This is a genomic window from Dysgonomonas hofstadii (assembly GCF_014196915.1).
GTDB lineage: Bacteria > Bacteroidota > Bacteroidia > Bacteroidales > Dysgonomonadaceae > Dysgonomonas > Dysgonomonas hofstadii.
Genome location: NZ_JACIEP010000008.1, coordinates 1 through 115343, shown reverse-complemented (window position 1 = coordinate 115343; position 115343 = coordinate 1). Strand labels below are relative to the sequence as shown.

The window sequence follows — 115343 nt, the reverse complement described above, 5'->3', positions numbered from 1 at the left end:
AATACAATATCCAGGAATATACAAAAAGTACTGAAATTGTATTTCCTAAGTTCCGCCAAACTATACTGGTCCCCGCACAGAATCATACAATTGTTGTATTGGAACCGGATAATGCAGAAGGGGCGGTTGAGTTTGGCATTAATGAAATGGAAATAAATGAAAACTTTATAATATGCCGGCAAAAGATAGAAAAACATTAAAACAATATTTTGAACAAGGGAAGAAACCGTCTCAACAAGCATTTGATGATTTGATTGATTCTTCGTTGAATACCATGGATGACGGATTTATAGGTTCGCCTACAATCGGTATGGGACTTACCCCAATAAATGATGACGGTGTGATTATATCAGCTTTTACAAATAATACAGGGAAAGATGACGATAAGTCTTTACATTGGCAGGTGGCATTAAACAGAGACTCGGGCAATTTGGAAATTAGGCGATGCAAAGAAGGAAACATAGCTCCAGCAATGATAATCAAGCATGAGATCAGTAAATCAGAAAGTAAAAAATCTACCGGGCATGAAACTCAGTTCAATGGATTGATCAACTATCAAGGGAGAAAAGGCAGCTATATTACGGGTGAAGTACCAGCCGATGGTCGATGGCATGATATGTTGGGTGAAAGATCTGATTTGCAAGATGGTTGCTGGGCCTTTGAAATAGTTGCCGGATGCGGAGATCCGAATTGTGGTCGTCATGCCTTGTTGGTTGCTACTGCAATCCACTGTTTTGGAAGTCGCCCTCAAATAAAAAAGACTCGCTCTAACTACGGATTATGGGGCAACAGACTTTGCTTACGATGGGTTAAAATGGAAGGTGTATTTACCTGTCAACTTCAAATCAAAACTTTTTTTAAGTACAACGAAGGCACAAATATCAAATTTCAGATAGCTAAATTATGGGATAACCCATTAATGGAATAAGAATGTTTATACAAAAGAGAAATAAGGAAAACAATTCTTATAAACGGTTGCAGGAGGAATCATTGGAGATGCTGCAACGACTGAGTGGAAATCGTTGGACAGATTTTAACGATCATGATCCGGGAGTAACAATCATGGACATTTTGAACTATGCACTTCTTGAACTGGAATACTCCTGCGGATTACCATTAGAGGAATACTTCATCGATGCCGGAAACAAAAAATATTCAGATGAAAATATTGGATTATTTCCCCCAGAGGTCATTTTTGCTTCAACTATTGTTACACCCAATGATTACAGTTCTTTAATTCTGGAGACCTTCGAAGAGGTAATATCTTGTAGTATAACTGTTAATAACTCTTTGTACACTATTTGGCTCAAAGTTACGCCAAACTCAGATAAAAATCTTTTAAGAAGCGGGGTTGCTGCATTATATCATAGAAATCGTAATTTGTGTGAAAACGTTTTAGAAATTATAATTGAAGCATCGTTAGAACAAAAAGTTGATTCAATTCCTAAAAAAGAAGATATTACATATAATCCGGTTGATATTTCTCTAACATTTTCACTACAAGAGAATTTGCATCATCGTTCAGTTCAATACGATTTCCCCGATTGTTATGGTATCAATGAAAAAGGCTTAGCTCCGGATGCGTCTCCTGAGCGCAAATCTGCATCGTTGCAGTTAAAAGCATATTTGCTTATTTATGACTACCTATTGTCGGGAGCTAATCAGCAGATACTGTCAATCCGCCAATTAATGGAACTCTCTTCTAACGGTTTTTCTGAATTTCAGGCTGACGTACAGATAAAAGATATTGAAATATTATTGGATTGTACCAGACTGGAACAGGCTCAAGTATTTGATCAAAAGGATAAAGCACAACAAAAAGAATATTTTTTCGATTATTTGGACAGAATGTATGGAGAGGATACTTATTGTTATGTGAATAATATTCAAGACCCGATTGAACGAAACTCTCGGAGAGTTGAACTTATTCACAATATGCCAAGAATGAATACTATTCGCTTTCGCTCTTTTGATTTATTGGATACGGAAAGCAGATCCGGTATTGAGGAGTTTGTCTGCTTGCTTATGGGAAACCTATCAAATAAAGTTAACGAAACATTTTATGTAATTGAACATATTCTTTTGATAGATGAAAAACAAAATCCGGGCGAACCCAATAAACTGACAATCGTATTTCCAGACTGGATAGATCAATTCAGACAACAAGAAATGTATATAGAACTATTTAAAGATCGTTTACCCGCACATATTGCGGTTGATCAGCAATGGTTGAATCCTGAAAAAATGACTTGGTTCAAGAGAACCTATTTCAATTGGCGTAGTGCCTGGGCAACTGACGGTAGTGTTAAGATAACGGATTATTCTAATGAAATAAGAAACTTATTATCGATACAATGAATAAGATCGGCAGAATAAAATTCGACTTTTCCATGCAAAACGAGCAATTTGCCCAATCGCTCTATAGCCGTTGGGATACGTTCTTTGCTCAAAAATTCGAACATATTGCCGATGAAATATTAATCCGTCATGATATTCAATCCGATTATATTGAAATAAAGCAATTGGATATTGAAATAGGAACGTTACTCGAAGATGAGTTCGATGAAAAATTTCCAATAATCCTCAGGGAAAAGATGGAAGAGGCCTTATTGAAATGCTTACACCATCCTCAGCAAGCACAAACCATTGTCAAGAAAATAAGTCATTCGGAAAGTATTTCTGATCTGCTTTTTTATTTTCTGCTTCACGGAACATTACCATGGCATACTCCGACTCCATATCGGGACATTCAGACCCTCTTCATGGAGGTGTTTAAAACCAAATCTGAAGATCTGAAACAATTTCTGCAAACATACGGACACTATTCCGGATTACAAGAACGTCTTACCTATCAGTTAGGAGATCAAGCATTAGAAGCTGGAACCAGCTTGCTGAAATCGGCTGAAAGTATTTTTATTTGTAGCTATGTGCGATTTTTAATCAATCGGTACAAACAAATAGAAAATCCAGTTATCCCACTTACTGAACATCGTCACCTTGTATGGAAAATTGTATACAGTTATTTATTGAATGATGCTGGCTCTCATTTCAACCGGAAAACCTTTTTGGAGCATACCATTACCCGGTTAGCCACAGGGCATAATATCACTTATGACTATTTATTGCAAATTATTGCATCCGAACTTAAAAGCCATTCTTCAGAAATACAGCCATCAACAAGCTTATTATCTCTTTTACTGGAACTAAAACAAGCATGGGAAGAAAGACAATTACAAAAGTCAAAATTGAATATACCTGAATATTGTTCGGCTTTACTTGAAAAGCTCAGAGAAGACTCGGAGAAAAGTTTAAGTGATGAAGAGATAGCGGCTTTTAAGAGCATACTTACCAATAATGAGGCTTGCCTCTTATTCCTTCAATCGGTAAGTGACAAGGAAATAGAAAAATTACTTCAAATCTTCATCCCGCAAGAAAGGGCATTTGTCTTTTCTTACGTTAAAACTTTTGAGAATTTCTGGGATGCAAAAAAATTAATAAAGAAGGCAGGTTTGAAAATACGATTATCGCTGTGGTTGGTAATCTTTTCCTTGTTGGCAAGCGATCCAGCATGGAAGTTCAATCGTCAATATTTTATTTACGAAGTACTGAAAAGAATAGTTACTCATTACACTTTAGATATGAGTTTGGTTTTGACCTATTTTTCTGAATATATTCAAAAAATTGGCTTGAAGAATGAAACAGCATATATTATCAATGGATTAAAAACAAATCTTATAAAGATAAAGGATATGAATAAGGAAGAAAGAAGAAATAGTGGTGAAAAAGTGAAAAAAGACAAGATGCATCCCAGTTCATTATCTGATAAAGTGAAGGCTGAGGAAAAAGCGAATGCTGGCCCTTACCCTACAAAACCAAAAGAACAGGCAAGCATATACATCAATAATGCCGGATTGATTCTTATTGCACCGTTTTTATCCCGCTTGTTCGATCTTTTATCTTTTATAGAAAATAAAGAATTTAAAGGTAAAGATAAACAAATACATGCTGCTTTTTTACTACAATATCTTGTGTTTGGTAAAAATAAGGACCTATATCCCGAACACGAATTGGTATTGAATAAGATTCTCGTTGCATTGGATAACGAACAATCGATACCTCAAACAATAGAGTTAACCGAAGAAGAATGCTCTCATGCAGAGTATTTGTTAAAAAGTGTACTCCAACATTGGGAGAAACTAAGAAATACCTCATTGGCTGGACTTCGGGAAGCTTTCTTGCAACGCGAAGGCAAATTGGAATTTAAAGATGACAGTATATTACTCACTGTAGAATCTAAAGCGTATGATGTATTATTGGATTCTGTACCGTGGAATTTTCGTACTGTTAAGTTTCTATGGATGAGACAGGTGATACAGGTTAGATGGAGATAATACCATTTAGATAATTGACTGAAATTAGTGACTTTAAATATATTAAAAGATGAGAACACAAATCCGACAGCCCAACAAACAGGAATTGCGTGTGGTACAAAATAAAGCGAAAGCGGTAAATCAAGCTTCCTTGAGTACTGTATTGCAGCAGTACTGCACCGTTCAACGCGAATCTGTAGATGAGGACGAGAGTATTTTGCAGGGAAAGTTTGATAATGTTGTTCGGCGACAGGAGGCCTTGTCTCCCGTTCCAAATCAGACAGGTCTTCCTAATAACTTGAAATCAAGTATCGAAACCATGTCGGGTTATAGTATGGATGATGTCCGTGTGCATTATAATTCTTCTAAGCCTGCACATTTGCTGGCATTGGCTTACACTCAGGGGACAGATATTCATGTTGCTTCCGGACAAGAAGAACATCTCCCTCACGAAGCATGGCATGTGGTGCAACAAAAACAAGGACGGGTACAACCTACCATGCAATTGAAAGGCGTGAATGTGAATGATAATGAGGAATTGGAGAGAGAGGCCGATGCGATGGGAGAAAGAAGTTTATCAAATGTATCTGCAATTCAATTTATAAAAACACAAAGAAGACGCCCTATAAAAAGGAGATCTATTACCGATGCTGATGGAGATTACATTCCATCTGGTGAAAGAAATAAATACCGATTTACTTTTTCACGAAAAATAAGGCGATTAGTTTTAAATAAAGCTCCAATAGATGCTTCGGGGAGAAGGCGTTGCCCTGTTTGTAAAAGATATTTGACGAATCGTTTTGGAATAGAACTCAAAATTCCTTACACGAGTAAAAGTGGTAAAAAACATCGTCGAGTTACAGCAGATTTAGACCATATTATTCCTTGGTATAAAAAACTCCCTTCTTTAACTGGTAAAACAGCGGAGCAAATAAAACAAGAATATTCTAATATTGATAATTTACGACCATTGTGCTGGAAATGTAACCAGAACCATAAACATGAAAATAAAAAAATAGATAACCCTACAGATCTCGATGATGGTTATAATACGGATACTGAAGAAAGGAAAGAAATGTATGAAAAGCTAAATAATGAAAAATGATTGATTTCCTCCGGCAAATAATCCAAATATCTTTTTCCCTCTACTTTAAAGAAGGAAACAGGATAAAAAAGATCCCATCATTTAAAAATGAATGGTTCCAGTCTTTTATCCCACAAAAACAGGCAATCACCTTTGAAGAGCAAGTTATTCTATCACTTGCATTGATGCCTCACCTTAGTTCCGAAACACTTGATATTTTCTTTTTCAAAAACAAAGACTATGATCGGTACTATACCGAATTTGGAGGTTGCCAAGGCTCTTTACATGGAGGTTTTCTCCCCACAGGACAGACTGCTGCATTCTTACTGACCCAGTTAGCGAAAATTAGGAAAGAATTAGAATCATCTATTTATTATTTATTCAGCAAAGAACATTGGTTTTATAAAGAAAATATCCTCAGGTTGGAAGGGCAAGGTGAAGGAGAGCCATTTCTGAGTGGGCGGCTTGTTGTTTCGGGTGAAGTGTTGGCAAAAGTACTTTTCCAAACCAGCTACGAACCGGAATATAATTCTCAATTCCCTGCCAAACGAATCACTTCGCCCTTGGAATGGAACGACTTGGTACTTCCCTGGCATTTACACGAAGAACTAAATGATATCAACCAATGGCTTCAACATCAATCAGAAATACGCAAATCTTGGAATCTCAACCGGATTATAAAACCAGGCTACCGTTGTTTGTTTTATGGCCCACCGGGCACAGGAAAGACATTGACAGCTGCTTTACTGGGTAAACAAAACAGTATGGATGTGTATCGTATAGACCTATCTATGATTGTGTCCAAATATATAGGGGAAACAGAGAAGAATCTGGCTAAAGTCTTTGACAAAGCCGAACATCAAAAGTGGATACTGTTCTTCGATGAAGCCGATGCTTTATTCGGTCAACGCACCGAAACCAAATCATCCAATGATCGACACGCCAATCAGGAGGTAGCTTATCTGTTGCAACGCATCGAAGATCATTCGGGAACAATAATACTAGCCTCTAATCTGAAAGAAAATATAGATAATGCGTTTTTTCGCCGTTTTCAGTCGATAATCCATTTTCCTATGCCGGATCAACATTTGCGTTACGAATTATGGGAAAAAATGATTCCTGCCGAATGGCTTTCGGATGTCAAAGGGAATATACTACAGGTTGCTTCTCGATATACCTTATCAGGAGGTAGTATTGTAAACGTTATACAGCAATGTGCAATAAAATTATACAATAGTGATAACAAATATTTGGACGCTGATATATTAAAGGCATCCATTAAAAGAGAAATTCAGAAAGAAGGTAGAATAATAGATATTGAAAGATAAAACAGATAGCATGAAGAGGATCGGATTAATATTGTTTTTCCTAAATATACTAACATTGTCGGCTCAAACAGATAAAAGACAAGACAGTATCTGGATGGAAGAATTTCTTACCTTAAAAAACAGAATAGAAATTTTCAACAAACAGGATTCTTTGCATACACAATCATCTGTTCGACTCTATTATAACTTCTTTCTTAGGAATGATAGTACAAATAATCTATCAAGCCGTTTTATGGTTAAGGAGTTCCGAATTGGTGATAGCCTGAAGACTGTTCGTGAAGACATGAAAGACTATGACCTGGTAATAGCAAAAGACTCGGTAATGACAGGTTATCTTTTTAGATGTGATGGGGAGCGAATCACCGATATCTTTCTTCATGACAAAGATGCGATGATAGAATGTATCTCTTTTATGTTTGTAGAAATGCAAAAAGACACAACCAATCTTCGCGGGCTCAATTTGTTTTTTCCGGACTTCTCCTTTAAAGAAAAACGAGCTATGTCGCAGTTTGTCAAGTCAGTTCGGATTATGATGGATGCCTCTCAGAAATTCAAATATGGGAAAACAGCCTTATCTGTCATTTTTCTTGATAAAGACAAAGAAAATATAGATAAGAGCTTCCTATACAGTCTTATGCAAGAAGCAGGCGATGTTTTACTTATCAAATCTACCGATATCATCAATAATAGTGCTATCATAGAGGGAGAGCGGGTAACCACAGACAATCTGGGTAAAGTAGGTTTTTGGAGACAATTGAAAAGCCATCTCTATGTTGCAAGGTATTATATTGGCAAGGAAGATATTATGAGTAAAAATATTTCGGATTTTTCTAATAAAGAGGAACTCGAATTTGTTCAATATGTCGATTATATGGAAAATTCTTGGGAAATCTATCTTTTTACACTAATTGGAGTATTAATAGTCTTCACAGCATCTATTATTTTATACTACAGCTACTTGCCTTTTTCTACTTTTATCAACAATAATTCAGAAAGTATTATTTTTGTTATTCTAGTTGTTGTTCTGGAAATTTTAGCATTAATTATTTGTATCTTTTTGTATATGTGTAAAGAAGACTCTTTTCAAATCATAGACAAAAATCCGGTGATCTTGTTTTCTCTTCCGTTAGTGTTGGTTTTTATCATTCCTTTTTTGAATGGATTAAGAAAAAAAAGAAAAGCACCTTAAATGAAAAATTTATTCTATAAAATAGCAGGACATATATTCCGATTGTCTTTTTCAGAAGCAGTTTGTTTTACAAGCAGTTTAGATAATTATGCTCCGTTCCGTATAGCTGATAGCATAGATGAATATTTATTTCATTTATCTGTTACTGAAAGTTTAGTTACAGAAGAAGACTATGAATTAATTGGCCAATTCGATGATGATATTGCTTCCATTGGTGTTTTCAGATCGACAGGAGGAAATTTTTGTTTTCATATTGCCTATCCGAATAGTAAGGACTATTGCGCAATGGTAACTGATGTGTCTTTTAGTGTAGCACAAGTAAAATTGCCAGACAGCCTGCAATTAGGCGTCTTTTACTTTAACAATTGTCTGATGTTACTCTATGCTTTTTCCACAGCCAACCTCGATACTCTATTGATGCACGCTTCAGTTATAAAAAACGGGGGAGAGGGATTTGTCTTTCTTGGAAAAAGTGGCACGGGTAAAAGTACTCATAGTCGCCTGTGGCTGGAGCATATCGAAGGCTGCGAGTTGCTGAACGATGACAATCCTGTAATACGTATCATAGATGGCAGAGCCTACGTTTTCGGCTCACCGTGGAGTGGAAAAACACCCTGCTATAAAAATGAAAACATACTCCTGAAAGGTATCGTAAAACTACGCCAAGCACCTGAAAATCGGATAAAGGAGTTATCTTCGTTACTGGCATATGCCGCCGTTCTTCCTGCTTGTTCAAGTATGCGTTGGGAAGAAGAAATTGCATCAGGGGTACACCGTACAGTAGAGAAACTGATAGGTATTGTAAATTGTTATCAACTAGATTGCCTGCCCGACAAAGAGGCAGTAGAATTGAGTTCCAATACCATGTGGAATAAATAAGATGAGAACTATAACTCTACCCAACGAAACACTATTGCCCGAAGTTGCAGAAATGCTCTTGGAGGGTAATATTATAACCATTAAAGCGAAAGGAAACAGCATGTTGCCTTTCATTATTGGTAATAGAGATAGTGTAATTCTACGAAGAAGAGATATATTCACTGTCGGTGATATTGTTCTGGCAGAAGTCGCTCCGGAATATTTTGTCCTGCACCGCATCATTAGAATTAAAAATATCAATATAACCCTGATGGGTGATGGGAATTTGTCGGGAACAGAAGTCTGTGGAAAAGAAAATATTCACGGATATGCTGTAAGCATCATCCGGAAAGGAAAGCAAATCAATTGCAATAGTAAGGTGGAACAATTCAAAACGCGTATCTGGCAAATTCTTTTGCCTTTTCGTAGATATTTACTGGCAATATATCGGCGAACAATAATGTAAAACTAAAAATAAAATCATGAGAATAAAAGAAGGGTTTAAACTCCGCACCGTAGGAAACGAATATATCGTAACAGGCGAAGGTTTGGGGCAAGTAGATTTTAATAAGCTGATTGCCCTTAACGCATCGGCAGCCTATCTTTGGCAGCAGGTGGAAGGGCAAGAGTTTGATGAAAGTATCCTTGCCGGGCTTTTGGCGGGCAAATATGATATAAATGCCGTAATAGCCAGTCAGGATGCCAAAGATATTATAGCAGAATGGCTTGCAGCCGGAATTATAGAATAGATGGGTACGCAAGGAAAATTTTTTGCTTTACTGCGTTCGGGCTTATGGAATAGTCCGATAGATACGACATTGTTTTCGGAATCGGTCGATTGGGAAACTATTCTGCGGATGGCAACCATGCAGACTGTCAATGGTATTTTGTATGATGGTATCAATAAACTATCATCAGAAAAGCAACCACCTGCATCATTGATGCGTAAATTATACCAAACGATTGTTTGTATTGAACAAAGTCATGAACTGTTAAATCAGCGGTTGACAGAGATTATCCCCCTGTTGCAATCGGAGGATATTGGCCTCATTTTGTTGAAAGGGCAGGGCGTAGCACAGAATTATCCTAATCCTGTACGTCGCCAGTGTGGAGATATTGATCTGTATGTAGGTAAAGAAGATTGTGAAAAAGCGACTGAATTATTGCTTAGCATAGGCGTTGAACCTGAGAATAAAACAAAAAAGAAAAGTTCCAAACATGAAAATTTCTACTTAAAAGGAGTAAGTATTGAACTTCACTTTTTGGCTGAAAAGCTACAAAATCCGATATATAACAAACGTTTTCAGAATTGGACCGGATACCATCTTCATGGAAATAACCAAAGAAAGTGGAGCCTTAACAATACGGAAATATTGCTACCTCCGGTCAACTTCAATGCTTTATATATTTTCAATCATGCGTTCCATCATCTTATATCAGGTGGAATAGGTCTTCGGCAATTATGCGACTGGACTCTTTTCTTATATACCTTTAATAACCAAATAGATAAAGAGGAATTATATAAAGACTTGAAATCTTTCGGCCTATTGCATGCTTGGAAGATATTCGGATATATAGTCGTAAATTATTTGGGATTAAATGAAGACATATTCCCATTCTATTCCGATAAATATAAAAATGAATCAGAAAAAGTCTTAAAAAAGATACTCCAATCCGGAAATTTTGGCTTTTACAACCCTGGCAAAAGTGAACACCCAACAGGTTTTTTGTCCGGAAAATTTCATTCGTTTTTGCTAAAACAAAAGTGGCTGATAGATATTTTTCCAATTTTCCCCAAAGAGGTCTTTACATTCTACATCCACTATTGGTGTAACGGAATGACGAATATAATCAAAGGTAGGTAGGCATTGATGAATTTAAGACAACACATCCATTGGTTATGGGATGCATCGAAAGAAGTTCGTTCCAGCATGTTACTGAGCAGTATAATCGGAGTATTACGAGTATGTGTATCTTTACTATTTGTATGGGTATGCAAGCAACTTATAGATATTGCCAGCCATACCATTGACGGCAATATTTTACATAATGCTGTTCTTTTAGTAATTGTTGTAATAATTGAGTTGTCTCTTTTGGCATGGAGTCATCGTTTAGAAAATGGGAATGACATACGTCTGAAAAACAAATTGAGACATACTCTTTTTTCGCATGTGATGCTAAGTAGCTGGGACGGCAAAGAGCATTTTCATAGTGGCGATGTTATCAATCGAATGGAAGAGGATGTACGACAGGTCTCCGAAACTCTTTGTAAAACTCTTCCGTCTGTTATTGTTGTCTGTTTTCAGATGGTAACAGCTTTTCTTTTCCTCATCCGGTTGGATGCACGTATGGGTTGGGTAATGGCTTTTATTATGCCTGTATTCTTGCTGTTCAGTAAGTTTTATATGAAACGGATGCGTAGTTTAACGAAAAAAATACGAACTACCGACAGCCAAGCACAATCACACATACAAGAGAAAATTCAGCATAAGGTATTGATACAAACCCTCGTCCAAAACAAAGTTGTTACGGACAAGTTAAGTTTCTTTCAAAATATTTTATATGGGCAAACCTTGAAGCGTATAAATTTTACACTTTTCTCCCGTACATTGGTCATGGCAGGATTTGCTACCGGATATGTTACCGCATTTCTTTGGGGTGTAAATGGAATCTATGAGGGAACAGTATCCTTTGGGGTAATGACTGCCTTTCTACAATTAGTGGGACAAGTACAACGGCCAATGGTCGATCTGAGCCATTATGTTCCATTTTTAGCTCAATCACTTACATCAGTAGAACAGTTAAAAGAGCTAAGTGATATCCCTTTAGATGAACAAGGTGAACAACAGGTACTTAATAAAAATATTGGTATCCGCTTTGATAATGTTTCATTCTGCTATCCTAATGACCATAGGGAAGTAATCAGTGATTTTTCTTTTGACTTTGTACCGGGTAGTCGTACAGCAATCGTAGGTGAAACCGGTACAGGCAAAAGTACTCTTATCCGGTTGATACTTGCTCTATTGCATCCTCAAAAAGGACAAATATATTTATACAACGAAAAACAGAAAGCAAAAGTAAGCTCTCTTACCCGCCGTAATATGATTTATGTGCCGCAAGGAAATACCTTACTTAGCGGAACGATACGGGATAATCTTCTGCTTGGTAATCCAACTGCAACGAAAGAACAAATCGAAAAAGTCTTACAAACAGCCGCTGCAGAGTTCGTCTATGACCTGCCGGATGAATTAAATACTATCTGCGGCGAACGTGGAGCAGGGTTGAGTGAAGGACAGGCGCAACGCATCTGTATTGCACGAGGACTACTTCGCCCTGGCAGCATTCTATTATTGGATGAGTTCAGTTCTTCGTTGGATAAAGAAACCGAACAAAAGCTTATAGAACAGCTTCTTTCGAAAACGAAAGGTAAGACACTAATATTCATTACTCACCGCGAAATGGTCACAAAATATTGTGAGCAGGTTATAAAACTAGAATGGAAAGGAAAATGACAGAACGTCTTTCCAAAATAGTTAAAAACCTAGCCTTTTTTCTTATCCTCTTGTTGAGTGGCATTTTGCATTGCTTTTGTTTTTCCGTCTTTAATCTAGGGTCGTTCCATGATTTCTTGTATTCCACATCAGCTTTATTATCTTTCTATAGGTATGGATATTGATAATCAATACCATCCCACCATTTGACTTTAGCCTTGGTGACAAATCCTTTTTCTATCAATAATTTGTCTCGATACGCTGTCCTCCAACGGTTATACACATAAAGTCTTTTGTCAATCTTAATTTTAAAGGTAATTCTTTGTTTTTTAGTGGTTTGTATTTATAACAAATTACATCAATAGTTGTACTCATTTGGGTAACACAATTGAGAACACAAGCACTCTAAAATGTAGTAAATTCGTAGATAAAATTGGGAGGTAAGGCATAAAAGAAAAAACAGCTATACATCGTATAACTGTCTATCTATGCGGAGAGGAAGAGATTCGAACTCTCGATACCCTTTAGGGGTATACACGCTTTCCAGATATATTTTAGCATTTCCATCTATCTGATAAATAGTGTTTTAATGTCTTGTCTATTCTAATTGCACAAAAATTGCACAGCGGTATTCAATTTATGCCTTTTTGACAGTTACAGAATCTTCTTTAAACATAGAACCTCTACCTGTTAATAACCATTCCGGATTTACATTGAAATCTTTCACCAGATAATTCAGCCATCCTGTATCAAACATCTTTCTTTGCGGATTAGCCTCCACTATTTTGAAAGCTCTGCGATCGATACCATACATCCGTGTAAATGTTTGCACCCCTCGGATCGTTTTTCTATTTATAATTTCATGGACAGCTATATAAAACCTGGTAACAATTTGCTGGCCGGCAAGGGTTGTATTATTCTTTCGATTTGTTGATTTGTTTTCCTCCATTATTTATTAAAAGGTTTAATCTTCGTATTCCCAATCTTTCAATCCTTTTTCTTTTCGGCGTTCTTCTATTTTGTTTAGTTTATTCCAATCTTCTGAGTCACGAATAAAAGGAATCCCTTTAAAGTGATCGTAAAGCTCCTGCCTATCTTCATCATCCATTAATACTATTTTATCAGGGAATAATCTGTTATAATAGTATTCCATAAAGTAAACAGGATTGCTCTTTATTTTTTTGAATTCTCGAATAAACTCATTAAATAATTGCTGGTTTCTATCTTTTTCCTCGTTGGTCATAATTCTGTTTGGTTTTTAAAATACATATACCACCTTAGTCCTTATCTGGTTTATCCAACTTCGATTCTATGCGTTTCAATGTGCGTAATATTTCAGATTGAACTCTGAAATAGCTGATAACTACATGAAATATCTGAAAACACACAACGGAAGCTATGACACCCACTATCAACGCAAGGGTTATATTGCTGTATAACAAAGCAACAATGCCCATGAACACACCTATGCTAGCCAAAAGAGAGATAAACTGGAAAATATAAGCATCCCAATCCAAATAACTATCTAAAGTCTTTATTTTTTTACTTTTTATTTTTTCCATAACTACATAATAATTAATATATTTACCAACCTTCATTTACCAATATCTTAACAACCTTCCACACTTAGCAAATAAGTTTCTTATATGCCTCTTTTACCTATTGGCTATATTAAATCACTTTTTAGGAATAATGGAGGTGTCCAGGTCTTTGATATTAGAACCATTATCTAAAGCGCGGCGAACTTCTTTCTCTTTAAATCTGTCATATTGTTCATGGCTTAAATCGAAGATATCCCTTAATAGAAAGTTATGAAAAGCTTCTTCCTTTGTGATTTTATCATCGAAATATAATTTTTCAAACTGAATGCGTAATATGTTTTCTATTTCTCTTTTCTTCTTCTGGTAGAAGTCACCTTCTCTTATTTTGAAATAGAGTTTAAAGACTTCTATATTCCGTTTCTCTTGTTCTTCGATTACCCCATCTTTCAGGACTTCATGGATATACAAAATAACCAAATCAAGTAGATCGTTATTTATATTGCGAATATTCTTGATTGCATACTTTGATAATACTCCATTAAGAGATTCCAGTGCCAAATCGTCATTATAAATTAGTTCTGCAATTTCGAGCGTATGAATAGGCAGGCTTTCGTAAGCTATAATATTCCTAAAAGCATCATGTAATTGCCAATCTTCAGGAGATAACATTTTACTCATCATTTTATATTTTAGTAATAGCTGCTTCTAACTCTTTTGTTTATTGTCGGCGGTCTTATCTTCAGTTTTTTTGACTTTTCTTTCTTTCAGGTGTGATACGACTATAATTAAATTAAACTAATTTGTTTTTGTGTAACCTTGCAGACTATAAAGATCTGATATATATCCGTAAAATCTATTTTAAAATCAGGGTATTGGGTATTGAATGAATGACAAACAATGTATTTCTCATCTGTATTTATCTCTGTTATCTGCTTCAATACATTGCCCTCTCTCGTTGTTATCACAAATAGCGTTTTTCTAATTGGTAGTGCATCCATTATACCACCTTCATGTTGGTAAACAAGTACTTCATCGCCATCAGATAATGAACGCTTTGTACCATCATCCATACTATCGCCATCAACACGTACTACCAAAAATCCACCCTTGGCGTACTCCTTTGGCACAAGTCGCTTATGCGTTTCCGGCAATTGATCTATATCTGCACCACCTAACTTCCCTGCAGAAGCTCTTAGATCGACATACTCAACCATCATATATTCTCCTTCAGGCACAGGTGTTACTTCGCTTTTAAAAGGTTTAGAGTTTTTAAGCATGTCGCCTTCCCCGGTAAGAAGCCAATTTGTATTTATCCTATTATCAATATCATTGAGTTTTTTAATGAATGAGGAAGGTAAAGATTTTTTACCATTTAGCAATTGGGAAAATGACGACTCGTTTTTATATCCCAATAATACCCCAACATCTTTTTGTGTACTGGCATACCCCGCTCCTATAATCCACTTAACTACAAGCTTTAATCTATCAAAAATCTCCACAGGTAAAAAATCTTTACTTTATTTACAATTATTAACAAGAATCTTTGTTTTTGATAGTAAAGATTCTTTACTTTTGTCATGTGATAATTATTAAATAATAATCTAATCACAAAGAAAACAGATAAAGATAATAAATAAAATAATCCAAAAGGAGTAAAAATTTGAAAGATTGTGGAAAATTCAAAGTACTACATCGAATTGGTAAGCAATAATGGCCTTAGTTATTTTCAACTAGTACGCCGCAAAGATGAAGCGATATTATACTCAAATCAATCTCTTTCGCGTGTTGCGGATAGATTATATAACCCTGTTTATAAAGACGGTTCAAAAGTAATTTTATAATGATTATGAAAGATTGGAAAGAAAAAATTAAAAAAAGTGATATAACCGAAGCTTGTAAACAAGCCGGATTTAAATCAACACAACCCTATTACAAAAACTATAAGCTTTCAAAAGAAGAATGGTCGGACTCATTTATTAGGATTATGACTTGCCTGAAAGATATAGTCTGCAAAAGAGAGGAACAACTGCAAGAGCTATAAAACATGAAACTAACGACACGCGAAGAAGAAATATTGCAGTTGCACTCCATCGGACTAACTCCCGATGAGATAGCGAATAAACTATACAGATCTCGTGAAACGATAAGAAAGACTATCTGCAATATAAAGATTAAGCTTAATCTACAGAAAGCATCTGAGCTAACAGCTTATTACTGGTGTGAATTCTTCGGGGCAAGTTTTGTAGAACAAAGAAAAAGTATACTGTCAGCGTGTACATGCTTATTAGTTCTCTTTACCCTCTCAGTTGATAATTTCGACAAAAGACGTTTCCGAATTAGACACCGAGAAGAATACACCGAATTCGTAATAATATATTCTACACTATAAGATCAAGATAATATGACAGTAACAGAGCCAGCGGTTGTAGCATCAGGAAGATATTCGGTTAGTGAAGCATCGAAAATCTTAGATATTGACCGCAAAACACTATACAGGCACACTATCGACGGAATTATCAAATGTGGCTTTAGAAGAGCCAATGGACGGAGATTCTATACCGGTAGTGAAATACAAAGATATTGGAAGGCGCAATATTAAAATAAATAAGTAACGCAATTACATATTATGGAAGCAATCAAACTAATCAGAATCGATTCATTCAAGCCTTGTCTTACAGAAAAAGACATTGAGAGTATCCACAAGTCAATAATGGACGAGATCGATATTTACAACCAAGATGGTTATAATCTCTTTGAATTTGAGTGTGCCAATGGTATCGCAATACATGTAGAGGTAAATTATGGTGGCTTCACCTACCGCAGGATAAAATTTCAAAATGTGTATGTAATGTACAAGGTGGATGATGAATATAAGTCCATCGAAGAATACGAGGACGTTTTCAACGGCTTACTTATTGACTCCATATACAACCTCAATTCTAAAGAAGAGGAAGAATACGAACTTGAAAACCAACTATCATGAAAAAAGATAAGACAAAAACAACAGGATATTATCTCGTACAGTTATTTCTCATTCTAGTAGCGTTCCTCTTAGTTATTCTCATCAAAGAGCATATCATTGAACCAGACGAGGGCAAAGACGAAAGGCAGAAAGAGAAGATGGTGGACTATCATAACTCGGAGGGAAGAGAAATTCAAATTTACTAATCATATAAATATAACGCAATGGAATTTAACCAATTAAAACAAGATGTCCTTGACAGGGCAAAAAAATGTCAGGCATGTCAACCTGAATATAAACGGGCTTATAAGTCTGAATCGAAAAGAGAATTACTTCAGGTAATAGTTGATAATATCGTTTGGGCGTACAAAGAAAAGATGCTAGACACCCAGTATATGATAGATAATTTTTCTGATCTGTTTGAAGAATTTGGAATATATACTACCGGATTACACGAATTTAAAGACAAATCAGTAACGCTATTGGGTTCATCCTCTGCTACCATCAAAACATTGGATTCATCCTCTGCTACCATCAAAACATTGGATTCATCCTCTGCTACCATCGAAACATGGGGCTCATCCTCTGCTACCATCAAAACATTGGGTTCATCCTCTGCTACCATCAAAACATTGGATTCATCCTCTGCTACCATCGAAACATGGGGCTCATCCTCTGCTACCATCAAAACATTGGATTCATCCTCTGCTACCATCGAAACATGGGGCTCATCCTCTGCTACCATCAAAACATTGGATTCATCCTCTGCTACCATCGAAACATGGGGCTCATCCTCTGCTACCATCAAAACATTGGGTTCATCCTCTGCTACCATCAAAACATTGGGTTCATCCTCTGCTACCATCAAAACATTGGATTCATCCTCTGCTACCATCGAAACATGGGGCTCATCCTCTGCTACCATCAAAACATTGGGTTCATCCTCTGCTACCATCAAAACATTGGGTTCATCCTCTGCTACCATCAAAACATTGGATTCATCCTCTGCTACCATCGAAACATGGGGCTCATCCTCTGCTACCATCAAAACATTGGGTTCATCCTCTGCTACCATCAAAACATTGGATTCATCCTCTGCTACCATCAAAACATTGGGTTCATCCTCTGCTACCATCGAAACATGGGGCTCATCCTCTGCTACCATCGAAACATTGGATTCATCCTCTGCTACTTATGTATTGAAAGGAGATTATAGTACAATCAAGGATTTGAACAAATTGAAACTGTTTGTAAAGAAATCTAAGTTTGAAATAATTGAGGTTGAATAATAACGGTTCGGGAGTGTAGCTCAGAGGACAGAGCGGTCTGGCGACGATTAACAGACAGGACATTGGTTCGAATCCAATCACTTCCACAATAGCCCACCTTAAAGGCTTAAAAGAAAAGTGCTGAACGCCAACTAAAGAGTTGTGTCGGGTGCAGTCCCGGGGGAAACCGAAAGCTGCCGCGAACATCAAATAGATAAGTATGCGAAACAGTCCGTACGGAGCGAGAGCAGGCGGTAAAAGTAGAGGCTTCCTGGGGAGTATAGTATTAACTGGATAAAATGTCTGACTGGCGAAAGGTCAGGAGTTGGGGGTTCGAATCCCTCTACTTCCACAGTATTGTAGTTTTGTGAAGTTTGTAAGTAAGCGTGCGGGATAGTCGTGAGACTGGCGCCCGTATTCGGGGAGTTGGCGAAATTGGCAGACGCTAAATGCACTATAAATATCGGTTTTGACGAAAAATATTCAAAGATAGTCAAAACAAGTCGAGAAGTGTTGAGGTATGTTAGACGTATCATTCCGGTTCGAGTCCGGAACTCTCCACAAGGTCAGGAACGAGAAATGAAAACGACCCTTTTATGAGTACTCATTTTGTTTGAAGCGCTAACGCTGCCCGCGATACGAGGGCATGTAATCTGAATCCTCCGCAATATAGTGCATGAAGGAAACCCTCTTTTTGAGGGGAGAGGAGCGACATATTAATATGGTTCGGGATTACTGAGAGGCGTCAGAAATGGCGTCCCTTTTTATTTGATATAACTAAATTCAAAATAATCGCAAATGGAAAAGCCGATATACAACGAAAAGAATTTTCTGTTGCCAGATAGCCCCCGCAGTATGGCTTGTTATCATGCAAAGGTAATGGAAGATAATATTATGAAACTTACTATCCACGATTGTAAGGGAAGTATACAATTACATAATGACTTGAACGATCCGGAGCAAATAATAGAAGCTCTTGAAAAACTCGAATCTCTGGCCTCTGGTATTACTGAACTACATTATTTTATCAATCAGAATTATAAATGGGAAAGTAAAAAATAACTAACGTAACGCAATATAATTATGAAAAAGAAAAAGAATCTGATGGCTTCGCTATATGCAAAGCTGATGTATGAGGTCTATTTAGCCCATAAAAGAACCAATCATCACATTTTTGTAGATTTTTCAGGACATGTGGAGCTACTTGATATACATGTATATTTAGATGGTTGGGAAGTATGCAAAAAAAGAGATATAGAATACCGCCAATTCAGGCCCCAAATAAGGGATATGAAAGAAGTTATCAGAATAGTAAAAGCATTGAAGTAACGCAATATTAACAATCAAAAAAAGAAATCATGACTTTAATCAGAAAATTCAACGAACTGGAAATACCCCGTTTCCTTAAAATCTTAATCTATGGACAGGCCGGTATGGGTAAAACAACCCTTGGCTTGTCAGCTCCAAAAGCACTATTGATTGACTTCGATGGTGGCGCTAAGCGTGTAAACAAAGCACATCTTCACGATGTCGGCATTGTCCAAGTAGCTAACTGGACTGAAGCAATGAATGTCTTGAATGAGGATCTTTCCGCATTCGATACTATTGTTGTGGACACACTTGGCAAAATGATGGATTTCATTATCGACTACAAATGTCCCGGAAGAGTTCCCCGTGTCCAGGATTGGAACGGCATTAACGCTGAGTTCGGTACATTTACCCGTAAACTCTCTTCTCTGCAAAAGCATCAGGTATTTATCTGCCACCGTGATACACGTAAAGAGGGTGACAATACGGTGTTTATTCCAGCTCTTCGGGAAAAGAATTATAATTCCATTGTTACCGAACTAGACTTGTTGGGATATATGGAAGTAAGGGAGAAAAAATGGACTATCACATTTGACCCGACAGACCGTAACGATGGTAAGAACACCTGTAACCTGCCATCGGTAATAAACATTCCTATGATTGTGGATGCAAATGGTAACCCTACTCATAAAAATACCGCTTTACAGGATATGGTTATTGCTCCATATATGAAACGGCTTGACGACAGGGACGCCGAAACAGAGAAATACAATCAGGTCATTGCCGAACTGAAAGACAATATTATCCTGATTACAGATGCTTTGTCTGCAAAAGACTTTGCCGGAAGGATAAAGAACTTCGCCCATGTTGGTAATTCTATGGTGGTGGCCAGAAAACTGTTTTCCGATAAGCTGGCCGAACTGAATTTGAAGTATAACAAAGACACTGACGAGTATGAACCAGCCGCTTAGATATCAATTCTATGCGACTCTCCTCGATAAGTATCAAAGTTATCTCGATTTCCGAATTATTTACAATCAGTACTGGGGGTTCAGCGAGGAGCCCCCATTTACCGAAGAAGAGTTCGAGGAAAAGCAAAGGCAGGACTTAATCAACCAGATTAACCGTGTGCCTTTCAAGAGTGCAGCAGCAGATAGAGGTACGGCTTTTAATGATATTGTCGATTGCCTGATTGAAAGAACATTCAAAGAGGTTCAGAAGAATGTATATATCTACAATGGGGAAAAGACTGTTGTTATCATTTTGCCCGAATCTCAAAAGGTTGTAGCATGTATAAATGATTTCATGTTTGAGTATGACCTTTCTGTCTGTAAGGAATTTGCGGAATACTACAAGGGTGCTATTACTCAACTATTCACTGCCGGGATATTATCCACTCGCTATGGTGATGTCAGGCTATACGGATATATTGACGAACTGATGCCCTTATGTGTACATGATATCAAGTTTACTAAGAGCTATACAGTCGGCAAGTTCAGAAGAAACTGGCAACATATTGTATATCCGTTCACTCTCAATCAGGAAGGGAATAATATAACCGACTTCGAGTATAATATTGCTCAGTACAATGACAAGAAATCAGGCACAGAGTACGAAACCTTTTCGGAGCATTACAGCTATGTTCCTGACAGGGATATTCCGCGACTGGTGGAAGTATGCGAAGGACTCATTGAGTTCATAGAAGCACATCGGGATGTGATTACAGATAAGAAAATATTTAATATAACAGAATAAGATATGAAGAATCAAACTTATATTGATATGGGAAAGACATATTTAAAGGAACTTCTAGCTAATTGTAACGAAGCACAACAACTCATGTTTAAACGAATGTATTCTCATCAAAATCTCGATAAAGATATAAATCAGGTTGTTGATGATATGGATTCAGAGAAAATTGACTGGGCTATTTCTCAATGCGAAAAAACAGTTGAAAAAAACAATTCTTAACCAAGGGAGTATAACCGCTCCCTTTTTTACCCTATGGAATTACATATAACATCGAAAGAGGATTTACTGAAAGAGGCCTACAAAATACAGGACTACCTCGATATGGTAATGAGTGAGAACCCCGAAGAGGCGGTACAGCGTGGTAACGATTTATCTGCTTATCTCGCACGAACCACAAAGATGCTGGCCGATGCTAAATATCATTTGAACACTACAACCAAGACAGATGTGTTTGAAATCCTAAAAGATGCAGCTAAACATGCCGGAGCTACACCTTCCGCTATTAATAAACTTGTAAAATCGGCATCGAAAGAAGAACAGTATTTGGTAGATCTTATTGAACGGCTAAATGCTGCCTGTACGCATCAGATAGACTGGTGCCGGACGATCATAAGTAAGGCAAAAACAGAAATGCAATATACATCGAGAGGGGGATTTTAAACATTCTCCTCTTTTTTTATTTAATAAAACAGAGAAAAATATGATTAAAGACATTAAAAAGGTAGCCATCAAGAACGGTGGCTTGGTAATCACTTATGATGATTACAAAAGTGAGGGCGATTATACCGATGAGGTAAACAGGACGTGTCCGCAGATCATCCACCCGGACTTACAGCTGGCGTTCGATAAACTGAAAGCCCATGTTGTCTGTGTCTGTGAAATGCCCGAAATGAATAATATCGATGAAAGCAACCTCGATACTATTCATGAGGAACTAAAAAATATTGTCGTTACCGGTTTCTCCATCGGTGGCAGTGATGAATCTGCAGGTGTGAGCATCGTTGCACAAAGGTTACTGAAAGGCAGCAAAGTTCTTCCGGTGAATATGCCATTTACCCAATACGAAAGTGAAGATTATCCTTTCTCTTCCGAATTGCAGTTAGCTGTTGAGGCTTGCGAATATGAAGTAAAGGAATATCTGGAAAATGGCAAGTTCGGAGTAAAACAATCAGAAATGGAGTTCGCTCCTCATTCGGACGAAGAGGCCCGGAACATTGCCGAAGCAGAGAATACGGGTGAGAACCTTACCGAACTGAAAAAGAGGAAAGGTTCAGGAAAGAAAAAGAAAGCAGAAACAGAAGTAGTAGCAGAATTCTAGGATATGGTAAATATTGTACTGAAAACGGGTAATCTTGGAAGCTATTATGAAATATACTTCGACTATCATCCGAAATTGGTACGTAAGCTACAGGATATCAAGACAAGGACGGATGCGAGATACCTTGGAAAGTATTGGACTATCTCAGCAGCATACCAGTTGGAAATAGAAAAGTTCGCACGGTACGCTAAATTCATCACTGATGTAATTATGGGAGAACCGCCCAAAAACGTCTATGTTGACTATACCCCTGTCGAGCTGGAGAAACTTATTATACCCCATCAACTGAAAGTAAACCCTTACCCCTATCAGGGCGATGGTATCGCAACAGGGCTAAAGTTCAAACGCTTCCTCAACGGGGACGATCCCGGACTGGGAAAGACACTTCAAAGCATCGGTACGGTAAATCTGGCCGATGCTTTTCCTTGTCTTGTTATTTGCCCTAGCGCCATAAAAATAAACTGGCAGCGGGAATGGCATAAGTTCACCGATAAAAAAGCCATGATACTTGATGATAAAGTAGTCGACACATGGCCTTTCTTTTGGGAAGCTGGCATGAATCAGGTATTTATCGTTAATTATGAATCACTGAAAAAGTTTTTCGTACAGAAGCTATTGAAACCCAAAGGGTGGATGCTTGCCGATGTTGTATTCCGAGATATAATCAAGCTGTTCAAATCGGTTATTGTCGATGAATCTCATAAGTGCAAAGATTTCTCCGCACAGCAAAGTAAGCTGACAATGGGTATAGCCAACGGCAAGGAAATGGTTATCTGCCTGTCGGGTACTCCGGTCGTAAATAAGCCCAAAGACTTAGCACCACAGCTGGGTATTATGGGACAACTTCAAAACTTCGGCGGATATCAGAACTTTATTAAGCGTTATTGCTCCGGCCCCAATAAAGCAAGCAACCTCAGAGAGTTAAATCAGATACTCAGGCAAAATTGTTTCTTCCGCAGAGAAAAGAAAGAAGTACTAAAGGATCTACCCGATAAAGTACGTCAGGTTCTTACTTGTGAGATTACAAACCGAAGGGAATATATGGACGCAGAGAAAAACCTCATTGAGTACCTGCGTAAATATAAAGATGCTGATGATGCAAAGATTGCCAAGTCGATGCGTGGGGAAGTGATGGTTCGTATACAGATTTTGCGCAACGTATCAGCCAGGGGAAAGATAAAGGATGTTATCGAGTTCGTTGAGGACTTTATCCAGAGCGGACAAAAGATGGTACTGTTTATCCACCTCAGGGAAGTAGCCGAGGCGCTTATGAAATACTTTCCCGAAGCGGTAACCATCCGCGGGGGTGATACTGCAGAGGACAAACAGAGATCGATTGACAGTTTCCAGAGTAACCCCGATATACCTATCATTATCTGCTCTATTAAAGCGGCTGGTGTTGGTGTGGATGGATTGCAAAAGGTCTGCCAGAACGTTGCCTTTGTAGAGTTCCCATGGACGTATGCGGATTGTATACAATGTGAGGACAGATTACACAGGATCGGACAAAAGGGGTCTGTTATGGTCTATTACTTTCTCGGTCAGAACACGATCGATGAAAAGGTTTATAAAATCATTCAGGAAAAGAAAAACATTGCCAATGCCGTCACCGGTTCGGTCGATACTGTCGAAACGAACATGATAGATATGGTCGCTAACATCTTTAACGTATAAAAGAAATATGGAAAATAAATTAACCGATATCCAAAAACAAATGATCGGAAGAATTAACCGTAAAGGTCAAACTAAAATAGTTGTAAGATATGAATGTAAAGGACTATCGAAAATTGGGAAAACGGAGTTCCAAGTACCGGAACAAGAAAACAGGGAAATACGATTCCAAGAAAGAGAGTGAGCGTGCCGGACAGTTGAAGCTGATGGAACAACAGGGGCTTATTTCCAATCTGAAAGAACAAGTTCCTTTTCTTCTTATTCCGGCTCAATACGATGAAATACCTGTCCAGCTAAAAACGAAATTAAAGTTGAAAAAGGTATGTATCGAAAAAAGCTGCTCCTATTATGCTGACTTTACCTACAACGATAACTGTAATAACAAAGAGCTTGTGGTTGAGGACGCGAAAGGCGTAAAGACCGAAGCATACAGGATCAAGAAGAAACTAATGTTCCAGATATATGGAATAAAAATAAAAGAAACATAATCATGATATTCAATTTTAAAATATTTGCCAAGCACAGAACATCAGAAAAAGTATTGCTATCCTGTAGTCAGGAACAATGCCGGGAAATTCAACAGAAGCTAAATGATAAATATGGCGGTGAATGGGTTCTTGTCGATTCTATTGATCCATTCTTTGAAATTCTGCATTTCGATGATGGTTTTGTGTATAACGGCTTCAATCCTTCAATCGAAAGATATTCAACGGCTATTGACAGTATCACTGAAAATTCTTACCCAATCGGAGATATTGCTACTCTGTTAGAAAAAAATAAACGGATTGCTATTGTTGGCCCGGGTATGGATAATTCCATTTTTAAAGCTGCTCTGGATGCTGCTGAACAAATAGGCAAGAATGCAATGATAGTTGGTGTTGATATCGCTTCCGGATCAGATGTCTTTTCTGAAAAGTTTATTGAATCAATGCCACCAATGAAGATTAGGGATGAACTGGCACTCTCTCCTAAAGATGCTCTTTATACTCCAGACCTAACCGAAAATAATCAGCCTTTCTATATGGGCGCCTTGAATAAAAAAGGTGGGAAAAAGAGTAAAAAAGAAAAAAGAAAAAAGAAAATAAACAACTGTTTTTTATAACGCAATATTAATTTTTATGAAAGAAACTAAGTTCATAGTAGACAAATCTCTACTACAAAAGCACCTGCAAAAGGTTTGCGGGGCTATCAACGGCAAAAACACACTGCCGGTATATGACAATATACTGTGTGAACTAAAAGGCGATGTATTGACCCTGACAGGAAGCGACACGAATATCCAGATTGAAACTTTCCTCAAGGTAAGTCAGCCAGAGGGTGATTCTATCTTCTGCCTAGACACAACAATACTGGACACAATGAAAACTCTTCCCGTTCAGCCTATCTCAATCGAGATAAATCCTAAAGCCTATCAGGCAACTGTATTACACGGTTCGGGAGAATTCAAGATTGCAATACTCGACAAGGGAGATTATTCAAAGATGGAAGATACCGAAGAAGTGGCCTATCTTATCCCTGCCGATCGTCTGAAGGTTGCACTCGGGAAGAACATTAAGCAGTCGGCCAATGATGAGCTTCGCCCGGTGATGAATGGTGTGTTTATGGATATCCAAAAGGATTGTGTGACCTTTGTTGCTTCCGATGGGCACCGCTTATCGAAGTACACAGATTTCACCATGAAAGGAATCGACCTGAAACCTGTCAATCTTCCCAAAATGGCAGTTATCCTACTTATGAAATATATTGATGATGTGAGCGATGAGGACAGGAATGCTTATCTGAAAGCAACAGAAAACAGGGTGTGGATAACAGTAGGTCCTACAACATTAACCGCAAGGCTTATCGAGGGGCGTTACCCGAACTACAATTCAGTTATTCCACAGAATAATAATATAACTGTTCAGGTCGCAAAAAAAGACCTTGTAAGCATCATCGATCGTCTGCTTATCACTTCCAATATGGCAACCAATATGATAAAGCTGGAAGCAAGTACTGAAAGTTGTGTTTTTTCTTCTGCTGATGTTGATTTCAATAAATCGGCAAAAGAAGAACTGAAAGAAGGTGCTACAGATGCCATAAAGATAGGATTCAAAGGTACATTTATGAAAGACCTGTTAGCTGGAGCTCCGGATGATGTTGTAATGTCATTCTCAGAACCGAGCCGGGCAATGCTTGTCAAGCCTGTAGAGGACGATGAGGACACAGAACTCACTCTTTTATTAATGCCACTATTATTAATTGACTAAATTTCATAATCATGTTTAAAGAGATAAACGAAATGATTGCTGCCGGACAATCGGTATCAATCACCATCCACAAGACAGGCGTCAATATGACTGTCACAGTATTGCACCTCGATAATGGCGTCAAAGACGATGCTGTAAAGAAAATCAAACCACTAACCCTTACCGGTACAGCTGAGGAACTTGACGAGGGATTCGTCAGTGAGATAACCAGACCACTTCAATTATCGGGCGGAATCATATCCAATATCGCTGAATATGAGAAAGGAGTCGAAGCGGCAGCTGGCAGCACAAAAGCAGCTAAAGAGGTTAGCGATATCATTGGAAAAATGATTAAAGACGCTGAGAAGTACGAAACAGACGGCAAGCTATCAGAAGCATTGGCCGAGTATAAAAAGGTTCTGGAAAAAGAACCGAAACACTCTAAAGCATCCCGCAAGGTGGATGAACTAACCAACTCATTAAGTCAAACCAGCTTATTTTAATAATTATGGCACTAAATACAAAAGAACTCATACGTGAGTTCATCATTGAGAAATCAAGAACAGTATTGCAGGATCCTAACCCTGCCATGACACCCGATCAAGTGATGAACCATTATTCATCGCAGCACTCCGAACTGACAACAGCCACGGTACACGGGCCCACTGTCGAAAATGATAAGATGATTTACAAGTTCAAAACGACTGTAGGAACGAAAGGATGAAAAAATGTCAGCGACTAACCATAACATACAAAGCATTGGGAAATATCCTCTCTCGGGAAATCGAGAGGGGGGATATCTCCCAAGGGGTGAAGAACTACAAGCGGGTTCTTCCAAAAGGATTGAAACAGGATATTGTTTTCTAAAGACCGTTTTTACTACTAAAACTGCGGGGGCAGTTCTACCGGTATTTACTTTCGATAGTTACGAATATCTGTATCAGTCGGCAGAGAATTATTCTAAGCTTGTAGGCAGTTCTAACCCACCACCGAAAGATCATGATATTAGGAATCTGCTAAGTTACATGAAAGGGATATTGGAAGATCGGCAGGACATGACAATCGTTGATCATGAAGGCTTACCGTCATTCTATATCTATTTTGATACTAATTTCTTCATGGATAAGAGGTATTATATACCGTGTAATATCTTACATAAGGCAAAAGGAAAATTCAAAAAGATTATCACCCATTTACTCCTCTGTTTAAAATCTTACGGTGCTGCAGTTCTATCTGAAGAGTGGGACTATCTCAGATTTGTTGAAGAGTGCGAATGGCATTGTAAAAATGGGATTAATTTAAAAGATATTTCTGAGGATGATAAAGAGCTTATGCAATTGTATGAAGGATGCAAAGAGGGTGGAAAGATTGATATGCTTTTCAAATATCTGGATAAAGAAAAAAGTGACACCGAAAAGCTTAAAAAATCTCTCAAAAACTTCAAGCCAAAAAACGAAGCCGAAAAGAAAATACTAATCCTGATCGAAAGAGGTATTCCACTTCTTGAAAACACTTATGTACAGAAGCACATGCTCCATGCTTATGACCAAATGTATGAAGATCAGGAAATGAATGAGGACGGAGAGTATGATCATGACGGCTACGAGATTTTTGAAATGAATCAGTTATTCCGCTTTGTATATGACACTCAGGACAAGCTCACTGAATTTCTGGAACAAAATATTGAACAGGCTTTATATTCATCTGCATTTGAGATTTATATGGATCACATACCTTCAACAGAAATAATTGTAACGCCAGACCAGGATAAACCACTTCTTCCCCGTTCACCTGAATTGTTCTTTTGGTGGCTAGAAGATTTGATATCAGCTTTTGAGGACTACGAGAAAAAAGATTTATTAATATCAGTATTAGACATCCATGAGAAGAATTGACGATAAGATTTACAGGGAGTTAAAGCCCTTTGTGTCGATCGTAGGCTATAAGAATCAGGAAGATTACTATTTCGAATCACATTCCATTAATAAAAGAGATGAGGGTTATGTTATGGGGGTAGGTTCTCCGCTTACTGTCGAATGTATATCAGAGATCGCAAGTAGTTTCAGTGTGGAATTCAGTATGGAGCCACACGGTTGCACACCTTCCAATCTTTTATACTTCGATAATCGGGTAGGACATCAAAAATACATCTGGTATAACCCGCCACGAAAACGGATGATGTATTTTACCCAGAGCCTGAATATTGAAGATGGAGAGTATTGTGTTCCGGGGATCATCTATGTTGTCAATGGGGAAAAGCTGAATGTGTATGCTTTTAAGGGAAAGAAACCTAAAAACCAATTATTCAAAGCGCCTTATTTCAATGTAACAGATGCTGCAGTTTGCATTGGTAGAGCTGAGGTAACATATCCAAGTAATCCATCTTTCAATGATTTCTTTAAATATTGGGAAGATAAGTTCTGGCTTACCGAGTTCTCACATCTGGGGAGAAATCCTATAAAGGGAAACCTTGTACTGGTTACTAAGAAATCGAAAGAGAAATTTGACGAAGAAGTATTGCTATTGAGTGATATAACCCTAAAAGATTTATTAAATGAAAAAGAATCTGACAAATAAACAAAGACGACATTTTGCAGAGAATTATATTATCAATCCTACCCATCAGGTCACTGTTGCAGTTGTCGGATGCGGGGGTACTGGTTCGCAGGTTCTCAGCTGTCTAGCTAGAATGAATCAGGGTCTGATGAGTTTAGGACATCCTGGCTTACATGTTATTGCCTATGATGATGATATTGTTACTCATGCCAATATTGGGCGCCAGCTTTTCAGTGAAACAGAAATAGGACTAAATAAAGCGATCGCACTGGTGACACGCATTAACAGGTTCTATGGAACAGCATGGAAAGCTATAGATAAGAAGTATGACAGTAAAAATCATAGCAATATCATTATAACCTGTGTGGATAATGTAAAATCCCGCCTTGAGATATCGAAGTATTTAACAACATTGAGATCTCATTTCTATCCGCCTTTTATACAGCCTTATTACTGGCTGGACTTTGGTAATACAGTAAACTCCGGTCAGGTTATCTTAGGTACAGTTACGGATATAAAACAACCAACATCTGAACAAACAGAAACTGTGGCAAGCCTTCCCCTTGTTACAAAGCGGTTTTCCCTGCAGAAAGTAAAAGAGGAAGATTCGGGACCGTCGTGTTCCCTGGCCGAAGCGATAAGCAAACAAGATATGTTTATCAATTCGACGCTTGCACAGCTCGGATGTAACCTTCTTTGGAAATTATTCCGTGAGGGTATGGTCGATTATTCGGGCCTATACCTCAATTTACAGACAATGAATGTAAACCCCATTCCTGTATGATAATAATTAATAAAAAATATGGCTAACAGATATACTAATACAGATAAGTGGGTAGATAATTGGTTCAGTGAGTTGAGTCCTTTATCGAAGCTCCTATTTATGTACCTGTGCGATCAATGCGACATAGCCGGCTTTTTGGAAGTTAACATCAAGACTATAGCCTTTGAGCTTGGCACTGATAGGAAGTCCATAGAGAAAGCATTTGTAGAGTTATGTCCGGACGATAAACAGGAGATAAAGAAAGCATCGAGAGAGGAAGCCCCTGCCCCCCGCATTCTGTATTCTAATGATGGCAAGTTCATATTCATCCGGAATTTTATCAAAAACCAAAACAACCTGCCATTGAACGAAAGTAATATGGCGCATAAGGGAATTATTAAACGACTAAACGATAAATCAGATTTATTTGGTTTTCAAACTGTTGAAGATTTTTTTAAAGCCCCTTCAAAGCCCCTTCAAAGGGGCTATAGTATAGGTAATAGTAATAGTATGGGTAATGAAAGAGATAGTAATAAAGGGGGTATGGGGGAAAAAGAGAAAGAGAAAACAGAAAAAACGTGGCGCGACTCATTTGATATTTACCTCGAGGAAGAAACGGCTGTCTATAATAATCTCATCCAAAATCAGGACTTTATCAAAGACAGGGAACGTTATCATCCTAACATGGATATTGTTCTCTCCCTTGAAAAAGCCCATCGCGACTTTTGGGGTACGGAAGCAGGATGGAAGAATAAAAAATCTTCCAAGAGTGCCAAAATTGACTGGGTAAGTACTTTCAAGAAAGCTTTAGACCAAAGCTTCAATAAAGTATATAAGAATAATAATTCCACATCATTAAACAAACAAACTGCCATGGGGACAGCTGTAGCTATAGCAGAAGAACTAAGTGTGAAATATGGACAATAGAAATGAATTAATGATACCCGAGAAGAGAAAGGAACTGGTACTGGCGAAATACAACAAGGCTATCGAGTTTATCACAAAAGTAAATCCGACTGTATGTATGGATAAATATGGCGATTTCGAATTAGCTGAGCATTGTATCAATAGCCAGGCTGTCACTTTTTCGGAACTGGCGAGCTGGTATAGCAAAGATTGCCCTTCAGACTTTATATCTGTTCATCTGGCCACGCTGAATATTTTCGTGAATGTATCACAACATCTTACAAAGGAACAGATAAAAGAAATATCCTTTTGGATAGTTAAACGGTGGTCGTACCTGAATATAGCCGAGCTTACGCTGGTTATCTCCCGCATCAAGATGGGTGGATATGGTCCTCTCTATAACAATCTGTCTGGGGAATTTATACTAAACTGTTTTTCGGAGTATGTAAAAGAGAGAAGATCTGCTATGTATAAAGCAAATGCAGAAATGCAAAAACCGTTTCCTAATCTACAATCGTTGGGTGTTGCCCTGATGCAGAATGTTGATAAGATGCCGAACCTCAAAAAAATGCTTGAGGAAACACGACAACAAAACGAAGTTGCAGCAGCTCAGGAATTAGATGAAAAGAAACAACGAATTAAAAGGTTTAAAGACATTTTGTAACGCAATAAAACAAAAAATTATGTTTGAAAAATATCGAATCACAGTAATTCACATCCGCGGAAAGGGGAATGTGAGAGTTAACCACCGTACAAACTGCCTTAAAAGCTATCGGCAGGAAGTGGCAAAAAATAACGACGTTCGTGTAGGACAGGTCAGTTTGACGTATGAAGAAAAGGAGGTCTGTTATGAGGAAATTTAGATTACCACGGAAAACAAAGAAAACCCTTAAATATTTCAGAAGTGGAACGAGTAAGGAAGATTGGCGCCGCTATTACAAAAAACACTATTCATGGAGAGTATATATAAAAAAGAACACTTTTGCTTTTTATTCATATTCACAGAAAGGGTGGGACCAGTTCCGATCCGATCGGGAAAAGGATTTCGAATGCGAGAACTGCGGGAAAGGCGTTTTTGAATGGGGTGGATATCCCAATTATCACAAAGAATATCAAGACCTCTTATGTGATGATTGTTACGATGATAAATTTAGGACATCGTGCCCAATCTGTGAAGATTCTTATGATAATGATGAAATGACAGAACATTTCTTTATCACAAAAGAAATATCAAAAATCGTTCACAAAGAGCCGGGATTATATAAAATACTCGAATATCCTTTTTATTACGGTGATTGTGTGACCGGCTTTGATGCATTCTTCGATAATGCTTTGGAAAAAGTATCTGGTATGGATATTTCCAAAGTCGGGAAAATGCTCGGCATAGATTATGATGATGTAAAACTCGATTGCATTTGTCCTGATTGCCTGATAAAGTATACTCGGAAGGATAATTTTATAAAAGCTCTTCCTCTTTACACTATACTGCATAAGAAATCAGAAAAGGAATGCCTGAAAAATTCTTCCAAAGAAAATTTAAGCCAGGGACGAATGAAAATGATACATGAGAGGGTAAATTTTCGTGGATTGTTACAACAGCTTAATTGATGTACGATGAAATCTAAACCTAAGATACCTGTTTTATGGTCAGAGGAACAATTAGAATTCATCCGGAGTAATTACTACCGTAAAACGTGGAAAGAATTGTTCGAAGCAGTGAAGCAATTAAACCAATCGGCAACAGTTCAAGCCTTACGACATCAATGTATCCGTATGAAACTGGCTAAGCAGGTTCAGATTCGATGGTGTAAAGAGGATATTCAATACCTCATTGATAATTACCAAACGAAAGGTGACAAGGAGCTGGCTATTGAGCTTAATAAGTTCAAACGTACATTTCGTGTTATCGATGGCGAAAAGGTATTCCGAACCTTTAAGAAAAAGCACATCGAAAAGAAAATGACTTTGCTAGGATTGAAACGAGCTGAGGATGAATATAATTATATCCGTAGAAGAAATATTCAGATAGGGCTTACTCCCGCCTGGAGTAAAAAAGACAATGTTTATACTCTGGGAATAAAACCCATAGCACCCGATGGAACCATAAGGGTATGGAAGCATTATGGACGGATGATCAAACACATAAAAATAGATGGAAAGTTCAGACATTATCATCGTTACCTGTGGGAACAGGCTTACGGAAAAGTACCCAAAGGTTACAATATTGTTTTCAAAGATGGTAATACGCTTAATTGTGTATTAGAAAATTTGGAATGTATTACAGACAGAGAGATACAACTGCGTAATTCCGGAACTATAAATCTAGCAGATGGCTTTGTAGCTTTTTGTATGCTTGGACAAAAATCAACCAAGGAGCAAAGAACAGCAATAGTCGAATCTCATCCCGAATTAATTGAATTGAAACGGGCTCAAATGTTATTAACCAGAAAAATAAAAGAAAAAAATGGAAGCGATCGACAGATTAAGAACAATGATAGGTAATGTGTACAGATACGAAGGTGTAGGAAGAATGACTGTACATGATGTAATAGAGAGTGAAAGCTTCGGTATTCTCAAAACAGATACTGGGGACATAAAAATATCCCTAGCGGATATCGATCAGGAGCTGGAATATTTTGTGCTTCTCAACACTAACGGATTGGTTAAAAATCCTACTCTTTTGGATATGGTTGTACAAAGCAACTCCATGTATGCAACTCTTCAGAATACACTACTTGATACTATTCAAAAGATAGAAAAAGACGACAAGTATATTCCGAAAGCCGAAGCTATCAACGAAACGGTAAAATCTATTATCGATCTGGAGAAAGTAAAGGTTCAGACTCTTCAACTTTTGAAGTAATATGAATCCTTTTCAACTTAATCTGTTCGATAAGACAACACCCATCGAAACCGTTGTCATAACTCCCACTAAAGACATGCCGCTGGATGTGTTCAAATATTGTCACAGGCTGGCGTTTTTTATGGAATTGATGGAACGGTTACCCGATGGGCGTGTGTTGTGGAATCCCGATGTAACGGAAATGTATTCCGAGGAACTGGCTGAAGCCGAATATATGGGTTTACAGCATGATTTTTTCACTATGAATATGGAATTACCTGTTGCAATCTTTGGAGAGGGGGTTCTGGACGGATAATACAATTTTTGTCCGGAATTATATACTGAAATATACAATAATCAAAGAAAATTATATATCATGTCACTAAACGAATCGAAGGGTAACATGTACGACTTTGTTACCCATACTTTCAATACAGTAAAAGGAGAATGCCCGCACAACTGCGGGTATTGTTATATGAAGCGGTGGGGTAAACTGAACCCGCCCCGTTTGGATGAGTCGGAATTTAAAACCGACTTGGGCGCTGACAACTTTATTTTTGTCGGTAGCAGTAATGATCTGTTCGCGAATGAGCATCCAGAAGAGTGGATAATCAGAACGTTGGACTATTGCGATAGTTTCCCGGATAACCGCTATCTCTTCCAGTCGAAAAACCCGGGGCGAATAATAAAATATATCGAACATCCGGTATTCAAAAGATCGGTCGTATGTACTACGATAGAAAGTAACAGACCTCATCCAGTGATGCGGGATAGCCCTCTGCCATATTACAGGGTAGAAGCAATGGCTTACCTGAGTAAGTATGCAAAGACTTATGTCACCATCGAACCGGTTATGAAGTTCGATATGAGCCCTATGCTGAGGTTGATTAAGATGTGCAACCCCGAACAGGTGAATGTAGGGGCTGATAGCGGACATAATAATCTGCCTGAGCCTACAGCTGCCGAGGTGGTAGATCTGATTGGAGAACTACAGAAGTTCACTAAGATAAATAAAAAATCAAACCTTAATAGATTGCTGAAATGAGGAAATTAGAATTAAAAGATATAGCTGGCTATTTGCCGTATAATTTATTAATGTTTAAAGAAAATTGTACCTCGCTTAGCTTGACAACATTAAATTATACAACATTAGTAGAAAATGAAGTAAGGAAGCCCATCCTCCGCCCGATGTCCGCCCTATACAAACCATGCTTGGAAGATGGGAAGATACCTATTGTGGAACTGGCAAAGATAGCACTACCTTACTATGATTGGTTATTAGAAGAAAGTAGGAATTTAGCTATAACTGCACATCCATCGATGGCATATTTTAGCTACAAAGATGATTCTTTTGAATCAAGTGACGGATGGGATGCATGGCATACATCACACCAAATAGAACTCTTCCAAAAGCTCTACGAATGGCATTTTGACATTCACGGACTAATAGGACAAGGATTAGCAATAGATATAAAGACTTTATAACCATGGACAAGAAAATAAAATGTATCACATTCGATAAGGATGCACAAGATGCCCTCCCGGAAGATATAAAGGCTAAGATGAAAGCTGATAGGGAAGAAGCTCGATTGAAAATGGAAAGAGAAAAAGACAAGTTCTATGTTGTATTGGAAATGCTTAAAAAAGCAGGAATAAAAGATGTTGACAGCACAAAACTTATAGTATTGACAGGGGAAATAGAACAACTCCTTGAAAGACAGAGGAGATTTTGTGCCAAATCTCTCAAAGATTGCATTGAAGATGAAAACATATTGGAGGATGAAATCTACGAACCTGATATGCGGATCATGCTAAAAACCGTAAGAGAAGCTATTTTCTTAACTCAATAAATAAAACTATGTGGATAACAAAAGATAGCGATGGCCCGATTGTTTTGCATACAAGTGAGCCGACACATGATGATGAGTTCGGAGTATATGTCTCTGACAATAATGCAATCGAGATAACAGAACATTCCGATTTATACAAAGATGTTGAGGTTACCTATGAGGGTGGCCCGGTAAAAGTGAAACTTATAAAAGAATAAATATTATGCCTTTTGAAAAAGTAAAACGAGGAAATAAACAGCATCAGCAAATAACATTTGGTACTGGTGATATAAAAATGGTTACAGCCCATGAAGAGGAAGAGAGCTTTCACAGTATGGTTATTCTCACTCAGGATTTTCCAAAAGATGAAAGTAAATGGGATAAGCATCCATCCAGCTTGAAAAATACAGACGAGTTGGATAAACATAAATCTGTCATTCTGAAATTCAATAAGATAAAATCTATTGATATGCTTATTGAGTCTTTGCAGGAAGTAAAAGAATCAATGGGAGGTAAGAAGAAAGCTATAATACCACCAATAACCCATCCATTGGGCGGTGGATGGCGTCAACCCAAAGTTGAGAGTTTGATTTTTACCGAAACTCATGTGATAATGAAACAAGAGGACTTCAACATCCTTTATAATTATGAATCATCTTATCCCTCTGGAGTATATGAAGGCAAAATGTGGAGAAACGGCGGCTTTTTATTCTGGTATGACAATCATGATACAAAGCCAGATTTGTGTTCATGTAAGCATATGCCTATTGCCTTGATTATTCCGAAAGGTGGTAAATGGTGTATAGCAGAGAGAAAGAAACGACTCATTGATAAACTACTTGAAAAATTTAGATAAATGACACTAGGATTTAAAACAAAAGTAAACGGCAAGCTTACCCACTTCGTGCAAAAGATATTGGCTTGTGTGCTTCTGGAATGGGCTGAGGCCTATGTCCCCAAAAAGCATACGATCAGGCACGGCAAAAGGTGGAGAGCCGGTATGAAGTTGCATCTGGCTACAGGTGTGCGGACAAAAGAATATTTCCAATTCAATGAGAATATCAAAGGATTGGAAGTGTGTAAATCGGTGCAGGATATAATAATCACTCATCAGGGTGGCGCTATGTATATCACTGTGGACGGAAAGCATTTACCATCGGATAAAGTCTATGAGTTAGCTATTAATGACGGCTTTGAGAATGTAAATGATTTTATGGAGTGGTTCAATACCGATTTCGAGGGGCAAATTATTCACTGGACAGATTTAAAATATTGAGCAATGAGAAAGATAAAATTTAGAGGAAAAGACGAGGATACAAAAGAATGGGTGTTTGGTTATTATACGCAATTTCAACATCCCAATTAACAAGAAATGAAGTATTGCATCTGCACTGAGGAAAACCAATATAAGAAGGTAATAGGTGTTATCCCCGAAACTGTTGGACAGTTCACAGGCTTAACAGATAAGAATGGTAAAGAGATATATGAGGGAGATATCATGGAAGATTATACAGGTAGGTATTATTGGATTGAGTTTTATAAGTCTGGATTCTGGGTAAATGGAGGCCAGAATGGATCAGATTGGAAGCTACATAGCATGAATAATAATATTAAAGTAGTTGGCAACATTCACGACAACCCCGAGCTATTGACTAATGGATAATATTCTCTATCTCTCTCCGCGCATGTATAACCTACTGAAAGAAAAGGCAGGTTATGAACCTATGGAACTAAACATTAACGGTATGATTATCCCGGTATATGAAGATCCTTTCTTAGAGGGAAATTCTCTTCATGCACATGGAGATCTTGCCGAAATGTTGAATAAAATATTTATCGAAGCATTTATAAAAATGAAATAATATGAAGAAAACATTATTACTACTTACTGTCTGTTTTGTACTTATATCGCGTACAGATGAGCAAGGAGCAAGAAAAACCCTTATCGATGCCGGATACAAACCTATTGAAGTTGGAGGGTATGATCCTTTTGCCGGAAGTGAGAGCGATTGGTATATAACAAAGTTCAAAGCATACTCTCCATAAGACTTGATTAAATAATAGTATATTAAAAAAAATAATATCCCTGTTTTAGATAGAATCTATTACAGGGATATTTTATTAAAAAAAGAACCTCCCGGTCATTTATTAAATCAATAGCTGGTAACAAAATTAATTAAAATAAATATGACTAGAGAGGAATTGGATAAATATATATCTGACGGATATTATAGATGGCTTGATTATGCAAAATATCATTGCTCTCATACTAGTATGGATGAAGAAGCTATTGATGTTCTAAACGAGGTAATGGTAATGCTTCTAGAAAAATATAATAGGAGCCATGAATATATCATACAATTGTACAATAAAAAAAAAGGGACGTATCGGGAACTTGATTACTATATATTACAAATGATAAAATTGAATATTCAGTCACCAACATCTCCATACAGGCATAAATACAGGCATTTACCAGTAGATGCTAATGTTGATTTTCAACAGTTAAACTTAATTGAAGAGGAGTATGTCGAATCTGATGGTCCAGGCGAAATATTGAAACAAGTACACCTGGTTAGGAATATATTTGAAAGTTTACAGCTATCTGATAAAGCAAAGCGTCTTTTTTCATGGAAGTTCTTCGAAGGGAATAGTTTATCTGAATGGAAAGGACCAGAAGACAAGAATTATCTATGTAATACCTATAATAAAATATTAGAGATGATTAAAAGTGCAATAAATGGAAATATTATTTATAAGTGAAAATATAAAATAATAATATTGGGAAATGGGTATTATAACTGTGCTTTCCATCTGGGAAAATGTCTCTTTTGAGCGATGTGGAAAACAAATATTAAACAGAAAGTATATGGAGGAATGAATTACAGAAATGTAAATCCTTTTTATATTTTAATAGAAAAGATATGTCAGCTACTAAAAGCAATAGGGGACGTAAAACAGCATTCAAGCAAGAATATATTCAACTTGCCGAAAATTACTCTTTATTGGGCGCTACTGATAAAGAAATGGCTGATCTGTTCGGTATATCAGAGAAGACGTTCAATACCTGGAAAAAGAAATTCCCAGAATTTCTTCAGTCCCTAAAAAAAGGTAAGGCTTTAGCGGATGCGACAGTAGCATCCAAGTTGTATAATCGGGCACTTGGCTATGATTTTAATGAAATTTACTACGAAAAGGTTATAGTAGATTCAAAAGATGAAGACTGTCTTCCTGAAACACTTTTTGAAGCTAAAATTATAAAAAAACATATGCCTCCTGATACCACTGCTCAAATATTCTGGCTAAAGAACCGACAGCCTGATAAATGGCGAGACCGCAAAGAATTAGATGCCGCTGTAAGGCTAGAAGATGAATTGGAAAGCATGACAGATGAGCAACTCCTAAGTATAGTTAATGACAAAAAAGAGCCGTGATATATTATTAAGAAAAGCGAAAGCTTCTATAGTCCTCAAGAAGCGGGAAGCCCGGAACGATTTCTGGGCTTATTGCTTGTATATGGATCCTTCGTTTTTCGCAAAGCGTCTATTTTTAAAAAAAGTAGCAGAAGCTTTTGTACGCGTTTTTCAAGCATATTCTAACAATTTGATTTATCGACTCGCGGTGAGTATGCCACCTCGTGCCGGAAAATCTTACATAACGTCACTTTTTATAAGTTGGATGTTCGGACATTTTCCTGAAGAATCTGTAATGCGTAACTGTTGCGCCGATCCATTATACAATAAATTATCATACGATACCAGGGATATTGTAAAATCGAGGAAATATAAAGAAATATTCCCGGATATAAGACTAAAATCTGATAAACAAAACGTTCATGGATGGAGTATTGAGGGTGCGCGGCAAGTATCATATTTTGGAGCTGGTGTAGGTGGTACTATTATTGGTTTTGGTGCATCTATGCTGGCTATTACCGATGACCTGTATAAGTCATTAGAAGATGCCTTATCAGATAATAATAATGAAAGAACATGGAGTTGGTTCCAAGGCACCCACGATTCAAGAACAGAAGGAAATTGTTGTTGTATAGACATTGGAACACGATGGTCTGCAAATGATGTGTTAGGCCGATTAGAGGAGTTTCGTGCTGGGAAGTACTATAATGAAAAAATCCGTATAGCTGCTCTTGATGAAAATGATAAATCTTTTTGTGAAGATGTACATACAACGAAATATTATACGGATAAGAGGGCAGAAACAGATGATAGTATCTGGGAGGCAGAATACCAACAAAATCCTATTGAGGTTAAAGGATTGTTATTTCCAAAATCAGAATTAAAACGGTTTAAACTATCAGATATCAAAGGGCGCGTACCGGATGGAGTTATAGGCTCAACTGATGTCGCTGATGAAGGAAATGACTATTTGAGCTCTCCGATGGGTCCTGTTTTTGGTAATGATATTTATATAACTGATGCTATCTTTACTAAAGACAACATTGATATAACAGAACCTCGTTTAGCGCAACTTATAATTGATAAAAAATGTGATCATATAAGGATAGAATCTAATAACGGCGGAAAGTCTTTTGCAAAAGAAGTAAGCCGTATTGTAAAAACTGTCGATCCAAAAAATAAATGTATCATTCATCCTGTTCCGACAACAGGGCATAAGCCTACCCGGATATTAATGAAATCCGGATGGATAAAATCACATATGCATTTTTTGGATGAGTCAGAGTATGAAAGAGGATCTGATTACTGGTGGTTTATAAAATGGCTTACTTCATACAAGAAAGAGGGTGGTAACAAATATGACGATGCTCCTGATAGTTTAACAATATTAGCAGAATCATTCGATGATAAGTTTATAACAAATTCAGAGATAAAGGAGGAAGACTGGTAATGAATGAGTTAATTATGATAGTAAAGCCGTCAACTGATGAATGTTGTATTGTGTTATTTTTTATCAAGGATAATAAAGTATATATCCACCAGGCGTATATGTTGGATAATATAACTGATTGTATAAATAAAATTAAATTTATATTGAAGAATAAGGAGGAAAACTATCCGGTAGTTTCTGTCCGGTTCGATGCATCGATATATATCCAGGAGGCCTTTACTCTAAGATCCGACTTAAATGTGGATGTATTTCTGTATTTGGAAAAGAAAAAATTTGAGCATCGGCTGGCTACCCAGGAAAATAGTATAAAATCTTTTGTCTTCAGAAAAACGAAAACAGAAGAATATGTGCAGTTTATGACAATGTTCGAATCGTTTAATAAAATGGATAAATATAATATAGTTGTGGATGTATTATGTGATATTGGCAAATATTATAGGATTGTGAAGAGAGATTAAGGTCTAATTATAAATTTATATACCTATCCTGCCTAAAAGGCGGGATTTTTTATTTCAGCTTATATTTTAAAGGAAACAGAATATATTTTTATGTCAAAATACTTTCGTTTTCCTTTAAAATTTCAGTCGCCATTTGTTCGCCGAAAACAAATGTATGATGATGCATCATTTGCTGGACGGGATAAAGACGGGAATTGGTGGTATCTGAACGAACTACTAGGTGATTGGAATGGGTTAATAAAAGGTGGAGACAAGAATAATAAGATTGACTTTGATATGCAAAAAGACGCACACAAGAGATTAGCTCTTAGAGTGTGTACTCCTTTTTCGTTAGTGGTTAACAGGTGTGGCTCTTTCTTGTCCAATGCTAAATACTATGTGCAGGATAAAGACGGCAATGAGGTTAAAGAAAATACTGCCGAAGATATAAGAAGTCTGATTAAAAAGCCAAATGTCTTACAATCTGGAAAATCGTTCTTTAAGCAAGTGGAAGTTTGCCTAAAAGCTTTTGGATATTGCCCAGTATTTACATTGAGGGCTACAAAAAACTCAATTCCGGTCTCAATGGTCATTATTCCTCCCGAATTATTTCATCAGGTATCTACTGGTAAAATATGGAAACAAACCGAATTAAAAGAGGTTATCAGCAAAACCTATATTGATTGGAACGGTGAACAGCTTGAGTTAGAGGAGGAAGATTTCTTTGTTATCGTAGATTCGGAGATATGTATATCGACGGGAATAAATTCGGAAATAGTATATGACTACATCGGCGACTCTCTGTCGCATCCGGTAAATAACTGGATGGCTCAAATGATAGGCAGGGGAACGCTTATTAAGCATGGTGGCCCCAAAGGTATAATATACAATAATGATAACTCCGAGTTCCAGAATGCGGCCCTTACAGAGAAAGAAAAAAATGAGTTGAATGATAAGTTTAAAAGTAAATATGGTATTGTAAACAAATTGTTTTCTATCTGGGTAACTCAAAAAAAAGTAGGCTGGATTCCTTTGACATTCAATGTTGACCAGTTGAAATTACATGAAGAGGACAAATCATGCCTTAATCTTGTATCTAATGCTATAGGATTAGATCCCAGTCTTTTCTCTTCAGATAGTAAATATGATAATAAAGATGCCGCCAAACGGTCGGCTTATATGGATCTCATAATCCCAGATGCTGAAAATATATCTGAAACAATAACTAATGCTATCTGCCCAGAAGGATTAGTTATAAAAATGGATTATTCCCATGTAGCATCCTTGCAAAAAGATAAACAAGCAGAATCCACAACATTGAAAAATGCATCGTCATCTATACTTGAACTGTTTAATGACGGGCTTATTACAAAAAGAGAGGCGCGTATAAAATTAGCTGAATATTTAGATATCAATCCAAACGAAAATGCAGATGAGCAAGAATAACAAAAAAACGATAGGTAAGCAATACAAGTCCTTTGAAATAAAGGAATATACTTTTGATAAAGAAAGCCGGACTATAAGTGGGTATGCCGCAATATTCGGCAATGTGGATAAAGTATGGGATATGCTTATAAAAGGATGCTTTGCTAAATCAATAAGGGAAAGAGGTCCTTTGAGCAATGCTAATGACAAAATAATCCTGCTTTGGATGCATAATATGGCAGAGCCTATTGGCCGAATAACTAAACTGGAGGAAAACGATAAAGGTCTATACTTCGAAGCTGTCATTGACAAAATAGAACTTGGTGACAGAGCTCTTATCCAGCTTGAATCAGGAACGCTTAACCAGTTCTCTATCGGGTATGAATATGTATGGGCGAAATGCGAATGGAAAGAAGTCGATGGACAGGAAGTGTTTGTTGTAAACGAAGTTATTCTTTATGAAATATCTGTCGTGTCGATAGGTTGTAATGGTGAAACAGAATACACCGGACTGAAATCGACAGATCAGATAGATGATGCTTATCAGCAACTACAGGAGCAAATAACAAGTGAATTAAAAGATTTAACAATAAATAAGCGATCCGCAATACAGGGGTTACTCTCTAAAACATGGGCACTTGCTAACGTTAAGCCGGTTGATGGGCAGAAAGGCCATCCCAGGAGTCCACTTAACAGAAAGCAAGCCGCCGGAACAGAAGACTTGTTTTCGGGTGTGAAGTTTAATAACATCAAAAAATGAGAAAATGAAAAAGTATTTAAGAGAATTAAAACAGAACAGCATGCTAGGAAGAAAACGCAGGTTTCAACTGGTATGCTCTATTTTCGGAATTGTCATTGTTGCAATTATAGCTATCAGCTTTATTGCTGTTAGTCCTATTGGAGCAGGCGTATCGATGGCAGGATTTGGATTGATGGCATATCTGGATAAAGACAGCTTGACAGAAGACCAAAAAACTTTCTTCGAAAATTTCGACGAGGCCATGGGGAAGGCTATGGGAGAGAGTGTGAAAAAATATCTCGAAAGTGAAATCGATCTGAAGACACTACAGGATAGTTTTCAGAAAGCACAAACCAAATTAAAAGAATTAGAAGATAGAAAGGATCTGAGCGAGGAAGTTAAAAAAGAGCTGGCTGATTATAAAAAAGAACTCAATTCAACTCTTATCGGTTTGAAATCAGCAACAGAAAGAGGCAGTAATGGAAAGATCGTTGTTAAAACATTAGACGAGCAGATCCGAGAGCAATTCGAAGGATTTATTTCGAAGGATTCCACCGGGCGCGAAGTGGTGGATATGAAAGCAGCCTGTAAAGCATCAGATAATGGAAAGCGGAAAACAATAACCCTTTTCCTCACTAAAGCAGCTGTGACTACAGCCGGAGCAAATCTGATTGCTGGTGTTGAGATCGACCCATCTATATCTGCGCCTCCAAGGTATGAAAGTGATCTACGGCAATATGCCAATGTGGCACGTATTGGTTCACGTACTGTTACTTATGGTGAACTATATGACATCAATGGTGATGCTGAATGGGTTCCGGAAGGTGGATTAAAACCATCGATGGATGCAAAAGTAAGGGAAATAACCATTAATGCCGGAAAAGTAGCGCTTACGGTTAAATTAACAGAAGAAACACTTGTCGATCTCCCTCAGGTGGTTGCTGAAATTAGAGCCGAGGTGATTAACCGCATAGGGCTGGAAGAGGAAAATGGAATCCTTTATGGTACAGGTACAGACGGAGAAATTCTAGGAGTATTCACAAACATCCCCGAATTTACATTGACCGGACTGTCTGTTGCCACACCAAACTATTTTGATGCGATTATAGCTGCTTATACACAGGTTGTATCGGTATCTAAGATGAACTATCGTCCTAACTTAGTGCGAGTAAACCCTATAGACCTGGCAAATATGCGTCTTACAAAAGATGCTAACGGGCAATACTTGTTTCCACCCTTCTCCCTTGCTAATGGTGAAATCATATCCGGGCTTCGTATTGCAGCATCACCATCCGTAGATCAAGGATCTTTCGTTTTAGGAGACTTCAGTTACCTGAATATTCGCGATTATATTCCTTTGACCATCGAGTTTGGTTGGGAAAACGATGACTTTACCAAGAATATGGTAACTATGATTGGTGAGAAGCGATTGTTGGCGTACATCAAATCGAATTATTTATCAGCCTTTATAAAAGGAGAATACGAAACTATTATGGAGGCAATAGAGGCTGCCGCTCCCAGTAATCCCTAGGATACATAATTCTATATTCAATAAAGTATTCAATTAAAAAAATAAAGATTTCATGAAAAGAACAAATAAGAATACACAAAAGGACAGAAAAGGTATTGTTATGTCTCTTTCGGATGTGTATGAGGTAACATTCACAAAGAACACAACATATCACAAGAAAGGCGATAAGAAACTGGTATCACTACCTATTGCTATGAAGCTGTCGGATCAGGGGAAAGTTAAACTCGACGAAGCAACTACCCAAAAGGTAAAAGAGCTGAAAGAGGGAATAAAAGAAGTAACGGAAAAAGAAGCCGCTAAAGCTTAACCGTATGATAATTCTTGATAATACATATTTCCAAGGTGAGTTATACCTGGCAGGCTTGAAGAAATCTTCAAGCGCTGTCGGTGTAGCTAAGCAGTTGCAGGCTGTCAATGAAAATTCATTAGAATGGTACATAGAGAAATATGAAGTAGAATTTTTAAATAATCTGTTGGGTAAACAATTAGCATCCAATTTTATTAAAGGGTTGAGAGAAGATCCTGTGAATGAAATATGGAAACTGCTCAGAAGTTCATTAATGACCAAAACAGATAATTATAAATATTCGCCGATAGCAAACTATGTCTATTTTTATTTGAATCGCCGGGGCCGTACACAGACAACCACCAAAGGAGAGGTTAAAGCAAAACAGGATCACGCAGTGATGGTCGATGACGCTGACAAATTATCCAAGATATGGAACGATATGTATTATGATGTAAGCTATTTCTATAAAAATTTCTTATCCCCTAACTGGAATACCTATAAAGCATATTCAGACCGCCGCTTCTGTCATTATGATTTTGGATTAATAAATGCATTGGATGTATGATTATATCGCCAAATAAGATAATAGGATCGTTGGTCTACAGAACGAGGGAAGCATTGAGAAATAATCAAAATTTTCTTGATGGCCTTTCTATCTATGATTACAATCCTAATCTGTTTTATGAAGGAGAATTTAGTTTATGGCACTATCCGGGAACACAGAACGAGATTTCAAACGTATTTATCTCGCTTGGTGAAAATAAAGATGGTTCTAACCTGAAATACCCCTCCATATTCAATATAAACCCAATAAAACAAGACAAAAACGGGTTGAACACGACACTTCATTTCAATTTGTGTATTGTTGGTCCGGTGCTAAGCGAATGGCTAACACAAGAAAGAGAGGAGCAAGTATTTATTCCATTATTGAGGCCTATATACGAAGAATTTATAAACCAAATAATAAAATCGGGTTATTTTTCTTTGAATTTCGGGGCGCCTGCTCACAAAATGTATGAAGTATTCACTACCGGGGATTCAGCTGGCGTATTGATAGAACGGTATGGAGATCATATAGATGCAATAGAGATTCATGGTATGGCTTTAGGTTTAAAAAATATTTGTAGAAATACATATAAGAGAATAGAACATGAGAACAACTTAGTAACAGAAAAAGTATAAAAAATGACATATTTAGGAAAAATAATAGGAAACTGTGGTTCTGGTATACCAAGAACAGGTATAGGAAACTGTCCCAAAAACGAAGGAAAGACAGTAGCGTTGATGATCACAGCATATGATGCGCAATATCCTTTGGATTCTGAGGCTTTCAAAGCAGGATTACAGGGATGGGTATCAGCGCAAGGCAATCAAAGAATGTTCCCCATAAAAGGAATATTTGAAAACACCAGAGCTGGCGGAGAGGTACAGACTAGCGATCTTGGTTTCGGAGGAACCATGGTAACAGGATTATCAGCCCCGAACGAAATGTATAGGATAGAGGCTGGGTTATGTTTCTATAAGGAAGCTTCAAGATTGAATAAGCGGAAAGTTCGCGTTTTCCGTATCGATGATGAAGGATTTATTTTTGGAACTGTGAAAACAGTAGGAGATACTGATTATTTTGTAGGATTTGAGGCCATAACTTATGCATACCCGGCGAAAGCTACTGATGGCTCCACATTCGGATATCCTTATCTTGGCGTATGGTATTCGGCCAATAACGAAAAGGAATATATAAATGCCAACGCATTCGAAATACCTTCAGTGCCTGACGGACTCATAGGAATTATCCTGGAGAAAGGGAATGCTACCGGAACAGCGAAAGTCGTTAGTACTTGCGGAGGAGATGATTATACATCTAGTTATGACTGGCAACCGGAGATGTTCGTCAATCTAGCGGGTGCTTCACCGGAAACTGTTACGATTAATCAGGATACCGGACTATTGACTTTTGCCCCTGTTGCATCATATCGTATAAAATCAGCTTCGGCTTTGGAGGAGTCAGATATATATGGTTTAGATGGTGTTGAACAAATGGTAGATTTGGCATGAAAGTAAATTTAGGCCGAAATGAGGTCCGTATATCAAAAGATCAGGCCAGGAAATACAGAAATAAAGCTGCATTTGTTAAGGCCATGATTGAATATCATAAATGGACAGGAATTGATGAAGAAAAGCAGAAAGAGGCATTCTCGGATGCATATGATGCAATGTTCCCGCCTAAAGAAAAAGAGTAGTCTTTGGTTCATATAATTAGGTTCTTATTTAAAGGGGTTGGGATTATATCCCGCCCCTTTTTAGGTTATGAAACAACAATTAAGAAATAAGATAAGACAATTTAATAAGTTGTCGCAAGCAATAAAAGAAATCCCTCAAGTAGCGGATAAGGTTGTCAGCGATAATGCTGATATATTGAAATCGTTAAATCGAGATCAAATGCTGCTTGGTAGAAATACAGATGGAGAATTATTTTCCCCTACTTATCAGCAAGATCCCTATTTTAAGACAAAAGATCAGGCCGACTGGTATGCCGGGATGAAATACCGCCTAGAGGGTGAGCACCGAAGTTTTATTTGGAACCCTGTCTATTTATATCCTGAAAAGCCGAAGAATGTGCCAAACCTTATTGTGACAGGATCTTTCCATGACCATATGTTTATAACAACTGGGAACGGCCAATATACGATAGAATCTACATATGTAGAATCTAAGGACATAGAAAAGAAATACAACAATAAAGTATTTGGATTAGCGCCAAAATCAAAAGAGTATTTCTGGCAGGAATATTTAAGGAAAGAACTATTGAAACATTTAGGATTATGAGCTGCAACTGCGGAAAGAATATAAAAGCGACAGTAGATGAAGTGTTTTTGATGGCACAGAATGAAGCTAATAGAGAAAATAGAAAATATATAATATATGAATATGAAGGGAAAACAACGTATGATGGATTTGATTGCTGGCAAAAAGATCCGAAAGGGGAAGCAAAGCGAATCGTATACCCTGTATGACACATGCAATAAATGTCCTTTGTGGGTTTATGTCGATTTAGTATGTCGTGATAACCTGAAGGCATTGGTGATAGATGGATATCCATCTGATGATATATTAAATAAGACAAAAATGTCTCTGATAATTGAGTTCTCCGAGTTGTCAGGGAATCCACACACAGCAGCCATGAATATAGTTTTGAAAAACATCCATGTATATCGTATACAGATCAATTGTCTGCAGATGAGTCACAGATTATTGTTATTGGGTGATTCAGATACGGCTATTAATTATCTGAAATCGCAGGGTATAATAGATGTATCATACAATAGGAATAAATTTCTGAAACGCCTGGAAGGTATTATAAAAAGTAAGGTTATAAACATGAACAAGGATATGAAAAAATATAATAAATCTGCATCAGAGAAAGCAGATAAACCGACGCCTCAATACTATAATGACCATCTGGCTATTCTTAGTTCTCATTTCAAATTCAATATAGATATGAATATCACCTTGGCCCAATATGCTTCTTACCTAAAAATATTCAATCAATCAATATCTAAAAATCAGAATTATGGCAAATACAAATGAATTAATTCCGGTATCTACCCTCAAGGAATTGGATGATTTTAATGGGAAAATTACGACTTCAGCCGAGAATATGGAGAAGCTTCTGACCGATGCTCAGAAGTTAACCACAGAGCTTATTAAAACAGGGAATTCATACAAGTCTCTATCAGATATAATTAATAAACAGAACGAATTAGAGAAAAAGGTTAATATCGAAATAGCCAACAACACAAAATTGTTGGACGAAAGGACAAAATGGGAACAAAAAATAATTGATCTCCAAAGCGAAGAGGTAAAACAAATTGAAAAGCTTAAAATAGAATATCAAAATAAAAGAAAGGAAATAAGAGACACGGTAAAAGAGCAGCAAAATTTAGCCAAAGCAAATGAAACTGTAAAAAAAAGCCTTGAAGACCTCCAAAATGAAACAAAGGAGCCCAATAATTTTGATCAGGCAGAAACAAGAGAGAGTCAACTAAGAAGATTGAATATTCTTTTGGAATCATCCTCCCAGAATATTAGAAACTTAAAAGAATCAGCGGATATATCTGGTCTTCTTCAGGAATCAGAATCAGGCATTAGTTCGATCACTGCAGCCTTGAATGAGGGGAATAGTAGGCTTGTGCAGATAACCGATGCTCAGAATAATTATAAAGATGCGCTAGGGGCAGGTATTATTTCACATGAAGAGTATAAATCTGCGATGTCGGATCTTGATGTTCTTTATGAGAATACAAATGCATCTTTAGAAAAAATACGGGAAGAATACGGGCAAACGGGGAAGACAATAAAAGAAATTTCTTCCGGCGCGTTTGACTCCTTGGATATTAAGTTGCAGCAGCAATACAGGACATTGTCCGCGCTTCAATTAGAGTTATCTGGAACGCAATTATCATTAAAGGAATTAGATAAAGAATATAAAGCTGGTAATATCACTCAAGACGACTATATAAAAAGAAGAGCGAATCATCAAGTAGTAGAGAGAGAACTGAAAGCTGATATAAAAAGCCTCTCAGATGAAATAAAATATAATACCCAATTGGTTAACTCTGCTGTTGGTAGTTATGAAAATATATCTGCACAGTATTACCTGTTAAAGATAAGGATAAACCAGATGGGTGAGGCCGAAGGCGATAACATTGAGATAAAGCGCCAGCTTGAAGTACAATCAAAGGCTTTATATGAGCAAATGTCAAACCTTCAGAAAGCCACAGGAAAACACCAGCTGGATGTTGGTAAATATGATATTGCCGTAAGAGACCTAACAAAGACCATCAGCCTTCTTGATCCTAAATTGGGGGTTATAATTAATAAAATTCAACAAATATCACCATTAAAAAATGCATGGATAGATATTAATGGCAAATTAGCCAAGTCTTTAAATATTACCACAAAAGCAGCCACTGCATTACAGATAATAGGGATTATTGCTTTGATAGGTGCCATTTATTTAGGAGTTAAAGCACTACAAGAATGGTATGATTCGACACAAAAAATAGAAAAAGGACTTAGAGAGTTCAACACCTCTTTAGAAAATACTTCATCTACATTTAGTAGTCAAATTGCATTGGTGAGTCGACTAAAATTACAATGGGATTCTTTGGGGGATAGTTTACAAGAGAAGGAAAAATTTATAAAGAATAATAAAAATGAATTTAATAGCTTAGGATTAGAGATAAATAACGTTTCCAGTGCAGAGAAATTTTTTAGAGATGATACCGAAAGATTTATTAAGTCGCTTGCATTAAGAGCTAAGGCTGCCGCCGCCGCCAGCTTAGCTGCTGAAGAATATAGAAAATCCATACTAAAGCAGGCTGAAATAGACCAAAAATCAGAGCATGGATTAACTTTATGGGAAACGATTAAAGCAAGATGGCAATCTTTTGATTTAAGGAGTGGGAAAGTTGGTACAGAGGAAGAAATCATAAATGGCTATATAGATACACTTAAAGATGAAAAAAATATATCTGATGATCTTGCAGAGTCATATAATGGACTTGAAGCTGCCTTTTTATCTGAAGCTGCCGCATTAACAACAGGGATAGATGCATTAAATAAAAAGACAAATGCAGATAAAAAACGAGCTGAAGAAATAAAAAAACGAGCTGAAGCCGAAAAGAAAGCATATGAAGAATTAGCTTTATTTGAAATACAGCAAAGAGCCGAAGCGCAAAAACAAATCCTAAATGATAATAAGAGGTCATTTCAAGACAGAGAAGCGGCTCTTAATCATTTTATTAGTAATCAGAAACTATCCATTGAAACGGCGGCGGCTAATCAGCTGAAGACAGAAAACCTTACGAAGTCTCAAATAGAACTTATAAACCTGAAGAAGCAGGCCGAACTTGCCAAAATAGACCAAGAGGGTGCTAAGTTCCGTGAGCAGATAACAAAAGATTATGTTACACAGCAGCAAAAGGTACTGAATGATGCGTATAATGAACGGATCAGATTTATAGATTCAGGAGAAAGCGAATCATTTAAATTACTATCAGATCAATTAGCGCAGGGAGTTATAAGTCAAGAAGAATATGAAAAAAGTAAACTTAATTTGAGTAAGCATTTCGCGAAAAAGCGTTTCGATGCGGAAGTGGATTCTTTGCGATTGGTAATAGATTTATACAAATCATCACAAAAAGAATTTGCAGGGACAAAAATGTCAGAATTATTTCAAGGAAATGTTGATCTTCTTTCTCGTCCATTGGTAGATGCTGCAAAATTAGTAGAAAAAGGATGGGAAGATGCAGGAGAGGGTATTGCAACTGTTTTCAGTTCCCAATATGGTATAATAGACAGCAATGGAAAAGAAATAGAAATATTAGTAACTCCTATACTTCCGGATGGCACAGTTTTGTCTCAAGGCGAATTAGAAGACTATATAGATAATATTTTGGATGGTGCTGATGATATACTTGCAGCTGATAATAAAGGCATTGTAATAGCTGTAGATGTAGACAGAGACGGAAAAGCAGGAGAGCAACTTCACCAATTACAGGAGCAATATTACGAGTTGGGAGAAACCTCAAAGGAAGTGTCCGAAATTGAAAAAAAAATCCTTGATGCCGAAGTAAAATACAACAAGTCTATCAACCAGCAAAAGATAAAGGATGATGAAGATGCAGCAAAGAAAAGGCTGGATGTAGAAAAGAAGCTGGCAGATGAAAGAAAAAAACTGTTGGAAGATTTGTATAAGCAGTCGTTTGAGTTAGTGGGGGCGTTAGGAAGAGCGGAAACAGAAAGGAATCTGCAAAAACTAGAACAGGAAAGCCAGGATAACGATAAATGGAGAGAAGGCGAACTTAGAAAGATTCAGGAAAAAGAAAATTCCGGGGTATTGACTGAACAACAGGCCGAAGCGCAAAGACTAATTATTGAACAACAGTCTGAAGAAAGGGAAAACGCTATTGAAGAACGGAAGAAGAAAATACAGCGTGATCAGGCAGAACGAGAGAAACAAATGGCATTATTACAGTTAGCTGTTGAGACTGCCATGGCTGTTGGAAAAATAAGGGCGCAAGCCGCTGTCTTAGCTGCAAATCCTGTAACTGCTGCCCTTGCCGCTGTTGCTTATGCTCAAATCCCTATTGTTTTGGCATCTGCTGCTGTTCAGGCTACAACCATAAGCGCACAGAGCATCCCTGAATACGCAGAGGGAACTGACGACCATAAAGGAGGCCGTGCTATTGTCGGAGATGGCGGGCGTAGTGAATTGATTATCACACCTTCAGGAGAAGTGTTTGTAACACCTAAAACCCCTACCCTTGTAGATCTGCCTAAACATACAGTTGTACTGCCTGATATGGAAAAAGCATTGCCATTGATGGCGATGACACATTTGATAGATAGAAAAGCACAGGATAAAATAGTAGTAGCCGAAAATAAAAGGCAAATACAGCTACAGGAAGAAAACAACCATCTGTTGAAGAAAATAGCAAAAGGAAATCCAAGATTACCAAAATCCACATTTATTACTACTTCAGGAAATTATATAATAAATAAAAATATGAATTATGGAAATAACTGAATTGATTAAGAGGCTACGTATTGAGGGAGAAAGATATATGGCCAACTTTATTACAAAACCCTTGTTGAAATTTGAACTGACAGGGCTTAACAGAAAAGTATATAAAGACACAGACGCCGTGTGGAGGTATTTATTCTATTACAAAACAGATGTAAACAATAAAATATATCGTGTGGATAACCCTAATTACGCCGTGTTTATGTTAGATGTGGACTTTGAGGAAGATATGCAGGTAAGATACAGGGGATATATCAATGATAATGAAGCCGAAATAATAGCTCTTGACGCAAATTCGGAAGATGCGAATGTGCTGGCGTCGTTTACTGTTGTCGCTGCGGGTGCATATAAATATACCTTTCTGGCTCCAAAAGGGACAAAAGCGTTGTACTTCCCAGTCTACAGAGAGGTGAATATCGGCCGGCCGTTTATTGATATCGAGGTATCACTTGCTCCGGTTATTCTGGTTAGCGGCAATGAGGGATATACTGATAATTTGAGGAACATGTCGGTTATAAACTGGCAGGATATGACCGTGAAGCAATTGAGAAATAACCTTTCGGGGGTGGAGCTTAACTTCTCGGAGCCTATTGTATTTGGCGGCGGGGCAAAAGAATTGTTCCGGATGATGTTTATTGAGAAGAATGTATATGCGCAGGCAAGGCTTGACCTGTACAGGAGGCACAGGCAGAACGCGAAAGGATATTATCCTTTAAAGACCGTGGAGCTTGATTTTACTACTTACAAGCAATATGACCAAACTGTAATACTGATGGGGACAGCCGAAAAGATACAGGACTACATAAACTCATTGGGCAGCGTAAAATATGATATCCCTGTGAGTAGTGTGGCCGATGCGAAAAAATGGGACTTTGACAGGATACCATTGACACAGGGGATATATTATGAAATAGCTGAAACAGAATATCCTGTATACTTTACAAACTATATGCTTGTGAGTTTTAAGACGGCCGATGTCATAGCAGGAGAATCCAAAGGATCGGGACGGACGCAATCACCGGGACAGGTGAATAATGATAACCTGAGTGACAACCATTTTTTCAGGTGCGAGGTAAAAGGACTGTTTACCTGTAACCTGAAGTTTGACCTGACAATTGACGGTAACGCTGTGGCTAGGGGTGCATCGATAACATTGTACAAGAAAAAGCCGGGGGACACTAAGTTTAGCGACCTAACAGCTGTTACTCCCGGGCTGGGGGGATTTGTATACAATGAATCTTTGAATATAACAACAAAATCGGTAAACACCAGCATTGATATAGAGCTGGAAGCCGAAGAAGAACTGTTGCTTATATATCGAGAAAGCGTCCTCGAAAACCATACACTGACCGTATCTAACTTTGAGGAAATGAATGTGCAGTGGCCATCCTCGCCATCAAACATCGACTTGGACGTAGCCGATCCTGTAAGGTTAGGGCAGGCGCTGATGGACAATATAACCGGAAGGCAGAGGCAATATATAGTTGAAATAGAATGGGAAAACGAAGCCGATAAACCTTTTAAGCTGATAGCTGGGGAAACATTGCGTGGAATGGAAGAAGCCTGTTTCCATACATCATACAACGATTTTAATAAATGGTTGGTCGCATTCGGGTATGAATCGTCCTATGAAGATTACCGGGTGGTGTTTAAGAAAAGGGAACGGTTTTTTACTGATGAAATAGCACAGGAATACAATCCGGGAGAGGTGTCGAACTTCTTTATTGAATCGGACGTGGAATATATGTACAGCAATATAAAAACAGGGTATTCGGGCAAAGACATTGAATCGGTAAACGGGTTGCTTGAACCGAATGGATTGTTTGAGTATACGACAGGGTTTATATCGCACATGAAGAATGAAGCCGATTTTTCATCACCATACAGGGCTGACAGCATAGGCATAGAGACTCTTTGCTGGCTAAGGGGCAGCACCAAAGACACCCGCAGCGACAACAATGTATTTGTGGCACACCTGACCGAACAAGAGGACAAATATGTAACAAACAGGGACATTGAAATGATAAGCAGCGGCATACGCTTGTTTAACGCTGCCATAAATCCTTATTATCTGGCGATTCAGAACCTGGCATTATTTGGTATATCGGGCGATCAGCTTCTATTTTCGAGTACTGACGGATACAGGCGGTCTATGATCAGTAACGGAGTGAATATGTATCAGGACATAGCAGTAGCAGATAAATTGTTTTATCCTGCCAATGGCGTTTTTGAACTGGCACAATATGAAGATTTGCCGGATATAAGCAAGGCTAACGGGCTGATAAGGCTGACTTACAGGGGACAGCAGTATGAAGGGTATACTAAAGCCCTGAGCAAGAACTATGGAAGAGACAAAACAGAACAGTGCGAAATAATGCTTAAAAAATTAGGAGATGGATAATCCCCTTTTATCTTCTTAGTTCGAAAACCAACGGTTCTTTATCTTTATTCCAAACTGATAATCTGTAAGGATCTGAATCTGTATCAATAGAATAATAAATGTTTTCTGTAAGTTTTAGTCCAATTGGTCCTGTACCATATGATTCAAAATCAAATAAAACAATTATGTCTTTAGTTAACTTGAAATCGGCAGTACCCACAACACTAGGTGTTTGCCCTGATAAAGATTGTCGCCATATCAGTCCACCATTTTTAGTGAATTCAAAGTGATTTTTTCCATCTATTTGATTCCAATACCCAACAATATCCTCATTCGTAATATAATCAGGTTCTGGAGTTGTGTCTTCGTCATCGTCACCGCAGGCGATAAATAGAGGGAATATAAGTAATAATGTGAGTATTTTTTTCATGAATTATTGAATTTAGTTTCGGTAAAGGTATGAAAAAGATACTAAAATAAGAAAAGAGACTGAATAGGTCTCTTTAGTAATATGGTTAAGCCGAGAGTGTTAATATTAATATAAAATATATTAAATTTATTATCTTTGCAAAAAATAATTTATGGAGAATACCTTGACTATTTCATTAAGCAGTTGCAGTAGAGGAGTATGGCTTTATGACATAATAAGATATATAGAGTTGTTAAATAGTGATAACTTGGCAACAGAAATTAAATTAATTTTACCAGAAGATATAAAAGTTGAAAATTTCGAACCTTTTCATATAGTTTTACTCTCATGTTTCCTCGAACATTTGAATAAACAAATTTGTTCTAAAATAACAATTTACACTGAAGATGATGATGTTTTAGATATTATTGGAGACAAAATAAAAATTCATAAATATTTTGAAGATGAATGTCCTTCAAATCATGAGGAGTCTGAAGATAGTAAAATTTTAAATTTATGGAAAGTTGTAGAAAGTGAAACATATGCTTATAGCTTGTCTGTATCTAATTATTTTAAGAATAATTATTTTCATGATTTAGATACATCGGCATTAAGTAGTGCTTTAAATGAAGTTTATGCAAACATTGCAGATCATTCGCAATCAGATGGGAATGCATTTTCCTACATTTCTTATAATCCTGTGCAAGGTAAAATACATATAGCTGCATGTGATTTTGGATTGGGAATTGCGACAACACTTAAAAGGTCAAATAAAGTGTATGAAAGTGATTCACTTGCATTGAGAGATTCTTTGAATATAGGAGTTACAGCAAAGAGTACAATGGGCAATAAAGGCATGGGACTTGATAATATACTTTCTACTATTAGTAATGAAGATAATTTTAGAATAGTAAGTAATAAAGCTCTATTAACTTGTTTTGGAAATAAAAATAACATTAAATATTTTGACCTAGATTTTGAATTTAGAGGAACTTTGATTTACTTTGAGTTATCAACTGACAATTTTCCTTTAAAAGATATTGAAGATGAAATAATGATCTCTTAAAAATATAATAAAATGCAAACTGTAATTTTACACGATTTATTGGAAAATCATAACTATGTTCAAAGTGGGAATATAGTTTTTGAAATGGCCAAAGATGCAGTTTCTAGAGATGAGATAATTATTATTGATATGACCGATGTTGAGTCAGTTCCTACTAATTTCTTAAATACATCTCTGGGAGCTCTTATGGATATGTATGGGGTTGAAAAGACCAAAAAAAGTTTTAAATTTAGAAACATTTTGAAAACTCAAGTCGAAAGAATAATAAAATATTTCAATGACTATGAAGCTCTTTTAACAACTTGTTAATACACTATATTACATAATAAAAAGGAGTGCTCGATGGAGTACTCCTTTTTTTATTCTACCTCGTGCCATTCTTGGTAAGTATGATTAAATGGATAATCATATATTCTTAATATCCTTTTGCCTTCTGACTTTACAATTTCATATTTAAAAGCAGTATCATGAGTTGTATTATTATCCCTTTTGATTGTCATGTAAATATGCTCCTTATCTATTTTATATGATTCTTTTGAATATGTTCTTATTAATTCATCATCCTCAGAATAATAATATTCAACAAGTGAAAAATCTTCACTGTATATTTTAATGCTATAATCTCCAGTTGTATCATTGTGTCTCCATTTCCCTTTTACCGGGTTGAAATCAGTGCTGTCACCACCACAGGACATAACAAAGGGCATAAATAAAAGCAAGTAAAGTAGTTTTTTCATAATTGATGTTAGTTTTATACACGAAGATAGCAAAAATGAATAAACACTAATATCTTTATAGCTGTTATAATCAATAAAAGCTATGTGTTTCCACAACTCCATAAGTGCAAAGGCTCAAAAACTTGCGGCCAGATATGGCCTTAAAATTGACGTAGTAGAAATCTACAAAGAGATAATGGAAGAGTATCATGTGAATGTTTTTTCGAATCCCTATTACCCTGTCATAACGAATGATCCACAGATACAGGTGATGAAGTGGGGATTAATACCGTTCTGGGAAAAGACAGAAGCCGATGCCGAGCAGATAAGAAAAATGACATATAACGCCAAAGCGGAAACCGTATTCGAAAAACCATCGTTCAGGGAATCGGTTAAGTCTCACCGCTGCATAGTTCCCAGTACCGGATATTTCGAATGGCATCACAACGCAGATAAAACAAAAACACCTTACTTTATCTTCCTGAAGGATGAAGAGATATTCTCTATGGCCGTAATATATGATATATGGCAAAACAAAGAAACAGGAGAGGTACTGCATACTTTCTCAATCATAACAACTGAAGCTAACCCGTTGACAGCACAAATACATAACGCAAAAAAGCGAATGCCGGCTATATTGTCAAAGGAAGATGAACTCAAGTGGATTGATCCTAAACTGACAAAAGAGGATATCACTGATCTACTAAAGCCTTTCGATGCCAGTAGAATGGACGCCTACCAAATAAATAATGACTTTATAAAAAAGATATAAAAGAAGCAGAAATAACTATTTGGAGCACATTGTACAAGGGTACAAATTGTTCCTTTTTGCTTCTTTTATATCTATTTTATTGATGTCTGATTTATATTTGGTCAGTTCCGGACAATCTTTTCTTCTATGATAGATATTAGACTTTGCTTTATATACATACGATACTCCGACTGATATAGTATTTTGTCCTTTCTTTCTGAAATCCCATGGAGCTATAGGTTCTTTATCAACCCACAGTCCCTTTCTGTTTTTTCTAGCTTCTTGTTCTAATCGATGATATTCTTCGGATTTGTTATACTTGTAACGCCAGGCTAAACCAGCCTTTAATAGCTCTTCATTCAGGTTCACATCTTCAACCCAGACTACTCCCAGTATTCGTTTATATCTGTCATATCCTATTATATCGACAATAATATCTTTTCCTGCGCAAATACCACGGGTAAAATTAGTGGCTACATTCCCAAAGGCTTGTCCCCTTTCCGGGCAATCAATGCCATCAAGCCGAATACGGTGTTGAGTATTTGTACTATCCCGCAATACAACAGTATCTCCATCGGATATTTTAACTACTTTCCCTCTGATTGTATTCTGGGAATATAAAGAAATACTTAAAAAAGATAGCAGTATAATAATGTATCTCATAACACGATTATAGTATATTATTCTACTTTTTTTAATGTTAAATAGCCGAATGCAAGAGTCGTACCTTCAATTCCTTTAGAAATAGAAAATGATTCTTTTATATATCTATTTTGAACACCTACAATTGGAACCCAATGCTCACCTCTATCCATAATGATGGTATCACCCTCTATTTTGTATGAAAGGGGTAACCCTTCCTCTTCTCCATTTATGATTACCTGATATTTGCTGTTAGTGAAAATATATACAATATGATTTTCATAATCATGTTGAGCCTCACTCACCCATTTGCCTTCAATATTATTGCCTTTGTTCGCACAACTAATCACAATGAAAGATATTATACCAATCATAAAAACCCCACTTAATTTCCAAAGTTTCATATTTATTGTTTTTTGTTAGTTGATCGCTTATTTACATCTTAAAGATATTTAATTGATTCGGTATTTATCGTATCTATAGAGTAATTTTGCAAATAAAAATAATTTGGAAGATCAGATAGAATACATATCCAGTAGCCTGGCATTACAAATTAAGCCCAATGATATATTAAAGCGCATCGAACTACAGGTAATGATTGAAGATATTATGCACTCAGTCCGAGAAAAAGATGTTTTAGACACTGAAGATCTTGTCGATCTGTCATTATTGGGAGTTCCCTTTATTTCTTTCCTTATGAAGTATAAAAACATATCAGATGATGAAGCCCGGGCTCTGATCTCTTATGGGTATGTTACTTATTATGATTTTATGCTGATATTGAGGTGTGGGGTGGAATAGCATAAAATATTTTTATAGTCATATTAAATATTATTATCCCCGCTTGTTTTCATAAATAAGCGGGGATTTTTTATTTCAGATTATATTTTAAAGGAAACAGAATATTGTGGCGTACCATCTTAGAATATCCTTATTCAGCAGCTTGGACTTTCAATCGGACTGGCAACATAATTTTGAGAAACAGGAATGTTTTAATCAATATTTTGCCAGTAGTGATACAATAAGGGTTCAATTTGCAGCATTCAAAAATGATACACCAACAGTAAGACTTACTGGCTTAGATACTGAAGATGTTATATCTATTCCTCTCACAGAATTTGCTCCATTTGACAATTACCGTTCATATTATTTTGAGATAACAGACCTTGATACAGGGACGTACAAGGTTGATATTATTAATACTTATCAGGAAGTGATAAGTTCATCTGTATTTTGTGTGATGGAAAAAGAATGCCTTTATGATACTATTCTTTTAAAGTATACTAACAGGGAAGATAAATTCGATACGCAATTTTTAGATGGTGACGGAGGAAATTACTTCTTTGAATTCAGGATTAGGGGAGGATTCCTGTTTAAAGAAATGACTTTCAATGTGAGTAATAACACATTCAGGGATCAGGGATATTCATTAACCCAACTGGACGCCTACCCATATGAATCAAGAATATTGACAATAGGTGATAATTCCGGTGTGCCCATATGGATTGCCCGTAAGTTAAACCTGATGTTCAGCCTGTCATATATAACTATCAACGGGTTGGAGTACGTCCGTGCAGACGGGACAGAAGTTGAAGTTAACGAACTAGCGGGATATTACCCCGGATATATTTTCAAGCTGGAAGTAGAACCAAAAGATTTTTATTCGTCGTATGAAGATTTATATCCGAATGGATATAACATACATACAAAAGAATTTATAAAACCACCATTTAATTAATATGGCAACAATAGAAGGGATAAGACAAACAGGACAACAGATATATGATGCGACAGAGCCTAATTCTGTTACGAACCAGATCGAAGGACAGGCTTTTAAAGATATAGCTGATGTATTGGAAGAATCTGCAAGTCTTGGAATAAAAAAAACGTATCTGACAAATTCAGATATGCAGTCAGATGCTAGTCCTAATCCAATAGGCGATGATGGTAATTTAATAAAAAATGGGGAGTTGGTATCAGTGACTGATGATCCTGATCCCAATAAAAATGGCATTTATGCATATGTAATAACTGATGGCGTAGGAGTTTGGAGATATCGGGGGCCATTAGGCGATGTATCTAACAAAGCGGATAAAACCGACGCCTCCGGCAACCCTGTTGTCTACCTTCCGGCAGGAACACTCTCCATTGTCAGCGACGATGAATACGCCTATGCCATCGTGGATGCGGAAAACTACCTGTTGTGGGGCAAACGATGGGACGGTACCACTTTTGACTGTGACAATACCATCACCGATAATATCCAACACAACGAACAATATATCGGAGAAGTAAAATTGCAGCTTGATAACTTTATCACCCTGTATGCCGGTATCCTTGAAATGACAAGCTTAACAGACGATCCCGAATGGCTGCGTGTGTGGACGGACAAAGAAGGGCATATCCTGGCAGGCATTAAAACAGACGGGTCATTCTATACGCCTGAATTCGAAGAGATAAAGAAACGTATTGAAGCCCTTGAAAATACATCCGGTGATATTATTGACGATCCCGAAGGGCGTCTGGAACTGACACTCGATAAGAATGAGAATATAGTTTCCGAAAGGCAAGCAGACGGTACAAAGGTAGAACCGAAGCTACTGACCGAAAACCTGTCTGTAACCGAAGCCATCCGCTTCTCCGACAAAGCCATGCAAGCCCTGCATCACGATCTGATAAACAGCGGCTTTTCTTCGGGTACCGGCGACTGGAGCGATCAGTCATTGATAAAAATGCCTATTCCACGCATATGCGCTAAAGTAAACCTTATATGTTCGAAATTGCCTACCAGTAAGACCGATGATATACAGGCTATACTCGAATTATGGGATATGGACGGGAACTATTTCAGGATTCCCATTATCCTGAATGCGCAAGGTAGTTCGTCCATGTTTTATTATATAAAGAACCTTGGAATAGACTTAGTAAATCAGAAACTTAAATTCGGCGACTGGGTTGTACAGGACTCTTTCCATATCAAGAAATACTATATCGATGCGTTCAGGGGGCAGAGTAACGTCTGTTACAACCTTGCCGAACAGATGTACCGGACACGCCCATACGGACAGATGCGCCCGTGGGATTATCTCAATGATAATACATCTGTTCTCAATTCGGGCGGCACACTTGACAGGGACTTCCCTACCGGAGCGCTTTCACATCCTGACGGATTCCCGATAGCTATCTACTGGAACGGTAATTTTTTCGGGTTGTATTCATGGAACCTGAAAAAACACAGGGATAATTATAACCTGGACGGTTCCAATCCGGATCATATATTCCTCGATGGCACATTGGGTGGAGCGCAATTATGGGGCGGTACCGTCGATTGGAATGCCTTTGAGATCCGTAACCCGAAAGGGCTGATCGATATCAACGGCAATAAGTATGACGGGGATAACCCTACCGAACTATCGGATAGCGATCCGTTTTCTGCAACAGTGAAAGCGAATATACAAAAACTGGCGGGTGCAGTGCCGGCTATCAGGGCGGCCAGTGGGAACGATAATAAAAGGGCTCTCTTCGAAGAATATTTCAATCTGCCTTTTATGATAGATTACTTTGTGTTTGCACAAGCCATATATGACTTTGACGGTTTTGCCAAAAACTGGCTGTGGTGCTCGTGGGACGGCAATAAGTATTCCCCGTGTGTGTATGACAAAGATTCTGTGTTCGGAATGAGCTGGCGGGGCACATTCGTTATGCCCGAATCGATCACCAATATACTGGGTACAAGTTCCGTTTTGCCAACCGGTCAATTATACCAGTTATACCTTCCGCAAATCAAAGAGAGGTACAACGAGCTCAGGGGTGATGGTGTATTTACCACCGGGAATATAACCGGGCTGTTCGAAGACTGGGTAAGCCGTGTGGGATATGACAATTACAAACGTGAATTTGAAAAGTACCCCGATGTGCCGTCGTACCGTGATCCGAAGATCAATGCCGAATTCTGGGAACTGGTGGATATGGGAAACACAAGCTATGCCCCTTATGATAATGCTGCGGGTTATGCAGTAGGCGACACCTGCCGTGACGGGCTGAATGTTCAATACGGTTTCAGGTGTGTGAAGGATAGTACGGGAAACCGCCCTTTCACCGGATTTTATTCAAATAACCCTGTGGAAGCCGGGTTTTATAACAGCATCGGACGTGTCGGCAACTGGCTGGATCAGAGATTCGCTAACCTGGATTCGCAGTTTAATAATTAACAACAAAAAATATATAAGTTATGAACGAATGTTTAGTCACACAATTAAAGGGGGTTGTAAACAATGATTCCCTGTTGAAACTGGGAGAACTCAGATTCTCATTGAGCCATACAAGAAGCTCGACGGTCAGCAACCTTTTTATGATACTGTCAGACAAAGCCAATACGGTATCGCTGTCTGAAACATGCACTATGTCCACATCTTCCGATATGTCCAACCCGGTCACGGTATCCGGGAGTGTGGAAATCCCTGCGAACACAGCCTGTTATTTTAATATTCCTTACGGTTCTACAATAGATGTCAGCATCCGGGACAAATATTCTATCAGGAACCTTATCACGAATGGTTACTCCTATAATTTCAGGGGGATCAGTTTTTTGACTTCCCTGACAGGATTAGTATTATTCCCGTCAGAATTGCTGGTGTTGGATTCTCTTAAACAAAAACCGGCTACCGGTTCTTTTCAACTTATTGCCCGTGTGAATGAACAATACGAAAGCATTGTTTTTGACGCAGGTGAATTGAAATTCGAAAGTATACCGACCACTTCCGCCAGTATATATCTTAACAGCTATAAGATCACCGGGAAGTTTAGCCCCGGCCCGATCTCTTTCGCTACTACCGGCGCGATTTCCCTTTCTGTGGAACGCAGCAATGTTTCCTTTGATCCGGCTATTGACCTTGAAATAAAAAACGGGAAGCTACGTGATTTAAGGATCTCCGATTCACTGGTATCTGGTGATCTGGGTGCTTTGTTCGCAAAGCTGCTTTCTGACGGTGTTTTGTGGGATGAGACAACTACAGTGGGATTGGCGGCCAGAAATATGGATACCCTGAGCGGGGATATAGCCCGGTGTCCTTTCGCATTTTTCACCAATACCGACGGTTCATACAATGAATACAGGCAGCGGGGGTTATCTTCTTTCTCCTGGTCGATCCGTCCTCAGGGTTTTATTCTTGCCTTGGAGAAAGTAAAGCTGGGCAATTTTGTGGATGCGATGCTGATCGATCAGGCGACAAAGGAACTACACCCGACGGCAGCGGCTTCTTCGTGGCTGAAAAGCATCTATGTGATCGGTACAAGGACAGCGGCCTCGGATGCTGCCGTACAGACATTGACGGATAAAGGTGTCACTGTGACGGTGACAGCTGGGTAATAGTAAATATAATTACTATTACTATAATTAAAGATAAATAAGTTAGGTATATCCGTCCTACCAAAACGGGAAGTGGTCTTTGATATATTGAATTTATCGTTTTTAAACAAATAAACAATTTCATTATGAGTGATATTTATTATTATATTTGCAAAAAAGCAAGATATATGAGTGATTATCTAAGACACATTTTTGAACATGCTTCATCCCAAGGATATAAGTCTAATGTTGTTAAATCTTTATTTGGACTACTCTCCATATTACTGACAGCAACAATTTTACTTTTTAAAATTGGAGAAAATGTGTTTGGGTATATCTTGGGGTGTTTATCTGTATTGATTGTTCTAGCCTTTCTTTTTGCCTATTTTTATTGTTTATTTAAAGACCCTAATTTGTTAAGGTCTGAAAAATTTGTTCTGGAAAAAACAGCAATAGAGAAAGCTTTAATGTCTGATAGCATAAAAAAAACAGTATCAGTAAATCCACCGAACTCAAATTATGTATCTTATGGTTCAATAGAAGAGGAGGCTGAGAAATGAAAACATTTATAATAGAATTTGATGATCTTAAAGAAGCAAATGTCGATAGTCACAAAAAACTGATGGACTATATTCTGGAAAACAAACTGGAATTCTGGGAATATATATCTCATCAAATTGTATTATTAACTCCAGATTCTTTTACAGCGTCCATGTTAAGGGCTACTATTAAAAATATATATGGAGATGGTATCCTACTTGTTGTTTTTGAAGTCTCCATTCTAGATATGGCGGCATTTGGACCTGACGGATTTATGGATTTTTTCGAAATTGCAAAGCATCCTGATTATGTTCCACTATGGGAGCGAGAAAGTGGCAAGCCATATGATCATTCCAAAGTATACAAGATTTTTAGAGATATTCAACTAAGGAAGAGACACTTCCCAGGATAGTTTCAGATAAAACAAATTTAAAAAAACGGTAAATTCAAATGAGTTTACCGTTTTTTTTTGAAAACATTTTAATTATATAAAAAAATAAGACTTATGAAATTTGAAAATAAATATGTCCTGGCTTATCAGGACGGTAAAATAGTTCGCAGGGTAGATGGTACGGGGGAGATATTCACTCCTGAAGGTGTTACGGTTGAATTGTTCGACACAGAACAGGAGGTAGATGATTTTATCCGGGAGAACGGATTGGAAGAAAGTGAGGATGAAAATGAGCCTGCAAGCGAAGATTGAGAACGCATTACCTAAAGACAAGCTGATGCATTTTTGCATCGGCTTGTTATTGACTCAATTGGCTTATCTGTGGGTGTGGCTGATATTGCTGCCTGTGATTGCCGGATTAATCAAGGAACTGTATGATAGGTTTGTGCGAAAGACGGGATTTGATTGGTGGGATATACTCGCTACTGTGTTGGGCTGTGTGCCGGTGGGGATAGTGATATTTATAATAAGATTCATGGAATGAAAGAAAATGTAGTGCTATTTATTCAATCGTACTTAAATGGGGATTATGTTTCTTTAGAAACTAAACTGGCTATTGTGGCTATTATGTGGCTATTTGTTGCTATCGCTATCACGCTCGATCTGATTAGCGGATGGAGAAAGGCCAAAGAACGGAACGAAGCCCGGACTTCATACGGATTAAGACGAACTGTAACAAAGGTGGTATTCTATTATGCTATGATGTTCTTTGCCTTTATGTTCGACTGTATCGGCACGTTTTTCTATCCATTACCATATGTCACATTTATCGCTGCCGGATTCTTGATATTCATAGAAGGTAAATCAATATTGGAAAAGGCACATGACAAGGATAAGCGTAAATTGAATAACAGCCTGAAAGATTTATCTATAATGCTGGATAACCGGGATGATTTAATAAAAGGTCTTACAGAATTAGTAAAAAAAATATCAGAAGAAAAGGAAGTGAAGAATGAGAAAGATTAAATATATAGGTGTCCATTGTACTGGCGGACTGGACAGTCAGTCACTTGAAAGCATACAGGCATACTGGAAAAATACTTTAGGGTGGAAGAATCCGGGATATCATTATCTTATATTTCCTGATGGTACAGAAGTGCAATTATTATCTGAGGATAAAGTGTCGAACGGAGTTAAAGGATTCAATAGTGAATTAATTAATGTCTGTTATGTGGGTGGTATGATAATTGAAAACAAAAAAACTGTTTTTACAGATACCCGCACCGATTCACAAAAAGCAACAATGCTCAGCAGATTGAAAAAGCTAAAAGTCAAATATCCTGATGCAATAATAAAAGGACATCGTGATTTTAGTCCTGATCTGAATGGAAATGGCAAAGTAGATTATTTTGAATGGATAAAAGTTTGTCCGTGTTTTGATGCGATGGAGGAATACAAGTTATGAAACAAATAAAGTATATAAAAATTCCATTATTTGTATTTGTCTCAATAATCATTTCACTTCTGGCTTTAGTAGGCATTGCAATCTATCAGAATCATTTCATAAATCAGTATTTAGATGTGATATATAAATTACTTTCTCGATGAAAAAAGAACACAAAGTACATATAGGAATTATCATAGTTGTTGTAGTGTCAATTCTTCTGCTTCTGAGCAGTTGTAAATCAAAAATGATATATGTACCTGTTGAATCGGTAAAAACCGAATACAGGGATAAGTATTTGCGTGATTCAGTGTATTTACATGATTCTGTATTCATGAAAATAAAAGGTGATACCGTTTGGTTGGAAAAATATAGATATCTATACCGGGATAAATTTGTGAGAGATTCTATATTTATCAATGATAGTATACAAGTTCCCTATCCGGTTGAGATACCTGGGCCAGAAGTAAACCGACTTACATCTTTTCAATCATTTCAAGTATGGTGTGGAAGAATATTATTGCTCTTGCTACTAGCTTATTTTGGATTCAAAGGAATAAAACGATTTATATAGCTTTTGAAAGCATAATTTTTTGATTTTTGAATCGTCCTATTTTCACAAATAGGACGATTGTTTATATATATCTTTCTTTAGTTCTTGATGCTTTCTGTTGGCTTCGGCTTTATTTTTATTTAGATCGGGTAATTTATAGGTATCAACGATATTATTATCCTTATCATAGAATACTATTTTCCTATTTTTTTGATAATCTTTTTCACTATATTTTATTTGTATAATTTTCATATCTTTTTTGCTAATTTCAAAATCCCCAGATTCATTCTGAATTATTGAAGGTTGAACTATAATCTTTCTTTCAGACACAAGTAATTCATTTTTATTAGCATCATAAAGACTTTCTTCAAAAGGTAAATGACCATTGGTGTTATATTCGTTTTCAATAAATTGTTTTATATCATCATAGTTATATACCGATACATTAATGAAAAAATTACTATTTTCTTTTGTGTTTTTAAAAGAATAACCTGCTGTAAAAGTAAAATTATCTTTTATTGCGTAATTCAAATTTCCTGAATTTGGCCCTTGATGAAAGATTGTCTCCATTGCTGTAGTATCAATTCTCATGGGTAGCTACAGATTTGTTTTTTCACTGTAATTTAAATACTTAATATAATAATTTACATTTTCCGTATTCTTGTTTGATTCTGTATACCACCTAGAACTTATCCTATCGTCATAATTAGTTTCAGTTGTTATTTCCCGAAATTTAACCTTAGTTAAATCATATTTTTTTTCAGCCTTTATCGTTTTATTAGTGATGGGGTTATAAAAGTCTTTAATATTTTGATCTTCAGTTAACCCAATCTCAATAAACAGTGAAATATCTTCTATACTGTTAGTATATTCATTAGTAATATTAATAGGCAATGTGGTAATGATCTCATTTTTCCCTAAAAAAGAGATAGGGCATATATAAATTACTGAAGTCAAAGAATTTTTCTTTAAAGCATAATCTCCAATATGCAATATTAAGCCTTTTTGAGTATCCTCTTTTCTCCAAATACCTGGGATAATTATGCTTCCAATTAGAGTAACAACTAATGTTATTATAGCAATAACAATACTTATTTTAGCTTTTTTACCAATAGATTTTAATTGATTTAATATTGAAATCAAATAGTTTTTTTTTGTTTTCCTGCTTGTCATAACATAGATATTTATATATTTGTAAAACATAACAAGATTCGATATTGCGTTACGAAATAGTTATGTTTGAAGGCCTTCTATTTTTGGGAGGCTTTCTTCTTTTTTAGTTTTCCATATTCTCTGATATGCTTCAGTACTTTTTTGTTCGCATCATCTATCTTCTTCTGATCGAAGTTGATATAGATATCAGTAACAGAATTTCCACCATGTCCCAAAGCAGCTGCGATAGTTTCCTTGGGAATATCAAGAGAGGCTGCGATTGTGGCCCATGTGTGGCGGGCCCAGTATGTTGTTATGCTAGGAAATAGGGGTTTTCTTTCTTTAATTTTCTTCTTTTTCCCTTTTACTATTTTTTCTACTATCTCAAATGGCCCTATTTCTTGTATATTTTTATTTATCTTGTCTGCAAATCCTTTGTAATAATTGTACGTATCAAGTGCGTTTAATAGATAATCTTTCCCTTTGTATTTGTCAAGAATAGCTTGAGCTTCAGGTAATACTTCAATACTATATAATCTGTAAGTTTTTTCTCTTCGGTATTCAATCCTCCCATTTATTATTTCTTTCAGATGTAGAAGGTCAATGACATTTATCCCAATTAGGTAAAATGTAAGCATGAATAAATCCCGATACTTCATCTGATGTTCTTCGCATGGATAATCGCGCAATTGTATTAAATCCTCAACAGTCAAAGATCTTTTAATTGTCTTTTCGGTTTTTATCTTAAATCGTCTGAATGGATATATGCTTTGTGAAATCAATTCTTCGTCTATGGCATCATTAAATATTGCTCTTATATTGCGAAAATGAATTCCTTGAGCATTAATGCTAAGTCCTTCTTCTGATATATTTTGCTGGAATCCTTTCAGCCATGATAGGTTAATGTCTTCAAAAGTTAAATTATCGATATCAGTATGTTTTTTGATTTTATTGAGAGTAGCCCTATATATGTCTTTTGTATTCTTCTTTTCTTTAGTTGAGATAAATCTTTCCAAATGTTCCTTAAATAAATATGGCGTTTCATCATCGGGCTCATTTGAATCATTATAATTTTCAATTATATTTTTGAGCTGCTGGTGGGATAGATTATTAATCTTTCCATTTGCAGCTAAGTCTAACAATACTTTTTTTACATTAATAAGCCACTGCTCTATTATGGTATTATAAATTTTCTTGCTCTTATGACCAACGACTTCGCCGCCTACAAGCTGGTCCTCTTTCAGATATATTTTAAGATTGATGAAAAATTTCCCTTTATGTGTAACAGCTATCTTTAGCGGATAAGTTCCATCTTTACGAGGAACACGGGTATCAAGATATAATTTTACTGATGCCATAATTTACTATTGTTTTTTTGCACACAAATTGCACGGTTTTTCCTCAAAAGTCCACTTTTTGCCCTGATATGCCCCCAAATATATTTATATTTTTGGATATATACAACATGAAAATAGATGACTATATATTCATAATCATCTATTTATCAGGCGGAGAGGAAGAGATTCGAACTCTCGATACAGTTACCCGTATACATGCTTTCCAGGCGTGCCTCTTCAACCACTCGAGCACCTCTCCTTTTTATTGTGGGACAAAGATACAAGATATTTTTGGATATGCAAGAGGTAAAAGTATTAGTAGTTTTTGATATGATTTGAATCCTTTTTAGGCATTTGTGGCTACAAAATGGCTACAAAAATGAGAGTAAAAATAGAAGCAGTCGCAGAGACCTACAGATTAACATCAAAAGGCTATATACCAATAGTTTTAAGGCTTGTAAAAGACAGAAAAAAGAAAGTAATAAGATTAGGTATTTCTATAGAAAAAAGCTATTGGGATGCTACAAAAAATAAGATTAAGCCTAATTGCCCTAATTTTGAATATTTAGAAAATATCATAACAGAAAAATTATCTAAGTTTCAAAAACAAGTCTTGGAATTTCAATCTATAGGAAAAGACTTTTCTTTAAATCAATTAATTGAGGCTGTAGAAAGACCAACAAAGAATATATCTATAAGTGATTATCTAAATTCAGTCATAGAAAAACTGACAAAAGAAAATAGAATAGGCAATGCAACCCATTATCAAGCATTGTATAATTCTTTAGAAAGGTTTACAAAAATTAATCAACTACAATTTGTAGATATAGATGTACCATTTCTGAATAAATATGAAACTTATTTAAGAAACATAGGAAATAAAAACAATAGTATCAGCATAAAAATGAGGACTCTTAAAGCAGTCTATAATAAGGCTGTGAAGGATAACATTGTAAAGAAAGACTATTATCCATTTAATGAATATAATGTCTCTAAGCTGAAAGATTCTACACCAAAGAGGTCTATTCTTAAAGAGGATATTCAGAAAATTATATCTCTGGATGTACAGACAATCAGCAAAAGACCTCAATCTTTATTACAGTTCAGTAAAGACTTGTTCCTATTCAGTTATTTAGGGTGTGGTATAAATATGGTGGATATGGCACATTTAAAAAGGAGTAATATAGTTTCAACCAGAATAGTCTATAAAAGGCATAAAACAGGAAAACAAATCAGTTTTCTATTACAACCTTATGCTTTAGAAATTATACAGAGATATGAGAATAGTAATAATGACTATATATTTCCTATTTTGGATGATTCTATACATGCTACAGCAGAACAGCAAGTCAGAAGGATAAAGAAAGTAACCTATGTAGCTAATAAGAATCTAAAGAAGATTGGGGAAAGCATTAATCTTTCTATTCCTCTGACGACATATTGTGCAAGACATTCATTTGCAACCATTTTGAAAAGGTCTGGAATTAATGTTGCTATTATAAGTGAGGCTTTAGGGCATTCAGATTTAAAGACTACTCAGATTTATTTGGATAGTTTTGAAAATAGTCAGATAGATGAAGCTATGAAGAATTTGCTTTGAAATAATAGACTTACTCTTAAAATGTTAATTATAATCTCTATTTTTATGATAAATTTAGAGGTTATAATTTAAATAACAAATTATGGATATAAAAATAAACCAACCCTATATAATCATAAAAGAAGTAGAACTGTACAATCTACCTAATTTCATAGTTATTACAGGTGAGAATGGAACAGGAAAAACCCAATTTCTAACACACTTATATGAGTCTGTTAATCCTATGATGGGTATGCCTCATACAATGATTGATAGTGTGGGTAATGCTACTACTATATATAATGCAGAGATTATTTCAGAGAATAAAACTGCTACAAATATTATATATAGAATGATTGATACACCTTATGTAGATTTAGGGAATCACTATGATAAGAATTCACTTATTACCAAAGGACAAGATATTGCTTATAAATTGTTATTCTATATAAATCATATAAATTTATTTTCAGATCAAAATATAAATTTAGGCATGCTTAATAAGAGATATCTTGAGGTTATTGGTGTTAGAAAAAGTAATCAGGACTATGTAGACAAGAAGGTAACATTTCCTGCATTTAGTCAAAGTGATATTGATATAATAAAAAAAATTATAGATTTACACCCTAGCCCTGATTTATATTTAGTCCCTTATTATTATATTGCATACCAACCTATACCAAGTTCAACTTTGTTTTCAGCTAATCTAAAATTTTTATATATTCAATATTGGGCTAGAAAAAAAGCAAATTTGGAACTCAATGAAGCCCCATGGATAACTTTTAATAAAATAGCTCAAATAGCCCAATTTAGATACCACCTAGAAACTCCAGATATTGAAAGTGAGGGATTTAATTTTGAAATTAAACTAATAGATAGAGATTCTAACACCACCTTAAACGCAGATTTTTTATCTTCTGGTGAAAAGGTAATTTTTTCACTTATTTTGGCAATCTATTCATCTAATACAGGAGCTCAATTTCCAGATGTAATACTTTTTGATGAGCCTGATGCATATTTACATCCAACTATGAGTAAGCAAATGCTTGATGTTATACAAAATGTTTTGGTAAAAGAAAATAATATCAAAGTCATAATGACAACCCATAGTCCAACAACAGTGGCTTTAACTCCAGAGCTAAATTTGTATAGAATGCATAGAGAATTAGGATACATTATAAAATCATCAAAAAAGGAAGCTATAAAAACACTAACAAATGGATTAAATTCTATTAGTGTATATTATGAGAATATTAAACAAATATTTGTAGAAGCTCCAATTGATAAATTTTATTTGGAGAATATTTATACTATAATCCAAAATCAATTTGAAAATTATTTAACAAATGATATTATATTACAATTCATCACAGCAGGAAGTTCTGCAGAAGAAGATGGTTGTGATAAAGTGAAGAATATTGTTAACACATTAACAAAAGCTAAAAACACTACTACATTTGGAGTTATTGATTGGGATTTAAAAAATAATGGCAATGAAAGAATTCTAGTTTTAGGTAATAAAAATAGATATGCTGTTGATAATTATATTTTTGACCCTATAGCATTTGTAATGTTTATTTTATCAGAAAACAATGAGAAGGAAAAAGTAGGGTTCAATGAAGAAGATACTATTATAAACTTCTATAATAAATCTCAACATGATATACAAACGATAGTGAATAATGTAATATCAAAATTAGAAGATAATTATCCAAACAAAAATGAAAATTTGGAAATTGTAAAATATGAAGTAATTAATGGTATGGAGTTCTACCTTCCCAAATGGTTTACTATAATCAGAGGACATGATTTAGAAAAGTTATATATACAAACTTTTTCATTCTTGAATAAACATAAGAATTTAAGTATTCAAATGTTTGATAAAAGCTATAGGCTATATCCAAGTTTTATTCATAAAGATATTTTAGAAACATTACAAGAGCTTCAAAGATTAGATAATTAACCCCTCACTTACATCCTAATAATACCCAAGACCTAAGTGAGCATGATGCAGTCTCAGGTACATTAAAAATAAAATGGCTAAAACAATAAGCATACTAGACAGCCTCAAAAAATATGAGGCTGCAAAAGAAGAAGAAGAAGAAAAAATAATTCCTAAAGAGATAATAGAAAATCAAGTCAAGGATTTATTTTCAGAAGCAGTCTTAGATACTCTGGCAGGAGCTAATCCAGAAGAAACAATCACTACCATTCACAAAGGTTATTTTATGATTTGGGGTTCATCTCAAGGTTTCACAGATGAATACAGACTATCTAATTTTATCCAAAAGTTGCCTCATGGAATTGTAGACAAAAAAGCTACAGGAGTAGGTGCAACAACCTTAGAACTCAAATCACCCAGACATTCAATAATAGTAGTACCTACAAAGAAACTAGCCTATAGCAAATTTAAATGGGCTGAAAATAATCTGAACCCTAAAAAAGTACTATATGTTGGCACTTCCATAGGAGAATTTACAGACAGGGTAAGTAAAGATGAAATCATTAATTATTTGGAGCAAAATACTACTCAGCCTCTAAAGTTTTTAGTGGTAGCAGACAGCTTAGATTATTTGATGAATATACTAGGGGAAGAAGCCTATAAACATTGCTTCCTAATGGTAGATGAAATAGATCTTCTCCAAGCAGACAGTAACTACAGACCTAATTTAGAAACAGTAATAGATAACTATTTTAAGTTTGATGTAAAGAACAGGTGTATTGTAACTGCTACAATGGGGGAATTCTCCAATCCTCTATTCCAGAATGAATGCAGATTTGAAATAGAAGAATTATCCCACAAGAAAAGAGAGATAAGGCTCATACATATCAATCAGTCTAACAGCATCAATCATGCAGTCACAGAGTTGATAAAAAAATATCCAGAAGATAAGATATTGATAGCCTATAATACAGTCTCACAGGTAAAGAATATTATATCTATGATAGATGAATCTACACAGAAGGAATGTGCTATCATGTGCAGTGAATCAAGCAGGAAAGATGCAGGAACTTATTATTACCCATTGAAAGATGATTCTACATTACCTAAGAGAATCAATTTTATGACTTGCAGCTATTTTTCTGGAATAGATATCAATGATACTTACCACCTTATCACTGTTTCTAATGTAAAATATGCACATCAAATGCTTACTACAAAGAAGATAACTCAAATCTATGGTAGATGCAGAATTAAAGATGGCATATTGAGTGATACTATAATCTATAACACTACAGACTATGAGCCTAAGTTTAAAAGGACTACAGCTAAATATAGAAATACATTGATTAAAAAGGCTAATAAAGTCTTAGATTTGATAAATGCAGCCCATATTATACAGGGAGAAGATAAGGATTTAATAGATTTATTCAATGTAATGAAACTTGCCATATTGGACAAAGCCCTTGAAACCCCATTCAGAGGTCAGCCAATTCCACTTATAAGACCTACTATAAATGAAGGAAAATATGATATAGCCTACCTTAATATTGATTTTCTGACAGAAAGAGAACAACTATTCAATGAACTGTATATTAATCAAGAGAAACTATATAAAGCCTTAGTTTCAGAAGGACATCAGGTAACACAGATAGAATATGAAAACAATAGGACTGATGAAGAAAAATCAGCAGAACAGAGAATAGAGAACCATTTCACAGATAGCAGAAATGAATTAATAGATTCATTACAGACTGCTTTAGTTGCAGACTTGAAAGAGAAAGTAGAAAAGCTGCCTACAGGTGTTCTAAATAAGTATGTTGCAGAGAAACTAAGAACCTGCACCAAAGAAGAGAAGCCTATCCTTGAAAGATTTATAGATTTGAACGAATATGTAGAATCTGATAAACTATTAGACTACCTCTATGAAATAAGGCATATGAATATTAAAGCTTACAAGGGGCTTATCAATGCTATTATGTTCTGGTGTCTGGCAGAAGACCACCCTCTAAGAATAAGTATGAGAGAAGCCTTTGAAACAGGAAAAGGATATACACCAGAAGAAATACATGAGAAGATAGAACCAATAGTCAAATATCATTTCCACAAGACTATAAAACCAAGAACTTCTATCAGCCTATTTAAGGCTTATTTTGAAACATCCAGACCAAGGAACAGCTATGTAGCCATAAAAGAAAATCCTCTGAATTTTGGAGAGAGAAAGATCTCTATAGGCAAGGTAGAGAATAATTTGCTTAGATATTTTATAATATAGTAAATCTCACTTAATTTGTATATTTAATAAAAAGTAAATGAGATTTTGAATTATTTCCTAACATAATGGATGAGAGATGGGGTGGTTATATAGGATTGTTAGAAATATTATAGAGAAGTTTAGGAAGAATGGAGACTCTCATGTAGTTTTATACATAAAGAGAGCTTATTCTGGATATTTTGCCCTTATACCAGATAACTTGGATATTGACAATCATTTAAGAAACTACCCTCTTGTTGATTATAGTGCATTTGAATTGAATGGAGACAAAATTTTAAGCTCAAAAGGACTTAAATTTGACAAGGATAAACTAATGTATCTTATTGGTCTGATTAGTGCTATACCAGCGAAGAATAAAGACTCTATTACAAAAGATGGATTTATACCTCTTAATTCAACCTATCTTCAAAAATTCTTTAAAGATTATAAAGACTATTTAGATTATTTGATTGATACAGGAATTATTATCTCAGATGGTTATTACATTCCAGAAGAAAAATCCATTGGTTATAAATTCTCAGAAATATATGAGAATACAGATTTAGTTAGATATTCATATAGAAGATTTGAAAATAGTATTGAACCTATTGAGGAATCAGTTTATAATGAAGATACAGGAGATTTTGAAAGAAATCAATTATTAGATTGTTCATATTTATCCCATTGGTATAATGAAAGAAAACTGAGAATTGATTACCAAAAGGCTAAAGAATATGGTAGAATATTAAAAAACAAAAAATTAGAAGAAGGTGAAGAAGCTTGGGATATAAATAGAGACTCTGGAGAGAAGAAAAATCCAATAAGCCAATATAATGCCTTGATTTATAATGCTGAAGCAGTACAGACTCATGATTATAAAGCTAAGATTGACTCAAATATTCATAGATTACATTCTGTATTAACCAACATACAAAAAGATTATAGGAACTTTATAACCTATGATGGACAACCCTTAGTCTCAATAGATATAAAGAACAGCCAACCCTACTTAGTTAGTGCATTGACAAACCCTAATTTCTGGTCAAACACAGATCCCAATTTAAAATTCAGTCAAATACCCAATAATATTCAAGGGTTATTCAATACCCCTACAACATCCAACACAACCCCCATATCCATTATGTTAGGAAATTTCTTTGACAATCTAAGTCCTTCTGATTTTGATGAATACAAAAGGATTGTTTCATCTGGAGAGATGTATGAAACTGTGCAAAGGTGGATTTTAGAAGAAAAGGAAATTGATATATCCAGAGAAGATGCTAAAACAACTATGTTTACATTAATTTTCTCCAGTAACAGGGATAATCCTAATGATGAAAACCATTGGTTAAAAGTTTATTACAGAGAAAAATTCCCTTCTATTGCAGAATTATTTAAAATAATAAAAAGACAATATAAAGGTGTTGATAGGAAAAAACAGCATGCAAGATTAGCTTGCCTTCTCCAATCAATAGAAAGTGAGATTGTATTGCATAGATGCTGCAAAAGGATATGGGAAGAAGGGGAGCAACAAGTGCCTATATTTACTATCCATGATTCAATAGTAACCACTAAAGGAAATGAAGATTTTGTAAAAAGGATAATGGAGGAAGAGCTAACCAGAGCAATTGGAGTCCCTCCCACATTACAGGTTGAAGAATGGAGAGAAAATAAATTAAAACACCAAGACATATTAATACAGATAAATAGCTAAAAGCATGAATAATAAAGAAAGACTTTTTGAATTAGTTCGTAAAGAAGATGTTGTATTATGGATTGGTGCAGGCTTTTCTAAATATGCAGGTTATCCTATGGGAGGAGAACTTGCTCAAATAATATATTCAAATTGCACAAAAGAAGAAAAAGAAGTTATTGGAGGTAATAAAGCACTCCAAGATATTGCTAATGATTTTGTAAATATAAGAAATGGTTCTAGGAATCAATTATTTGAGCTATTAAAAGAAAATATAATCTATAATAAACCTACATCTACAGAATATCATGATTTACTTTCTCAAATACCTCATATAAAAACTATTATAACAACAAATTATGATACTCTTTTAGAGGATGCTTATAAAGAAAGGGGACAAAAAATAGTTATTGATTCAGATGTTCCTTATATAAAAGAGGATAAAACTTCAATAGTAAAGATTCATGGGGATTTTACTAAATCAGATAAGATAGTTATAACCAAAGATGACTATACTAACTTCTATAATATTGATTATAATACCCCTATTTGGCATTTAATAAAAGAAAGGATTGTAACAAAGACAGTTGTGTTTATTGGCTATGGAATGGAAGATTCTAATATTTCAGCAATCTTTAATAAAGTCAGTGATACTCTAGGCAGCAATAAAAAAGAAATGTTTTTTATTGCCCCTAATCTCCCATCTCTCAAACAAAATGAATTAGTAAGGAAAGGTATTTGTTATGTAAATTCTACAGGAGAAGAGTTTGTTAGTGGACTTATAGAGAATATAAATAACAATTTACTATTTGATGTTGAAAGAAAATATGTGTCGCTAGATACAGCCAATAAATATACAGTTCTCAATTCAGGGATGTATGTAGGTGTTAAACCTGTAGCAGGAGGTAATATTATTGAATCTTTAAAACCAATAACAGGAAAAGCTTTAAATCAAATTTTCAAATTTAATCTTAATGATAAAAACTTTTCTGAAAAGATAATGAACTCCTCTATCACTGATGAAATTGTAATTCCAGCTGAGTTAATAATGAATCCTCAAATGGTCATAAATGGAATTAAACATCCTTTATCTGACAGACTCAAAGAAATAACACTACTTCCTATACCAGAAAAAACTTTCATTAACTTTTATTTTAATGATACAGATGAATTCACAGATATACCTGTTGACTTTTATAAAGGAAAAGGAGAGTTGAAACTTAAATGTAGATTAAAAGCAGGAATATTGACTGTATTAATAACCTTAGATACTGAAAAAGATGAAATGAAAGTCTCAATAACTTCAGAGCATAAAGATAATGGCAAATTAGGTAGAATTAATGATGAAATACTATTCTACAAACTCACATTAAAACTATTTGAAGGGAATAAGATGAAACTAGTTACAGGTAACAATTTCAGTATATCTTTAGACATTCCTCAAATGGAATTTGATAAAGCTATTATTAGAAGGCTTGAATATCTAGAGAGATTAAAAATAATAGAAAAACATTATTCTGTTATTTTTGACAATCTAGTTAAAATAACTACAGCAGATTATAAAAATGTAGATTTAATCTATAAAAATATTGTTCATAACAATATATTGGACAATTCAGAAGATGGCACAATCTCAATAGAGACTTATAATAGGTCAGGAAGAAAAGATTACAAAAAAGATATTTTAAAGAAAGATAGCTTTGAGGCTGTTAATGATAAAAAGCAAATAGCAAATCTACATGGGCATAAATTAGACATAGGCTATCAATACATAAAAATAGAAGAACCTATATATCTTAATAAAGAAAGATATATTTCTGGAAAAGACAAAAGATTACATGTTTCATGTAAAGCTAATAAATGTATTGTCTGTTTTATTGAGAGCATTGAATAATCTCAGGAAGTAATTAAATAGATAAAATTTAGCTTCACTAACTCCTTTATAATTAGTATAATATTAACTATTCTTACTCTTTGAGAAATTGAAAGAAAATTTTTTATTATTTTTTTTCAAAAAGTTCTGTATATCCACAAGCACTAGATAACCAAACTACACCCCCTCCATCTTTTGCAGTGAGGGGATAGTCCCCCTGCACAACAACAACAATAATATTTGAAATTATGAATGGACTAACATTTTTAGAAAGTTGGAGTGTGAGCCAATTTAAGCAAAACCACCATGTAGAAAAGATTGAGATTAAGAAAAATGAGGCTACAGGAAAATGCTTCTTTGTCTATGGATTTGAAACAGGGGCAGTCTCTAAGAAAGCAGATATAAGAGAATTGACCAACCCTGTAATATCACAAGTATGTGTTTCTGAGACAGGAGAAATGTTCTACCTTCTGCATCAGAAAGGAGAGAGCAAAGCTATAACCTTAGCAGTATTATAATAAACAGATACAGGGAAGATTAAAGTCTTCCCTTTTTATTTTAAAGTATATTTTGCTCACTTAGATATATAAATAATATAGAAACAAAGTGAGCATATTAATCATTAATAAAAAATTTACTCCATATGGAAACAATGCAATTAGCTACAGTAAAAAGCAATCATAGAGATGTAATGATTTCACAATTCCTCCCTAATCAAGATATAATAGAAATTACAGATATCTGTGACTGCAATCCAAGCCCTTTTATAGAAGCCAATACCAAAGAAGCAAGTTTACATCATTTAAAGCATGAATGTATTGTACCTGTCTTTTCTAAGGATAATGAGGTTACTATCAGCCATACTAATTTTATAGAAACAGTTTGGGATGCAGCAAGTAGTTTCTTTCCAAATGAAACTATCTTACAGCCAGATATAAGAGTCTCTCATGTAGTCAAAGGGAGAATTCCAGAAGCTATAAATAAACCTGTCAGTCAGCTTTTAGAGAGTGATAAGACTATTTATTATGAAAGGATGGCTTTCTGCTTTGAAGTGCCTACAATCTATCAGGATATAGAAGGGAACAGGCTTAATCTTTCCATTGGTGGAGTAAGAGCCTTAAACCATGAAAACCTCTATTCTAAAAAGAGTGTAGAGAAGTTTAAGATATTTATAGGTTTTAAGAATCTTGTTTGCACAAATCTATGTGTATCTACTGATGGGTATAAATCAGAATTAAGAGTTATGAGTTTGGAAGAATTATTCAAACATTCATTAATCTTATTTCAGCAATATAACCCAAACAGGCATTTGCAACTTATGTCTTCTTTTCAGAATTCTTACTTAACAGAGCATCAGTTTGCACAGTTAATAGGTAAAAGTAAACTGTATCAATGCTTACCTAATACACAAAAGAAGTTATTACCTAGTATGGAATTTGGAGATACTCATATCAATGCAGTAGCCAAAGCCTATTACAATGATAAGAATTTCAGAATAGAAGAGGGTGCAGATGCTATTAATCTCTGGAAAGTCTATAATCTGTTTACAGGAGCAAACAAGAATAGTTATATTGACAATCTATTAGATAGATCTTTAAATGCAACTGAACTCTTGGAAGGGCTTAATAGGGCTTTGCATGGAGATAAGGAGTATAGATGGTTTATTGAGTGAATAATATTTCTTTTAATGTTTATCTTTTATAGATATTATTTTAAGTATAGTATATATATTTGTATTTATTGAGATTTAACAATTTATATTATGGAAGGATTTGAGTCGTATAACAAGTTTAAAAAGGATATAAAAGATTCAAAACAAATTTACGACATAACCTATCATCTTTATCAGTTAGAGAAAAAAAGATTAAAGCAAGAATTAAAGCAGGATAAATTAAAACCTACATGGAAAACTACAGTTGGGACAATTGAACATAGTCCAACAGCTTTATATGAAAGATTAGAGCATTTATATCCATTCAAATTAAGGCAATTAATATTGATCTCTAGCATAACTTCCTTGGAAGTCTACCTCACAGATGTAATCTTAGAAATATTCAAGAGGGATATATCTCCATTTAAGGTTTCTGATACTATTACTTTTCAAAGAAACTATCTTTTAAGCATGAGTAGTGTAAATAAAATTCAAAATGACATTATATCTAAAGATTTTAGGAATCTAACCAGTGGAGGGTTAAAGGAGATTGAGAAATACTATAAGAAGTTATTTGAAATAGATATTCGAAATATAGGAATCAATTTTCAAGATATTGAAGAGATTCATACAAGAAGACATCTATTTGTACATAGAAATGGTATAACTGATTTAGAATATGTTAAAAGATTTCCTGCTTTTGGTTATAAAGTATCTCAGCAAATAAAAATAGAACATAATTATCTTATTTTATCATTAAACAAGCTTCTGGAATTTGGTAGACTAATCAATAAAGAACTATCAAATAAATATCCTGATGCAAATAGAAATAAAAGGTATTATTCAGGCAGTAATAAATTTAGGAAAGACCTAAAGAACTTAATGATTGATATAAGTATTCTTGAAGATAAGTTTGATATTATTGATTATTTGGATAATTTAGAAGTAGATGGTATAAAGTTTGCAGATTATATTGTACAAATAACAGTATTAGATAATTCATGTAATCTCTTCATCTCAGGGAGGAATGATGCAATATCAAAATTTTTTAATCCAATAATAGAACATGGGAAAATGTTGATAAATAAAACAATAGAAATAAAGGATAGTATTTAATACTATTCTTTAGACATTTTAAAGCCTCACTTACATCTATATATAAATGGAAACCTAAGTGAGAAAAGGTATTTAAAGTAAAGAGAGATAATTTTTGATTGCAGCTATAGCACATTAAGATATTTATCTCTTTTTTTATTATTGTTGTATTAGCCTCATTCAGTAATGGATGGGGCTTTTAATTATTAATTTATGGGAACACTTTTACAAATAATAGGTCACATTGTCATAGGGTATATTATTATGTATATAATATGCTATGAGGATAGACCTACCAGAAAGAAGAAATAGTAAACAGAGAAAGTATTATTTAATGAATTTATTATTACCCTAACTCACAGCCACACCTATAAATGAATTGGAAGGACTTAAATCAAAAAGTAGTTGAATATTTGATGTATATCTGTTTAAATCTTGTATTTTTGCAGTATACTAAGAATTAAATAATTGCGAATGAATATATAAGTTTAACTAAGACATATTTTTAGAAAGAAGTATTTGCTTTTTGCTTGTGTTATCCTAAAATTACCACTTTTTAATTAACCACAGCAGTAATAAGTGAATGCTACATCCTCTAATAGGGTGTGGCTCCTTGTTATGTGGTTGGGGTGTGTGGTAATACCTTGGATACTAATAAGTGATAGTCACACCTTCTTTTTGTAGGTATGGCTACTAAAAAGAAAAAGTATGAAATTAAATTTTTCAATCTTAATCAGTATAATATTAATTACAAGTTGTGTAGAGAAGCAACATTCTAACAAAGAAGATATTAATACTGTTCCTATAGAAGCAAGAAAATGCATAATCACAACACACTATACCCCAATACAGCATGAAGGAAAATGGATTTGTGGAGAAGAATATAGTAGAAGTGAAAACCTTTCAGATACAATATATTATGATGAAAATAATAATAAACTTCTGAGAATTTTAAAAGGTAGATATGCTATCAATAAGTATATTTATCATTCTCCCAAAGAAAAACTTTTGGAGAAAATATATTCTTTACAAAGGGAAAATATAGATTCTGCATTATATATAAGAAATGCTGAAAATAAACTAATTGAGCTAGTTGTAAGTGGAGATATTTTTGCAGAGTATTTAGAATCAAAGAGCTATCACTATAATAACAAAGGTGAAAGAAGTGAGATAATGCAAGGTGATACAAAAACTACTATAGAGCAATCCCCATCTAAGGATGGCTTAACAATAAAAACATTCAGAAAATTTAAAAAGAAAGCAGATTCTTCCAATGAATTAATTGAAAAGGGTACTGAAATCTTTAATCCAGAAGGTCAACTACTACGAATTATAAATGAGTATTATAAATATGGAAGGGTGGACAAAGAAGAAGACTTCTCCTTTACTTATGATGAGAAAAATAGGAGAATCAAAGAGGAAATGAAAGGTCAAACTGCTGCAATGCATTTTCAAGTACCAAATAATTTGTCTCCAGAAGAACAAGAAGAATATATTAGGGAGAACTATTATGAAAACATAGAATATACTCCAATAGCCTATATTAAAGAATGGAAATATAATAGTCATGGAGATTTGGAATCTTATATTTATAAGACTTTGGACAATGATTCAGGACGAATAAAAATAAATCCAAATTTCAGTGAAAGATATGAATTTGTATATAACAAAGAAGGAGAATGGGTTGAAAAGTATTCATATATGATATACAAATCAAACATATTAAGTAGAGAAAAAGAATCAGAAGAAAATAATGAACCTTACTTAATCTCAATAAGAGAAATAATTGATTTATAATTACAATTCTCCATTTTAATGAAATAGTAAGTAGTCTTTAATGAAATGTTAAATATTACTTACTATTTTTGTGTAGATATTATCACTGTTTATTATAAATCTTATACTATGGCTTTGGCTTTTGAACAAATTCTTCTGATTGTATTATTAGTTGGTATTATACTAATTTTTCTGACAAGATTATTTCCTGACAAAAAGAAAGATAGGTCTACAGAAACAAAAAAGGCAAATGGAGATTACAAACCTATTACTATTGAAATTGAAAAAACTCCAATCAAATCAGAAGAAACAACTACTAATGAAATTATAATAGAAGATGACATTGTAGATTCAGAACCTTCTGGAAAGATTGAGAATGAATTGCTAACAAGTGAATCAAACTCTATTACAGAAGAATTTAAAACAGGAAAAACATCTGAATCTGATGCAGAAGTAATAATAGATAATTCTCCTATAGAACCAGAAACTATTATTAAATCTGAAAGTAATAATTACAATAGTGACATAAAAAAAATCTCATTAGAAGGTCATAATCTTAGAAATATACAAGAAAGAGATTACTACCTATTCTATCATAAAGATACAGATTCATACTACCATAATAAAGAATATCTTTTAACCCCTGTCAGAGATATAATAGGAGGCTTCTTCCCTTTTAATTTAGAAGAAAAAGCAAGAAAGAAAGCTATTCAAGAAAATTGTAGTATACAGGAAATAAAAGATAAATGGAAACATGATAGTAGTCTGGGAAAAGAACTAGGAAGACACCTACATATGCAAATTGAAAATTATTTTCAAAACAAAAAAGTTGAAATGAAATATTCTTTTAGTTTCAATAGTCCTAATAAAAAAGTATCTGATTTAGAATATGACATATCTAAAGAGTTTTCAATTTTTAAAAATCTGGTAGAAAAAGAAATAAAACCTAATATTTATAAAACAGATTGGCTTATATATAGCCCTGAACATGAAGTTATAGGTTCAGTTGATTTAATATTTAAAGATGCTGATGGCTCTTATACTATGTGTGATTGGATTAGATCAAATAAATTATTTGATGAAGAAAGAAATGTAATTCCAGTTAGAGAATATGGAGTGGGATTACATGGCATGAATAAGACACCTAGTAGTGAATATCACAAAGCCTGCTTAAAGCAAAATATTCACAGGTTTATTTTGGAAAAATATTACAATCTAAAAATTGGAAAGATGGCACTTTTAATTTTGCATCCTGACTTCTCAAAATATTATAATTTAGCAGTCTTAGATATGCAAAAAGAAGCTGAATATATGCTACAAAATAAACACCTAGTTGTACAAGAAAATTAATAGAATATTAACCCTAAGACACCAAATGACTACAAAAGTGTATACAAATCTATAAACCTACTATTCAAGCATAAAGAAATCACCCTGTAAAAGACTATTATACAGTTAGATATATTTTTAATAAAATTCAGATTGTTATGCTTTCCAGGCGTGCCTCTTCAACCACTCGAGCACCTCTCCTTTTTGGTTGCGAATGCAAAGATAGAATTTATTTTATAAGCTGAACAACTTTATCGCATTTTCTGTCGTTATTTCTCCTGCTTCCTGCGGAGTAGTATTATATATCTCTGCAAGTTTTTCAACAACCTTTAAAGTATATGATGATTCATTACGTTTACCTCTGTATGGAACAGGAGCCAGATAAGGTGCATCTGTTTCTATGATAATCTGTGAGAGGTCTGTTAATTTAAGAACAGTGGGCAGAGTAGAATTCTTGAATGTAACAACTCCGTTTATTCCTAACAGAAAGTTATTTAGGTTGAGGATTGCCTTTAATTCCTCTTCTGTACCTCCAAAACTATGAAATACTCCCTTAAGGCTGCTTGTTCCAACGTTCTCGATGCATTCGACACATTCGGATATTGCATCTCTGGAATGTATTGCAACAGGAAGATTATATTCGATGCTCCACTTTAACTGCTCTTCAAACACAGCTTTCTGTTCTTGCTTGAAGGTCTTGTCCCAATATAAATCCAACCCGATCTCGCCAATTGCAATGTATTTATGTCTGGCGAGATGATCTTTTGTTATATTTAATTGTTCTTGCCAGTCTTCACCAACACTTGTCGGATGCAAGCCCATCATAGGGATGCAATATTCCGGATATTTCTCAGAGACATGATGTAAACGATCAATAGACTCTACGTCAATATTGGGCATTAGTATCTTTTTAACTCCTGCCTGTTTCGCCCTGCTGATTACGTCATCAAGATCAGTGTCAAATTCCTGGGAGTATATATGAGAGTGTGTATCAATTATTTTCACTTTCCAGTTTTTCTTTTTCTTCTTTACGTAGATAATATACTACTCCATATTCTTTACACCGTTCGATACGATCGTTACCAGTTAGGTTAGCAAAGGCTGATTCTATCTGGTTCCATACGACAATCAGCATTTCGTCTATATCCTTACGCTGTTCGCTCAACGTGTCTAGTTGGCGGGTAGTCGTATTCTGATATGTTCTCTGGGCAAAATAAGCATCCTTGAACAAGGAGAATGTTACATTCACACGCGCTATTGTCGGATTGTATATCGGTGCGCCTCCACCTTGTGACAGGCGGGTTTGCTCCCCTTTTATTATTTTTTCGCCCCAAAAGAGGATAGAATCGTTGCTACTCAGATCCGGGACAGTAAAGTTATCCGGGTCGAGACCATACAGATGTTTCGTCTCTTTCTTTATTTCACCGCGTATAACGCTAAAGTTGAAGACCTGTATGAAATGGGAAATATACAATCTGGCATTTTTCACCAGTCTTTGGAATTTCCGGTTTGCAGCAGCCTGGGTTTCCAGGCTTTCTTTGTAGCTCCTTTGCGCATTTTCGAAATTGCGCAACTTTATCTCCAAATTACGGATATTGAGGTGTATAACACCTTCGCCAAAAAGCGAATTGTTTTTCTCTATCGCTGTTTTCAAGGCTTTTATCCGCGCATTATCTGTGTTTGGTAGTCGTCGGTATGGCATAAGTTATGGGCGGTTTTATTAAGAAATCCTCACCGTTAGGTTTTCTGCGAGTTTATATAGTTCAAGTTTCTTTTCTTGTTGTATGCCGACTTTGTCTAAGCAGATTATTGCTTTCTTATAATATTCATTAATAAGAGATTCCGATTTTTGTTTCAATTCCAGTTTGTTATAAATACCGGTCACTGCTTTTATCTTCTCAGTTTCGTTAAAATCGACCTTGTTGATCCATGCCATAAGTTCTTCTTTTGTACTGTTGTCGCTCAGGGCATTTATAAGTAGGTAGGTTTTTTTATTGCATAAGATATCGCCGCCTATTCTTTTCCCGAAGCTCTTACTGTCACCGTATACGTCAAGCAGATCGTCTTTAAGCTGGAACCCGAGGCCTACATTTATTCCGAAATCGTAGAGATTATTTGCGTCATAATCAGATGCGCCTGCTACTATTGCCCCCTCTTTAAGAGCACAGGCTAATAATACGGCAGTTTTCTGGCGAATCATTTCGATATACTCGGGGATAGTAACATCTGTACGTTTTTCGAATTCCATATCCAGTTGCTGTCCACAACATATTTCTGTAGCCGTATTGGAAAAGAGCTCCAGCACTTCCGGCAAAAACTGCGATTCTACCTTTGCGATCTCTTTATATGCTTCTATAAGCATGGCATCGCCCGATAAGACAGCAGTATTATCATCCCATTTAATATGTACGGTTGGCTTACCCCTACGCATATCGGCTCTGTCCATTAAATCGTCGTGTAGCAGAGTGAAGTTATGGAAAATTTCTATGGCCAGGGCTATTGGAATAACACGTTCGACATCATTCTTATATAAGTTGTAGGACATCAGGGCCAATGCCGGACGCACACGCTTTCCTCCGAGGGAAAGGATATATGTTATCGGTTCAAAAAGTGTTTCAGGATTATGCTTATATTCTATCTTGTCGATATTGGAATTCACTATTTCCAGAACTTTGTCGAAACTGTACACCGGATTCATATTATTATATTTTATTTGTTAAAATAACATTAGGTTTTGCGAATGTTTAGTCAAAGTTCTGTAAAGGTAGTCTATTCGCACCAAAAAACAAAATATTCTAAAAAATATCAATTTAATTTGATTTTATTCCTAATTTTATGGTTTTGAAAGCAGGAGGTAAATCATATAAGAATTCTTATAATTTTCCGGATACCAAATCTAATATAAAACGAAAATAGTGATAAATCAAATTCCTAAAAGATAACCTATTATGAAAAAATCATTTATTGCGGCGCTGGCTGCAACCTTTATTCTTGCAAGTTGTAATGAAAAAGCATCAGTTGGGAAATTAACAGAGTCTGGGTTGGATAAGAAAAACTTTGAGACAGAAGTTAACGGAAAGAAAACTGACCTGTATGTATTAAAAAATACCGGCGGTATGGAAGTTTGTGTTACGAACTTTGGTGCACGTATCGTTTCGGTGATGGTTCCAGATAAAGACGGAAACTTTAAGGATGTTGTGTTAGGTTTTGACTCGGTACAAGACTATATTACTACCAAAGGCAATAACTACGGCGCATTTATTGGCCGTTATGGGAACCGCATAGGCTTTGGTAAATTCGAAATTGATAGTGTGATGTATAGTCTTCCGACTAATAATTTCGGGCATACACTGCATGGCGGCGACAATGGCTTCCACACAGTGGTGCTGGATGCCAATCAGATAGATGATAAAACATTAGAATTAACCTACTTGTCGAAAGACGGAGAAGCGGGCTTCCCTGGAAACCTTACTTGTAAAGTAACTTATGTTCTTGGAGATGACAATACACTACATCTGAAATATGAAGCAGAAACAGATAAGCCGACTGTGGTTAACCTTACAAATCATTCATATTTCAATCTCGATGGAGATCCTAACCAGAAGAATTCTGATTGGTTATTATTTATCAATGCCGACCAGTATACTCCGGTAGATTCTACTTTCATGACAACCGGAGAGATACTTACAGTAGAAGGTACCGATATGGATTTCCGTACACCGACTCCTGTTGGCAAAAGAATCGATAATTTCGAATTCGATCAGTTGAAGAATGGTAAGGGCTATGACCATAACTATGTGTTAAATACAGGAGGAGACCTGACAAAAGTTGCTGCAACACTGGAATCTCCGAAAACAGGTATTATGATGGATGTTTATACAACAGAACCCGGAATTCAGTTCTATGCCGGAAACTTTATGGATGGTTCACATTCAGGAAAGAAAGGTATAGTATACGGGCATCGTACAGCAGTTTGTCTCGAAACTCAGAAGTATCCCGATACACCAAATAAAAAAGACTGGCCTTCGGCTACTCTTCGCCCGGGTGAAAAATATGAGAGTGAAACAATTTATAAATTCTCTGTAAAGAAATAAGTTGTCAAAGAAATAATTTTACTTTATCATTTTTAATAACGGAAGGATCTCTTTAAAAAGGAGATCCTTCGTTCTTTTCGTGCTACAAATTTTAAAGAGAGATATTGTAAAATTAATTTCTATAATATTTTGTGCTTTTAAATTAGTAAATTAGTCTTTTCAGAATTAATTCAGAATTTTTCTGTTATTTAGCAAAGATTAAGATGCATGCATTATGAAGATATTGATAATAGAGGATGAACCTTCTTTGCAGGAATTGATCAGACAAGCGTTAGAAAAGGAGCGCTATGTGGTAGAGTGCGCATCAGACTATAATTCTGCCATACAAAAGCTCGAAGATTATAATTACGATTGTATTTTGCTTGATATCATGCTTCCCGATGGTAACGGATTATCCCTTTTGGATGAATTAAAGAATATGCATAAACGGGATAGCGTAATTATAATTTCGGCAAAGGATTCGCTGGAAGATAAAGTTGCAGGATTGGAACTGGGGGCAGATGATTATCTTGCAAAGCCATTTCATTTGGCCGAGCTCATTGCCCGGATTAAGAGTGTTATACGCCGTAAGCAAAATGACGGGGAAATTTTTATCGAGTTAGGAAATATGAAGATATTCCCTGACGATTTCAAGGTAACGGTTCTCAACAAAGAGCTCGATCTCAATCGTAAAGAATATGACATATTGCTATATTTCGTTAATCGTTGTGGCAGGCTTATCAACAAAAATACTTTAGCGGAATCCGTCTGGGGTGACCATATCGATCAGGTTGATAATTTTGATTTTATTTATGCTCAAATTAAAAATCTGAGAAAGAAACTCAAAGAATCGGGAGCTGATGTGGAAATAAAAGCTGTGTATGGTATAGGATATAAGATGGTAACCGAATAGACGTATATGAAATTAATTTATCGCATTATTATTCGTCTTTCAATTATTCTTAGCATTGTGCTGACATTATGGGCCGGTTTTTTCTATATTACCATAATGGATGAGATAAATGATGAAATAGACGATTCACTGGAAGATTACTCCGAGCAAATTATTGTTCGTTTTCTGGCTGGGGAAGAACTGCCGTCAGAAAGCAGCAACACCAACAATCAATACTATTTATCGGAGATAACACCCGAATATGCGCTAAGTAAGCCTCATGTCAGCTATATCGATTCTATGGTTTATATCCCGCAAAAACGGGAAACCGAGCCTGCGCGCATCCTCTCTACCATATACAAGGATGAAAATGAAAAATATTATGAGCTTGTAGTCTTTACTCCTACTATCGAGAAAAAAGATTTGAAAGAAGCGATCCTCTACTGGATCATTTTTCTTTATTTAGGGCTTCTTCTTGTAATTATTCTCGTTAACGTATGGGTATATCAACGAAGCAATCGTCCGCTGTATAAGTTGTTGGCATGGATGGACAATTATAATATAGGTGGTAAAAACACTCCATTGGAAAATGAAACCGATATAACCGAATATAGAAAACTAAATGAAACTGTTGTCCGAAATATGCAGCGGGCAGAAGAGGTTTTTGAGGAACAAAAACAATTTATAGGAAATGCTTCGCACGAAATGCAAACCCCTTTAGCTGTCTGTTGCAACCGTTTGGAAAATTTGATGGAAGATGAGATCCTTTCAGAAAGCCAGCTTGAAGAATTAGCTAAAGTCCAGCAGACTTTGGAATATATTACGAAACTAAATAAATCGCTATTACTCCTTTCTAAAATTGATAACAGGCAGTTTACAGAGAAACATAATATCAAATTAAATTCTCTGATCAATAAATTCATACAGGATTATATGGAAGTATATTCTCATATGAATATTCATATGGAAATAAAAGAAACAGGAGTTTTTAATATATGCATGAATGAAACATTAGCAAGTATCCTTATTAATAATCTCATAAAGAACTGTTATGTACATAATATTCCTGACGGACATATATATATAGAAGTATTCCCTTCTAAAATAGTTTTCAAAAACACAGGACAGGATTTCCCACTGAATGCAAAACTTATTTTTGAAAGATTCTATCAGGGGAATAAAAAAGAAGGTTCTACCGGATTAGGCCTGGCATTAGTAAAATCAATCTGTGATATGGAAAAGCTTCATCTGGATTATTCTTTCGAGGACAATTTGCATTGTTTCGAAATTTGTATTTAAAAAAACGGTTTAAATCCCATTATTTCATAAACTTTTCAGATTTCACATTCATCTTTGTTTCATATAATATAAATGTAAAATAAAGATGTTATGAAAAAACTAATTATTCTCTTTTTTGGCCTGATTGCTATACAATCTACAATTAAAGCAGGTGATGATAAGCCAATAAATTTTGCACAGTTACCAGAGCAATCGCAGCTATTTATAAAAAAGCATTTTGATGAAAAATCAATTGCATTAGTGAAAATGGAAAGTGATTTTTTCGAGAAATCCTACGAAGTGATTTTCACCAATGGTAATAAAGTGGATTTTGACAAAAAAGGGTTGTGGAAAGAAGTGGACTGTAAGTATACAGAGCTTCCGGTTGATATTATCCCCGTGCAAATAAAGGATTATGTATCGAAAAACTATCCTAATATCAAAATAAGCAAGATAGAGAAAGAGCGTGGCAACCGTTATGAGGTTGAACTTGTAAATGGATTGGATTTAACATTCGATTCGAAGTTTAATTTGATTGATATCGATAACTAAATAAAAAAAACACAATTATGAAACGGAAAACATTTTACTTATTAGCCGCTATTTTAACAATATCGTTTGTATTTGTAAGCTGTGACAGTGATGATTCTAATTGGGATATTGTACCAACAGAAGTGCGTTCAGCATTCTCGGAAAAATATCCGTCAGCACAACGTGTTGAATGGGAGAATAAGGGGGACTACAAAGTAGCAGACTTTATTAATAACAATTTAGAAACATCGGCCTGGTTCGACTCAAAGGGGGTATGGTATATGACCGAAACTGATATACCATATGGCTCGCTGCCTCAGGCTGTTAAAGATTCTTTTGAAGGAAGTGAGTACAGCACATGGAAAATAGACGATGTAGACATGCTGGAGCGCAAAGACTCGGAAACTATCTATATTATAGAAGTCGAATTACAGAATCAGGAAATAGATCTGTACTACAGTGTCGAAGGGATTCTGATAAAAACTATTGCTGATAACGATAACAATAGTTATGAAAACTATCTTTCTCAATCAACTCCTGCAGATATAGAGTCTTTTATTAATGAAAAGTATCCGCAAGCAAGAATAATAGAGATCGAATATGAAAATAGTCGTATTGAGGTAGACATTATTCACGATAATTTAGGTAAAGAAGTTATTTTCGATTTGAATAACCAGTGGTTGTATACTTCATGGGATATCAGGGTATCTGCGTTACCTCAGGTTGTGGCAAATATTGTTAATAGTGCTCAATATTCAGGTTATTATATAGATGATGCTGAATTCGTAGAAACATCGCAGGGTAGCTATTATTTGCTCGAACTTGAAAAAGGAAATAGTGAAATAACAATTAAGGTAACCGAAGATGGAAATGTCATAAATTAAGGACAGGTTGTTTATCTTCATCCTATCCTGTGATTATAACTTTTTATATTGAGGGGGAGCTTTGGGCTCCTCCTTGTTCGTTCTTAGTATTTAGACGGAGTATATCCTATCAACTCTTCCAGTTGTTTTATATACTTCCTTAAAAGTAATAATGGAATGATGCCAAGCAGGCAAAAAGAGCAATCAATTAATCTCCAGAAGAAAGGAATCTCTCTGATCGGCCCGCATATTAAAGCTAAAGGCAATATCCCTATACAGGCTATCATGCCAAAATAAACGATCCAGATATTCCTCACCGGTTTAAAGTATACCCCAAGGAAAGCTATTCCGATTACTATGTGTGAAAAGGCCAGCCAGTCTGTGCCATATGCCAGAAACGGGTAATTCATATTTGTATTGATGATACCATTGGCAACAGTCGCTATCCATCCATTGAAGCCATCGTATGTTTCTGGTGGAAGATTTACATCTATACCCAAAATATTAGTTACAATTCTTATCTCACTTTCCAGCGGAAATGCGGTTATTCCCCAAAAGAACAAGGCGAAAATATAGAAGACGGTTAGGGCTCTGATTTTAAATAATAATTGTTTTTCCATATTCCAGTTTTTCATAAAATTTGAGGAGTTATATCTGTCTGTTATTTACTATAAAAATAGATACTATTTTTTGATTATAAATACAATTTGCACTTATAATATCATAAATAATTTCTTTTAGATTAAAATGACATAAGGGCAGTAAAAAGTGGTTTTATTCTTTATTATTTCGTGTAATTAATCTTATATTTGTGGATGGTGACTTTCTGAAATGTCAATTTGATACAAAGCGGTGCTTGTTGAGAAAATAAGTATCTTTCCGTGAAAACCGATAATATAAACTATTGTTTAACCATAAAAAATCAGGAGTATATGGCTTTTACTAAAAAACCGTGGGCAGAGCCCTATCGTATAAAGGTTGTAGAACCATTGAAAACAACTACCCGTGAACATCGTCTCGAATGCATAAAAGAAGCCGGATGGAATACATTCTTGCTACATGCCGATGATGTGTATATCGACCTGCTTACCGATAGTGGTACCAATGCGATGAGTGACCAGCAATGGTCGAGAATGATGATCGGCGATGAGGCATATGCCGGCAGCCGCAGTTATTACTATCTGGAAGAGATATGCCGTAAATATTATGGATATAAATATATCCTGCCTACACATCAGGGACGAGGAGCTGAAAACCTGCTGAGTAAATGTATGATCAAGCCCGGGCAGTATGTGGCCGGGAATATGTATTTTACAACGACCCGTCAGCATCAGGAACTGGCCGGAGGTACTTTTGTGGATGTTATTATCGATGAGGCTCATAAAAGCCAGTCCGATCATCCGTTCAAAGGGAATATCGATCTTGAAAAATTTGAAAAACTGATCAAAGAAAAAGGTGCGGAAAATGTGGCTTATATAACAGTCGGCGCGCCTGTGAATATGGCCGGAGGACAGCCTGTGAGCATGGCAAATATGAAGGCTTTGTCGGAACTGGCTCATAAGCATGGTATAAAGGTAGTGCTCGATGCTACACGTAATATCGAAAATGCTTACTTTATCCAGCAACGTGAAGAGGGTTACAGGAACAGAAGCGTGGAGGATATCAACCGCGAATTCTGTTCATACAGTGATGCCGCTACAGTAAGTGCAAAGAAAGACTTGTATGTAAATATCGGCGGGCTGGTGATGTGTAATGATGATGACCTGTTCGACGAATTGCGCAGCCTTATTGTGGTTTATGAAGGAATGCCTACTTACGGAGGATTGGCCGGACGCGATATGGAAGCTATGGCTCAGGGATTGATCGAGGCCATACAGGATGATTCTGTGGCATCCCGTGTAAGACAGGTTGAATATTTTGGAAATCTGTTGCACGAAGCAGGTGTGCCTATCGTATTGCCTGTGGGTGGACATGGTGTGTTTATAGATGCCAAAAAATTCTATTCACATATTCCACAGGTCCAGTTTCCCGCACAAAAACTAGCAGGAGATATTTATGTTGAATGCGGTGTGCGTGGTATGGAACGTGGTATCGTTTCGGCTGGAAGAAATAAAGATACAGGTGATCATTATTACCCCGAACTGGAACTTGTTAGGCTGACCATTCCCCGCCGTGTATATACGCAGTCTCATTTCGATGTTGCTGCATGGAGCATCATAGAGATGTACAAGAACAGAGCGAATGCCAAAGGTTTGAAGATGGTATATGAACCTAAATTCTTGCGATTCTTCCAGGCTCGTTTCGAAGAATTATAAGATATTAGATAGATAACGTTAGGGAATGGAAGACTGTTTGAATTTTTCAGGCAGTCTTCTTTTTTTTGTTTTTTGTTGCGGACTTTTTTTATTAGTTATAATTTTGTAATTCAAATATCTAACCAAAATCTGTCAATATCATGAAAAAAGTTCTCTTATCGGCTTTAATATTATTTCCGTTTTATTTTATTAATGCCCAGATAAAAACACCTGCTCAGGAGGAGAATACGTTCAGGATGATGTCCTATAACATCCGGAATGCAAAAGGCCTTGACAATAATGTTGATTACAAAAGAATTGCCGGTATTATAGAAGCTATAAACCCTGAAGTAGTCGCTTTACAGGAGCTGGATAGTGTAACAAACAGAAGCCAGAAAGTGGACGTCTTAAAAGAATTAGCCGATATTATCCGTTTGCATTATACTTATGCCGCAGCAATTGACTATGATGGTGGAAAATATGGAATCGGTATATTGTCAAAGAAACGCCCTCTGTCTTCCCATCATATACCTCTTCCCGGAAGAGAAGAGAAGAGAGTTCTGCTTATTTGTGAATTTGAACAATATATTGTTTTTAACGTACATCTTTCCCTGAATGAAACAGACAGGCAATCATCTATGGAGATCATAAGTGCAGAAGCAAAAAAATACGCTAAACCTGTTATTTTGATGGGAGACCTGAATGCGAAACCAGATTCTGATGAAATAAAGAGTTTTACCGGGAGTTGGAAACTTTTGAATAATGTGAAGAGCGCGACTTTCCCAGCGAATGAACCCAAAGAAACGATTGATTATATCGCCGGATATACAGCAAATAACCAAACTTATTCTGTTTTACAGACGAGGGTAGTAGATGAAAAGGTAGCATCCGACCATCGTCCGGTTTTTGCGGACGTCAGATTCAAGACAAATATCGATAATGTGATGCGTACAGAACCCTATCTGCAAAATCCGTCTACTGATGGTATGACTGTGATGTGGATAACAAATGTGCCTTGTCGCAGTTGGGTAGAATATGGAACAGACAGTACAAATATGCAGCGTGTACGCACCTTTGCCGAAGGCGAAGCCATTGCCAATAATAAGATAAACCGCATCAGGATCGAAAACCTGAAGCCGGGAACAAAATATTATTATCGTGCCGTATCGCAGGAAATTACATTATACCAGCCATATAAAAAAGAATTTGGTGATACAGTGCGTACTCCGGTACATTCATTTACAACATGGGATGATAGAAAGAAAGACTTTACCGCTATTATATTTAACGATATTCACGATAATTACTCTCTGTTCGATAAACTATCGGAACAGGTGAAAACTGTCGATTATGATTTCGTTATTTACAATGGTGATTGTATTGCTGATGTGCAGAGTGAGTCGAATGCAGTAAGGAGCATTTCCCACTATTGCGAAAAGATGAATGGGGCAGGCATACCATCTATATTTATCCGTGGAAACCATGAGACAAGGGGGGCTTATTCCATGTTTTTGTGGAACTTACTGGATAAAAAAGGAGGCACTCATTCTTATGGAGCTTTTAATCTGGGTGATACCCGTTTTGTATTGCTCGATTGTGGCGAGGATAAACCAGACGACCATTGGGTTTATTACGATATGAATGACTTCACTCATTACCGTCAGGATCAGGCCGAATTTTTGAAAAAGGAGATCGCTTCGAATGAATATAAGAAAGCAGTTAAAAGAGTACTGATCCACCACATCCCTATTTATGGCAGGAATCTTGATGCGTATAATCCTTGTAAGGATTTATGGGAACCTATATTGTCAAAAGCGAGATTCAATATTTCCCTGAATGCTCATACGCATCGTCATGAATATATCCCTGTAGGAAAAGAAGGGAACATATACCCTGTGGTGATAGGTGGCGGAAATAATGAAAAGAGCGCTACAGTTTCTATTCTTGAGAAAAAAGGCGATAAAATGACTCTGAGGATTTTAAATGTAAAAGGGGAAGAATTGTTGAACCTCGACCTTTGATAAAAAAGGAAATCCTGGCCATTCGTCCAGGATTTCATCATATATAAAACCGCCTTTATTTGAAAACCATTATTCTGTTTTCCAACGGTTGAAATTCTTTTGTTCCGGGTTCTCCGGTCGGGGTTCCGAATGGCATCTGTGCAACCAGTTTCCATTTAGAACTTATTTTCCATGTTTTTGCCACTTCTTCGTCTATAATTGGGTTATAGTGTTGAAGAGAAGCACCGAATCCAGCTTCTTCGAGCAATGTCCAGATAGTGAACTGGTGCATAGCCGAAGTATGTTGCGACCATATAGGGAAGTTTGCGCTATAGGTAGGGAAAGCGTTCTGTAATCCTTCCACTACATCCTGATCTTCGTAGAACAGTACTGTACCATATCCTGCGGCGAAAGCTCCGTCTATTTTTGCTTCGGTAGCGCCGAATGATTCTGCAGGAACCATTTTGCGTAAAGTTTCTTTTACTATACTCCACAGTTTCTTGTGACTTTCTCCTAACAGGAGGACTACTCTTGTAGACTGGGAATTGAAGGCTGACGGCACATTCAATACGGCAAAATCTATAATTTCCTTTATTTCATTGTCAGAAATAGGACTGTTATTGCTTATGTTATAATAACTTCTGCGGTTTTCGATTGCTTTCATTAAATCTTTTTTCATAATTATATGTGTTAAATTGTTTTGTTTGTTTTATTAACGTAAAAGGAAGAAGGAAAGTTTTAGGAATATGTATAAAAATAATAATAGTTAGGTCTTTAAATATCTATATATCTAAGTATTTCGTACATTTGTGGCAAATTTCGGATAAAATAAACGGATTTTTATATGTCATTTTCTGGTGTAGTTTTTGATTTTAATGGTACGTTGTTCTGGGATACCAGCTTGCATAACAAGGCTTGGGATATTTTCCTCACACGTTATGGACTTAGTCTTTCCGATGAGGATAAATTCAGTAAAATGCATGGAAAGAATAACAAAGATTTGTTTATTTCTTTATTCGGTAAACCTCTGGCTGAAGAAGAAATTCAAAAATATATACTGGAAAAGGAAGGGCTTTATCAGGAACTGTGTTTGCAAACCGATATGGTGTTAGCCCCTGGTGCAACGGATTTTCTCGATTTTCTGAAAGATAATGATATACCATTCACTATAGCGACAGCTTCGGGTAAAGAAAATGTAGATTTTTATTTCGGGCATTTGCCATTGACCCGATGGTTCGAATATGATAAAATCGTTTATAATAATGGAAAGATAAAAGGCAAACCCGATCCGCAAATATATCTGATGGCAATGGATATTATAGGAAGGAAACCCGGTGAGGTAATTGTCTTTGAAGATGCTGTAGCCGGATTACAATCGGCAAAAAATGCCCGGGCTGGTAAAATAATAGTTGTAAATTCTAACGGTGACGATTATACCGACTGGAAAGACTGTCAGATAATAAGAAACTTTGATGAAGTAGACCGAACTCAATTTATGCCACGATAATAATGAGCAAAACACTAAATAAAATTCATACTACTATTTGTCCCGTATGCGGAAGTGTCGAAATTGAACATTTTCTGTCATGTAAGGACTATTTGACAACAAAAGAACAATTCGAAATATGTAAATGTAAGGTATGTTCATTTGCCTTCACACAGGATTTTCCTGTAGAAAGTGAAATAGGGCGCTATTACGATGCTCCTGAATACGTCTCCCATTCCGATACACATAAGGGATTGATTAATTTTCTTTATCATCAGGTGCGTAAGATATCTCTAAGGTCGAAAGCCAGGCTGGTTTCAAAATATGCTGAAATCAAAAAAGGTATGCTTTTGGATATAGGTTCGGGTACAGGCTATTTTATGAATAAGATGAAAGAGCGTAAATGGATTGTGACCGGAGTGGAAATCTCGGAAGATGCACGCAAATATGCCAAGCAGAAATTTGGAATAGACAGCCAGGCTTCCGAGTATTTGTATGAGATTCCATGTAAGACTAAAGATGTTATTACCATGTGGCATGTACTGGAGCATCTGGAGCATCTGAATAGAGTGCTGGAATATATACAAGGTGTCCTCAAAGATAATGGCACTCTTGTGGTAGCTCTGCCTAATAAAGATTCTCTGGATGCAAGGCATTACGGAGAATTTTGGGCGGCTTATGATGTGCCGCGCCATTTATGGCATTTTTCTCCGGCAGACTTCGAGCACCTAGCCAAGAGGCGTCAATTTGAACTGATTGCTGTGAAGCCTATGTATTTTGATACTTTCTATATATCTATGTTGAGTGAAAAGAATAAAGGAACTTTTCTGGGTAGCCTTGTGGGACTTGTGAAAGGAGGTTTTTTCTTCCTTCGTAGTATAGGAAAGCCCGATCGGGTGAGTTCACTGGTGTATATTCTGAAAAAGAAACAATTAAATAAGATATAAAATGATTAACAAAGAGAAATCATTATTTAAAGCCATTTTGCCGCATATTGTTGCAGTTATAGCATTTCTTGCCATAACACTTGTCTATTTCAGTCCGGTGCTGGAAGGTAAAGTCCTGTCACAACATGATGTGACTCAATATCAGGGTGGATCGAAAGAAATCCGTGACTATTATTATGATGAGGGTAAATCTTCGGCGTGGACGGGTTCTATGTTTTCGGGTATGCCTGCCTATCAGATCGGAGTAATGGGCGGGGGAACCGACTTCCTCAATTATGTGGAAAAGCCATTTAAAGCTTTGGGAAATAATACTGCCGGACCAGTATTTGCCGGTATGATCATGGCTTATATCCTCTTTGTGCTGATGGGATTCAGCCCAGTCGTTTCTGCATTGGGAGCGGTGGCCTATTCTTTTTCATCCTATAATTTCGTGATATTGGAGGCCGGACATGTTACCAAAGCGTGGGCATTGGCTTATCTGCCTCTTATCGTAGCTGGCATTATGGCCTTGTTCAAAGATAAGATACTCCTGGGAGGGGTGCTGATGGCGTTAGGGCTAGCCTTGCAAATAAAGAACAATCACCTGCAGATGACCTATTATACGGGAATCTTTTGTGCTATTCTTTATATAGGTTATATTGTAGAAAAGATAACAAAAAAAGATATAAAATCATTGTTGAAAGCATCGGGTGTGATGCTTATTGCCCTCGCCCTCGCCCTCGCCTGCAACATGGGGAATATCTATGGTAATATGGAAATGGCGGAAACCAGTATCCGCGGAAAATCTGAATTAACCACTCCAACTAATACCGAAAAACAATCTTCGGGACTCGATAAAGATTATGCTTTTGCATGGAGTTATGGTAAGGCTGAAACATTCACATTGCTGATCCCTAACTTTTATGGAGGATCATCGGGTGCGATGCTCGGTAAATCGTCGAATCTATATCAGGAAATGGTAAAGCAGGGTTATGGAGCTCAATTGGAAGCGGATGGTATACAATCTTATGCTTATTGGGGTTCACAACCGTTTACACAAGGAACTGTATATTTCGGGGCTATTGTTTGCTTCCTGTTTCTTTTGGGAATGATCATAGTTCGTAATAAACTGAAATGGTGGCTCTTCGGCGCTACCGTACTATTTATATTTCTGGCCTGGGGTAAAAATATGGAGTGGTTCAACGATATGTTCTTCTATCATTTTCCACTTTACAGTAAATTCAGGGCTGTGTCGACAGCATTGGTTATACCCGCTCTGACAATGGTAATGATGGCTGTCTGGGGAATTAAAGAATTCTTCTCGGGTGAGATAGATAAGGAAAAACTGAAAAAAGCACTTTATATATCAGCCGGAGTAATAGGTGGATTTAGCCTGTTCTTTTGGATCGCGCCGGGCTTCTTCTTTAATTTTATCGCAGAATCTGATGCCGCGTGGAAAAGTCAGATGCCCGACTGGTACTACAATGCGCTGATTGCCGACCGGAAAGATTTGCTCTCTTCCGATGCCCTGCGCTCGCTGGTATTTATTGTTCTGGCTGCCGGGGTATTGTTTTTCTCTCTCCGTACAAAACTGGAAGCTACGAAAGTGGCCTTATTCTCATCTCTGGCTCTTATTCTTTTGGTTGTCATAGATCTTTGGGGAGTTGACAAACGTTACCTGAACGATTCCAACTTTATGAAGAAAGAAACTATATTATCGGCCGAGTTTCCTCAGACTGTTGCCGATAAAGCTATCTTGCAGGATAAACATCCGTCGTACAGGGTATTGAATCTGAATAATACATTCCAGGAGAGTAAAACCTCATATTACCATAAGTCGATAGGTGGCTATCATGCGGCTAAGCTGAAACGTTATCAGGAATTGATAGAGTTTCAGATTACCAATGAGATGAATACGATTATCAATTCGTTCCAGTCTCAAAATGTGGACACGATAATGGCTTCATTCCGAAACCTGACGGCATTGAATATGCTGAATGCGAAATATGTGATCTACCATCCAGAGCAACCACCTTTACAGAATCCAGATGCGATGGGTAACGCCTGGTTTGTAGATGAATATAAATTTGTAGAAAACGCCGATCAGGAGATTGCTGCGCTAAATACTCTTAATGCACATAAAACAGCAGTAATAGATAAACGTTTCGAAGGGGAACTATCAGGGTTGACCATTCTTCCTGATTCTCTGGCTACGATGGAAATGATAGAGTATAAACCGGATATGATTAAATATAGGTCGAAAACAGCGAGTGAGCAACTGGCTGTATTATCGGAAATCTATTATGCCGATGGCTGGCAGGCTTATCTCGATGGTAATGAAGTTCCTCATTTCCGTGCCGACTGGACATTGAGGGCGATGCGTGTACCTGCGGGAGAACATGAGATTGTCTTTAAGTTCGAGCCGCATAACTATTTCCTTAGCCGGAAAGTGAGTACATTCTCGTCTCTGGCTGTGGTCTTATTGCTTCTGATAACATTAGGCTTTTATATTAAAAGGTCTGTGGATAAGGATAAGGCCCCCTAACCCCCGAAGGGGGAAAGCCTCCCCGAAGGGGAGGTTGGTGGGGCTTGAGTTTATAATTAATATATTAACATCGTGCGTTTTTCGGTCATTATCTGTACATATAACCGGGAGAAATATATTGCGGCAAGTTTGCGGGCTGTGTGTTTGCAAACTTTTACCGATACCAATTTCGAACTTCTGATGGTTGACAATAACAGCCCTGATAATACTAAAGCTGTATTTGACACTATCGCGGCCGAATATCCGGAGGTGCAGATGAGATATATACTCGAAACCGAACAAGGTATATCTTATGCCCGCAACAGGGGAATAAAAGAGGCTGGGGGAGAGTATATTGTTTTTATAGATGACGATGAGACAATAGACGATTTCTATCTTGAAAAACTGGATAATTACCTGACAGCTTATTCTGAGGCTCAACTGGGCGCTACGGCCGTACTGCCGGTATATGAGACGAGTGAGCCGAAGTGGATGTCTCACTTTACCAAAAGGCTTATTACAGGATATTATTATAAAGGTGATAAAGTGAAGATTGTTGGCCCGTCTGATTATCCGGGGACGGGGCATGCTATTATAAAAAAGGAATTATTTGAACAATACGGTAACTTCAATACAGAGCTGGGGCGTAAGGCTAAATCATTGTTAGGTGCAGAAGATAAGGATATGTTCCTGCGCCTGATAGAAAATAACGTGGAATGTTATTATTTTCCGGGTATTCCGATTTATCATCATATTCCCAAAGAAAAACTGACAGTTGATTTTTTCAAAAGAATTACATATTCTATTGGAAAAAGTGAACGAATCCGCACAAAAATGATTTCCGAAAAAGCTTTCCGAAACAGAGTATTTTCGGAATGTAAAAAATGGATAGCTTCCGTTATCTTATTTGCGGGTTATACTGTCATATTATCTCCCAATAAGGGGTGGAAGTTATTGCAGTTCAGATGGAATGTGACAAAGGGATTGTTAGGTAAATAAATTTTAGAAAGTTTATCTATACAGGGAGTTGTCAGAGGAGTTGAAGTAGTTAAGGAGTAAGTAGGAGGATCTTTGAAATGGATAAAGTTGACAAGTAAACGAGATACAAGTAAACAAGTTTTTCGTTTTTTGTCAGATGTGTCAGGTTTAGTCAAAAATGGTAACTGTAGGAGGCCAGACCGGCGTGTCTGCTCGGATCGATACGGGCAAGTATATGGGCTCACCTATACAAAGAAAATGCTGCAAAAGTGTAACTTTTGTAACTTTTTTGTTAATTGGTAATTTTTGATTGATAACTAAAAAATCTGTAAAGTTTGTCAGTTTTTATTGAAATTATATTGATAATAAATATATTGCATAACTCAAACGAAAATATATTATGGCGAAAAAAGATATAAAAGGAAATATTATTGCTATAGTCATTATTGTTGTAGCGGTTTTGTTTCTGGCTTTCATGTTGAAAGGGAATATATACAGGGCAGCTGTCAAGTATGAGGACGGTGGTGGCCGGAAGAACTACGAGCTGAAAGATGATGCTCTGGCATCTTATATCAATCAGAGTTTGCCGAATGATGAATCACTGGACGAAAATATCGACATCGATCAGATAATAGATCTGTCGCAGGAGATAACAAGTAAGACGCTCGACTTTTCATTCGAATACAAGGATAATGAGCCTTTAAAAGCATTCCAGAACGGAGGTGCAAATTGCATTGGATACGCTGCCTTTACTGCGGCTACAGGCAATTATCTGTTGAAAAGGTTTGGGATGGACAAGGACTGGGAAGCCAGACCTAAAAAAGGAAAACTCTATCTGTTTGGCAATAATATGCACAAGAATGCCAAGGATGGATGGTTTAAAGATCATGACTTTGTTATTTTCAGAAATAAAAATACAAAGGAAGAGATTTATGCCGATCCTACAGCGTATGATTATTTTGGAGTAAAACGAGTAAGTAAGCGACAGAAATAATAAAGCTTTGGTCACATCTGCCCAAATAAAGAAATATGCATCTGAACTGGGTTTCGATGCCTGTGGCATCTGTAAGGTTTCGGATGTAGATGTAGAACAACAGGGGTATTATAAGGATTGGATCAATAATTTATATCACGCGGATATGGATTATATGGCCCGAAACAAGGATAAACGGTTAAATCCGGCCTTGTTAGTTGAAGGATCACGTTCCATAGTTTGTGTCGCATTAAATTATTATCCTGCGGTAAAGCAGCCCGAAGGCCATCCGCAATTTGCATATTACGCTTATGGTAAAGACTATCACGATGTAGTGAAGGATAAACTCAATAAGCTTTTCGATTATATAAAATCATTGGAACCGTCTTTGCAGGGACGGGCTTTTGTGGATACTGCACCTGTATTGGAACGTTACTGGGCGGCGAAGGCAGGATTGGGATTTATCGGAAAAAATTCATTGTTAATTATACCGAAGAAAGGTTCATATTTATTTTTGGGAGAGTTGATAGTCAATTTGGAACTGGATTATGACAAGCCATTGGATTTATCTTGCGGGAACTGTACCCGTTGTCTCGATGCTTGTCCCACAAAAGCTATTGTGAAACCGAAAGTAGTTGATGCCCGGAAATGCATCTCTTATCAGACTATAGAAAATAAAGGGGATATAGACGGTGGCATAATTCCGAATCTGAATAATCGTTTCTATGGGTGCGATATTTGCCAGCAGGTCTGCCCTTACAACAGATATGCCCGTCCGCATAGAACGGAAGCATTCAATCCCAATGAATTATTTTTAGATTTATCTATAGATAAACTGGACGAGTTGACTGTAGACGAATATCAGCGGATATTTAAAGGTTCGGCTGTTAAGCGAGCAAAATACAGTGGGCTGAAACGTAATCTGGAAGCATTGAAGTTGTACAGAAAGAAATATTTGTAATAAAATTTAGTTTTTAATAAGATGGGAATATTAAAATATATATCAATAATAGGTATTGTCAGTATTCTTTTCCTTGGATGTGGAAAGGAGGAAGAAAATGATGTACTTCCGGTTTATCTAGTAAATTTTAAGATTAATTTGAAAGGTGTGGATGCTGTATTAAAAACACCGGGTACTTATAGGGAATATGTCAAAGGAAGTTACCCTGTTCTCAGTGGAGAGTCGTTAGGCTATGGAGGGTTGGTTGTCGTAAACAGTATATATGCGACCAATGTACCCGATCTTTTCGCCTTCGATCTTAGCTGTCCCAATGAAAAAGCAGCGAATATTCGGGTGAAAGCTTCTGATGATGGAACAGCTAAATGTGAAAAATGCGGTCGTGTCTATGACCTGATGGCCAATGGCCGGGTAAAAGAAGAATCCTCAGGTTTGCATTTGCAACGATACAGGGTGGTAAATACATCGGAAACAGATGTTTATTATATTACCCGTTAAATTTACCTCTTAAACCTTGCAAAAAGTAAAAACATTTTTTACATTTGCACTCGCTAAAAAGGAATAGAAGTTGAAAAGTCAACTAAAAGATATTCCCAGGCAGTAAAAATGCGAAAATAGCTCAGTTGGTAGAGCACGACCTTGCCAAGGTCGGGGTCGCGGGTTCGAGTCCCGTTTTTCGCTCTTTAGGCTGCCCGGATGGTGGAATGGTAGACACGCAAGACTTAAAATCTTGTGACCATTACGGTTGTGCGGGTTCAAGTCCCGCTCCGGGTACAGATTCAAAATCAGGCGATTATCATATAATGATAGTCGCTTTTTTGTATGCCTTTTTCTCAGAAAACTAAATGGGTGTAATCCGATCAGCTATGAAGAACCGTTAAATGCGGGTCCTGGTATTTCAGCATGCGAACAGATTATGAATAGCTACAGACAATGAATAATAGCGGAAGATAATCCTTCAGATCTTGCCGGAGAATCTCGATTACTTTTTGTTTGTACCGGTCGATGGACTTTACGCTCAACTGCATTTCTTCGGCTATTTCTGCATGGGTCTTTCCTTCAAAAAATCGTTTTGAGAAAACAATCCGGTAGTTTTCGGGCAGTTTTTCTAAACTTTGATATAATAATTCGTACAGTTCCTCAAGATTATATACAGAATCTGGCGCCAGCTCGTATAACGGTTTTTTATTCTTATAACTTTCAGCGTACTCTATTTCATAATGAAGGTGTCTGATATGATTCAGACAACTGTTTTTTACACACATTTTGAGGTAAGCTAAAACAGTTTCCGATTTCAGATCGATCTCATCCCTTTTTCTCCATAGCATGGCAAATACGTCTGATACAATATCTTCTCTTAAATGCCGGTCCTCTATAAATCTTTTAGCATATAAGCAGAAAGGAGCATAATACTTTTCGTATAATGTCTTAAAATTAGCTTCTTTACTATAATTAGATAGTGTGTCCTTCATACAGCAACAATATATAACGCAAGTTAGACAAAAAAAGAGCAGGCACAAATCTAAGCAAAAAAGCGCCTTTATTTTTAAATATGTATTTTGATTTGCATTTTTCTATGAAAAAAATCAGTTACCCTGTCCTTTTATTCCTGTCCGGTTGTATTATATATAAAACAAAGAAATATTAAATCAGGTAAAAAGAGAAAATATAAACACGTTAAACAACCCGGGTACATGATTGACCACGAATTATTATTGAATTATTGCTTAGGCAAATGCACACAAGAGGAACAACGAAATGTGGAAAAAGCATTGGAAGCCTCAGAAGAATTGCGTAATGAGTTACACAACCTTCGGCTTTCCTTATCCATAGCAGACGATATAAAAGAAATGGAAGCGATAGATGTTGAGGTCGCTTATCAACGAACACAAAAGAAGATACGAAAAGAAAAAAACAGACAGTTTCAAAGACAGTGTATGCGATATGCCGCATTCTTATCTTTACCTTTATTGATAAGTACACTAGTCTTGTTTTATCTGAATTTCTCGGAACCGGAAGATGTCATTCAATATGCAGAAGTGAAGACCCCTATGGGGACGATTACACGTTATGAACTGCCAGACAAATCAGTTGTTTGGCTCAACGGAGGAACGAAATTACGCCATCCGGTAACATTTTCTAAAAATGAAAGAATAGTGAATCTGGAAGGTGAAGCATACTTTGACGTACAGGCTGATCCGAAGAACCCGTTTTATGTAAATATGCCTCATGGATTGAGTGTATATGTATATGGTACACAGTTTAACATTAACGCTTATGCAGATGAATCATATATCGAAACAGTTTTAGAAAAAGGAAAAATAAACATAATAACCCCAGATCAAAGGACTATAGTACTGCTTCCCGGAGAACATTTATTTTACGAAAAACAAGATCACAAATCAATAAAAAATAAAGTAGATGTCTATGAGAAAGTCGCATGGAAAGATGGTAAATTAATTTTTAGAAATGCCTCATTGGAAGAGATATTCAAACGTCTGGAACGACATTTCAACGTCGAGATAGAATTTAATAATAGATATAATAAAGAATATAAGTACCGGGCTACCTTCCGAAACGAAACTCTGCCTCAAATCTTGGACTATTTGTCGAAATCAGCAGCATTGAAATGGAAGACACAAGATTCGGAACAGCGGCCTGATGATACATTTACTAAGAAAAAGATAATAATTGACTTGAATTAATAACCTTATTAAATACATAAAAAGCCTATGAAATAGTACAGACCTGAAAAATACAAGAGGAAGAAGACTGTCTATAGACACAGTCTCTTCCCCAGATTCTAGATTTACGGTGCAGAGTCTCCAAACACTAACCGAAAATCGACAATAGTTCATTTTAGTAACAAACTAGTTGACCGCAAATGTATGAAAAAAAATCATTCATTTAAAGCATTATATCCATATTATGCTTTAAACCTTAAACTTCCTTTATGTATGAGAATCACACTGGTACTGCTTCTGACTGCAGTAATGCAGCTTTCTGCCATGAATGGATATGCTCAAAAAACGAGAGTTCCCATTTCTGTATCTAATATCTCAATAGAGCAAGTCCTGAATATGATAGAAGAAAACTCCGATTACGTTTTCCTCTATAATGATCAAACGATTCAGAAGAATCGCATCGTTTCTGTAAAAAACACATCCGGAAACATCTCTGATATTCTTAATGAAGTATTTCGTGGAACGAATGTTGCATATACTATCGTTGATAAACAAATCATCTTGTCAACAACAAAAACAGATTTGGTTCAACAGAATCCACGTATCAATGTCAATGGTATTGTAAGAGACGCTCAAGGCGACCCTTTGATTGGAGTGAATATAAGGGTGAAAAGTACCGATAATGGTACAGTCACCGATATAGAAGGACGTTTTTCCCTGTCTGTAGAAAAAGGTGATATTCTTGAATTTACCTATGTAGGTTACTTATCCGTAACGGTAAAGGTAACCGATAACCAGGAGTTAAAAATTGAATTACAAGAAGATCAGGTGATGCTTGATGCTGTGGTTGTTACAGCCCTGGGTATAAGGAAAGAAGCAAAAGCACTCTCCTATAATGTACAAGAGTTGTCCGGTGATGAAATTGTAGGTGTAAAAGATGCCAACTTCATGAACAGCTTGTCCGGTAAGATTGCAGGTGTGATTATTAACTCTAGTTCATCCGGTATCGGTGGTGGAGCTAAAGTTGTGATGCGTGGCGCGAAATCACTATCAGGAAATAACAATGCGTTATATGTAATCGATGGTATTCCTATGCCTGCATTGGAAACAACACAACCAAGCGACCACTTTACAGGAATGGGGCAATCGGGTAACGGAGCTTCCATGATCAATCCCGAAGATATTGAAAATATATCTGTACTGAGTGGTGCTGCCGCTTCTGCTCTTTATGGTAGCGAAGCTGCAAACGGAGTTATAATGATTACTACCAAGAAAGGTTCGGCAGGCAAATTACGCGTTAACTATGCAAACCATACATCTTTCTATAATCCATTTATTACACCGGAGTTCCAAAATACATATGGTGCTACCACGGGTTCACTTCAGAGTTGGGGACAAAAACTAGCCCAGCCAAGCAGCTATGATCCTATGGATTTCTACCAAACTGGGTGGAATGAAACGAATTCACTGACCATAAGTAATGGTACTGATAAGAATCAGACATTTCTGTCTCTGGCTGCTACCAACGCAGAAGGCATTGTGCAAAATAATACGCTTGATCGCTATAATGTAACCATCCGTAATACGACCAATATGTTGAATGATAAGCTGCGTCTCGATCTTAATGCCAGCTACATGAACGTACGTGAGCGGAACATGGTTTCTCAAGGTCAGTATTTCAATCCTATCGTATCTACTTACCTGATGTCGCCGAGCTATAGTCTCGAAACATATAAATTGTTTGAAATGTACGATGAGAGCCGTGGATTTAAAACTCAATACTGGCCTTGGGGTAATATGGGTTTGGGTATGCAAAATCCATATTGGATCACCAACCGCGACAATTTCATCAATCGCAAGAACCGTTTCCTTATGAGTGCAGGATTAAACTACGAAATAGCGAAAGGTGTCACCCTTGGCGGACGTGCCAAAATAGACTATACTTCTGCTATTAACGAGAAGAAATATTCGGCTTCTACCGATGCTATTTTCGCCGGAACATATGGCGCTTACTACAAAGACGACTATTCTACCCGACAGCTTTATGGAGATATGATGTTGAACATCGATAAATACTTTGGCGATTTCTCTGTGATGGCCACTGTCGGTACCAGTATTCAGGATGTTGACTATAAGTATTATAGCGTAGGTGGAGATCTTAACTCTGTGGCAAACAGCTTTACGTTAAAAAATCTGAACCAATCGAAGGCAAAATTCGATCAGGATGGATACCATGACCAAACGCAGTCTATCTTCGCTACTGCACAAGTCGGATGGCAAAGTAAACTTTACCTTGACGTAACCGGCCGTATTGATTGGTCGTCAGCTTTAGCATGGACCAATACTGACTATGTAGCCTATCCTTCTGTGGGATTGTCAGCTATCCTTACGGATTTGTTGCCTATCAAGAGTGATATATTGCCATTTTTGAAGTTGCGTGGCTCTTACAGTGAAGTAGGTAATGCACCAACACGTTATATTGCTTACCAGACTTATCCTTATGAGTCGGGAACGCCTACTACAGCTTCTACTTATCCAAATACGGATATTAAGCCTGAGCGTACCAAAGCATGGGAAGCCGGTTTGCAATCCCGTTTCTGGAACGATAAAATCGCATTGAACGTATCTCTTTATAAAACATCTACTTACAATCAGTTGTTTAATCCGGCACTTTCTGCTTCTTCGGGATATACTTCGATTTATATCAACGGTGGGCAGGTAGATAATAAAGGTATTGAAGCCAGCTTGTCAATTGATCAACCAATTGGTCCTGTAAAATGGAATTCGACATTTACCTACACCATTAACCGAAACAAGATCAAGAAGCTATTGAATCCGACCGTACTGGCTGATGGGCTGACAGTAGAGCAAGATGTGCTGGATTTAGGTGGTATTGGTAATGTAATGACCCGTCTGGAAGAAGGCGGTTCCATTGGCGATCTCTTTGTAACGGCATTGCGCACAGATGAACATGGATATATCGATGTAGACTACGTGAATAACACAGTCGCAGTTGATAATAATGCAGGAGACCGGAAAGACGGTTGGATATATGCCGGAAATTCACAAGCCAAATATACAATCGGATGGCGTAACTCGTTTAGTTATAAAGGAATAACACTTGGATTCCTTATTAATGCCCGTGTAGGCGGCGTGGGCGTATCTATGACACAAGCATTGATGGACGCTTATGGAACATCAAAGGCATCGGCTGATGCCCGCGATGCCGGCGGTGTTGTGATCAATGGATATCTGGTTCCTGCAGCTCAAAAGTATTACCAGACAGTAGGTACAGGTGCCGGTTCTATGTATGTGTATAGTGCTACTAATGTTCGCTTGGGAGAACTTACTTTAGGTTATGATGTGCCTGTCAGAAAATATGTTTCCTGGCTTCAGGGTATGAATGTGGCGTTTACCGGACGCAATCTGTTTATGTTCTATTGCAAGGCTCCTTACGATCCGGAATTGACGGCTAGTACAGGCACACACTTTAGTGGTATGGACTACTTCATGCAACCGAGCTTACGCAACCTTGGTTTCTCTGTTAAACTTAACTTCTAAGAATTATTAAGATGAAACGAATATTGAAATATACAAAAATAATTAGCGGTGCGTTCCTGATGGGAAGTTTACTTTTCTCCTCTTGTACCGATTCGTTTGAAAAATGGAACATCAATCCGAATGAAGTAACGCCTGAACAAATGGAGCAGGACAACCTGAACACAGGCGCATACTTTGTTCAAATGGAGAAAGGCGTATTTATAGTAGGTAAAGATCTGGGCGGTGAATATCAAATCACACAGATGCTTACCGGAGACATTTTTGCCAGCTATATTGCCAATATCAATACTTATAGCTACACTACTTACCACAACGACCACTATGCACTTTATAAAGATTGGTACGATGCCCCTTTCAAAGACGCATATACCTACATTATGCAACCGTGGAAATCTATCACAGAGGTAACGGATGAAGATTCTCCGGCGAGAGCAATGGCCACTATCGTGAAAGTATTGGGAATGAGTCGCATTACAGATATGTACGGGCCGATTCCTTACAGCAAGTTCGGAACTTCTACTCAGGTACCTTACGACAGTCAAAAAGATGTGTACTATCAGTTCTTTGATGAGTTGGACGAGGCTATCGAAGCATTAGTAGCCTATAGTAGCAATAATTCGTCTAAATACATGGAACAGTACGACTATATTTATAGTGGCAATGTAAGCAAATGGATCAAGTTTGCCAACACCTTGCGTATGCGCCTGGCTATGCGTATTTCTTTTGTTGATCAGTCTAAAGCGATAACAGAAGCTACTGCAGCCATTAACCATAGCTATGGTTTGATGACTTCTGCCGATGACTCTGCCATCCTGCATCAAAACACATCTTTCACATTCACCAACCCTATCTGGGAGGTAAGCGAAAGTTTCCAGGATATGCGTATGGGTGCTACAATGGATTGTTACCTGAACGGTTACGGCGATCCACGTATCTCCAGATACTTCCGTCCGGCAACAAGAGACGGCAATTACCATGGCGTAAGAAACGGTATGACCGGTATCTCAAAAGATACCTATGTAGCTGCCGCTTCCGGCCTTAATTTTGAGACGAACAGCGATATGCCGTGGATGGATGCAGCCGAAGCTTACTTCTTGCTGGCCGAAGCGAAACTTCGGTTGAATCTGGGAACAGAAACCGTACAGACTTATTACGAAGAAGGTATAAAGACTTCCTTCTCGTCCAAAGGTGCTTCCGGTGTGGATGCCTACATTGCCAATACAACCAGTTTGCCTCTTACTTCATACACTAATCCTGCTACTAATGGCAGTACAAATGTAAGCAGTTCCCTTTCTCAGCGAACTATCGCCTGGGACGAAAGTGCCAGTACAGAGATTAAACTGGAGCGTATCATGATCCAGAAATGGATTGCCCTTTTCCCTGATGGACAGGAAGCATGGAGTGAAATGCGCCGTACCGGTTATCCGGGCTTTGTGAGAATCAATTCTTATAGCTACCAAACCGAAGTGGCAAGCAATGAACTTATCAGCCGCTTGAAGTTCCCAACAACAGAATACTCCAACAATAGCCAGAATACACAAGCTGCTGTATCCTTGTTGGGAGGAACTGATGCTGCCGGGACAAGACTTTGGTGGGATACAAGAAGATAAAAATAAGTCTAATAATAAAAAATAATTAATTTGATTATGAAAGCAATCAAATATATATTGGCTCTTATAGTGGTGGCTGGGTCGTTAGCTTCGTGCGACACGGATATTGAAGCAGGAACTATACAGGAACCTTATACTTATAGTGATTTATATTATCAAAATTTGCGCGAATATAAGTCAACGATGTATGATCGAGAAATCGCTTTTGGTTGGTTTGCCCAATACGGAGCGCAAAATTCTCTGGGCGTACGTTTCATGGGTCTGCCCGACAGTTTGGACATTTGCTCGATGTGGGGTGGTATTCCCGCTAAGGAAAACACAGCCATTTGGGAAGAAATCCGCTTCGTACAGAAAGTAAAAGGTACCAAAATGCTTGCGGTAGCTATTACCCGTATCGATTCGGAAACCAACGAAAAAGAATTTAAGATAGCCTATGACGCGGCTAAAGCAATGCCTACAGGCGACGAAAGAGATGCTGCAATCCTAAAATCGATTGAGATGTATGCCGAATACTTTCTGGATCAGGTGTTTGATAACGAGCTGGATGGATTTGATGCCGACTACGAACCCGAAGGTGACTTCTTGAGTGGATCTTATTTTGAACATTTCTACAAACATATGGCGAAGTACATGGGGCCAAACCCAGACATCACTAAGGAAGAACGTCTGGCACTCATCAAGGAGCGCTATGGTCAAGAAATCGCTTCGCAAGAAGGCATTTGTGATAAAATGTTGAATATCGACCAGACAAGCACCAGCATGACCAGTCTCATTGCATACAGCAACTATTGCTTCCTTCAAGCGTATGGTGGTGGTACAAGTGCGGGCTCATGGCCAACGGAGAAGGTAGTATTCTGTTGCAACATGGGTGATAACTGGCAAGGGACTATGAGTACTATGTACACGCAGGCAAGGTCTAAACCTGCCACAGGCAGAAAAGGTGGTTTTGGCGCTTTCTTTATTCATCGCGATTACAACGTACATGAGAATAACCCTACTCCATACGGCCGTTTTAAAGAGTGTATTCAGATTCAGAATCCGGCAGTTCATTGATTTATCTTAATTAAAGAATAGATATGAAAAATATAAAAAACATATTTTATGCAGGCATGCTGGCTTTTTGTATGATGAATATTACAGCATGTAGCGATGATGAAAATATTTACGACTTCCCTGGCGATGCATACAACCGTGTATATTTACAGGATGAGGCAAGTTCTTACAAGATTGTACAAACTCCTGTCAGTTCTGTAACTAATCTGGAATTCAAAACTCCGCTGAAATGTACAAAAGCAGCCTCGTCAAACATTAAAGCTACAGTGGAAATTGACAATTCGATGATTGCAGCTTATAACGAAGCCAACGGGACCAATTACGAAGCTATGCCGGCATCGGCTCTCGTGATAGAGAATGCAACCATGACCATTCCGGCGGGTGCTATGGTAACGGCAGACACCCTGCGCATCACGATGACAGAAAATGAGAGTATACTTACCGGTCTTAGAAGCGAGAATGGTTATCTTATCCCATTGCGTATTACTTCCACAGAGGGTGGAGATGCTTTGCCAAGCACGAATATTTATTTCGCTTATCTTATAGTTACTGTGACGGAAGATAACATCAATCACGATGCTGTAGTGGGTGACATTACAGGTACGTTGGTAGCGGATCAGACTGGTTGGTCGGCAACAACTAATGCAACGATATATTCTTATTATCAACCATTGACGTATCTTTTTACAACGGCCACATCGTCTTATTGCTATCTATATGGTACTCCTACCATCAATTTGGATGTTGATATGGGGAAAGAATATACGTTTGATGGCATTAGGCTGCAACGATCTACCGCCACTAATGTTTTTGCCAGTGGTATGACTATATATACCAGTAGTGATGGTACGACATGGAGATCGGTGGGCGAAATGACAAAAGCTTCAACGTTCTGTGCTTTCTATGCACCTATTACTACTCGGTATATACGGATTACTAAAAGTTCGGGCACTACGTCTAATACTACATTATACGTCAGTATATTTAATGTTTATGCAAAATAATTTATGAAGAATATGAAAAAGTATATATTGTATTTATTTGCGCTGGCGATTTGTATCACAGGCTGCAATAATGGCGATGATTTTGGGGATGCACTCTATGTTACAGGAACATTAACCTCATCCAACCTTCGTCTCTTAGTGGACGGGCAATCAAGTATGGGGGTTACAGTAACTTCGACAGCTAAAGTGGATGCTGATGTTAAGATTACTTTGAAAGCAGCACCTGAATTACTTGATGCATTTAATGCATCTACGGGGCGTAATTGTCAGTTGCCACCCGATGGTAGCTATACAATAGGCGGTTCGGAAGTGGTGATTGAAGCCGGAAAACATCAGTCTTCGCAAATTAAAGTAAGTGCAGATTCTGAAAAGTTACAGGAAGGTGTTTCTTATTGCATACCGATAACTATATCTTCTGTAGAAGGGGGAATGAATGTGTTGGAAACTTCGCGTACAGCCTATGTAATGCTGACTAAAGTTATTACCGTTAAGGCGGCTAACCTGAACCGCAACAACTGTTTCGATATACCATCGTTTGGTGAGGAAGATAGTCCGGTAAAAGCACTTGGTCAAATGACGTTGGAGATGAAAGTGCTTCCGGTCTCTTTCCCGACTACTCCGAGCAGTGCAAACGGTATCAGTTCGTTGGTTGGTTGTGAAGAGAACTTCCTCTTCCGTTTTGGCGACGGTGCGGGAAATCCGACCAATAAATTGCAACTATCAAAAGGATCTATCGGTACGGCTACTCACCCTGACCAGAAGGATCACTACGACTCCTGGACAGAGAAAGAGTTTGATACCGGCCATTGGCTGCACTTTGCAGCAGTTTACGACGGCCAATATCTCCGCGTTTACTTAGACGGCGAACAAATTCACTTTGTAGAAACCCGGAATGGTGGCACAATCAACCTGAGTATGTCTTACGATGGTCACACATGGGATGATACTTTTGCTATCGGCCGTTCGGTAGGTTACCAACGTATGTTCAACGGATATATCAGCGAGTGCCGTGTATGGAATACAGCTCGTACCACTGCCCAACTCGAAGACGGTATCTGCTACGTTGACCCGACAAGCGAAGGCTTGCTTGCTTACTGGCGCTTCAATGGTGAACTGCAAGATGATGGCACCGTACTCGACATGACAGGTCATGGGCACAATGCTAAACCTTACAGAACGGTAGAATGGGTAGACAACCAGAAGTGTCCGTTCTAACATAACCGTTTCATAAAATAAAAAGTCCGTCTGTGTCTGATAATAAGTATATTACAGACTATTGACGGGCTTTTTTTAGTTATATATCTGCCAATCGATGATGAAACAGGTTCTATAAAGCTCGATTTATAAAGCAATCTGGAACACTGTACAATTAACAATACCGATATTTATGAAAAAAATTACATCTACTCTAATGATACTGTTGGGCAGTTGCTTTGTGTTGTATGCTGCTGCACAGAACAGTTTTAAATATAAATCACCCACCTTAAGCGCAGAAGAGCGGACATATGATCTTCTCGGTCGTATGACCCTGGAAGAAAAAGTAGGGCAGCTGCTTTGCCCGTTGGGATGGGAAATGTATGAGAAAAAAGGGCAGGAAGTCAC

The 115343-nt window shown here is 36.6% G+C and carries 127 protein-coding genes, 6 tRNA genes and 1 pseudogene (1 of these 134 running past the window's edge); 115 read left to right on the top strand and 19 right to left on the bottom strand.

Annotated elements, in window-relative coordinates:
* The 12 genes in view from GGR21_RS12275 to GGR21_RS12220 are tightly spaced (at most 49 nt apart) and all read left to right on the top strand, a layout consistent with a single transcriptional unit that may run on beyond the window.
* Positions 1-200, top strand: the final stretch of a protein-coding gene (locus GGR21_RS12275; protein WP_183307524.1) for a hypothetical protein. The gene continues 2980 nt to the left of window position 1, outside the view; the window shows 200 of its 3180 coding nt (coding positions 2981-3180); its start codon lies off the left edge, out of view; it ends in the stop codon at positions 198-200.
* A complete protein-coding gene (locus GGR21_RS12270; RefSeq protein ID WP_183307523.1) occupies positions 173-928 on the top strand; it encodes a hypothetical protein in 756 nt (251 codons plus the stop codon). The genes GGR21_RS12275 and GGR21_RS12270 overlap by 28 nt, the downstream gene beginning before the upstream one ends.
* Positions 929-930: 2 nt before the next feature.
* Positions 931-2358: a hypothetical protein gene (locus GGR21_RS12265; RefSeq protein WP_183307522.1), complete on the top strand. Its 1428-nt coding sequence runs from the start codon at positions 931-933 to the stop codon at positions 2356-2358.
* Complete coding sequence (locus GGR21_RS12260) at positions 2355-4391, top strand: contractile injection system tape measure protein (protein WP_183307521.1); 2037 nt, start codon at positions 2355-2357, stop codon at positions 4389-4391. The genes GGR21_RS12265 and GGR21_RS12260 overlap by 4 nt, the downstream gene beginning before the upstream one ends.
* A 49-nt stretch (positions 4392-4440) precedes the next feature.
* Positions 4441-5475: an eCIS core domain-containing protein gene (locus GGR21_RS21045; RefSeq protein WP_183307520.1), complete on the top strand. Its 1035-nt coding sequence runs from the start codon at positions 4441-4443 to the stop codon at positions 5473-5475.
* Positions 5472-6782, top strand: coding sequence for an ATP-binding protein (locus GGR21_RS12250; RefSeq protein ID WP_183307519.1), 1311 nt, complete (start codon positions 5472-5474; stop codon positions 6780-6782). Before GGR21_RS21045 ends, GGR21_RS12250 begins: the two co-directional genes overlap by 4 nt.
* A 10-nt stretch (positions 6783-6792) precedes the next feature.
* On the top strand, positions 6793-7971 hold the full coding sequence (locus tag GGR21_RS12245) for a hypothetical protein (RefSeq protein WP_183307518.1): 1179 nt from the start codon (positions 6793-6795) through the stop codon (positions 7969-7971).
* On the top strand, positions 7972-8850 hold the full coding sequence (locus GGR21_RS12240) for a hypothetical protein (protein WP_183307517.1): 879 nt from the start codon (positions 7972-7974) through the stop codon (positions 8848-8850).
* 1 nt (position 8851) lies between these two features.
* On the top strand, positions 8852-9295 hold the full coding sequence (locus GGR21_RS12235; protein ID WP_183307516.1) for a S24 family peptidase: 444 nt from the start codon (positions 8852-8854) through the stop codon (positions 9293-9295).
* A gap of 16 nt (positions 9296-9311) precedes the next feature.
* Complete coding sequence (locus GGR21_RS12230; RefSeq protein ID WP_183307515.1) at positions 9312-9578, top strand: PqqD family protein; 267 nt, start codon at positions 9312-9314, stop codon at positions 9576-9578.
* Positions 9579-10694 (top strand): nucleotidyltransferase domain-containing protein, encoded by a 1116-nt coding sequence (locus GGR21_RS12225; protein ID WP_183307514.1) that lies wholly within the window; start codon positions 9579-9581, stop codon positions 10692-10694.
* 6 nt (positions 10695-10700) lie between these two features.
* Complete coding sequence (locus GGR21_RS12220; protein WP_183307513.1) at positions 10701-12341, top strand: ABC transporter ATP-binding protein; 1641 nt, start codon at positions 10701-10703, stop codon at positions 12339-12341.
* Between the two features lie 616 nt (positions 12342-12957).
* Here GGR21_RS12220 and GGR21_RS12215 read toward each other — a convergent pair.
* The 5 genes from GGR21_RS12215 to GGR21_RS21040 form a co-directional block, all read right to left on the bottom strand.
* Positions 12958-13269, bottom strand: coding sequence for a hypothetical protein (locus tag GGR21_RS12215; RefSeq protein ID WP_183307512.1), 312 nt, complete (start codon positions 13267-13269; stop codon positions 12958-12960).
* Positions 13270-13284: 15 nt separating this feature from the next.
* On the bottom strand, positions 13285-13563 hold the full coding sequence (locus GGR21_RS12210; protein WP_183307511.1) for a hypothetical protein: 279 nt from the start codon (positions 13561-13563) through the stop codon (positions 13285-13287).
* Positions 13564-13597: 34 nt separating this feature from the next.
* Entirely contained in the window at positions 13598-13882 is a 285-nt protein-coding gene (locus tag GGR21_RS12205) for a hypothetical protein (RefSeq protein WP_183307510.1), read from the bottom strand.
* Positions 13883-13996: 114 nt separating this feature from the next.
* Positions 13997-14542: a hypothetical protein gene (locus GGR21_RS12200; protein WP_183307509.1), complete on the bottom strand. Its 546-nt coding sequence runs from the start codon at positions 14540-14542 to the stop codon at positions 13997-13999.
* A 104-nt stretch (positions 14543-14646) separates the two neighbouring features.
* The gene (locus GGR21_RS21040; protein ID WP_183307508.1) at positions 14647-15360 is read right to left on the bottom strand and encodes a S24 family peptidase; all 714 of its coding nucleotides are present in this window, start codon (positions 15358-15360) and stop codon (positions 14647-14649) included.
* A gap of 347 nt (positions 15361-15707) precedes the next feature.
* On the opposite strand from GGR21_RS21040, the gene GGR21_RS12190 reads away from it, so the two are divergent.
* From GGR21_RS12190 to GGR21_RS11915, 56 genes and pseudogenes are all read left to right on the top strand, one after another.
* Positions 15708-15902: a hypothetical protein gene (locus GGR21_RS12190; protein ID WP_183307507.1), complete on the top strand. Its 195-nt coding sequence runs from the start codon at positions 15708-15710 to the stop codon at positions 15900-15902.
* 3 nt (positions 15903-15905) lie between these two features.
* Positions 15906-16250 (top strand): LuxR C-terminal-related transcriptional regulator, encoded by a 345-nt coding sequence (locus tag GGR21_RS12185; RefSeq protein WP_183307506.1) that lies wholly within the window; start codon positions 15906-15908, stop codon positions 16248-16250.
* A 12-nt stretch (positions 16251-16262) separates the two neighbouring features.
* Positions 16263-16460, top strand: coding sequence for a helix-turn-helix domain-containing protein (locus GGR21_RS12180; RefSeq protein WP_183307505.1), 198 nt, complete (start codon positions 16263-16265; stop codon positions 16458-16460).
* A gap of 111 nt (positions 16461-16571) precedes the next feature.
* Positions 16572-16844, top strand: coding sequence for a hypothetical protein (locus GGR21_RS12175; RefSeq protein ID WP_246348062.1), 273 nt, complete (start codon positions 16572-16574; stop codon positions 16842-16844).
* Positions 16841-17029, top strand: a complete 189-nt coding sequence (locus GGR21_RS12170) for a hypothetical protein (RefSeq protein WP_183307503.1) — start codon at positions 16841-16843, stop codon at positions 17027-17029. Before GGR21_RS12175 ends, GGR21_RS12170 begins: the two co-directional genes overlap by 4 nt.
* An 18-nt stretch (positions 17030-17047) precedes the next feature.
* Entirely contained in the window at positions 17048-18112 is a 1065-nt protein-coding gene (locus GGR21_RS12165) for a serine-rich family protein (RefSeq protein WP_183307502.1), read from the top strand.
* A 9-nt stretch (positions 18113-18121) separates the two neighbouring features.
* Positions 18122-18198, top strand: a tRNA-OTHER gene (locus GGR21_RS12160).
* 167 nt (positions 18199-18365) lie between these two features.
* Positions 18366-18443 (top strand) — tRNA-Ala (locus GGR21_RS12155).
* Positions 18444-18511: 68 nt separating this feature from the next.
* Positions 18512-18652, top strand: a tRNA-OTHER gene (locus GGR21_RS12150).
* 237 nt (positions 18653-18889) lie between these two features.
* Positions 18890-19153, top strand: a complete 264-nt coding sequence (locus GGR21_RS12145) for a hypothetical protein (protein WP_183307501.1) — start codon at positions 18890-18892, stop codon at positions 19151-19153.
* 21 nt (positions 19154-19174) lie between these two features.
* The gene (locus tag GGR21_RS12140; protein WP_183307500.1) at positions 19175-19420 is read left to right on the top strand and encodes a hypothetical protein; all 246 of its coding nucleotides are present in this window, start codon (positions 19175-19177) and stop codon (positions 19418-19420) included.
* A 29-nt stretch (positions 19421-19449) separates the two neighbouring features.
* On the top strand, positions 19450-20370 hold the full coding sequence (locus GGR21_RS12135; protein ID WP_183307499.1) for an ATP-binding protein: 921 nt from the start codon (positions 19450-19452) through the stop codon (positions 20368-20370).
* Complete coding sequence (locus GGR21_RS12130; protein ID WP_183307498.1) at positions 20354-21154, top strand: HNH endonuclease; 801 nt, start codon at positions 20354-20356, stop codon at positions 21152-21154. Before GGR21_RS12135 ends, GGR21_RS12130 begins: the two co-directional genes overlap by 17 nt.
* Before the next feature lie 3 nt (positions 21155-21157).
* Positions 21158-21370, top strand: coding sequence for a hypothetical protein (locus GGR21_RS12125; RefSeq protein ID WP_183307497.1), 213 nt, complete (start codon positions 21158-21160; stop codon positions 21368-21370).
* Positions 21371-21403: 33 nt separating this feature from the next.
* The gene (locus tag GGR21_RS12120; protein ID WP_183307496.1) at positions 21404-21811 is read left to right on the top strand and encodes a hypothetical protein; all 408 of its coding nucleotides are present in this window, start codon (positions 21404-21406) and stop codon (positions 21809-21811) included.
* 40 nt (positions 21812-21851) lie between these two features.
* Positions 21852-22469, top strand: a complete 618-nt coding sequence (locus GGR21_RS12115; protein ID WP_183307495.1) for a hypothetical protein — start codon at positions 21852-21854, stop codon at positions 22467-22469.
* A 3-nt stretch (positions 22470-22472) separates the two neighbouring features.
* On the top strand, positions 22473-24143 hold the full coding sequence (locus tag GGR21_RS12110) for a DEAD/DEAH box helicase (RefSeq protein ID WP_183307494.1): 1671 nt from the start codon (positions 22473-22475) through the stop codon (positions 24141-24143).
* A gap of 89 nt (positions 24144-24232) precedes the next feature.
* The gene (locus GGR21_RS12105) at positions 24233-24628 is read left to right on the top strand and encodes a DUF1064 domain-containing protein (protein WP_183307493.1); all 396 of its coding nucleotides are present in this window, start codon (positions 24233-24235) and stop codon (positions 24626-24628) included.
* Between the two features lie 2 nt (positions 24629-24630).
* A complete protein-coding gene (locus tag GGR21_RS12100; protein ID WP_183307492.1) occupies positions 24631-25242 on the top strand; it encodes a hypothetical protein in 612 nt (203 codons plus the stop codon).
* A 16-nt stretch (positions 25243-25258) separates the two neighbouring features.
* Positions 25259-26386 (top strand): DNA polymerase III subunit beta, encoded by a 1128-nt coding sequence (dnaN, locus tag GGR21_RS12095; RefSeq protein ID WP_183307491.1) that lies wholly within the window; start codon positions 25259-25261, stop codon positions 26384-26386.
* A gap of 11 nt (positions 26387-26397) precedes the next feature.
* Positions 26398-26868, top strand: a complete 471-nt coding sequence (locus GGR21_RS12090) for a PRTRC system protein E (protein WP_183307490.1) — start codon at positions 26398-26400, stop codon at positions 26866-26868.
* Positions 26869-26873: 5 nt separating this feature from the next.
* A complete protein-coding gene (locus tag GGR21_RS12085) occupies positions 26874-27089 on the top strand; it encodes a PRTRC system protein C (RefSeq protein ID WP_183307489.1) in 216 nt (71 codons plus the stop codon).
* A gap of 4 nt (positions 27090-27093) precedes the next feature.
* Positions 27094-28260 carry a hypothetical protein gene (locus GGR21_RS12080; RefSeq protein WP_183307488.1) on the top strand — a complete coding sequence of 389 codons (1167 nt, stop codon included), beginning with the start codon at positions 27094-27096 and terminating at the stop codon, positions 28258-28260.
* On the top strand, positions 28247-28942 hold the full coding sequence (locus GGR21_RS12075) for a PRTRC system protein B (RefSeq protein WP_183307487.1): 696 nt from the start codon (positions 28247-28249) through the stop codon (positions 28940-28942). The genes GGR21_RS12080 and GGR21_RS12075 overlap by 14 nt, the downstream gene beginning before the upstream one ends.
* Entirely contained in the window at positions 28920-29705 is a 786-nt protein-coding gene (locus tag GGR21_RS12070) for a PRTRC system ThiF family protein (RefSeq protein ID WP_183307486.1), read from the top strand. Before GGR21_RS12075 ends, GGR21_RS12070 begins: the two co-directional genes overlap by 23 nt.
* Positions 29706-29723: 18 nt before the next feature.
* Positions 29724-30611 (top strand): helix-turn-helix domain-containing protein, encoded by an 888-nt coding sequence (locus tag GGR21_RS12065; protein WP_183307485.1) that lies wholly within the window; start codon positions 29724-29726, stop codon positions 30609-30611.
* Entirely contained in the window at positions 30601-31254 is a 654-nt protein-coding gene (locus GGR21_RS12060; protein WP_183307484.1) for a hypothetical protein, read from the top strand. The genes GGR21_RS12065 and GGR21_RS12060 overlap by 11 nt, the downstream gene beginning before the upstream one ends.
* A gap of 185 nt (positions 31255-31439) precedes the next feature.
* Positions 31440-32198, top strand: a complete 759-nt coding sequence (locus GGR21_RS12055) for a hypothetical protein (RefSeq protein WP_183307483.1) — start codon at positions 31440-31442, stop codon at positions 32196-32198.
* 6 nt (positions 32199-32204) lie between these two features.
* Complete coding sequence (locus tag GGR21_RS12050; RefSeq protein ID WP_246348061.1) at positions 32205-33092, top strand: HNH endonuclease signature motif containing protein; 888 nt, start codon at positions 32205-32207, stop codon at positions 33090-33092.
* Positions 33055-33453 (top strand): hypothetical protein, encoded by a 399-nt coding sequence (locus tag GGR21_RS12045; protein ID WP_183307482.1) that lies wholly within the window; start codon positions 33055-33057, stop codon positions 33451-33453. Before GGR21_RS12050 ends, GGR21_RS12045 begins: the two co-directional genes overlap by 38 nt.
* A gap of 1 nt (position 33454) precedes the next feature.
* Positions 33455-33748 carry a hypothetical protein gene (locus GGR21_RS12040; RefSeq protein WP_183307481.1) on the top strand — a complete coding sequence of 98 codons (294 nt, stop codon included), beginning with the start codon at positions 33455-33457 and terminating at the stop codon, positions 33746-33748.
* A 60-nt stretch (positions 33749-33808) separates the two neighbouring features.
* Entirely contained in the window at positions 33809-34477 is a 669-nt protein-coding gene (locus tag GGR21_RS12035; RefSeq protein ID WP_183307480.1) for a hypothetical protein, read from the top strand.
* Positions 34474-34917 (top strand): hypothetical protein, encoded by a 444-nt coding sequence (locus GGR21_RS12030; RefSeq protein WP_183307479.1) that lies wholly within the window; start codon positions 34474-34476, stop codon positions 34915-34917. The genes GGR21_RS12035 and GGR21_RS12030 overlap by 4 nt, the downstream gene beginning before the upstream one ends.
* A 2-nt stretch (positions 34918-34919) precedes the next feature.
* Positions 34920-35282 carry a hypothetical protein gene (locus GGR21_RS12025; protein ID WP_183307478.1) on the top strand — a complete coding sequence of 121 codons (363 nt, stop codon included), beginning with the start codon at positions 34920-34922 and terminating at the stop codon, positions 35280-35282.
* A gap of 8 nt (positions 35283-35290) precedes the next feature.
* On the top strand, positions 35291-35479 hold the full coding sequence (locus GGR21_RS12020) for a hypothetical protein (RefSeq protein WP_183307477.1): 189 nt from the start codon (positions 35291-35293) through the stop codon (positions 35477-35479).
* A gap of 5 nt (positions 35480-35484) precedes the next feature.
* The gene (locus GGR21_RS12015; protein ID WP_183307476.1) at positions 35485-36117 is read left to right on the top strand and encodes a hypothetical protein; all 633 of its coding nucleotides are present in this window, start codon (positions 35485-35487) and stop codon (positions 36115-36117) included.
* The gene (locus tag GGR21_RS12010) at positions 36118-36537 is read left to right on the top strand and encodes a hypothetical protein (protein WP_183307475.1); all 420 of its coding nucleotides are present in this window, start codon (positions 36118-36120) and stop codon (positions 36535-36537) included. It begins immediately after the preceding gene.
* A 147-nt stretch (positions 36538-36684) separates the two neighbouring features.
* Positions 36685-36924: pseudogene (locus tag GGR21_RS12005) on the top strand (YopX family protein); the annotation flags it as partial.
* The gene (locus tag GGR21_RS12000; RefSeq protein WP_183307473.1) at positions 36917-37123 is read left to right on the top strand and encodes a hypothetical protein; all 207 of its coding nucleotides are present in this window, start codon (positions 36917-36919) and stop codon (positions 37121-37123) included. The pseudogene GGR21_RS12005 and the gene GGR21_RS12000, both read left to right, overlap by 8 nt.
* 1 nt (position 37124) lies before the next feature.
* The gene (locus GGR21_RS11995; RefSeq protein ID WP_183307472.1) at positions 37125-37307 is read left to right on the top strand and encodes a hypothetical protein; all 183 of its coding nucleotides are present in this window, start codon (positions 37125-37127) and stop codon (positions 37305-37307) included.
* A 141-nt stretch (positions 37308-37448) separates the two neighbouring features.
* On the top strand, positions 37449-38024 hold the full coding sequence (locus tag GGR21_RS11990; RefSeq protein WP_183307471.1) for a hypothetical protein: 576 nt from the start codon (positions 37449-37451) through the stop codon (positions 38022-38024).
* Between the two features lie 161 nt (positions 38025-38185).
* Positions 38186-38695 (top strand): helix-turn-helix domain-containing protein, encoded by a 510-nt coding sequence (locus GGR21_RS11985; protein WP_183307470.1) that lies wholly within the window; start codon positions 38186-38188, stop codon positions 38693-38695.
* A complete protein-coding gene (gene terL / locus GGR21_RS11980) occupies positions 38676-40124 on the top strand; it encodes a phage terminase large subunit (protein WP_183307469.1) in 1449 nt (482 codons plus the stop codon). Before GGR21_RS11985 ends, terL begins: the two co-directional genes overlap by 20 nt.
* A gap of 143 nt (positions 40125-40267) precedes the next feature.
* Positions 40268-40582 carry a hypothetical protein gene (locus GGR21_RS11975; RefSeq protein ID WP_221232990.1) on the top strand — a complete coding sequence of 105 codons (315 nt, stop codon included), beginning with the start codon at positions 40268-40270 and terminating at the stop codon, positions 40580-40582.
* A 90-nt stretch (positions 40583-40672) separates the two neighbouring features.
* A complete protein-coding gene (locus GGR21_RS11970) occupies positions 40673-42007 on the top strand; it encodes a phage portal protein (protein ID WP_183307467.1) in 1335 nt (444 codons plus the stop codon).
* Positions 41994-42746, top strand: a complete 753-nt coding sequence (locus GGR21_RS11965) for an HK97 family phage prohead protease (RefSeq protein ID WP_246348060.1) — start codon at positions 41994-41996, stop codon at positions 42744-42746. The genes GGR21_RS11970 and GGR21_RS11965 overlap by 14 nt, the downstream gene beginning before the upstream one ends.
* A gap of 4 nt (positions 42747-42750) precedes the next feature.
* Positions 42751-44256 carry a phage major capsid protein gene (locus tag GGR21_RS11960; RefSeq protein WP_183307465.1) on the top strand — a complete coding sequence of 502 codons (1506 nt, stop codon included), beginning with the start codon at positions 42751-42753 and terminating at the stop codon, positions 44254-44256.
* A gap of 52 nt (positions 44257-44308) precedes the next feature.
* Complete coding sequence (locus GGR21_RS11955) at positions 44309-44563, top strand: hypothetical protein (RefSeq protein WP_183307464.1); 255 nt, start codon at positions 44309-44311, stop codon at positions 44561-44563.
* Positions 44564-44567: 4 nt separating this feature from the next.
* On the top strand, positions 44568-45110 hold the full coding sequence (locus tag GGR21_RS11950) for a hypothetical protein (RefSeq protein WP_183307463.1): 543 nt from the start codon (positions 44568-44570) through the stop codon (positions 45108-45110).
* Positions 45107-45727, top strand: coding sequence for a hypothetical protein (locus tag GGR21_RS11945; protein ID WP_183307462.1), 621 nt, complete (start codon positions 45107-45109; stop codon positions 45725-45727). Before GGR21_RS11950 ends, GGR21_RS11945 begins: the two co-directional genes overlap by 4 nt.
* A gap of 3 nt (positions 45728-45730) precedes the next feature.
* Positions 45731-46600, top strand: coding sequence for a hypothetical protein (locus GGR21_RS11940; RefSeq protein WP_183307461.1), 870 nt, complete (start codon positions 45731-45733; stop codon positions 46598-46600).
* Positions 46597-46785 (top strand): hypothetical protein, encoded by a 189-nt coding sequence (locus GGR21_RS11935; protein ID WP_183307460.1) that lies wholly within the window; start codon positions 46597-46599, stop codon positions 46783-46785. The genes GGR21_RS11940 and GGR21_RS11935 overlap by 4 nt, the downstream gene beginning before the upstream one ends.
* Positions 46786-46852: 67 nt before the next feature.
* Positions 46853-47371, top strand: a complete 519-nt coding sequence (locus GGR21_RS11930) for a hypothetical protein (protein ID WP_183307459.1) — start codon at positions 46853-46855, stop codon at positions 47369-47371.
* 96 nt (positions 47372-47467) lie between these two features.
* The gene (locus GGR21_RS11925; protein ID WP_183307458.1) at positions 47468-48133 is read left to right on the top strand and encodes a hypothetical protein; all 666 of its coding nucleotides are present in this window, start codon (positions 47468-47470) and stop codon (positions 48131-48133) included.
* Positions 48117-52136 carry a hypothetical protein gene (locus GGR21_RS11920; RefSeq protein WP_183307457.1) on the top strand — a complete coding sequence of 1340 codons (4020 nt, stop codon included), beginning with the start codon at positions 48117-48119 and terminating at the stop codon, positions 52134-52136. Before GGR21_RS11925 ends, GGR21_RS11920 begins: the two co-directional genes overlap by 17 nt.
* Entirely contained in the window at positions 52123-54534 is a 2412-nt protein-coding gene (locus tag GGR21_RS11915) for a hypothetical protein (protein WP_183307456.1), read from the top strand. The genes GGR21_RS11920 and GGR21_RS11915 overlap by 14 nt, the downstream gene beginning before the upstream one ends.
* Before the next feature lie 7 nt (positions 54535-54541).
* On the opposite strand, the gene GGR21_RS11910 is transcribed toward GGR21_RS11915, so the two are convergent.
* On the bottom strand, positions 54542-54943 hold the full coding sequence (locus GGR21_RS11910; protein WP_183307455.1) for a hypothetical protein: 402 nt from the start codon (positions 54941-54943) through the stop codon (positions 54542-54544).
* A gap of 151 nt (positions 54944-55094) precedes the next feature.
* Between GGR21_RS11910 and GGR21_RS11905 the strand changes: the two genes are divergently transcribed.
* Positions 55095-55988: a hypothetical protein gene (locus tag GGR21_RS11905; protein WP_183307454.1), complete on the top strand. Its 894-nt coding sequence runs from the start codon at positions 55095-55097 to the stop codon at positions 55986-55988.
* A 12-nt stretch (positions 55989-56000) separates the two neighbouring features.
* The gene (locus GGR21_RS11900) at positions 56001-56297 is read left to right on the top strand and encodes an STAS-like domain-containing protein (protein WP_183307453.1); all 297 of its coding nucleotides are present in this window, start codon (positions 56001-56003) and stop codon (positions 56295-56297) included.
* 50 nt (positions 56298-56347) lie between these two features.
* On the opposite strand, the gene GGR21_RS11895 is transcribed toward GGR21_RS11900, so the two are convergent.
* Positions 56348-56725, bottom strand: coding sequence for a hypothetical protein (locus GGR21_RS11895; RefSeq protein ID WP_183307452.1), 378 nt, complete (start codon positions 56723-56725; stop codon positions 56348-56350).
* An 82-nt stretch (positions 56726-56807) separates the two neighbouring features.
* Between GGR21_RS11895 and GGR21_RS11890 the strand changes: the two genes are divergently transcribed.
* Positions 56808-57476 carry an SOS response-associated peptidase gene (locus tag GGR21_RS11890; RefSeq protein ID WP_183307451.1) on the top strand — a complete coding sequence of 223 codons (669 nt, stop codon included), beginning with the start codon at positions 56808-56810 and terminating at the stop codon, positions 57474-57476.
* A gap of 15 nt (positions 57477-57491) precedes the next feature.
* Here the strand turns inward: GGR21_RS11890 and GGR21_RS11885 are convergent, their stop codons facing one another.
* Together GGR21_RS11885 and GGR21_RS11880 are read right to left on the bottom strand one after the other, a co-directional pair.
* The gene (locus tag GGR21_RS11885; RefSeq protein ID WP_183307450.1) at positions 57492-58118 is read right to left on the bottom strand and encodes a thermonuclease family protein; all 627 of its coding nucleotides are present in this window, start codon (positions 58116-58118) and stop codon (positions 57492-57494) included.
* A gap of 17 nt (positions 58119-58135) precedes the next feature.
* Complete coding sequence (locus GGR21_RS11880; protein WP_183307449.1) at positions 58136-58501, bottom strand: hypothetical protein; 366 nt, start codon at positions 58499-58501, stop codon at positions 58136-58138.
* Between the two features lie 103 nt (positions 58502-58604).
* Here GGR21_RS11880 and GGR21_RS11875 point away from each other — a divergent pair, with 103 nt between their 5' ends.
* The 11 genes from GGR21_RS11875 (at position 58605) to GGR21_RS11825 (ending at position 66393) form a co-directional block, all read left to right on the top strand.
* The gene (locus GGR21_RS11875) at positions 58605-58898 is read left to right on the top strand and encodes a hypothetical protein (protein WP_183307448.1); all 294 of its coding nucleotides are present in this window, start codon (positions 58605-58607) and stop codon (positions 58896-58898) included.
* Between the two features lie 106 nt (positions 58899-59004).
* Complete coding sequence (locus GGR21_RS11870) at positions 59005-59835, top strand: hypothetical protein (protein ID WP_183307447.1); 831 nt, start codon at positions 59005-59007, stop codon at positions 59833-59835.
* Between the two features lies 1 nt (position 59836).
* The gene (locus GGR21_RS11865; RefSeq protein ID WP_183307446.1) at positions 59837-62308 is read left to right on the top strand and encodes a CotH kinase family protein; all 2472 of its coding nucleotides are present in this window, start codon (positions 59837-59839) and stop codon (positions 62306-62308) included.
* A 20-nt stretch (positions 62309-62328) separates the two neighbouring features.
* Positions 62329-63465, top strand: a complete 1137-nt coding sequence (locus tag GGR21_RS11860; RefSeq protein ID WP_183307445.1) for a hypothetical protein — start codon at positions 62329-62331, stop codon at positions 63463-63465.
* 125 nt (positions 63466-63590) lie between these two features.
* Positions 63591-64004 (top strand): hypothetical protein, encoded by a 414-nt coding sequence (locus tag GGR21_RS11855; RefSeq protein WP_183307444.1) that lies wholly within the window; start codon positions 63591-63593, stop codon positions 64002-64004.
* Positions 64001-64396: a hypothetical protein gene (locus GGR21_RS11850; RefSeq protein WP_183307443.1), complete on the top strand. Its 396-nt coding sequence runs from the start codon at positions 64001-64003 to the stop codon at positions 64394-64396. Before GGR21_RS11855 ends, GGR21_RS11850 begins: the two co-directional genes overlap by 4 nt.
* A 93-nt stretch (positions 64397-64489) precedes the next feature.
* Positions 64490-64687 (top strand): hypothetical protein, encoded by a 198-nt coding sequence (locus GGR21_RS11845; RefSeq protein ID WP_183307442.1) that lies wholly within the window; start codon positions 64490-64492, stop codon positions 64685-64687.
* Positions 64665-64919, top strand: coding sequence for a hypothetical protein (locus GGR21_RS11840; protein WP_183307441.1), 255 nt, complete (start codon positions 64665-64667; stop codon positions 64917-64919). The genes GGR21_RS11845 and GGR21_RS11840 overlap by 23 nt, the downstream gene beginning before the upstream one ends.
* Positions 64916-65401 (top strand): phage holin family protein, encoded by a 486-nt coding sequence (locus GGR21_RS11835; protein ID WP_183307440.1) that lies wholly within the window; start codon positions 64916-64918, stop codon positions 65399-65401. The genes GGR21_RS11840 and GGR21_RS11835 overlap by 4 nt, the downstream gene beginning before the upstream one ends.
* Positions 65388-65840 (top strand): N-acetylmuramoyl-L-alanine amidase, encoded by a 453-nt coding sequence (locus GGR21_RS11830; RefSeq protein ID WP_183307439.1) that lies wholly within the window; start codon positions 65388-65390, stop codon positions 65838-65840. Before GGR21_RS11835 ends, GGR21_RS11830 begins: the two co-directional genes overlap by 14 nt.
* Positions 65841-65979: 139 nt before the next feature.
* Complete coding sequence (locus tag GGR21_RS11825; RefSeq protein ID WP_183307438.1) at positions 65980-66393, top strand: hypothetical protein; 414 nt, start codon at positions 65980-65982, stop codon at positions 66391-66393.
* A 42-nt stretch (positions 66394-66435) separates the two neighbouring features.
* Here GGR21_RS11825 and GGR21_RS11820 read toward each other — a convergent pair whose 3' ends face one another.
* The 4 genes from GGR21_RS11820 to GGR21_RS11805 all read right to left on the bottom strand — a co-directional run bounded on the left by GGR21_RS11820 (position 66436) and on the right by GGR21_RS11805 (position 69120).
* Positions 66436-66963 carry a hypothetical protein gene (locus GGR21_RS11820; protein ID WP_183307437.1) on the bottom strand — a complete coding sequence of 176 codons (528 nt, stop codon included), beginning with the start codon at positions 66961-66963 and terminating at the stop codon, positions 66436-66438.
* Positions 66964-66969: 6 nt separating this feature from the next.
* On the bottom strand, positions 66970-67545 hold the full coding sequence (locus GGR21_RS11815) for a hypothetical protein (protein WP_183307436.1): 576 nt from the start codon (positions 67543-67545) through the stop codon (positions 66970-66972).
* Positions 67546-67622: 77 nt separating this feature from the next.
* Positions 67623-68882: a tyrosine-type recombinase/integrase gene (locus tag GGR21_RS11810; RefSeq protein ID WP_183307435.1), complete on the bottom strand. Its 1260-nt coding sequence runs from the start codon at positions 68880-68882 to the stop codon at positions 67623-67625.
* A gap of 151 nt (positions 68883-69033) precedes the next feature.
* A tRNA-Ser gene (locus tag GGR21_RS11805) sits at positions 69034-69120 on the bottom strand.
* Positions 69121-69240: 120 nt separating this feature from the next.
* Between GGR21_RS11805 and GGR21_RS11800 the strand changes: the two genes are divergently transcribed.
* The 10 genes from GGR21_RS11800 to GGR21_RS11755 all read left to right on the top strand — a co-directional run bounded on the left by GGR21_RS11800 (position 69241) and on the right by GGR21_RS11755 (position 84074).
* Entirely contained in the window at positions 69241-70461 is a 1221-nt protein-coding gene (locus tag GGR21_RS11800; RefSeq protein ID WP_183307434.1) for a site-specific integrase, read from the top strand.
* 82 nt (positions 70462-70543) lie between these two features.
* Entirely contained in the window at positions 70544-72403 is a 1860-nt protein-coding gene (locus tag GGR21_RS11795; RefSeq protein WP_183307433.1) for an AAA family ATPase, read from the top strand.
* A 73-nt stretch (positions 72404-72476) separates the two neighbouring features.
* Positions 72477-74657 (top strand): hypothetical protein, encoded by a 2181-nt coding sequence (locus tag GGR21_RS11790; protein ID WP_183307432.1) that lies wholly within the window; start codon positions 72477-72479, stop codon positions 74655-74657.
* Between the two features lie 76 nt (positions 74658-74733).
* Positions 74734-76350 carry a hypothetical protein gene (locus tag GGR21_RS11785; protein WP_183307431.1) on the top strand — a complete coding sequence of 539 codons (1617 nt, stop codon included), beginning with the start codon at positions 74734-74736 and terminating at the stop codon, positions 76348-76350.
* A gap of 4 nt (positions 76351-76354) precedes the next feature.
* Positions 76355-78223, top strand: a complete 1869-nt coding sequence (locus tag GGR21_RS11780; RefSeq protein WP_183307430.1) for an SIR2 family NAD-dependent protein deacylase — start codon at positions 76355-76357, stop codon at positions 78221-78223.
* Between the two features lie 227 nt (positions 78224-78450).
* Entirely contained in the window at positions 78451-78720 is a 270-nt protein-coding gene (locus tag GGR21_RS11775) for a hypothetical protein (RefSeq protein WP_183307429.1), read from the top strand.
* A gap of 125 nt (positions 78721-78845) precedes the next feature.
* Positions 78846-79874 carry a DUF3871 family protein gene (locus GGR21_RS11770; protein WP_183307428.1) on the top strand — a complete coding sequence of 343 codons (1029 nt, stop codon included), beginning with the start codon at positions 78846-78848 and terminating at the stop codon, positions 79872-79874.
* Between the two features lie 90 nt (positions 79875-79964).
* On the top strand, positions 79965-80969 hold the full coding sequence (locus GGR21_RS11765) for a hypothetical protein (protein ID WP_183307427.1): 1005 nt from the start codon (positions 79965-79967) through the stop codon (positions 80967-80969).
* Between the two features lie 687 nt (positions 80970-81656).
* Positions 81657-82745 (top strand): hypothetical protein, encoded by a 1089-nt coding sequence (locus tag GGR21_RS11760; protein WP_183307426.1) that lies wholly within the window; start codon positions 81657-81659, stop codon positions 82743-82745.
* Positions 82746-82853: 108 nt separating this feature from the next.
* Positions 82854-84074, top strand: coding sequence for a hypothetical protein (locus GGR21_RS11755; RefSeq protein ID WP_183307425.1), 1221 nt, complete (start codon positions 82854-82856; stop codon positions 84072-84074).
* A 213-nt stretch (positions 84075-84287) separates the two neighbouring features.
* Here GGR21_RS11755 and GGR21_RS11750 read toward each other — a convergent pair whose 3' ends face one another.
* Genes GGR21_RS11750 through GGR21_RS11740 form a run of 3 tightly spaced genes read right to left on the bottom strand, consistent with a single transcriptional unit; the run spans position 84288 to position 86742 of the window.
* Complete coding sequence (locus GGR21_RS11750) at positions 84288-85058, bottom strand: TatD family hydrolase (protein WP_183307424.1); 771 nt, start codon at positions 85056-85058, stop codon at positions 84288-84290.
* Positions 85045-85755 carry a hypothetical protein gene (locus GGR21_RS11745; RefSeq protein ID WP_183307423.1) on the bottom strand — a complete coding sequence of 237 codons (711 nt, stop codon included), beginning with the start codon at positions 85753-85755 and terminating at the stop codon, positions 85045-85047. Before GGR21_RS11745 ends, GGR21_RS11750 begins: the two co-directional genes overlap by 14 nt.
* Positions 85756-85773: 18 nt before the next feature.
* Positions 85774-86742, bottom strand: a complete 969-nt coding sequence (locus GGR21_RS11740; protein WP_183307623.1) for a polyprenyl synthetase family protein — start codon at positions 86740-86742, stop codon at positions 85774-85776.
* A gap of 259 nt (positions 86743-87001) precedes the next feature.
* Here GGR21_RS11740 and GGR21_RS11735 point away from each other — a divergent pair, with 259 nt between their 5' ends.
* The 5 genes from GGR21_RS11735 to GGR21_RS11715 all read left to right on the top strand — a co-directional run bounded on the left by GGR21_RS11735 (position 87002) and on the right by GGR21_RS11715 (position 91711).
* Positions 87002-88147, top strand: a complete 1146-nt coding sequence (locus GGR21_RS11735; protein WP_183307422.1) for an aldose epimerase family protein — start codon at positions 87002-87004, stop codon at positions 88145-88147.
* Positions 88148-88361: 214 nt separating this feature from the next.
* Positions 88362-89039 (top strand): response regulator transcription factor, encoded by a 678-nt coding sequence (locus GGR21_RS11730; RefSeq protein ID WP_183307421.1) that lies wholly within the window; start codon positions 88362-88364, stop codon positions 89037-89039.
* Between the two features lie 6 nt (positions 89040-89045).
* Positions 89046-90317 carry a sensor histidine kinase gene (locus GGR21_RS11725; protein ID WP_183307420.1) on the top strand — a complete coding sequence of 424 codons (1272 nt, stop codon included), beginning with the start codon at positions 89046-89048 and terminating at the stop codon, positions 90315-90317.
* A gap of 90 nt (positions 90318-90407) precedes the next feature.
* Entirely contained in the window at positions 90408-90848 is a 441-nt protein-coding gene (locus GGR21_RS11720; RefSeq protein WP_183307419.1) for a PepSY-like domain-containing protein, read from the top strand.
* Positions 90849-90865: 17 nt separating this feature from the next.
* Positions 90866-91711: a PepSY-like domain-containing protein gene (locus GGR21_RS11715; protein ID WP_183307418.1), complete on the top strand. Its 846-nt coding sequence runs from the start codon at positions 90866-90868 to the stop codon at positions 91709-91711.
* Between the two features lie 83 nt (positions 91712-91794).
* Here the strand turns inward: GGR21_RS11715 and GGR21_RS11710 are convergent, their stop codons facing one another.
* A complete protein-coding gene (locus tag GGR21_RS11710) occupies positions 91795-92325 on the bottom strand; it encodes a hypothetical protein (protein WP_183307417.1) in 531 nt (176 codons plus the stop codon).
* 297 nt (positions 92326-92622) lie between these two features.
* Between GGR21_RS11710 and GGR21_RS11705 the strand changes: the two genes are divergently transcribed.
* Together GGR21_RS11705 and GGR21_RS11700 are read left to right on the top strand one after the other, a co-directional pair.
* The gene (locus tag GGR21_RS11705) at positions 92623-94005 is read left to right on the top strand and encodes a tyrosine phenol-lyase (protein WP_183307416.1); all 1383 of its coding nucleotides are present in this window, start codon (positions 92623-92625) and stop codon (positions 94003-94005) included.
* Positions 94006-94145: 140 nt separating this feature from the next.
* Positions 94146-96005 (top strand): endonuclease/exonuclease/phosphatase family protein, encoded by a 1860-nt coding sequence (locus GGR21_RS11700; RefSeq protein ID WP_183307415.1) that lies wholly within the window; start codon positions 94146-94148, stop codon positions 96003-96005.
* A 55-nt stretch (positions 96006-96060) separates the two neighbouring features.
* Here GGR21_RS11700 and GGR21_RS11695 read toward each other — a convergent pair whose 3' ends face one another.
* Positions 96061-96663, bottom strand: coding sequence for a nitroreductase family protein (locus tag GGR21_RS11695; RefSeq protein WP_183307414.1), 603 nt, complete (start codon positions 96661-96663; stop codon positions 96061-96063).
* Between the two features lie 165 nt (positions 96664-96828).
* On the opposite strand from GGR21_RS11695, the gene GGR21_RS11690 reads away from it, so the two are divergent.
* From GGR21_RS11690 to GGR21_RS11650, 9 genes are all read left to right on the top strand, one after another.
* Entirely contained in the window at positions 96829-97491 is a 663-nt protein-coding gene (locus tag GGR21_RS11690) for an HAD family hydrolase (protein ID WP_183307413.1), read from the top strand.
* 2 nt (positions 97492-97493) lie between these two features.
* On the top strand, positions 97494-98417 hold the full coding sequence (locus tag GGR21_RS11685; RefSeq protein ID WP_183307412.1) for a class I SAM-dependent methyltransferase: 924 nt from the start codon (positions 97494-97496) through the stop codon (positions 98415-98417).
* A gap of 1 nt (position 98418) precedes the next feature.
* Positions 98419-100941, top strand: coding sequence for a glycosyltransferase family protein (locus tag GGR21_RS11680; protein ID WP_183307411.1), 2523 nt, complete (start codon positions 98419-98421; stop codon positions 100939-100941).
* 72 nt (positions 100942-101013) lie between these two features.
* Positions 101014-101919, top strand: coding sequence for a glycosyltransferase (locus tag GGR21_RS11675; protein WP_183307410.1), 906 nt, complete (start codon positions 101014-101016; stop codon positions 101917-101919).
* 379 nt (positions 101920-102298) lie between these two features.
* On the top strand, positions 102299-102892 hold the full coding sequence (locus GGR21_RS11670) for a hypothetical protein (RefSeq protein ID WP_183307409.1): 594 nt from the start codon (positions 102299-102301) through the stop codon (positions 102890-102892).
* Between the two features lie 7 nt (positions 102893-102899).
* Complete coding sequence (gene queG, locus GGR21_RS11665) at positions 102900-103832, top strand: tRNA epoxyqueuosine(34) reductase QueG (RefSeq protein ID WP_183307408.1); 933 nt, start codon at positions 102900-102902, stop codon at positions 103830-103832.
* A gap of 21 nt (positions 103833-103853) precedes the next feature.
* Complete coding sequence (locus GGR21_RS11660) at positions 103854-104327, top strand: hypothetical protein (protein WP_183307407.1); 474 nt, start codon at positions 103854-103856, stop codon at positions 104325-104327.
* A 110-nt stretch (positions 104328-104437) separates the two neighbouring features.
* A tRNA-Gly gene (locus GGR21_RS11655) sits at positions 104438-104510 on the top strand.
* 9 nt (positions 104511-104519) lie between these two features.
* Positions 104520-104603 (top strand) — tRNA-Leu (locus GGR21_RS11650).
* Between the two features lie 140 nt (positions 104604-104743).
* On the opposite strand, the gene GGR21_RS11645 is transcribed toward GGR21_RS11650, so the two are convergent.
* A complete protein-coding gene (locus tag GGR21_RS11645) occupies positions 104744-105301 on the bottom strand; it encodes an RNA polymerase sigma-70 factor (RefSeq protein WP_183307406.1) in 558 nt (185 codons plus the stop codon).
* Positions 105302-105679: 378 nt separating this feature from the next.
* Here GGR21_RS11645 and GGR21_RS11640 point away from each other — a divergent pair, with 378 nt between their 5' ends.
* The 7 genes from GGR21_RS11640 to GGR21_RS11610 form a co-directional block, all read left to right on the top strand.
* On the top strand, positions 105680-106534 hold the full coding sequence (locus GGR21_RS11640) for a FecR family protein (protein ID WP_246348070.1): 855 nt from the start codon (positions 105680-105682) through the stop codon (positions 106532-106534).
* Positions 106535-106786: 252 nt separating this feature from the next.
* On the top strand, positions 106787-110074 hold the full coding sequence (locus GGR21_RS11635) for a SusC/RagA family TonB-linked outer membrane protein (RefSeq protein ID WP_183307404.1): 3288 nt from the start codon (positions 106787-106789) through the stop codon (positions 110072-110074).
* A gap of 11 nt (positions 110075-110085) precedes the next feature.
* Entirely contained in the window at positions 110086-111684 is a 1599-nt protein-coding gene (locus GGR21_RS11630) for a SusD/RagB family nutrient-binding outer membrane lipoprotein (RefSeq protein ID WP_183307403.1), read from the top strand.
* A 36-nt stretch (positions 111685-111720) separates the two neighbouring features.
* On the top strand, positions 111721-112737 hold the full coding sequence (locus GGR21_RS11625; protein ID WP_183307402.1) for a glycoside hydrolase family 18: 1017 nt from the start codon (positions 111721-111723) through the stop codon (positions 112735-112737).
* A 23-nt stretch (positions 112738-112760) separates the two neighbouring features.
* Positions 112761-113741, top strand: coding sequence for a BT_3987 domain-containing protein (locus GGR21_RS11620; protein ID WP_183307401.1), 981 nt, complete (start codon positions 112761-112763; stop codon positions 113739-113741).
* Between the two features lie 12 nt (positions 113742-113753).
* Entirely contained in the window at positions 113754-114956 is a 1203-nt protein-coding gene (locus GGR21_RS11615; protein WP_183307400.1) for a DUF1735 and LamG domain-containing protein, read from the top strand.
* A 196-nt stretch (positions 114957-115152) separates the two neighbouring features.
* On the top strand, positions 115153-115343 hold a 191-nt coding region (locus tag GGR21_RS11610), incomplete at its 3' end, for a hypothetical protein (RefSeq protein ID WP_183307622.1).

Bases quoted from the DNA above. Each gene is read 5' to 3' on its own strand.
- GGR21_RS12035 (WP_183307480.1), top strand. From the start codon at position 33,809: ATGTCACTAAACGAATCGAAGGGTAACATGTACGACTTTGTTACCCAT.
- GGR21_RS11630 (WP_183307403.1), top strand. From the start codon at position 110,086: ATGAAACGAATATTGAAATATACAAAAATAATTAGCGGTGCGTTCCTG.
- GGR21_RS12220 (WP_183307513.1), top strand. From the start codon at position 10,701: ATGAATTTAAGACAACACATCCATTGGTTATGGGATGCATCGAAAGAA.
- GGR21_RS12250 (WP_183307519.1), top strand. From the start codon at position 5,472: ATGATTGATTTCCTCCGGCAAATAATCCAAATATCTTTTTCCCTCTAC.
- GGR21_RS11865 (WP_183307446.1), top strand. From the start codon at position 59,837: ATGGCAACAATAGAAGGGATAAGACAAACAGGACAACAGATATATGAT.
- GGR21_RS11625 (WP_183307402.1), top strand. From the start codon at position 111,721: ATGAAAGCAATCAAATATATATTGGCTCTTATAGTGGTGGCTGGGTCG.
- GGR21_RS12190 (WP_183307507.1), top strand. From the start codon at position 15,708: ATGAAAGATTGGAAAGAAAAAATTAAAAAAAGTGATATAACCGAAGCT.
- GGR21_RS12260 (WP_183307521.1), top strand. From the start codon at position 2,355: ATGAATAAGATCGGCAGAATAAAATTCGACTTTTCCATGCAAAACGAG.
- GGR21_RS11990 (WP_183307471.1), top strand. From the start codon at position 37,449: ATGACTAGAGAGGAATTGGATAAATATATATCTGACGGATATTATAGA.
- GGR21_RS11725 (WP_183307420.1), top strand. From the start codon at position 89,046: ATGAAATTAATTTATCGCATTATTATTCGTCTTTCAATTATTCTTAGC.
- GGR21_RS11735 (WP_183307422.1), top strand. From the start codon at position 87,002: ATGAAAAAATCATTTATTGCGGCGCTGGCTGCAACCTTTATTCTTGCA.
- GGR21_RS11690 (WP_183307413.1), top strand. From the start codon at position 96,829: ATGTCATTTTCTGGTGTAGTTTTTGATTTTAATGGTACGTTGTTCTGG.
- GGR21_RS12210 (WP_183307511.1), bottom strand. From the start codon at position 13,563: ATGACCAACGAGGAAAAAGATAGAAACCAGCAATTATTTAATGAGTTT.
- GGR21_RS12185 (WP_183307506.1), top strand. From the start codon at position 15,906: ATGAAACTAACGACACGCGAAGAAGAAATATTGCAGTTGCACTCCATC.
- GGR21_RS11770 (WP_183307428.1), top strand. From the start codon at position 78,846: ATGGAAACAATGCAATTAGCTACAGTAAAAAGCAATCATAGAGATGTA.
- GGR21_RS12175 (WP_246348062.1), top strand. From the start codon at position 16,572: ATGGACGAGATCGATATTTACAACCAAGATGGTTATAATCTCTTTGAA.
- GGR21_RS11785 (WP_183307431.1), top strand. From the start codon at position 74,734: ATGGGGTGGTTATATAGGATTGTTAGAAATATTATAGAGAAGTTTAGG.
- GGR21_RS12115 (WP_183307495.1), top strand. From the start codon at position 21,852: ATGATTAAAGACATTAAAAAGGTAGCCATCAAGAACGGTGGCTTGGTA.
- GGR21_RS12200 (WP_183307509.1), bottom strand. From the start codon at position 14,542: ATGATGAGTAAAATGTTATCTCCTGAAGATTGGCAATTACATGATGCT.
- terL (WP_183307469.1), top strand. From the start codon at position 38,676: ATGACAAAAAAGAGCCGTGATATATTATTAAGAAAAGCGAAAGCTTCT.
- GGR21_RS11965 (WP_246348060.1), top strand. From the start codon at position 41,994: ATGAGCAAGAATAACAAAAAAACGATAGGTAAGCAATACAAGTCCTTT.
- GGR21_RS12215 (WP_183307512.1), bottom strand. From the start codon at position 13,269: ATGGAGGAAAACAAATCAACAAATCGAAAGAATAATACAACCCTTGCC.
- GGR21_RS12040 (WP_183307481.1), top strand. From the start codon at position 33,455: ATGAATCCTTTTCAACTTAATCTGTTCGATAAGACAACACCCATCGAA.
- GGR21_RS12240 (WP_183307517.1), top strand. From the start codon at position 7,972: ATGAAAAATTTATTCTATAAAATAGCAGGACATATATTCCGATTGTCT.
- GGR21_RS11695 (WP_183307414.1), bottom strand. From the start codon at position 96,663: ATGAAAAAAGATTTAATGAAAGCAATCGAAAACCGCAGAAGTTATTAT.
- GGR21_RS12270 (WP_183307523.1), top strand. From the start codon at position 173: ATGCCGGCAAAAGATAGAAAAACATTAAAACAATATTTTGAACAAGGG.
- GGR21_RS12230 (WP_183307515.1), top strand. From the start codon at position 9,312: ATGAGAATAAAAGAAGGGTTTAAACTCCGCACCGTAGGAAACGAATAT.
- GGR21_RS11995 (WP_183307472.1), top strand. From the start codon at position 37,125: ATGAAGAAAACATTATTACTACTTACTGTCTGTTTTGTACTTATATCG.
- GGR21_RS12100 (WP_183307492.1), top strand. From the start codon at position 24,631: ATGATATTCAATTTTAAAATATTTGCCAAGCACAGAACATCAGAAAAA.
- GGR21_RS12145 (WP_183307501.1), top strand. From the start codon at position 18,890: ATGGAAAAGCCGATATACAACGAAAAGAATTTTCTGTTGCCAGATAGC.
- GGR21_RS12055 (WP_183307483.1), top strand. From the start codon at position 31,440: ATGAGGAAATTTAGATTACCACGGAAAACAAAGAAAACCCTTAAATAT.
- GGR21_RS11820 (WP_183307437.1), bottom strand. From the start codon at position 66,963: ATGAGAATTGATACTACAGCAATGGAGACAATCTTTCATCAAGGGCCA.
- GGR21_RS11730 (WP_183307421.1), top strand. From the start codon at position 88,362: ATGAAGATATTGATAATAGAGGATGAACCTTCTTTGCAGGAATTGATC.
- GGR21_RS12000 (WP_183307473.1), top strand. From the start codon at position 36,917: ATGGATAATATTCTCTATCTCTCTCCGCGCATGTATAACCTACTGAAA.
- dnaN (WP_183307491.1), top strand. From the start codon at position 25,259: ATGAAAGAAACTAAGTTCATAGTAGACAAATCTCTACTACAAAAGCAC.
- GGR21_RS12120 (WP_183307496.1), top strand. From the start codon at position 21,404: ATGGAATTACATATAACATCGAAAGAGGATTTACTGAAAGAGGCCTAC.
- GGR21_RS11955 (WP_183307464.1), top strand. From the start codon at position 44,309: ATGAAAAGAACAAATAAGAATACACAAAAGGACAGAAAAGGTATTGTT.
- GGR21_RS11800 (WP_183307434.1), top strand. From the start codon at position 69,241: ATGAGAGTAAAAATAGAAGCAGTCGCAGAGACCTACAGATTAACATCA.
- GGR21_RS11925 (WP_183307458.1), top strand. From the start codon at position 47,468: ATGAATATGAAGGGAAAACAACGTATGATGGATTTGATTGCTGGCAAA.
- GGR21_RS11645 (WP_183307406.1), bottom strand. From the start codon at position 105,301: ATGAAGGACACACTATCTAATTATAGTAAAGAAGCTAATTTTAAGACA.
- GGR21_RS12165 (WP_183307502.1), top strand. From the start codon at position 17,048: ATGGAATTTAACCAATTAAAACAAGATGTCCTTGACAGGGCAAAAAAA.
- GGR21_RS11705 (WP_183307416.1), top strand. From the start codon at position 92,623: ATGGCTTTTACTAAAAAACCGTGGGCAGAGCCCTATCGTATAAAGGTT.
- GGR21_RS12245 (WP_183307518.1), top strand. From the start codon at position 6,793: ATGAAGAGGATCGGATTAATATTGTTTTTCCTAAATATACTAACATTG.
- GGR21_RS11830 (WP_183307439.1), top strand. From the start codon at position 65,388: ATGAGAAAGATTAAATATATAGGTGTCCATTGTACTGGCGGACTGGAC.
- GGR21_RS12080 (WP_183307488.1), top strand. From the start codon at position 27,094: ATGTCAGCGACTAACCATAACATACAAAGCATTGGGAAATATCCTCTC.
- GGR21_RS11635 (WP_183307404.1), top strand. From the start codon at position 106,787: ATGAGAATCACACTGGTACTGCTTCTGACTGCAGTAATGCAGCTTTCT.
- GGR21_RS11880 (WP_183307449.1), bottom strand. From the start codon at position 58,501: ATGAAACTTTGGAAATTAAGTGGGGTTTTTATGATTGGTATAATATCT.
- GGR21_RS12030 (WP_183307479.1), top strand. From the start codon at position 34,474: ATGAGGAAATTAGAATTAAAAGATATAGCTGGCTATTTGCCGTATAAT.
- GGR21_RS12205 (WP_183307510.1), bottom strand. From the start codon at position 13,882: ATGGAAAAAATAAAAAGTAAAAAAATAAAGACTTTAGATAGTTATTTG.
- GGR21_RS11970 (WP_183307467.1), top strand. From the start codon at position 40,673: ATGTCAAAATACTTTCGTTTTCCTTTAAAATTTCAGTCGCCATTTGTT.
- GGR21_RS11960 (WP_183307465.1), top strand. From the start codon at position 42,751: ATGAAAAAGTATTTAAGAGAATTAAAACAGAACAGCATGCTAGGAAGA.
- GGR21_RS11930 (WP_183307459.1), top strand. From the start codon at position 46,853: ATGAAACAACAATTAAGAAATAAGATAAGACAATTTAATAAGTTGTCG.
- GGR21_RS11900 (WP_183307453.1), top strand. From the start codon at position 56,001: ATGCAAACTGTAATTTTACACGATTTATTGGAAAATCATAACTATGTT.
- GGR21_RS12025 (WP_183307478.1), top strand. From the start codon at position 34,920: ATGGACAAGAAAATAAAATGTATCACATTCGATAAGGATGCACAAGAT.
- GGR21_RS12265 (WP_183307522.1), top strand. From the start codon at position 931: ATGTTTATACAAAAGAGAAATAAGGAAAACAATTCTTATAAACGGTTG.
- GGR21_RS11885 (WP_183307450.1), bottom strand. From the start codon at position 58,118: ATGAGATACATTATTATACTGCTATCTTTTTTAAGTATTTCTTTATAT.
- GGR21_RS11945 (WP_183307462.1), top strand. From the start codon at position 45,107: ATGATTATATCGCCAAATAAGATAATAGGATCGTTGGTCTACAGAACG.
- GGR21_RS11835 (WP_183307440.1), top strand. From the start codon at position 64,916: ATGAAAGAAAATGTAGTGCTATTTATTCAATCGTACTTAAATGGGGAT.
- GGR21_RS11640 (WP_246348070.1), top strand. From the start codon at position 105,680: ATGGAAGCGATAGATGTTGAGGTCGCTTATCAACGAACACAAAAGAAG.
- GGR21_RS11840 (WP_183307441.1), top strand. From the start codon at position 64,665: ATGAGCCTGCAAGCGAAGATTGAGAACGCATTACCTAAAGACAAGCTG.
- GGR21_RS12125 (WP_183307497.1), top strand. From the start codon at position 21,158: ATGAAGAATCAAACTTATATTGATATGGGAAAGACATATTTAAAGGAA.
- GGR21_RS11680 (WP_183307411.1), top strand. From the start codon at position 98,419: ATGATTAACAAAGAGAAATCATTATTTAAAGCCATTTTGCCGCATATT.
- GGR21_RS11920 (WP_183307457.1), top strand. From the start codon at position 48,117: ATGGCAAATACAAATGAATTAATTCCGGTATCTACCCTCAAGGAATTG.
- GGR21_RS11720 (WP_183307419.1), top strand. From the start codon at position 90,408: ATGAAAAAACTAATTATTCTCTTTTTTGGCCTGATTGCTATACAATCT.
- GGR21_RS12020 (WP_183307477.1), top strand. From the start codon at position 35,291: ATGTGGATAACAAAAGATAGCGATGGCCCGATTGTTTTGCATACAAGT.
- GGR21_RS11825 (WP_183307438.1), top strand. From the start codon at position 65,980: ATGAAAAAAGAACACAAAGTACATATAGGAATTATCATAGTTGTTGTA.
- GGR21_RS11765 (WP_183307427.1), top strand. From the start codon at position 79,965: ATGGAAGGATTTGAGTCGTATAACAAGTTTAAAAAGGATATAAAAGAT.
- GGR21_RS11615 (WP_183307400.1), top strand. From the start codon at position 113,754: ATGAAAAAGTATATATTGTATTTATTTGCGCTGGCGATTTGTATCACA.
- GGR21_RS11985 (WP_183307470.1), top strand. From the start codon at position 38,186: ATGTCAGCTACTAAAAGCAATAGGGGACGTAAAACAGCATTCAAGCAA.
- GGR21_RS11795 (WP_183307433.1), top strand. From the start codon at position 70,544: ATGGATATAAAAATAAACCAACCCTATATAATCATAAAAGAAGTAGAA.
- GGR21_RS12170 (WP_183307503.1), top strand. From the start codon at position 16,841: ATGAAAAAAGATAAGACAAAAACAACAGGATATTATCTCGTACAGTTA.
- GGR21_RS12065 (WP_183307485.1), top strand. From the start codon at position 29,724: ATGGCTAACAGATATACTAATACAGATAAGTGGGTAGATAATTGGTTC.
- GGR21_RS12050 (WP_246348061.1), top strand. From the start codon at position 32,205: ATGAAATCTAAACCTAAGATACCTGTTTTATGGTCAGAGGAACAATTA.
- GGR21_RS11660 (WP_183307407.1), top strand. From the start codon at position 103,854: ATGGGAATATTAAAATATATATCAATAATAGGTATTGTCAGTATTCTT.
- GGR21_RS12130 (WP_183307498.1), top strand. From the start codon at position 20,354: ATGAACCAGCCGCTTAGATATCAATTCTATGCGACTCTCCTCGATAAG.
- GGR21_RS12070 (WP_183307486.1), top strand. From the start codon at position 28,920: ATGAAAAAGAATCTGACAAATAAACAAAGACGACATTTTGCAGAGAAT.
- GGR21_RS12060 (WP_183307484.1), top strand. From the start codon at position 30,601: ATGGACAATAGAAATGAATTAATGATACCCGAGAAGAGAAAGGAACTG.
- GGR21_RS11910 (WP_183307455.1), bottom strand. From the start codon at position 54,943: ATGAAAAAAATACTCACATTATTACTTATATTCCCTCTATTTATCGCC.
- GGR21_RS12045 (WP_183307482.1), top strand. From the start codon at position 33,055: ATGGAAGCGATCGACAGATTAAGAACAATGATAGGTAATGTGTACAGA.
- GGR21_RS11715 (WP_183307418.1), top strand. From the start codon at position 90,866: ATGAAACGGAAAACATTTTACTTATTAGCCGCTATTTTAACAATATCG.
- GGR21_RS12225 (WP_183307514.1), top strand. From the start codon at position 9,579: ATGGGTACGCAAGGAAAATTTTTTGCTTTACTGCGTTCGGGCTTATGG.
- GGR21_RS11950 (WP_183307463.1), top strand. From the start codon at position 44,568: ATGATAATTCTTGATAATACATATTTCCAAGGTGAGTTATACCTGGCA.
- GGR21_RS12015 (WP_183307476.1), top strand. From the start codon at position 35,485: ATGCCTTTTGAAAAAGTAAAACGAGGAAATAAACAGCATCAGCAAATA.
- GGR21_RS12135 (WP_183307499.1), top strand. From the start codon at position 19,450: ATGACTTTAATCAGAAAATTCAACGAACTGGAAATACCCCGTTTCCTT.
- GGR21_RS11755 (WP_183307425.1), top strand. From the start codon at position 82,854: ATGGCTTTGGCTTTTGAACAAATTCTTCTGATTGTATTATTAGTTGGT.
- GGR21_RS12075 (WP_183307487.1), top strand. From the start codon at position 28,247: ATGAGAAGAATTGACGATAAGATTTACAGGGAGTTAAAGCCCTTTGTG.
- GGR21_RS11905 (WP_183307454.1), top strand. From the start codon at position 55,095: ATGGAGAATACCTTGACTATTTCATTAAGCAGTTGCAGTAGAGGAGTA.
- GGR21_RS11710 (WP_183307417.1), bottom strand. From the start codon at position 92,325: ATGAAAAACTGGAATATGGAAAAACAATTATTATTTAAAATCAGAGCC.
- GGR21_RS21045 (WP_183307520.1), top strand. From the start codon at position 4,441: ATGAGAACACAAATCCGACAGCCCAACAAACAGGAATTGCGTGTGGTA.
- GGR21_RS11860 (WP_183307445.1), top strand. From the start codon at position 62,329: ATGAACGAATGTTTAGTCACACAATTAAAGGGGGTTGTAAACAATGAT.
- GGR21_RS11700 (WP_183307415.1), top strand. From the start codon at position 94,146: ATGAAAAAAGTTCTCTTATCGGCTTTAATATTATTTCCGTTTTATTTT.
- GGR21_RS11855 (WP_183307444.1), top strand. From the start codon at position 63,591: ATGAGTGATATTTATTATTATATTTGCAAAAAAGCAAGATATATGAGT.
- GGR21_RS11890 (WP_183307451.1), top strand. From the start codon at position 56,808: ATGTGTTTCCACAACTCCATAAGTGCAAAGGCTCAAAAACTTGCGGCC.
- GGR21_RS12235 (WP_183307516.1), top strand. From the start codon at position 8,852: ATGAGAACTATAACTCTACCCAACGAAACACTATTGCCCGAAGTTGCA.
- GGR21_RS11850 (WP_183307443.1), top strand. From the start codon at position 64,001: ATGAAAACATTTATAATAGAATTTGATGATCTTAAAGAAGCAAATGTC.
- GGR21_RS12105 (WP_183307493.1), top strand. From the start codon at position 24,233: ATGAATGTAAAGGACTATCGAAAATTGGGAAAACGGAGTTCCAAGTAC.
- GGR21_RS11915 (WP_183307456.1), top strand. From the start codon at position 52,123: ATGGAAATAACTGAATTGATTAAGAGGCTACGTATTGAGGGAGAAAGA.
- GGR21_RS11895 (WP_183307452.1), bottom strand. From the start codon at position 56,725: ATGAAAAAACTACTTTACTTGCTTTTATTTATGCCCTTTGTTATGTCC.
- GGR21_RS11745 (WP_183307423.1), bottom strand. From the start codon at position 85,755: ATGCCATACCGACGACTACCAAACACAGATAATGCGCGGATAAAAGCC.
- GGR21_RS11775 (WP_183307429.1), top strand. From the start codon at position 78,451: ATGAATGGACTAACATTTTTAGAAAGTTGGAGTGTGAGCCAATTTAAG.
- GGR21_RS12085 (WP_183307489.1), top strand. From the start codon at position 26,874: ATGGCACTAAATACAAAAGAACTCATACGTGAGTTCATCATTGAGAAA.
- GGR21_RS11790 (WP_183307432.1), top strand. From the start codon at position 72,477: ATGGCTAAAACAATAAGCATACTAGACAGCCTCAAAAAATATGAGGCT.
- GGR21_RS11760 (WP_183307426.1), top strand. From the start codon at position 81,657: ATGAAATTAAATTTTTCAATCTTAATCAGTATAATATTAATTACAAGT.
- GGR21_RS11685 (WP_183307412.1), top strand. From the start codon at position 97,494: ATGAGCAAAACACTAAATAAAATTCATACTACTATTTGTCCCGTATGC.
- GGR21_RS12090 (WP_183307490.1), top strand. From the start codon at position 26,398: ATGTTTAAAGAGATAAACGAAATGATTGCTGCCGGACAATCGGTATCA.
- GGR21_RS12010 (WP_183307475.1), top strand. From the start codon at position 36,118: ATGACACTAGGATTTAAAACAAAAGTAAACGGCAAGCTTACCCACTTC.
- GGR21_RS11935 (WP_183307460.1), top strand. From the start codon at position 46,597: ATGAAAGTAAATTTAGGCCGAAATGAGGTCCGTATATCAAAAGATCAG.
- GGR21_RS11845 (WP_183307442.1), top strand. From the start codon at position 64,490: ATGAAATTTGAAAATAAATATGTCCTGGCTTATCAGGACGGTAAAATA.
- GGR21_RS12180 (WP_183307505.1), top strand. From the start codon at position 16,263: ATGACAGTAACAGAGCCAGCGGTTGTAGCATCAGGAAGATATTCGGTT.
- GGR21_RS11940 (WP_183307461.1), top strand. From the start codon at position 45,731: ATGACATATTTAGGAAAAATAATAGGAAACTGTGGTTCTGGTATACCA.
- GGR21_RS11620 (WP_183307401.1), top strand. From the start codon at position 112,761: ATGAAAAATATAAAAAACATATTTTATGCAGGCATGCTGGCTTTTTGT.
- GGR21_RS11670 (WP_183307409.1), top strand. From the start codon at position 102,299: ATGGCGAAAAAAGATATAAAAGGAAATATTATTGCTATAGTCATTATT.
- GGR21_RS12140 (WP_183307500.1), top strand. From the start codon at position 19,175: ATGAAAAAGAAAAAGAATCTGATGGCTTCGCTATATGCAAAGCTGATG.
- GGR21_RS11815 (WP_183307436.1), bottom strand. From the start codon at position 67,545: ATGACAAGCAGGAAAACAAAAAAAAACTATTTGATTTCAATATTAAAT.
- GGR21_RS11780 (WP_183307430.1), top strand. From the start codon at position 76,355: ATGAATAATAAAGAAAGACTTTTTGAATTAGTTCGTAAAGAAGATGTT.
- GGR21_RS11810 (WP_183307435.1), bottom strand. From the start codon at position 68,882: ATGGCATCAGTAAAATTATATCTTGATACCCGTGTTCCTCGTAAAGAT.
- GGR21_RS12110 (WP_183307494.1), top strand. From the start codon at position 22,473: ATGGTAAATATTGTACTGAAAACGGGTAATCTTGGAAGCTATTATGAA.